The sequence below is a fragment of the Photobacterium indicum genome (assembly GCF_003026215.1).
Taxonomy (GTDB): domain Bacteria; phylum Pseudomonadota; class Gammaproteobacteria; order Enterobacterales; family Vibrionaceae; genus Photobacterium; species Photobacterium indicum.
This window is the reverse complement of record NZ_PYOC01000003.1, coordinates 115,343-230,685: the sequence shown is the minus strand read 5'-3', so window position 1 is coordinate 230,685 and position 115,343 is coordinate 115,343. Positions and strand designations below refer to the sequence as shown.

The following is a 115,343-nucleotide window of genomic DNA, read 5'->3' as shown; positions in this document are numbered from 1 at the left end:
AATGAAGCTGACGTTTGGAATACTGTACCGCTGAAACTTAAAAGGCTGAGTAAGCCGGAGAAGGTCGAAGATGTGATGACTAAAGCGCAAATTAAAAAGAATGACATCAACACTTTAGACGTCGTAAAAATACTGGAAAAATAGCGGATGCTTGCCAGCAGCATTAAACCCGCAGCAGTCCATTGTTCAAGTAAGATAAAGTGGGCACTAATTAATACACCTGAAAAACATAAACAACAGACAATTTTTTGCCTTTGTTTAAATTGAAATGATGCAAGATCGAACACGATAGCAATGGCAATTAAAAGTTGTGACCAAACAAATGTTGACATGAATGCTCTCACTCTAAGTTTTTGTTTAATAATGAAAATAGAGTGATTATTATGACGGTGAATACTGTGAGAGGAATTAACTTAAGTTAATTCAGTCCTTAATTCTTGTTTTTAACCGAGATAGACTAACAGGACTAATGCCTATATAGCTGGCTATTTGAATATTGTTAAGCTTCTTAACCCAGTGTGGCCAATATTGCACAAGATGCTGATAACGTTGTTCGGGGTTATTGAGTAAAAGTAAGGCCTCTTTTTGTTCTTTAAATATAAGCTGTTGTTGTAATAGAGAAACCTTTGCAGGTAAATATTCTGGTAAAGATAAAATATGTAAGGGTACTCTTATTACTTTAGCCTCATCTATAGCTTCAATTTGGTATTGAGCCGATATTCCCTGTAACCAGCTTGAATATAAAAAACAGAGTTCACCCGAAAAATAAAACTCTTTGCAGCGTTCGCTACCTCTTTCATTAAAGTGGCAGGCTCTTAAAATGCCTGACGTAATAAAATACCCATAACGTTGCTCTGAACCTTGTGCGAGTAATGCCTCGCCAGCATTTAGGGTTATCGTTTTAAATTGGGATATGTGTGATTCAATGACTTGATTTGAAACACCTAAATCAGAGAAAAAATTAATAACCTTAGTAAACGTATCCACTTTCAAATAAGCCTTCATCTAAAAATTATCCGTGCCAAGACTAGCATAATCACCTTAAGTGTCGTCACGATAAATATCGTTATCGCAGATATAGCCAGCTTAAGCTGAGAGCTCTCATTATTTATTACTATCAGCTATCAAATTGATAGGAGGGACTTATTATTTTGATAGATAGTCATGTGTGAGTGAGAAACGCTCTTATTTAGCGTTATCTTAAGCGTTAAATTCCTTTCCTAAATCAAAGTCTTTCTATTGATGTAGTTCTCATTTTTACCCCAAATTCTGACGGTGCTCACGAATCTAATCGCTTATCTAACACTTTAATAAGATTGGCTTAATAGTTGCCTTTTTGAATCCATAGAGATTAACAATCACTCATTCTCTCGTCTTAGAGACATGCCTGATGACTATCAAATAGAAGTAGAATTCAAAAAAGGTAAGAACAATGATTGAACATTATTTACAGCCAGAGTCGACCATTCAAGCTCTTGAACTCATGAAGCAACATACAGGTGTTGCAACATGGTTTGCTGGTGGTACAAAACTCAATGCTACGCCAACTAAAACCGACAAAACAGTGGCTATTTCTCTTGATAAGCTAGCGCTGGATAAAATCGAACTACAGGGTGAAGCCCTTCATATCGGCGCGATGTGTCATATTCAAAGTTTGATTGATAACGAGCTAACGCCTGTGGCATTAAAACAAGCGGCGGCATTCATCTATTCTCGTCATGTCCGTAACCAAGCCACTATAGGTGGTGAAATTGCAGCATTCCAATCAGAAGCGTTGTTAGTGCCAAGTTTAATGGCATTAAAGGCAACGGTTATTCTCGCTAACGCCAGTCAGATGGATATTGAAGATTATATCAATAGTGAGCAACGTGAACTAATCATAGAAGTCATTATTCCAAACGTAAATTTGATGTGTATCGGTTACAACATTACGCGTTCGGCTGCAGGGCTTGCGGTTGTGACTGCCGCTGTTTCTGTTGATCAGCAAGGAAATAAAATTATTGCTTTAGACGGTGTGTCACCATTTCATCATGGTTATGCCGTTCCTGTTCGATTACGCGATGTTGAAGCACAAGACTTAAAAGGTGAGTTACTAGAGCAAGCCGTGGCAGATGCCGTTCATCCGGTCGCGAACCTTTGCGGCGGCGTGGAATACAAACGTTATATCGCTGGCGTTGTGGTTACCGATTTACTTGCTGAATGTCAGCATCTTGCTCAGGAGGCTTAATCATGACGATTACATTTACCTTAAATGGTCGACCGCAAACGCTAGAATGTAAATTGGGTGAAAACGTACAAACGCTATTACACGGCATGGGCTATCACTCTGTGCGTAATAGTGATGATGGTTTTGGTTTTGCTGGCTCAGACGTTATTTTGCTCGATGGGGTGTTAAAGAATGCTTCGCTATTAGTAGCAGCACAGCTTGAAGGCAAAGAAGTACAAACAGCAGAATCGCTAGGACAGTGGAACCAATTAAGCCTAGTGCAACAAGCCATGATTGATGTAGGCGTAGTGCAATCGGGGTATAACGATCCTGCGTTGGCATTGATCCTTACGCAATTGCTTGAAACGAATACCCAACCAAACCGTGCAGAAATTGACGATGCATTGTCAGGTTTATTCAGCCGAGATGCAGGTTATCAGCAGTTTTACGAAGTGGTTGAATTAGCGGTGAAACGCTTGAAAGATCCTGAGCATAATCAGAGTTTTGCACCAGAATTTCGTGATGATCTAACCATTGTTGGTAAAAATTGCCCTAAGATTGATTCGGCTAAAATGGTGCAAGCTAAACCCTGCTATGTAGAAGATCGTATTCCGGCTAATGCATGTGTTGTTAAAGTATTACGTAGCCCGCATCCGCACGCGTGGATCACTCATTTAGATGTCAGTAAAGCCGAAGCATTACCGGGTGTGGTATCGGTTATTACTCATTTAAATTGTCCAGATATTCCTTATACTCCGGGTGGACAAAGTGCACCTGAGCCGTCACCACTTGATCGTCGTATGTTTGGTCAGAAAATGCGTCATGTCGGTGATAGGGTTGCCGCTGTTGTGGCTGAAAGCCCTGCAATTGCCGAGCATGCATTAACACTGATTGATGTTGAGTTTGATGTTCTAAAACCAGTTATGAGCATTGATGAAGCAAGGGCAGCAGAAGCGCCGATTATTCACAATGAACCGATTGAATATGGCGTCGGTGCCCCTGATGATTTAGAGGCTCAAAATGCCAACGCAGATCCTCGTGAAGGTAAGCTGATTGTTAACTTCCCGATAGGCTGTTTCCCGCGTAAAAATATTGCAGCCAGCGTACGTGGGCATATTGGTGATTTGAACAAAGGCTTTGAAGAAGCTGATGTGATCATCGAGCGTACTTATGAATCAAAACAGGTTCAGCAGTTACCTGTAGAAACCCATATTTGTTATAGCTACATGGATGGCGAGCGCCTCGTTATGCATGATTCCACGCAAGTGCCATGGCATGTGCGTCGTCAGGTCGCAAAAATCTTGGGCATTAAGCAAAATAAAGTACACATCGTTAAAGAACGTGTGGGTGGTGGCTATGGCTCTAAGCAAGATATCTTGTTAGAAGATGTGTGTGCATGGGCAACTTGGACAACCGGTCGTCCAGTGTATTTCCATCATACTCGTGAAGAAGAGTTTATTTGTAACTCTACCCGCCACGTAGCCAAAGTAACCGTTAAATTAGGCGCAACGAAAGACGGTAAATTGACCGCAATTGATATGGAATTCCGTGCAAATACGGGGCCTTATGGTAACCACGCTTTAACCGTGCCGAGCAATGGTCCGGCGTTATCTTTGCCTCTGTATCCTTGTGATAATGTCGATTTCCGTGTGACAACGTACTATTCCAATATTTGTCCAACGGGTGCTTATCAAGGTTATGGCGCACCAAAAGGTAACTTTGCATTAACGATGGCTATGGCAGAATTAGCCGAAGAACTGGGTATCGATCATTTAGACATGATTGAGAAAAACCGTGTAGTCGAAGGGCAAGAGCTAAAAATATTGGCGGCGATTGGCGAAGGTAAAATGCCAACGAGTGCCCCGAAAGTACATAGCTGTGCCTTGAAAGAAATCTTACGTGAAGGTCGAAAGTTGATCGAGTGGGATTCAGCCAAACCAGCGAAAGGTGATTGGAAAGTCGGCCGTGGGGCTGCGATTATCCAGCAAAAATCCGGTATTCCCGATATCGACCAAGCAAACTGCAGCATTAAGATGGCATCTGATGGCACCTTTATTGTTCACTCTGGTGGCGCCGATATTGGCACTGGTCTCGATACTGTTGTCAGTAAGCTGACTGCTGAAGTGTTACGTTGCCCTATGGATGACATCACGATTCATTCTGGCGATACTGATCATGCCCCATTTGATAAAGGTGCGTATGCATCATCGGGAACCTGTTTCTCCGGTAACGCGGCAAAACGTGCAGCAGAAGCGATGAGAGAGAAAATCTTAAAATGTGGTGCTGAAATGCTGGCAGAGCCAGTGGAAGATGTAGATGTTGTAGCTCCGGGCTTAGTGAAAGGTAAAACCGGTGAAGTCAGCTTCTTCGACATTGCCCATAAAGCAGAAAGTGGCACAGGATGGGGACAGCTATTAGCAACGGGTTGTTTTACAACGTCTGAATTTGCTTTCCCGTACGGTGCAAACTTTGCGGAAGTCTCGGTTAATACCCGAACTGGTGAAATTAAGCTCGATAAATTCCATGCTTTATTAGATTGCGGTACGCCCGTAAATCCTGATTTAGCATTGGGACAAATTTACGGCGCCAGCATGCGCGCTATCGGGCACAGTATGACGGAAGAACTTGTCTATGATGATAACGGCATTCCGCTAACCCGTGACTTAAAAAGCTATGGCGCACCAATGATTGGTGATATTCCAACAGAATTCAAAGCGGTACTTGTACCAAGTGATGATCCTGTTGGGCCTTATGGTGCGAAATCAATCTCGGAGATTGGGGTAAATGGTGCAGCACCAGCCATTGCATCGGCAATACATGATGCTTGTGGTGTGTGGTTAAGAGACTGGCACTTCACGCCAGAGAAAGTGCTAAAAGGTTTGAATAAGCTCTAAGTAATATTGAAGTGGTCATTTTTCTGGGGATGGGGAAATGACCACTTTTTTAGTTTACGAGTGAGCTGTCATAGCTTGGCCAATAGATTAAGTGATTACGAAATTATTTGATCGCAATTATTGGGGTAAGGCAACACTTGTGATTAGCGGTTAGTAACAGCAATCGTGATAGTCACGCTAAGTGTAAGGCCCTTGGTGTCATTCTGGTTAGGTTATCGATTCCATACTCGTTCAGGGAAGTCATTAACGGATGGTATTGAGATGAAACTGTTTTATAACGTAGAAGACAAACCACCAGTCGGAGCGTCAATTTTATTGGCGTTACAACATATGCTTGCGGCGATGGGAGCAATTATTGCAGTACCACTTGTCGTTGGAAGTGCCATAGGTTTACCGACAGATCAAATGGTCACTTTGGTTAATGCTGCATTGATGGTATCGGGTGTCGTTACCATTATTCAGTGCAAAGGTATTGGTCCTGTTGGTATTCGTTTACCTGTCGTCATGGGCACAAGTTTTACTTTTGTGGCTATTTCGATTTCTGTCGGATTAGATGCAGGTATCGCCGGTATTTTTGGTGCATCCCTTGTTGGCTCGGTCGTCATGATTGTAGGCAGCCGATTTATGCCACAAATTCGAAAGCTATTTCCACCCGTTGTATCTGGTACGGTAGTGGTCTTAATTGGTTTAACCATATTACCCGTTTCAGTCGATTGGTTTGCTGGCGGTTTTGTGGGGCAAGAAGAATATGGTCAGATAAACAATTTATTGCTGGGTTTATTAGTCTTAGTGGTGGTGATTGTTTTATCCCAATTAGGTAAAGGTATTATCTCTGCGGCAGCAATTGTAATAGGTATGGCTGTCGGCTACATCACTGCTATTTTCATGGGAATCGTTGATTTTTCACCGGTGAAGAATGCAGAGTTCTTTGCATTACCGAAGTTATTACCATTTGGCTTAACGTTTACGGTTAGCGGCATTATCGGTATGTCGATAGCGTATTTAGTCACTATTATGGAATCAACAGGCGACTTCCTTGCCTTAAGTGACGCTACCCATACAAAATTAACCGGTAAAAAGCTTTCTAGAGGAATTTTATGTGACGGTTTGGGCAGTGCATTAGCCTCTTTGTTTGGTGCAACGCCATTCTCATCATTCAGCCAGAACGTTGGTATTGTTTCTATCACTGGGGTCGCGAGTCGTCATGTTGTGGCGGTAACGGGCGTCATTATGTTGATAGCGGGCTTATTTCCAAAGTTAGGCGGTATTGTTGTCACTATTCCTTCTCCAGTATTAGGTGGCGCAGGCTTAGTCATGTTCGCGATGATCATTTCATCGGGTATTGGCATTCTTTCTCGTATCAGTTTTACCAAGCGAAACATGCTGATTATTGCTGTGGGTGTTGCATCGGGAATGGCGGTAACTGTTCGTCCTGAAGTGCTTACTTATTTACCTGATTCATTCCGCGTAATTTTAGGCTCTGGTATTACCACAGGTTCGTTAGTTGCGTTAGGTATGAATGCGTTCTTAGGTATAAACCGTGAAGATGAAGCAGAAAGTGCACAAGAAAAACGTGAAGCATTAAAAGAACAAATTAAAGAATGTGAAGCTTGCGACAAAGCACTGAAAGAAGAGGAAGCGCTTGAACAAAAAGAACAGTTAGAAAGTGCGAAATAGTCATTGTTTATAAAAACTGTTGTTTATAAAAGCCATTCTTTATAAGAGCAACTGTTTATAAAAGCATTGCTATAAAAGTATTGTTATAAAAACAGCCGTTTATAAAAATAGAAGATTTGAAAATAAAGCGTTACGTCGCGTTGCTGGTTAACCCTACACGTTTTTTATCAGCAGCTGAAAGACGACGAAAGCGCAAAGACAACTATTAGAGGTTTATATGGAATATAGCCAATCAATTAAAGCGATTCGTGCATCTATTTTAGATATAGCGTGTGTCGTAGATAAACCGGAAGATATCGAACAACACCTGCGTTTTATCGAAGACGGATTAATGCTGGTTGATAATGGTCGAATTGAATGGGTGGGAACCTGGGAAGAGGGTAAAGACAAAATACCTGATTCAGTGCGTATTCGTAGTTACCCTGGCAAGATTGTTATGCCAGGATTTGTCGATACACATATTCACTACCCACAAGCAGAAATGGTGGGGGCTTACGGTGAACAGCTTTTAGAGTGGTTAAATAATTACACCTTCCCGACAGAAGCCCGTTATAAAGATAAAGACTATTCACGTGAAATGTCGGCGTTCTTCCTCAAGCAGTTATTACGCAATGGTACAACGACCGCATTGGTATTTGGTACGGTACACCCTGAATCTGTTGATGCATTATTTGAAGCGGCTGAAGGCATCAATATGCGGATCATTGCTGGTAAAGTAATGATGGATCGTAACGCCCCTGATTATCTATTAGACACACCCGAAACGAGTTATAACCAAACCAAAGAATTAATTGAAAAGTGGCATAAACGCGGTCGTTCGTTATACGCCATTACGCCTCGTTTCGCGCCAACTTCGTCGCCAGAACAACTTGCGATGGCGGGTAAATTGAAACAAGAATATCCCGATACTTATGTGCACACACATTTGTGTGAAAACAAAAATGAAATTGAATGGGTAAAAGAATTATACCCAGAGCAAGACGGTTACCTCGATGTGTATCATCATCATGGTTTAACGGGTTCAAAAAGTGTTTTCGCTCACTGTATTCATCTTGAAGATAAAGAGTGGGATTGCTTGCAAGAGACTGATTCTGCTATTGCTTTTTGCCCTACATCAAATCTGTATTTGGGCAGTGGCTTATTCAAATTACAAGAAGCATGGCAGCGTAAAATCAAAGTGGGAATGGGGACGGATATTGGTGCCGGAACCACGTTTAATATGATGCAAACATTGAATGAAGCCTACAAGGTGATGCAGCTGCAACAACACCGTTTATCGGCATTTGAAGCGTTCTACCTTGCGACATTAGGCGGGGCAAAGTCGTTATCACTCGATCACCTAATTGGTAACTTTGAAGTAGGAAAAGAAGCTGACTTTGTTGTGATCGATCCTTGTGCCACACCATTACAACAGCTACGTTACGACAGCTCAAAAAGCCTTGCTGATGAATTATTTGTCTTAATGACATTAGGCGATGATCGCAGTATTTATCGTACCTATGTTGATGGGCGCTTAGTGTATGAACGCGGCTAGTTAAGTTTGATACCGAATTAAAATTGAACATTGTTGAGAGGAAGCTCAACGAACCTATAGGCTGCAAAGGTAACAACAAAGATCGACCTTTGATACTCCAACTGATTTTATAGAACTGGGTGTCTAAATTTGAGTTTCTAGAATTGATCATTGAAATATCAATGGTGAGTTTCTAGAATCTCGGTTCGATTTTTATCGCTTTTGCTCCTGACGACAAATCAAAGGAACTAACATCATGTCTGATCACAGTGCAATACATACAGGACAATCAACAAAAGACACTGATCTTAACAAAACGGAAAACCCAGAAGCAAAACCTGAAATAAAAGGAGGGCTTGATGGCTACTTTTATATTACAGAGCGTGGTAGTACCGTAAAAACAGAAATGGTCGCTGGGTTAACGACGTTTTTAGCGATGGTTTACTCCGTTATTGTAGTGCCGAGCATGCTTGGGGCTGCAGGGTTTAACCAAGGTGCAGTATTTATTGCGACCTGTTTGGTTGCCGCATTTGGCTCATTATTAATGGGCTTATGGGCAAAGCTACCAATGGCAATCGGCTGTGCTATCTCGTTAACTGCTTTTACAGCATTTAGCTTGGTATTAGGGCAGGGCATCAGTATTCCTGTTGCGTTGGGTGCAGTATTCCTTATGGGTGTGGTGTTTACCGCTATTACTGTAACGGGGGTAAGACAGTGGATTTTAACGAACTTACCACATGGTATCGCACACGGTACGGGTATTGGTATAGGTCTGTTTTTACTGCTAATTGCCGCAAATGGTGTGGGTTTAGTGGTTAAAAATCCGTATGAAGGTTTACCGGTAATGCTAGGTGAATTTACCTCGTTACCTGTGCTTATGTCCGTGTTTGGTCTTGCGGCTATATTTGGCCTAGAAAAACGCCGTGTACCGGGTGGTATTCTTTTAGTGATCGTAGCGATTTCAGTATTCGGTATTATTTTTGATCCGAATGTTGTGTATCAAGGGCTTTTTGCTATGCCATCGTTTGGCGCTGAAGGTGAATCACTACTGGGCACCATGGATATAATGGGTGCATTAAACCCTATCGTTATTCCAAGTGTTCTAGCCTTGGTGATGACCGCAATTTTTGATGCAACAGGGACTATTCGAGCTGTTGCGGGTCAAGCAAACTTACTTGATAAAGACGGTCAGATTATCAATGGCGGTAAAGCATTAACGGCAGATTCAGTCAGTAGTATTGTTGCTGGTTGTGTGGGTGGTGCACCTGCTGCTGTATACATTGAATCTGCTGCTGGTACGGCTGCTGGTGGTAAAACAGGATTAACGGCTACAGTAGTTGGCTTGTTGTTTGTACTGATGTTGTTCTTGTCACCTGTTAGTTATCTTGTTCCTGCATACGCAACAGCCCCTGCATTGATGTATGTGGGTTTATTAATGCTGAGTAATGTAAGCAAGTTAGATATGAGTGATTCTGTTGATGCCTTATCTGGCTTAATGTGCGCAGTATTTATCGTATTAACAGGTAATATCGTTACAGGTATTATGCTTGGCTTTAGCTCGCTGGTTATTGGTCGTGTTGTCTCTGGTGAATGGAAAAAGCTAAATGTCGGTACGGTACTTATCGCAATCGTATTAGTTGTTTTCTACGCTGGAGGTTGGGCTATTTAACATAGCTTTATACCGACAGTATTATTAACAATCAAAGCCGTTGCATATTATGCCGCGGCTTTTTTTGTTTTCTATGTTCAATTCAAATGGTTTAAGTGACTGACCGCATCTTTAAATTGCTCATTGAGTTCCTCGTGCCTTAATACTTGCTTTTCAGTATCAAAATGATCATAAAAACTAGGTATAGATAAACTAGCTTTAACTATTCCATCAAAATATGGTGCTGATTGTACCGCAGAGGCAAGTACACTAGCCCCCCCCAAAGAACCTGGTGAAGTGGAAAACAGAACCATTGGCTTGTTTTGAAAAACCTTAGGCTCAATACGAGAGCACCAATCAAATATGTTTTTGTATGCGACTGAATACGAACCATTATGCTCTGCAAATGAAATGATAATTCCGTCACATCCCTCTATTTTTGCTAAAAAATCTTTGGCTAATTTTGGATGCCCCAATTCTTCTTCTTTATCTTGACTATATAAAGGCAATTCATAATTATTTAAATCTAAAATTTCAACATCAACTTTATTTAATAACTGACTAGCATACCCAATCAATTGTTTATTGATTGACTTCTTGTGATTGCTAGCAGCAAAGGCAATAATTTTCATGATTATTTTCCTAATAGTTATTACTTAGTCGCAAAATAGGAGTCGTGGGAGTATGTTATTTATCAAGACACTAGTTTTAACATTATGACTAGCAACTCTTCTAACCGTCAACTCTGAGGAACACCACCTGTAATCACATTAGCACAGGTATTACAAATCAGCCTTAACAGTCAGTGAATGAGTTCTAGCTCTAAATGAGAATGGGATCGACCTGAGTTAGACAAAAGATCGCAGAAGTGACCTCTTTTATTTTTTCGGTGAGACACATTACAGCCCCTAAAGAAGGGGCTGTTTGATTTATGGTTACGAAGTAGTGAATGTAGCTGCCTTTTTTCTGCAACGCTAATTCAATATAAATATGACAGCCAATAAAATACTTGCGATCATAGCGGCAAGATATTGTTCATAGATTACAGAATACTATGCAAAACCTATTACCCATTGATTCGCTAAAGCTCGATTTTCTGAAAGCTTTACAAACATCTCATCTCGTTATTGAAGCTGAAACTGGTTCTGGTAAATCCACCAGATTACCTTTATGGGCAGCAGAATCTGGACGTGTTTTAGTGGTTGAACCTCGTCGAGTAGCGTGTACCGCGTTGGCTGAATATGTTGCTTCTAGTAATGGTGAAACGTTAGGTAAGCGAATTGGTTATGCCATCCGTTTTGATAATCGCTTTAATGACAATACTCAAGTTATTTTCGTTACTCCCGGTGTTGCTTTACGCTGGATGATAGAAGACAAATTGCAGTCTTTTACTACCATAATGATTGATGAATTTCATGAGCGCAGGTGGGATACAGATTTATTGTTGGCGTTACTGAAAAAAGAAAATGCGCACCAATTGATTGCAACATCAGCGACGATGGATAGCCAACGTTTGGCTGACTATCTTGGTGCGCAGCATCTTAAAGCAACAGGCAGAACCTATAACGTAGAGGTTGTTTACAAAGCAAATGATAGCCGCGATATGCCTGATGTCCGTGGTATTGAACGAAAGGTAAAAGAGGTGGTTGAACAATATTATCGTGAACAAGATGATATTTTAATTTTCCTACCTGGTCGTAAAGAAATTAGCCAATGTGTATCGACATTAACACAACATTTTAAAGAGCAAATCAACTTAGGTTTAATCGATGTAATCCCATTACATGCCTCAGTATCTGATGATGAACGCTATCGCGCATTAACTAAAAGTGACAAACAGCGGGTAATTGTTGCAACCAATGTGGCTGAAACCTCGTTAACGATTCCCGGTGTTACTTTAATTATTGATAGTGGACTAGAGCGAAGAACACATCAGCGAAATGGCCGTACTGTATTAGGTTTACATGCTATTTCGAACGCCAGCTCTGAACAGAGAAAAGGTAGAGCTGGTCGAGTGAGTGAAGGAATATGCGTTCGGTTATACGGAAAAGCTGCGCCATTAGAATATTTAACACCACCCGAATTACATCGAGAAGAGCTGGTCGAACCGATGCTGGCCGCTGCGTGTTGTGGCTATCAATTTAATGAGTTGGCATTTGTTGATAGTCTTCCAGAGAAAACGACTCAGCAAGCGATTGTTCGATTACACAATATGAGAGCGATTGATCAAAATGGGCGAGTCACCGCACATGGACGGCTGTTATTTCCGCTACCGATTGACACGCTTTTTGCGCACTTAATCACTGTTATGCCCAATAAAGCCAGCCAAGAAGCGATGGTCGATTTGTCTGCTGCGTTGTCTGTACCTCAGCGTTTATGGCAGTTTCCTAAAAGCGAAGAGGGCAGAGAAGAGTTAGTGCAATGGCAACCTCAGCACTGTGACGCGACAACACTGATTAAAATATTACGTGAAGATGCACCTGAATCCCTTAATATTGATAAGCAAGTGCTTCAAGATGCGCGTCAGTTATCGAGCCAAATTCGTGAAGCATTGGAATTACCGATGCTGGAAGTTGCGACATCAATTAAACGTGAACAATGGTTAAATGCAGTTATTGAAGCAGCACCTGAATTAGTGTTTGTGCGCCGAGAAAAACGTAAGCAGGCGTTAGGTAATGGCTATAGTGAGGTGAGTATTGGCCGTGAAAGTCGCTTTTCAGACGATGATGAAGCCGCTATCGTTTTTGATCAATATGCAATGCCTGGTCGTGGCAGTAAACAAACATTAGCGTTGGCAACCTGTATGACGCCAATAAGCCTGGAACAGCTGATTGCGTTAGATTTGGGTGAGCAGGTAGCAGGAAAAAGCGAAATTGTAGAGGGTGAATGTCGAGTTGAAATTGAACGTCGTTATGCTGGGCGGGTTATTCAACGACAATGGCAAAAACCTAAAGGAAGTGTGGCTAAAGAGACATTAGTCGATTTGATTCTCCAAGGATATATGCTTTCAGGCCTAGCAGAAAAGATCAGTGCTGATATCCAGCAATGGAATTTATATTTAGCTTTGGGACGATATGATGCCTCGCTCTACAGCACCAACATAAAGCCCGAATCTATCGATGTTGTTAAGTGGCTATCTATTCAAATTGAAGACCTTGGGATTGAGTCGTCAGATGATCTGGAATTATTCTCTATGGACGACTTTCATTTTGAGGGCATCCCAGAATGGGAAAGGGAAGATTTTGATACCGAGTATCCACATCGAGTGCAATTAAATGATTTAGTGATGAATATTGAATACGGTATTCATCGAAAAGCGGTCGTTGCTACTTATATTAAAGGTAACCGAAAAACAGATCCTAAACGGTGGGAGTTGCCTCGTTGGCAAGGGTGGAAGATACAATACCGAAAAGCAAGCAGAACGGTAGATATTAAATAATCACGATTGTAATGATTGGAGACTGTAAACAATAGTATTAAGCCTTGAAATGAAAGCAGCCAGTTTCTGGCTGCTTGATCGTATTGAGGATGTTTGTATTATAATTTCAATTCGTAATATTTACCTGTTCCGCGGGTAGGCTAACGGTTTCTCTAAAAGGTTCTTGTGTGCTGTCTACATACCACGCTTCAATTAATAAACTTTTTAATTGGGATGTGGCAGTTATTGTACCTTTGAAATTACCATTTTTAATTTCACCAGCAATAATTCGGCTGTTTGCATCAGGTACTGGCGTGCCTGTCGCATCGATCGAATATCTCCCATAGATACTCAAAAACATGGTTTCTGTTTCATTAAGGTCAATAATAATGCTTACAGGATAAGAGCTTTTAAAATTGAAGCCGTCTGGTACGACTAATGATTCAAATTTTGCTGAAGACTCATCGTTTACCGCTGCACTATCGGCAGGAGAATCAGGATTACTGGTCGATGCATCATCTCCGCCACCGCCACCGCAGCCTATTAATAAAAAGACGACAGGTATGATTAAGAATAAATTTTTCATATTGGAATCCTTTGTCGTGTTTTATTCAAATAATTGATTAATAACAGCATTACTACGTAGGTACCAATCAGTATTCGTTGCACCGCCAGAGGTCGCGTACCCTTCTAAATCTGGATATGCAGCTAAAATATCGGTTCTTTCACTTGGGTGGTTCCACTCGCCATCAATAAGTAAACCAAATGAAATTCCGTTATCGGTGTGGTAAGTATCGCAATCTTCGCCCGGGCAATTTGTATATGTAGACGTATCATCATTGGTAGAGAAAAAGCTTGAAGATGCAACCGATGTAATGTCATCACCTTTTAAATGTATCTCGAGAGATCGACCAGGGTTACCGCCAAATGAATCACCATGATAGCGACCTTCTAACCCACATATGAATGGGTTAAGTGGCATACTGGGTCCTGTACCTGCAGCAAGTGGTGTACTGAATGGAATACTTGCTTCGAAGACAAATTGGTTAGCGCTATCGCTTGAACACCCTTGCCAGACTCGGTAATAGTTTCCTTCACTACCTGAACAAACAGGATCTGTAATTTCAGCTTTTAAATTGGTAGAAATAACCGCGACGGCATTCGTAGTACCAGCCTCTAGTACTGTTGCTTCGTGTTTAGTTTGATTATTCACTACGAGCTTTGTTAAATCTTCGTCGATAGATGATCTTGCTATACCATCGAGTTGTACGGCAAAGCCGTTGATGAAATCAGCGCCGTATGCTTGTAAGCTGCCAGAGATATCATAGCGAACAATATTCCCTGTATTTGTATCTGTGACAGTATCAACACGGTAAAACATTACAACATCGTTAAAATCGAAGTCATCTTTTTCTGGCCAATTATCTTCGTAGGCTAAGGTTACCCATGTACCTTCCCCTGGATAGTAATTATGGGTAAGGTTTTGTTCGTTAATCGTAACGCTGTAATCTTCGACTTCCCCGTCTGTTACACCCCCAAAATATGTGATACCTGTATTTCTTGCCCCTCTAAATCGTGCCCAAGTTGTTGCGGGAGTTGCGGTTTCTGGTACACGCAATTTAAGAATATTCACCCCTGGTGGTAATAATTGGTCAGTAATAGCTTGTTCACCTTCATCGGCAAAATCACCATCATCATTCCAATCAAACCAAGCGCTTACATAAGTATTTGCACCTCCGCCAATAGTGACTTGAATGCGGGTGTCTGAGCCTTGTTTTAAATCGTTAATAAATACAATGCCGTCTTCATCGTCAGAGCTTGTAGCATCGTCAGAAGAGCCTGATAAAACAGCTGAGTCGCCTTCATCATCAATGAGTGAGCCAAAGAAAAAGTTAGGCCCTATAAAGTGGCGAGGTCCGTTGGTTAGTATGCTGGTTTTATAACTTTCGGGTGCATCGCCAAAATCAGTATTTGTTGCGATAACAGGGGCGCTTGCACATCGAGCACCATCATTTTGTCCAGAAAGTGGTCCACTCGCAAAAAATTCGGCTGTAGCATCAATCGTTCCTGTAATATCACGCAAATCTATCCGGTAAATATTCCCATCTACATTATTGCTGATGTACATGAAGCCATTCACGTCAAAATATTGTGCACCAAACGTCGTAGACCCTGTTAACCCTGTCGAACCAACAACCGCAAAACTGGCGTTGCCTGACCCATCGAAACTGAATTTATATAGGTCGTTAGCACTGTTTTCCACCGCAAATAGTTCGCCAGTTTCAGGGTAGAATGCAAAGTCAGTTAAATTTAATGTCGCTTCAGCAGCCGTCATTATTTCTACAGCAATAAAATTGTCATCACCTGTACTGAGATCGATTTTATACATACCAGTACCTCTAAGATAGAAGTACAAAGCATCATCAAATACATCACCGACAAAGAAATTAGTATCAGCAGGTAAACCTGTAACGGATACATTTTCAATAAGGTAAAGCTGATTGATACGCGTAACCGTTGAATCACCTTTGTTCCAGCCATAAATATAGCGATCTGTTTCATTGAAACCTACCGCATTGATAACGCCTGTAGCGCCGGTATTTTGATCATTTGCAACTCGATATGCCCCTGAGGAAAGGTCAACTTCATAAACAGTTGATGGGCTTCCTTGAAACAACATTGCCTCTGTCGGGCAATCATCAAATGGATGAGCACCATAAACATCAATAGAAGCAGAGCATAATGCAATAAGTAAAGTTGTTCGCTTCAGACATTTCATATTTATGCCTTCTAAATTATTTAAAGTCGAGTTCATACGAGAAGCATCAATATGTATACCAGTTTTTGAACTGATATTTTTATTTGAATTTATCGGGAAAACAGGTGGTTGTGTAAGAGTCTCATCATATTAATAATAAGATTGCCAATATGGAGCCTTTATTCGCAAAATGATAATGATTAAAAAAATATAATTTAGACAAGGGAGGGGTGTTTTTAGACAACGAGTAGAACTTCTATGTTTATTCTTATAGCTATATATATGGCAATGTAATTTACGCTCTAGTTATTAATCTAGAGCGTAAATAATTTCACTATTCTTAGTGGAATCTTAATTCGTTGGGTATTCACTCCAAGTGTTACCATCTAGTGAAATATAACGTTTATTGTTTATATCCATAACTGTTGTTCCTGAGTTCTCTGCTACAACAGATGTTTCGGGTAAATTGATAACAAGTTTTTCTGGATCAAAGGTGGCTAATTCATAAATATTTTGGTCTAAGATATTTGATATTAAAGAAGAAACAGCTAAGTAACTTGATGGTGCTGTAATATGTACAGTTTTTCCTGTTCGCTCAATATTCTTGCCAAACACTTTTAAACCGACTGGTACATGGGTTATTGATGGTGCTGGGATTTCACGCATTCCAGAAATTTGCATTTTATCACCGCGCATTCCAGCACCATGTTCAGGCACCAGCACAACCACAATATTACGTTCAGATACTTTTAGTTCATTAAAGAAGGAATACAAATCGTCGAGTAAATTGTTTAATCGACGTTTATAGCTGATTAGACTCGTTGATGCATTATTGTTAATAATACGGTTGCCATCATGAAGTGAAATCGTATTGTATAGAGCCACGACTTTACCATTGCCATTTTTTATACGTTCTTGCCACCAACGGTCTAAAATATCTTTATCTCTAAAGATAGATGCGCCATCAAAACCTTTTTGATAAGGGGTTAACCCTTCTTGCGGCATTAAGTTTGTTTCAATCTTTCCATCTTTTTTAATAAGGCTTAAGAAGCTATCGAAAACACCATCATGGTTCATTAATAAGTTTTCTTGGAATCCAAGATCTGCTAAATTTTCAAATAAATAGCATTGATTAGATGCTGCATCGTCAAATAACTGGCTATGTTCTTCTTGCCCACAGTTTGCCCGTAAAAGGCGGATTACCGCTGGTCCACTATAAGATGTAGCAGAGTTGAAATTATCAAACATGATGTCAAAATCATCAAAAAGCGGGTGATTCTGCAAGCCTACAAGTTTAATATCATCCCAGGCAACAGAGCAGATACTTAAGAAAAGAAGGTCGAATGGGGCATCTGATTTAGTGTTGTTGTCGAAGTTCGTGACGCGTTTTGCTTCTTCAGAGAAGAAGTTTTTTTTAAAATTATTGAGTACATCATCGTTAATTTCTGAAATCTGTAACGGTTGTTTTTCTTTTACGTTTTGGTCTGTTGTTTGCTGTTGTGCTAATAATGATGGGGTATTTTCAATGTTTGGCGTTGTGATAATTGATTGGGGAATACTGATGTAAATGAGAGCGATTAAAACCAGTACTGTTACTCGAAGATATTTATTCAGTAAATAGTAAGCAGCAGACAACGTGAAAATAGTTAATAACGTTGTTAGTGAGATAAATCGCCCCGCGAGTTCTATTAGATAGCTCAGCTCAAATTGCATAAGCTGTCCTATTTGAGACCACAGCCTGTCAAGTGGTGGTAAATAGGAGTCAAAATGCAATAACCATAAACCAATTGGAATAGAGATAAAAGCTCGAGTAATTTTTAGCCATTTAAACGATATGGGTAATAATAAAAAGCTGATAAAGGCGAAATTTTCAATCGTATGAAAGCTGATATCACCTTTTAAGAATAAGGCTATTTTTATAATAAAGTAAACATTCCACCAGCCTAAACCGTTAAGAATGTTTTTGGGTTCCGATGTTTGGCTATTCATTATTTATATTCATTCTTTTTGTTTGACGGTTGAGCCTTTTTCATGCGCTCTTCAAAGTATGTTGGTTTTTGAATACGATGACGGTAGAACTTCTTTAAACCTGAAAAGATATCTCGCAGTAGGTAACCAATGATAATACCAATAGAGAGACTAGCAACGACTGTTAATATGAAATTGCTAACATTCATTATTTGCACCTTACTTTCAGCGGTTTGTTTATCGCAAATTGTGTAATGGCTGATTCAGGTCTTATATGTTCTTTGTTTATAGATGAAATATGTTGTTCCGTTGAAATCGTTATAGCATCAGAAGGTATATCGACGGCATGCTTAATAATATTCTTTAATTCCAACTCAAAATCATAATTATCTTCAATGATAATATGGGAGTGAAAGAGATCGCTGACTGGGATGTCAAAAATGTTATTGAGGGCGATCTGAGCGTCATTCATACGTACTGCGCTGAATAATATATATATCGCATGATTACACGCAGTTGCAATATCGCCATCGCGACGAATATGGCATAAACGTAAACATTCTTCTGCGCTCATTCCGGGTAAAAGGTTCAATTTTATCAAAGAGAAATGTAGCTGTGTTTGCTCTGATACTTCAATCAGTTTAGAGCAGTAAGAAACGAAGTTTTTATTAGAAAGGTAGCCCTTGTAGCCATATTCTCTATCAAATTTTAGTAAGGATTCAATTGAATCTGGTATCTGACGAGTAAAAATTTGCCCTTGAATAGCTTCAATTAAACTAAGAAATTTGGCGTAAGACATATTATAAGGAGTAATAAGGTTTATCCCAGCCTTCATCAGAAATTTCTCGTCAGAATACCGTAGACATTGAGCCATTTCTCTTACAATGATTTTAACAGCGCTGCCTGCTTTGCGTCTTAGATGAAAGCTATCGAGTGCAAGTTGTTTGACTTCATGCGTATCATAACAACTTAGAATTACGGTGGAAGCTTGTATATGTATAGTCTCTAGTATGTTGAAAAGTTCAGTATTAGTATTGCTAATAATGACTTTACCAGGTACTTGTATGCCATCACCGATGGCAGTCATTGGCGCATATACCCGCTCATCGTCTGTGAATTTTAGCCTCGAATGGTAATTACTGTCGTTTTCGCGAGAGCTAACATAATATTGATTTCGGTCATTTGTATTGAGATTGAATTCAACATTACTTATTACGCCATGATGACTACCCCAAAAAATCACATGGTAATTAGAGTGAGTTCCATCAACGTGTTGCAATGTAGCTAGTCCAGATATATAGCGATTAAGTAAAGCAAGTTGAGGCTTGATGACAGATGTTACGGTAGCGCCAATTATTATAAAATTAATGGCTATTTTTTGATCTATAGCCCATATTTTTGTTTTTCTGAAGAAATACGTTACATCGTTATTATTACATTGATCAAAGATTTTATCAGGTATTGAAATTATTAAGATAGAATCGGTACGGAACTGCATTTTAATGAGATCATTGACGACATTTTTTAAATTGATAGTTTTATTTGTAAACTTGGAACCAAGGAAAAACTTTTTTTGGCAGTTTACATTCATATTATCGTAGCTTTCTTGCCTTTCATTAGCATCAAAACCAGAAAAATAATCATCTATATTTGATAAGGAAATAAGAGATACCAACTTTACATCTACTATGAGTCGATTAATGTACTTAAAACTCGATTTTTTTGTATTAAACAGGTTTATATACTGACAGGTACAATCAAATGAAGCTGCATCTAAATCTAGATTTAGTATTCCTGACATAATATGACCTTAAATGAGTTTACAGAATGCGATGTCATTAAGAAGGGTTATTAGTTATATATCGAACTTGTAATAATACTAACGTGTTGGTTTTTAAAAATCCAATATTATTGCTAACAAATTGAATGTAATAGTAAAAGCATTTGATTCATGATAATAATAAATCTATTATCATTAGTAATGCTAGCAGGGGTTTGTATTATGACGAAAAAGCCGGCTAAAGATATTGATGCTATTTATGCATCGTTTGAACTTGATGAATGTAATTATGCTGAATTAAGTGAAGATGAACGCTATCACTCAATCAAAAAAAAGTGGGTAATGCTTAGTGTCATGTCAAACGAGATAACAAGCATGAAGCTGAGAGTGACTCCTTCAACGACAATACATCATGAATAGGTGGGGCTTATATGAATCGTATCGTTATTGTTGGTCTGAAGGGAGGTGTTGGCGGTACAACGGTCACGGCAAATCTTTCTCACGCTTTACATTTATTGAGTAAAGAAACAATAACAGTGGATTTAGCTGAGTTAAACCTTTTGCGTTTGCATTTCACCATGGATATTAATAATGATGATGGTTGGGCTAAGTATTTTTCAAATAATGAATGTTGGTCTAATGCTAGTTATGAAAGCCCTCAAAGAATGCGCTTTGTTCCATTTGGTACGTTAAACTCATCTGAGTTAGAAAAATATTGTGCACATAAAGAGGAATGGGTAGCGAAACTATCTGGTGAGCTGTCAATTGTTGATATGGATGCTGAGCATTGGCAAATTATTCACTTACCAAATTTAGAGCATAATCAAAGAGTAAATAGAAAAATATTAAATAGTGCTGATCTTGTTATTGTTGTTATTAACCCTGAACCTATAAGCTATTATCTGATACGTAATGACTCTATTAATTATCTCGAGTTAAAGAAATTGGTTGGCGATGAAAATAAAATTAAATTTCTTATTAATAATTTTCAGCCAGAAAGTGAAGTGAGTCAAGATTTTAGACTTGTTTTACAAAAAGAACTCACCAGTATGCTACTTCCAGTATCATTGCACCGTGATACAACTGTTATTGATAGTATTGCCAACTTAACGAATGTTCATACTACCTCACCACATAGCCAAGCTGCTCGTGATTATCAATCATTAGCTTTTTGGTGTGTTACTCATCTTTACTCAAGGGGTAATGATAAGAGAGGTGAGTATGTATAGTGGTTTAAACGTGATATTTAAAAGCTGGATTGTTAATACATTTTTTCAGCAATTGAAAGTTTATGAGCGTGATGGGGGAGGAGCTTCTAATCGTATAGGTCGTTTTATTCTTTTTATCTGGTTTACATTCTGCTTTATCTTTTTGAAAGAGAAAATCAATGAAACACCGAGTTGGAAATTACTCTTACTGTATTACCCGCAAATAAATTTCGCCAGGCCAAAAATATTGGATTTACTGCGTTTTATAATACAGTCATTTTGGCTGTTAATTGTTAGGCAAGACCTCTCTAATACAAATAATGTTGCAGTGAAAAACTATTCATTAAGACTGAAGAACAATGTTGTGAGTGTTTTTCATATGCCTTTTGAGTATCTTTCATTACTGGTTATTTGGCTTGAAAAAAAAGCAAGCTCGTCTGAGAGTGTGCCTTTTATAAAGAAAAATAAAAATGATGAATTATTTAATGCCGTTAATTATGTGCTGTTGTTCATTGTTTTATTATTGATTTTTTTGTGTTTTACCGTACCTTTTAACTTACAAGCTCAGACTGTTTTTATAATTATTTTGTGGTCATTAGCCATGATGTTCAGGCGAATGCCTGGGCGTTTTCCAACAATGCTATTGATTGTGTTGTCACTTACTGCCTCTTGCCGCTATATATGGTGGCGTTATACATCGACACTAAATTGGGATGAACCTCTCGCGCTTGTTTTAGGGCTTATATTGTTACTAGCAGAAACATTCGCATGGGTTGTCTTGATACTCGGCTATTTTCAAAATATTTGGCCACTTAATCGTAAACCTGCTCTCTTACCTGTTGATACGACGCTTTGGCCAAGTATTGATTTGATGATACCGACTTATAATGAAGATCTTGATGTTGTGAAAGCAACGGTTTATGCATCACTTGGTGTTGATTGGCCAAAAGATAAATTGAATATCTATATTCTAGATGATGGAAAAAGAGATAGTTTTAAAAAATTCGCCAAAGAAGCAGGTGTTCATTATATTCGACGACCTTTAAACAATTATGCTAAAGCGGGTAACATTAACTACGCGCTTGAACGGTCGGGTGGTGAATATGTGGCTATTTTTGACTGTGATCATATTCCAACACGTGCTTTTTTCCAATTAACTATGGGGCTATTTCTGAACGATCCTAAGCTTGCCCTTGTACAAACACCTCATCATTTTTTCTCGCCGGATCCTTTTGAAAGAAATTTATCGAATTTTCGTGATGTCCCAAATGAGGGAAGCCTTTTTTATGGCTTGATTCAAGATGGAAATGATTTATGGGACGGTACATTTTTCTGCGGTTCGTGTGCGGTTTTACGCCGTAAGCCGTTGGAGGAGGTGGGGGGCATAGCTGTCGAGACCGTTACAGAAGATGCACATACATCATTACGCATGCATCGCCTTGGCTACAGTTCTGCTTATTTAAAGCAACCTTTATCGGCAGGTTTGGCGACAGAAACGCTCTCTGCCCATGTAGGGCAGCGTATTCGGTGGGCAAGGGGAATGGCACAAATATTTAGAGTCGATAACCCTTTAACTGGTAAAGGGTTAAAATGGCAACAACGCCTTTGCTATGCCAACGCGATGCTGCATTTTCTTTCTGGTATTCCGCGAATTATTTTCTTGATTGCCCCTCTAGCTTTTTTATTACTACACTCTTACGTCATTTATGCGCCTGCGTTAGCCATCGTTCTTTATGTATTACCTCATATGGTTCATGCCAGTATTACAAACTCAAGAATACAGGGGGATTATCGTTTCTCATTTTGGGGGGAGGTTTATGAAACAGTATTGGCATGGTATATCGCACGCCCCACGACGATTGCGTTATTTGCTCCTCATAAAGGCACCTTTAATGTAACTGCGAAAGGTGGGTTAATTCACAAAACACATTACGACTGGGTAATATCGAAACCCTATTTGGCGTTAGTCTTTCTTAATATTATTGGTGCTGGTTTTGGTATTTATCGACTGGGGGGGGGGCCAACAGATGAGATTGCGACTGTGATAGTCAACATTTTATGGACAGTATATAACCTCTTGATCCTTGGCGGTGCAGTTGCGGTTGCTGCTGAAACAAAGCAAATTCGAAAGGATCATCGAGTGCCCGTTAAAATTCCGATGACGATACGTCTGTACTCTGGTCATTTACTGCAAGCTGAAATGAATGACTTTTCTTTAGGTGGAATACGGGTTGTCATAGGTCAGTCGTTAGAATTACAGCAAGGTCAGAAGCTAGACATAATATTAAGCCGTGCAGATCAAGAGTTTACGTTTCCTGCAAAGATAACCTATTCGAATGGCAGTTCTATGGGATTGCAATTAGAACCATTAACGACTCAGCAAGAAGTTGATTATGTGCAATGTACTTTTGCGCGTGCAGATACTTGGACTAAATGGCAGCAAGGCTATCAAACTGATAAACCGTTGATGAGTATGAAAAGCGTACTCAAAGTTGGTTTTAATGGTTACCACAGTTTATTGCAACACAGCCCCAAACCGGTTGTATTAATTGTTCAGAGTTTTCTAAAAGTGGGTAATTTTGTTGGGTCATTTAGACCAAGGAATACATTAACAAGAGCAAACGATAATGCGAATTAAGAGAATAATACAAATAGTCGCAACCGCATTAGGGCTTGCATTATCAAGCATTACAGGTGCTGCGACATCCGATCCAGAGCACTTGATTAAAAGTGAAGTTGGTGACTTTCCTATTGTGACAGAGCGGATAATTCAATTTTCACAATTAGGCTATAACGGTTCTATTAGTATGCTTGGCAGTGAAAGTAATGCTTATATTGGTTTTGGCTCTCGGTTGGATGAAGTGATTTCAAAAGGCATGCTCTCATTTGATTTTACACCTTCACCAGCATTGCGCTCAGTCGTATCACATCTAAAGGTTTATTTAAATAATGAGTTGATGGGTGTTATTTCTATTAATGATGGTGATCAGGGTAAAAAAATAAATGCAGATATCCCGCTAGATCCTCGTTTTTTTAGTAATTTTAATCAACTGCATATTGAATTTATAGGTGATACCGAAGGTCTTTGTGCTAACCCTAATCATCCCAGTATCTGGACTGAAATAAGCCAAAGCAGCCATATAGCATTACAGGTCCAAAAAACGGTTCTTAAGAGTGATTTAAATTTATTACCAGCGCCTTTTTTTGATGAGCGAGACTTTAGCCAGGTTAATATCCCGTTCGTCATGGGTAAAAATTATGATTTAAGTGAAGTAAAGGCAGCAGGGGTATTAGCGTCGTATTTTGGTGTTCTATCAGACTGGCGCGGTGCGCGTTTCCCTATGTCTGTGGATGAGTTACCTCAAGAGAATGCCATTGTTTTTGTTACTAACACCAATAAACCAGCATTTTTACAAGACTTTCCTGATGCCGATAAGCCTACATTACAAATGATTAGTCACCCAGAAAATCCATACATTAAATTATTATTGATTATAGGGCGCGATAGCAAAGATCTGAACGACGCGGTTATGGGGCTGACTTTAGGTAATAAAATATTAACTGGGCCCATTGCAACAATTAATGACGTAAAGCAGATTTCACCTCGCCGACCTTATGATGCACCCAATTGGGTAAGTACATTACGGCCTATTGCATTGTCTGAATTAATCAAAAATGTACAAGATTTACAAGTAGAGGGCAGAACACCACCACCAATTAGTGTGAACTTTCGACTGGCTCCTGATTTATTTACTTGGCAAAGTAGAGGTATACCATTAGATCTTAGGTATCGCTATTCGCCACCGAGTGAAGAAAACTCTGGCTCTCGAATGAGTTTGAGTATTAACAGCCAATTTATTGAAGCCTTTAATTTGAAAATGGAAGGTGAAGGCGGTAAATCTAAGCGTATACGGGTACCTTTATTGGATGATGGTTTACTTGGTTTAGGCGATCAGGTAAGAATTCCTGCATTTAAAGTGGGAAGTAATAATGAGATTGAGTTTGAATTTGGCTTTGCTTCAATGACTGAAGGCATGTGTCAAAGTTCACAGCCGAGTAAGCAATATGCGGTTATTCAGGCTGATTCGACGATCGATTTTTCAGGCTTTCCACATTATATCGAAATGCCAAATTTACGGGCGTTTGCTAATTCAGGTTTTCCTTTTACCCGTATGGCTGACTTATCTGAGACCGTTGCAATAGTACCTAAAAACGCCCCCATTGAAGCGTTACAAACGTTTATTAATATGATGGGCGTAATTGGTTCCGAATCAGGCTACCCAGCCATCCGAGTTGAATTAATTGATACTTGGGCAGAAGAACAGCTGAAAGATAAAGATATTCTCAGCATTGGCGTTGTTCCTGAATTACAAGAAGCTGCGTCTGATAAAAATGAAGTAAATCTAGTATTACAAGCGGGTGAACGACTGATTCGGTTACCCGTTAAAAATGAACAAGAAGCTAATCTGAATTGGATACTTGATGTCGAAGATGTGCAGGTGGTTTCAGATGTTATTTCAGTTCGTTCGGAAGGTGCCTTTGCTGCAATAACGGGTGCTGAATCACCGTTCACGCAAAATCGCAGCCTTGTATCATTGCTGGCAGCAAATTCAGCCGATTTCAGTTTGATTGATGAGGCGTTATTAGACAGCGGTAAAATAGCACATATGTTTGGCTCTGTTGTTACGCTTCGAAATAATGAGGTTGCTAGCTTCAACGTCGGTGATCATTACTTCGTTGGTGAGTTGCCAATTTGGCAATTAATTTGGTATCACTTTTCTAATCGTCCTGTGTTATTAGCTTTTATTTCGGCATTTCTTGTTGTCATTATTACGATTGTATTGTGGCGATTGCTTCGTACAGTAGCGCGTAAGCGATTAGAAACGGATGAGGACGACGTATGAAAAAGTTAGTATTAATTATAGGCTTTATTTTTTCTTATCAAGTGAATGCAAGTACTTGTAGTTGGCCAGAATGGGAACAATTTAAATCGACATATATCCAAAATGGCAGAGTGATTGACGGTAGCGATACACGACAAATCACCACCTCAGAAGGGCAATCTTACGGCTTGTTTTTTGCGTTAGTCGCGAATGATCCGACTACATTCAAGGCAATGCTAAATTGGACTGAAACCCACCTAGCTGGGGGCGATTTAACGGCACGCTTACCTGCTTGGTTGTGGGGGGAAAACGATTTAAATACATTTGGTGTGCTTGATAACAACCCTGCATCTGATTCAGATTTATGGATAGCATACAGCTTAATTGAAGCGGGTCGTTTATGGGGAGAGTATTACTATGAATCGCTAGGCTATTTGTTAGCAAGCCGCATCTTACGTGAAGAAACACGTGAAGTTGAAGGCATAGGGACAGTTTTACTACCTGGGAGAAAGGGTTTTGATAATGGCAAAGGGCAGCTACGTCTTAATCCAAGTTATATGCCACTATTTCTTATTAAAAACATGGCATCCCATTACCCGAATGATCAATGGCAATCTTTATATAACTCAAGCTACACCATGTTAGAAAAGACGATGCCAAAAGGTTTTAGCCCTGATTGGGTAACTTTGTCTAATACAATGTTTTACGCTGATGCAGAAACGGGGCCTATTGGTAGCTACAATGCAATAAGAACTTACCTATGGGCAGGCATGTTAAATGATAAAACGGAAGAAAAACTAACCTTATTATCAATGATGTCGCCAATGGTGAATGCTATAAAGCAACTACAGGCGCCACCTCGAAGTGTGAATACTGAAACTGGCACATTTAAGGAAGGCGGTAGTGCTGGCTTTTCTGCCGCTTTGTTACCGTTATTACAATCGCTAGGTGAAAAAGAATTGGCGATAGAACAAGCCAAGCTCGTATCTATTTCACTTCATTCTAATAGTAATAACTATTACTATGACAACGTGTTAGCTCTATTTGGCATGGGGTGGTATCAAGGTAAATATCAGTTTGGAGTCAATGGCGAGCTACAACCGTTTTGGGTTGAGCAATGTCAGTGAAAACAAAGGTCTATCGTAGACTATTTATCGGTTTAACGCTAGCCTTGGGCACAAGCCCAACATTGGCTGCTGGATATAATTCCGGAAATGGAATGACTGGCTCTCAATCAACGAAAAAAGATACCTCTCAAGTTTATCAACTCAATAGTGCAAATGTTATTTTCTTTTCGAATTTACAGAAGGTCGACTCGGTAGAGTGGCTCTCTAGCCAGCTTAAATTTGCCCAAGCAATGAGTCGGAATGATATTGTATTAAGTACGTTAGAGCGTTTGTTCGCGATTGAACCAAACAATCTTGATGGGCTTTATTATCAAACCAATATGTACTTAAAGCTTAATCAAATTGATGACGCGAAAGCGACTTTTGAGCAGCTTAAGTCATTGGCACCCAATGCTAAGCAAACTGAAAAATTAACAGTAATTTTTGCTATAAAATATGAAAAGAAAGCAGAGTTTCAACATGCCCGCTTACTTGCGCGATCAGGGCGTAATGAAGAAGCATTAAAAGCCTATCAAAAGTTATTCCCTAACGGAATGCCAACAGAGGTACTTCAACTCGAATACCTACAAGTTGAAGGTAATATTGATAGCCATTGGTCTCATGTTAAATCGGAATTGGAGCTACTGAACTTAAATTATCCAGGGGTTCCTATTTTTCAATTAGCATTGGCAAATCATATACGTAAACAGAGCCCAGCAGACCCTTGGATTTTAGCAACTTATCAGCGGTTAGCGCTTAAGCCTAATATTGGTAAACAGGCGGCAACTGCATGGCTAAGAGCGTTAAATCAATTACCAATAACTGATGATGTTGGAAAGCAGTATGCGATCTTGGCAAGCTATTACCCGACAGATTTAGAGATAAAACGTGCAAATCAAAGTGCGCAACGTCGCCTTGCTACTGAAAAAGAGTTGCGTAAAGATCCAACTTACTTAGCGAAGCTAAAAGGGTTAGCGTTACTAGAAAAGAACCAAACGAATGCAGCAGCTCGACAACTTCAATATGCAATGACAACTCGACCTAATGATCCTGAAATTCTTGGTGGCATGGGTAAGGTGTACTTACGTTGGGGGAATCAAACCAAGGCATTAGTTTTTTTTAAAAAAGCACTGGAAAATGACAATGACCCTGACAACCAATCGAAATGGAAAAGTTTAATAGACACTTCTTCTTATTGGGCTTTTGTGGATCAAGGTGATAAATATACAGAGAAAAAACAATATAGTCGTGCAGAGCGGCAGTATAAGAAAGCCAAAGCACTTCAGCCCAATAACCCTTATACGTTAAATCGCTTAGCAGAACTATATGGAATAAAAGGGAACTATAAAGAGGCGGATAGATATTATATCCAAGCGTTAAAACGAGATAGTTTAAATAGCACGGCTTTAAGAGGAAGAATTGATCTATTACTGAGTCAAAATAAATCAGATCAAGCCATAAGGTTAGCTGATACTTACTCAAGTAAGCAGAAGCGTATTGTCAAAGTGAAAGTGAACGAACTGAAAATAGACCAGCTAAATAAAGAGGTACAAGCTGCATTATTGGCAGGAGACAATCCTCTCGCAAGTCAAAAAGTGGAAGCATTGCTTTTGTTAAAACCAACATCAGCTTGGCAGCGTGCTGATATCGCAGATGCACTGCGAATGACAGGACAAAGTGAACGAGCCGACCGTTTAATGGTGATTTGGACGAATAATGTTCCTGAACCAGAAATGCGTTTTGCTTACGCTTTGTATTTATCGCGTAACGGACAACTTAACGCGGCAGTAGCTGAATTAGAAAAAATAGATATTGCCCAACGCTCGCCTGCAATAGAGCGGAATTTAGCTCGTTTAAAGCTTGATCTTGAACTTGGTGATATCCAATCCTTATTTTTAGTACAACCTTTTGAAGCCGAACAGCAGCTAAAGTTATTGTCGATAAATTATAAATCTAACCCAGAAGCCATGATGCGAATTGCATCAACATGGGTTGAGTTATTGCAGCCAACAAAAGCGATTACGATTTTTGATGAGTTGATCTTTGATAAACAATGGCCATTTTCGACTCAATTGAGTTATGGCGAATTAATCGTAAAACTTCAAAAATACCACGTATTTGAACAATGGATAAAGCAGTTTAATGGTGATGGATTATCTTCATCTGAGTACAGCGCATTGCGGCAATTAAATACTCGACGTTATCTATCTGAAGCAGACAGTAAAATGCTAACGGGCAATTATGCTGAAGCAAATAACCTATACACAGTAGTATCAATGCAAGCAGGCCCCTTACGTACAGATGGTCAAATAGGTGTACTACAATCGAGTGTCCTATTACAAACCTCGTCGCAATATAGCAAACTAGCAGAAGACCTTTACGCTAAACGAACGCAATTAACAGCGAAACAACTGGTTGATGTGGCTGTCGTTTTCAATCAAATTGACCGAAAAAATCAAGCAAATACATTAAATTCAATCTTGTTAACTAAACATGATGCCGAGGCGATGGATTATCGTGATGCAATGTCCGTTGCTATGGTTAACCATGAATGGGGTATGGCGGATACTTTGGCTTATCAAGCGTTGAATTCAGATCGTATAGAAAAGAGCAAAACGCCCCTACAAGTAAACGAAGAGAAACCTGAACTGCGCGAGTTGTACGATAATGCTGACGATTATTGGTTAACACGTAATGTAAAAAGAGATATTGATAAACTTCGTGACCGCAATGATGGGCATGTTGTTTTTGGTTTTGATTACAGTGGTAGAGATGGTGAAAATACTGCATTTCAAATACCTATCGAAGCCCGTATTCCGATTGCAGAATATAATGGTCATCTACTTATTCGTATTGATTCTGTGAGTATCCGCTCGGGGGAATTAGAGTATTTCAACAAGACGTCAGCTGAAAATGTCACTGAAGCTATTGATCAAAGCGCATTTGGTACTGCTTTAGGGGTCGGTTGGGAAGCCGAAACATGGTCGGCAGATATTGGTACAACACCAATAGGTTTTGATCATGCCACTTGGGTTGGTGGTGTTAATTTGAATGGTGACATACGAGATTTTGGGTGGAATGCAACACTTTCACGTAGGCCTGAAACGAGTAGTATGTTGTCTTATGCTGGGTTATCTGTCCCCTCGGGATCACCACCTGCAGGAAGTATTGACCAAGAAGGTACAGAGTGGGGTGGAGTAGTACGAACTGGTGTTAAACTTGGTGGTAGCTACGACATTGGTGGTCCCACTGGTTTTTGGAGTAGTCTACAGTATCATCAAATTACGGGTGAAAAAGTTGAAGATAATACTCGGATAGGGTTGTTAGGCGGGGGCTATTATAAATTGATTGCTGAGGATGATGAGCGCTTAAGCCTTGGTATGAATTTAATGTATTTAACCTATGACAAAAATCTAAGTGAATATACATTAGGTCATGGTGGTTATTACAGCCCTCAAAGTTACTTTTCGATATCTTTGCCTGTTAACTATTATGGTCGTTTCGATAATACATGGGCTTATTTATTCAATGGCTCAATTTCAAATTCTTGGACAAAAGAAGATGCACCTTATTTATTCACCAGCGATTCAAGTACAGGTGGTTCCAGTACAGGTGGCGGATTTGGTTATTCTTTTCTTGCAGCCCTTGAAAAACGTGTTAGTAAAAGGTGGTACATAGGGGCGTCATTAGATTTACAGCGTTCAGATTTTTATGAACCTAATCATTTTATTCTTTATGCACGTTATACATTTAATGACCGTTGGCAATTGATTCCAACACCAGCCAATACACCATTGCTTTACAGTGATTTTGATTAAAATAAGCATATAAAAATGCCGCCTATAAAAATTAAAGGCGGCATAATAATTAGATGGTTTTTATCTAGCTTCCTTATTACAAGGCGCTTATTTTAATGCTGGATACGTTTTGTATTTAACGCCCATCATTTGTTCCATACAGTGTACAACCTGACAGCTGTAACCAAATTCATTGTCATACCAGATATATAATACGCAACGGTTATCTTGTGCAATTGTTGCGACACCATCGACTACACCTGCATGTCGTGAACCCACGATATCGCTTGATACAACTTCTGTTGAATTAGTGAAATCAATCTGACCAGAAAGCGGAGAAACTAATGCCATTTCTTGTAAATAAGCATTCAAATCTTCAGCGGTGGCATTCGACTCTAGATTCAAGTTAGCAACAGCCATCGAAACATTTGGCGTTGGTACTCGAATAGAGTTACCTGATAATTTACCTGCCAATTCTGGTAATGCTTTTGCTACCGCTTTAGCTGCACCAGTTGACGTCAGTACCATGTTTAATGATGCTGAACGACCACGACGATCGCCTGAATGGAAATTATCAATCAGATTTTGATCATTGGTAAATGAGTGAACGGTTTCAATGTGACCCGAAATAATACCGTACTTATCATTAACTGCTTTTAGCACTGGGGTAATTGCATTTGTTGTACAGCTTGCGGCTGAAATGATTGTGTCACTATCTTGTATTACAGATTCGTTAACACCAAATACAACATTTTTGATATCACCTTTACCAGGGGCGGTTAGCAATACTTTTTCAGCGCCTTGGCAACCAAGATGCTGACTTAGACCTTCACTATCTCGCCAAATACCAGTGTTATCAACGATTAGCGCATTGTTAATGCCGTAATCGTTATAATCAATATCTTCAGGCTTATTGGCATAGATCACTTGAATGTAATTGCCGTTAGCGATAATGGCTTTTCGACTGTCATCAACAGTAATGCTGCCATTAAAAGGACCATGCACTGAGTCGCGGCGTAATAAGCTAGCGCGTTTTTCAAGGTCACCTTCTTTTCCGCCACGTACAACAATTGCACGTAAACGTAATGGGTAGCCTTGACCGCTTTTTTCAATTAATAAGCGAGCAAGTAAACGCCCAATACGGCCGAAACCATATAAAACGACATCGCGCGGCACAACAGATTCTGAGCTATTTAAAGAGTCAACTAAAGCCGTTTGCAAATAATCATTTAAGCCTTGTTCATCTTCTTGGTTTTTCCAATAAGAATGAGCAAGTTGACCTACATCTATACGGCAAGGCGAGAGTTCTAGCTCAGCAAGTTGCTTGATTAAAGGAAGTGTTTGAGCGGGGGATAGCTCATCACCAGTATAACGACGTGCCACACGGTGAGCTTTGATAATGTCTATGGTTGATGCGTTAACTAACTGGCGACCAAACAAAATGACTTCAACGCCTTTCTGTCGGTATAACTGGCCAAGAAGTGGTGAGATGGATTCTGCATTCGTCTGGCTTGCTTGCCAGTCTAGAAGGTATTTTTCCGGACTCATCTTTACTAGGAACCTTTCACGTTAGGGAATAAAACAGGCTTAAAGACCTGAAGGTTTTTATTGTTTTTATGTGACGGGATTGTAATAGATGTTGAGTTATTGTCCTAGTAAAATTAAGGCCTTTAAACTGTGAACTGGATTGTGTTTAAAGGGTGGAACTCTACCAGTATACAGTGTTGTTATCTGGTTTTTGACCGGAAAGTAGCAGGCTTAATTTCTGATGGAATGTAAGCAATATGTTTCGTCACTAATTTTTCGCTTGTTTTATATAGCGCCAGCTAGTGTTTTATTTTACATGTTAAAAAGCATTGCAAAATGCACTTAATTGCTGATTTTTCGGCTCGAAATGAGGTTGTGAGCGACTTATCAACTGGATACAACTTGAATAATTTTGGTAAGAAAATTGCTTCTATTATAGGCATGTCACACGTTGATGGGCTTAGAGTAACTGGCTTCAGCCATCTTGCGTATTGTTGTTGGCTGGGGATCATAATGAAAAGAATGAAGTCTATACCTCGTTTTTTATGGTTAATTCTTTTAGGGGTTGGTGTATTCATTCACTCTTCAGGGGTTAATATCTCAAGTGCTACTGCTTCTAAGTATGCGGTGGATAGTGCATGGCTGAATAAGAATTTAAACAGTGATGAAGTCGTTATCTATGATACTCGTGATCAGAGTGCATATGAGAATGGGCATATACCGGGTGCAATAAGTTTCCCGACAGAGATGTCATATAAAACCGAAAAGAATTCTTTCTATGTTAAAGGGAAGAATGAAATAGCACCATTGCTGCGTGAAAAAGGTATTGATAAAAGTAAGCTCATAGTACTTTACGATAGTGGCGATGTTAAGCATGCAGCACGAATATTTTGGGTGCTAGAGCTCTATGGCATTAGTGATGTTGTGATCTTAGAAGAGGGCTATACATATTGGGATACACAAGGATACCCTAGTAACCGACAGGTAGTTATTCCACAAAAAACGAGTTACATTCCATCGTTAAACGCTGACGTATATGCCAATACGACGTTAGCTAAAGTTGCAACATTCAGCCCTGATTATCAACTCTATGATTCACGTACACAAGAAGAGTATATTGGTGAAAAATCGAAGACAGAAAAATATGGTCACATCCCGACGGCAAAGAATCTTTTAATCTCTTCTTTTTTTTTAAAGAATGAAAAAGGTGACAGTGTATTAAAAAGCCAAGAGGAAATGGATCTTATTTTTTCTTCATTAGATAAAACAAAAAAAAGCGTTACATATTGTAATAAAGGTTTAGCGTCAACATTATCATATTATCATATTATCATATTATCTTATGAAGCGCTCTGGTTTTGATGTGGCGCATTACGATGGCTCGTGGTTGGACTGGTCTGCGAATGAATTACCTGTAGAAAAATAATGTTTATATTAAATAATGCATATTGGGGTATGACGAAGAGGGTTAGACCAATCATGGAATTGGAAAGGTTTACTAACAGTGTTATTTTCAAAAAAATCGCCGTAATTATGGGCGTCGTAATGTTGATGTCATTTATGGCAACGCTGTATATTACTTATACCTCGAATACTCAGCGAATATCAAAAGATATACAAACTGTGATGAACTCATCAAGTCAACTTATTATCGACGCGACGATTTTTGATAATACAGAAAAAAGTATCGAGTTAAACCGTCTATTTAGTAATTACAATGAAATAGGTTCTGTTGCTATATATGATCTAGATGATAATTTGGTGCATTTTTACACCAATAATAGTATGTCTGATATAACTGATTATCATCTTGATTATCAAGAAGGCATATCAATTTATAAAGGGAATTATAAACTAAGCTATTCGTTAGATTTTAATAATTTACCAATACTTAAGTATGTTGTTTTTTACTTCTCATCTGATGTTATACAAGCAATACTCACCCAGTTGGTACTTTTTATTTTTCCATTCGTAGTGCTATTAGTATATACACTATATTACATGTATCGAGAGGTAACGCGGCCATTAAATCATTTAATTGGCGAGTTACCCAAAGTGGGTACTGGTCAGGTTTCGATTAACCCTGTTAAACAATCAGAAGGGGAGGTGACTGTATTGGCAAAAGAAATAGACCATGCAGATAAATGCATTCATTTACATGGCCTAAAAATGGAAGCCCTCAATAAGAAACTTGAAGCTCGTACATTAGCATTGAATAAAGCGCTTACCATTAAAGGGGATTTTATGGCTAACATGAGCCATGAAATACGCACACCTATGAATGGGGTTTTGGGTTTTATCCAGTGTTTAGAGTCTCAACCGCTAGATGAAGAAGCAAAGCGCCAAGTTAGTTATATTAAAGAATCTGCACAATCCTTATTAAGCATAATAAATGAGATTTTGGATTACTCAAAGCTTGAAAGCGGTAATGTGACGTTGAACTATACCCCCATAGCAATAACAGAATTAATAAAGTCTAGCTTGATGTCCATTATATATGAGGCTGAGAGGAAAAGTATTATCCTTGAAAAGGATATCGATCCGAAGTTAGCTTCTCATTACCTTGGTGATGAATGTCGTATTAAGCAAATATTGACTAACTTGCTGGGTAATTCCGTTAAATTTACAGAGCATGGTAAGGTAACCCTCTCTGTTACGTTAATTAATAAAACAAAAAATGGCACATGTATACGCTTTAAAGTAAAAGATACAGGAATTGGGATTGATTTAGATAAACAAATAATTATTTTTGATTCTTACACCCAAGCCGATGGTTCGATATCGCGTAAATATGGTGGTACGGGTTTAGGGCTATCTATATCGAATAGTCTATGTAAATTAATGGGCTCGAAGCTTGAGGTAAAGAGCCAGCCATCAGTTGAAACTGAGTTTTACTTTGACGTTCAGTTGGATGAAGTTGCCGCACCGGTAGTTGAAAAAAAATGCTCTCCAAATTTCAATTTATCAAATTATGCCGACAAGCATATTTTGGTTGCTGAAGACAGTATGGTGAACCAACAATTAGTTAAAGCACTATTGAAAACATTAGGGCTAACCACTATTTCAATGGTAAGTGATGGTATTCAAGCTATCGATTTTATTAAACAACAAAAAGTTGATTTGGTATTAATGGATTGCCAAATGCCTAATATGGGAGGGCTTGAGGCTACCAAAGCAATTAGAGTACTTAATTTAAGTCATCAACCGAGGATAATTGCTTTAACTGCAAATGTGCTTGATGATGAAAAAACGCGCTGTTTAACCGCGGGGATGAATGATTACATTCCTAAGCCGATAGAAAGGGCTAAGTTATTTTCAAGTTTAAAGAATGCGTTTGAAAATGGGTATAAACAATAAAGAAGCTCAAGTGGTTAGTGTATTACTTGAGCTTTTCATTTTGCATCTTACGATGCAGGGTAAATTGCTCCTAGGCTTGTTAAGCCAGAAGCACCTGTTACTTCTGGTAAATTCCCCGGCATATTATTATGCGTTCGGTAAGCTAACCACGCGAAAGCCATGGCTTCCATATTATCGCTATCTACTCCTCGTTCTGTTGTCGTCATTACCTGCCATTCGGGTAATCGTGCAGCTAAACGCGCCATTAATAATGGATTATGCGCACCACCGCCACAGACTAGCAATTCTTGTTTAGTTGATAATTCAGACTTTTCATTGTGTTGATATGTGATGATATCATTGGTAATGGTGACAGCCGTAAATTCAGCTAGGGTTGCTTGTACATCTTCTGCGGGTATATCTAAACCTGATAATTTTTGTTTTAACCACGGTAAATTAAACAATTCCCGACCTGTACTTTTAGGGGCTGGTTGCTTGAAGTAAGGTTCGTCGAGCAGTCTTTCTAACAGTATTTTGTTTACAGTGCCTGTTTTAGCCCATTTGGCATTAGCATCATATTGACTGCCATTATGCTGGTGGATCCATGCATCCATTAACATATTGCCAGGGCCAGTATCATAGCCCGTAACAGGTTGATTGGGGGTAAGCACTGTGATGTTAGCAATGCCGCCAATATTGAGGATTACACGCGTTGTATCAAGAGAACTAAAAAGCTGTTGATGAAAAGCTGGAACGAGTGGGGCACCTTGCCCGCCAAAAGCCATGTCTTTGCGACGAAAATCAGCGATGGTTGTGATGTGTGTTTTCGCTGCAATAATATTTGCATCACCGAGTTGCATGGTGAAAGCATATTGCGTTTCTGGTGAGTGGAATACGGTTTGCCCGTGGCTTCCAATCGCAGTAACAGAGTCTGGAGGTATACTCGTTTTCTCTAACAAAGCGAGCACAGCATCAGCGAATAAATGTCCTAGCCGATGATCGAGCTCTCCAACCGCTTGTAAATTGGTGGATTGACCTAGGCAAATATCAAGCAATGCCTGTTTAAGGTCTTCACCCATAGGAAAAGAATTTTCTCCCATCAATCGGATACTGTTTTCTTCAATTTCAACCAAAACGGTATCAACACCATCCATACTTGTACCAGACATAATGCCGATATAACGCTCAATTGCCATAAGAACCTCTAGTGTGTGCTGAATCAGCAATGTCTTGAGACTATGAGTGTGCAGTCCTCATAACCTTGTGATAGATAAATGGTATTACAGTCATAATGTAAACGGAAAAAGTAATCGAGGGAATGATTGTTAGCGTAAATTATTGATGCAAATTGCTAGCACAAAGAAGAGAGGGCAGTTTTACTTGACTATTACACTATAAAAAGAGGTTAAGTGGATAGAAAAACACATTTAACCTCTGTACCCAAGTTACCTCAAGATGCAGGATTCTCGCTGAAACGAGCATCTTGAGGTCGCTAGGCTATATTTATTCTTTACTTGCAGGCTGTCAGTAATATCCCTTCTTTGCCTGCTAGTGTGATTGATACAACTCCGTCATTAATGTGCCATTCATCATCAGTTAACAGGTCGTGTAAAGAACCTGACTCGATGCCTAATTGCCAAACCGGTAAATGCAGTGTTTTAGCTGATTCACTGTTATTAATAAGGCAAATAACATGCTCTGTTTCTGTCGTTCTAGCAAAAGCAAAATATTGGTTCTCAGCCAATAACCACTGAACACTGCCGGATTGAAGGGCGGTTGATGATTTTCTGATAGCAATAAGTTGCTGCAAATAACTGAATGTTTGTGGCTTTTGTTCTTGCTCTGTTCTTTCCCATGGGAAACAGCGACGGTTATCTGGATCTTGGCCGCCTTGTAATTCAACTTCTGTACCGTAGTAAACACACGGCGTGCCGACATAAGCAAAAAGCATCATTAATGCTAGGTGCATCGTTTCTGTGTTGTTATCCACCATGGTTAAAAAGCGCATTGTATCGTGGCTATCTAGCTGGTTAAGCTGAGAAAGCTGATTCAACCACGGTAATTTTGTACGTGCTTCGTTTAACCATTCTACTAATTCTTCAGCATCGATTTGACATGCGTGATAGGCAATGTCTTTTTGAGCAAAAAAAGCACGAAGAGGGTGGGCAAAACCGTAATAGTTCATGGCACCGTCTTCTTGATCGCCTTGAAGCCAGTTAGACGCTTCAAAGAAATGTTCGCCTAACACATAACAATCAGGGTTGACCGACTTGGCAGCATTGCGGAAGGATTTAACAAAATGAGCATTATTACGTGCGCCTTTGCCTTCACCTAGCATATGGATAACATCAAAACGCCATGCATCTATATTATAGGGGGGTTTTAGCCAGTGTTTGATTACCGCGTCGTCACCTGTGTAGATATAATCCTGTACTTCAGGATTAGAAAAATTCAGTTTAGGTAGCGTTGATATACCATTCCAGCCAACGTATTCGTTGCTGTTATCGGTAAATTGATAATACTGACGGTAAGTAGAGTTAGGGTGATCGTATGCGCCCACAGCTTGGTCTGCGGTATTACGTTGATACATATCGAACCAAGGGTGATCGACTGAGGTATGGTTATATACGGCATCTAGCATGATCTTCATATTACGTTGATGCAGATCTGCCACCATGTTAGCAAATTGCTCGTTCGTGCCTAAATGAGGATCGATATTGAGGTAATCCGTTGTATCGTATTTATGATTACTGGGCGCGGTAAATATCGGATTTAAATAGAGTGCGGTTACACCTAATTCTTGTAAGTAATCAATCTTATTGTGGATACCTTGTAAGTCACCCCCGAAGAATTCGCTTGGTCCACTCGAATCATGACTTGATGCAGATTCACCCCATGCTTTCGCTATTGTCGGTTTTTCTGTGCCACGTAAACAGTATTCATTAGATTGAACACTGATTGATGGGTTTGCATTTGAAAAACGGTCGGGGAAAACTTGATAGAAAATCTGTTCTTTAACCCAAGCTGGCGGTTGATGCTGGTTATTGAATTTGAAGTGCTTTTCTTTACCCGGTACTCGTGGTGACACGCCACAACCGTGTAGCCACCATTGACGACTGTTTTGCATCACTTTAAAGGTATAGAAAGTGGTGTCTTTATCTGAATTGATCGGTAACTTCCCATGCCAGTATTGCAGGCGACCCTGGGTTCTACCGCGTTCCATATCAATTAATAGTTCTTCATTATCGGGTTCACATCGAATGAAGATGGCTGATATCAGTGTATCAACGTCACTGACTATTGTGACGTTAAGCATGTTGTCTGTAGAGGTAAGCCAGGCGCTATCCTGTCCATGGTAAAGAAATGGCGTTTTCATTGTAATTATCTCTGCCTGAAACTGAATTGGAAATGTCTGTGCGTGCTATATCCCTAACTTAACGTGTTTTGATGAGAAATAAATCCACCTTGGTTCAAAAATGGAAGGAGTAGACGTTAGGCGTAGAAAACACGTGTAACAATTCATTTGGATCAGCGGAATCTGACGATTAGATTTGGCAGCGGCTTGCTTGATGGCGCATCTCTTCTTTTCTTAACGGCATACGGTCAACAATTTCGGTGAGTTGTAACCAATTTGTTTTTTCATTCCAGCGGTGTTTTTCTAAGCCATCCTTACCGACAAGAATGCCAGTATGATGTTCTTTAGGGATATTATATTTTTGCTGAAGATGGTTAATTTCTTCGGGGCTAAATAAATCATAAGGTTGGTTAAAACCGTCGTTGGTAATAATCACGGTTTTTATATCTCGTTCTTGTAGTGCACACTCATTCATTAGTACTTGTTTCATGAATTCTTGTACATGCTGATCTTTCTCTGGTGCAAAGTACAAGATGCTTCGATGATTCCAATGCATAGAATCCATCGGGTAGGCGGCGCAATTATTTATTCCCACAAACAGAGCGAGAGATAACAGAGATATGAATAGTTTCATCAGCGTGCACCTAAGTTTTATAACCTAGTACGAACTAGCAACGTAATAGAGTGTAATTCCCCTCTGATTATAGGAGAAATCGCTTAATAAGGGGATTAGCCTATGTAACCTTTAACTATTCGTACCAGATAAGATTATGGTGCAAGGTGTTCAGTAACGTAGTCGATAAATGCCCGTAATCTTGCTGGCATGAATTTGGTCTGAGCAAACTGTAAAGCAATATCTCCCTGATAATTTCCTTTCATTGTCCAGTCTTTTAATACCTCTTTCACTGAACCATTTTCTAACGCTTGCTTAATCACAAAATCTGGAAAGATGCCTATACCTAATCCATCTATCACACCTTTTAAGCGCATTTGAGAATGATTAACGGCGTAACGACCTGTCACGCTCACGCTTTGAAATTCATCATCTTTAATGAAGTCCCAAATGTGATCTGTAGTGGTCTCACCAAGATAAATACAATCGTGCTGACGTAAGTCTGTGGGTATCTGGGGTTCTCCGCGTAGCGCCAAGTATTCAGGGCTTGCGCACAATGTTAGGTTTACTTTACCAATTTTCTTATTCACTAAAGCTTCTGATGGGTGCTCTGTTAAGCGAAAAACGATATCAATGCCTTCAGATAAAATGTCGATCTCACCGTCTGAGGCTTTAAGTTTTAGTTGAATGTCAGGGTACTGAGTAAGAAAGGGAGTAACTAAAGGCTGTAATACTATACTTAGGAAAGCTTTTGGCGCTGCAACGGTTAATGTACCTGATGGGATTGTATGTTCTGAACTTGCAATTTCAACGGCCTGTTTTGCGGCATTCGTCATAACTTTGCATTGTTCATAAATTTTAGTACCAGACTCACTGATCATTAACTTACGTGTTGTGCGCTCTAAAAGTTTCACTGAAAGGGCCTTTTCAAGGCGAGAAATTTGCTTACTGAGAGCCGATGGGGTAACACCTAACTTCTTTGCTGCCGCGGTATAACTGCCTTCATCAACAACAATAATAAAGACGGCAAGGTCGGGCATTACAGCAATCAATTTGTTCGTATCCACAGATTTGTGCCTCAGGTTCAATAATCATTTTCCATATAAGGGGATAATAGTTGTAATGCACTTGAATTAGAATGATTAAAGTTAATCGAAGAGTTAATTGCACGATTTTTAGCTAATCATCATTGTGATGAGTGTTAAGTACTCTTAGCGGATTTGTAAGGTATTCGTTGGGTAAGTATTTCACTGGATAGCCATTTCCCCCAAATCTAATAAAATGTGAGGAACACTATGTCTGCTGCATTCTACGAACAAATTAACCAGCAAATTGAAGATGTTAAAGCTGGTGGCTTGTACAAGTCTGAACGTATAATTACGTCAGCTCAAAAAGCGGCTGTTTCTATTCTTAACAAAGAAGGTGTTGATACAGGCGAAGAAGTGCTGAACTTCTGTGCTAACAACTACCTTGGCTTAGCTAACCACCCAGAATTAATTGAAGCTGCGAAAGCAGGTATGGATGCACATGGTTTTGGCATGGCATCGGTACGTTTCATTTGTGGTACACAAGATTCTCACAAAGAACTAGAACAAAAACTATCTACGTTCCTAGGTACTGAAGATACAATTCTTTATACCTCTTGCTTTGATGCGAACGCGGGTTTGTTTGAAACATTATTAGGCCCAGAAGATGCGATCATTTCTGATGCGTTAAACCACGCATCTATCATTGATGGCGTACGTTTATGTAAAGCTAAGCGCTTCCGTTATGCAAATAACAACATGGAAGAGCTTGAGCAGCAATTGATTGCAGCAAAAGAAGCGGGTATTCGTCACACATTAATCGTTACTGATGGTGTGTTCTCTATGGATGGTGTAGTCGCTAACCTTCCTGCTATTTGTGACCTTGCTGATAAGTACGGCGCGCTTGTGATGATTGATGATTCACACGCAGTTGGCTTCATGGGTGACAATGGTCGTGGTACACATGAGCATCACAATGTAATTGATCGTGTTGATATCATCACGGGTACATTGGGTAAAGCTATGGGTGGCGCTTCAGGCGGTTACACCGCTGGTAAGAAAGAAGTGATTGACTGGTTACGTCAACGTTCGCGTCCGTACCTGTTTTCTAACTCAGTTGCTCCTGCAATTGTTTCTGCTTCTATCCGTGTTCTTGATTTATTGGCTGAAAGTGGCGATTTACGCACGCGCCTATGGGAAAACTCTGCACATTTCCGTACGCGTATGACAGAAGCTGGTTTCACAATGTCTGGTGCTGATCACGCAATTATTCCAATCATGTTGGGTGATGCGAAAGTGGCTGCGGAATTTGCAGAACGCGCACTAGAAAAAGGTATCTACGTTGTAGGTTTCTCTTTCCCGGTGGTACCACAAGGCCAAGCGCGTATTCGTACGCAAATGTCTGCGGCGCATTCGCCAGAGCAACTTGACCGTGCTATCGATGTGTTTATCGAAGTTGGTAAAGATATGGGCATTATTTAATAGCCTAATTATGAATAAGTGTCACGAGGTTCTCGGATCTCGTGAACATATTCGTTGATAATTCAGTTTTCCAAAAACGTACTTCTGGTTTGCTCAGAGGTAACAGTATCCTCGTATAATGCTGAGTAGGGTATTAAGGCTAAGCGTCTTCCCTTTAAACAGCATTCAGATGTAAGCGAATAAAAAATGAAAATTAAAGCGCTGTCAAAACTAAAGCCTGAAGAAGGCATCTGGATGAATGAAGTAGACAAGCCTGAAATGGGCCATAACGATCTACTTATTCGTATTAAGAAAACCGCTATTTGTGGTACAGATGTACATATCTACAACTGGGATGAATGGTCACAAAAGACGATTCCAGTTCCAATGGTTATAGGTCATGAATATGTTGGTGAAGTTGTTGGTATCGGCCAAGAAGTTCGCGGTTTTACAATCGGTGATCGTGTATCTGGCGAAGGTCATATTACATGTGGTCATTGCCGTAATTGTCGCGGCGGCCGTACGCACCTTTGTCGTAATACGACAGGCGTTGGTGTTAACCGTGATGGTGCATTTGCAGAGTTTTTGGTTATTCCTGCATTCAATGCGTTCAAGATCCCTGCAGGTATTTCTGACGATCTAGCATCGATCTTCGACCCGTTTGGTAATGCTGTTCATACTGCACTTTCATTCGATCTTGTTGGTGAAGATGTACTTATTACTGGCGCTGGTCCAATCGGAATTATGGCTGCTGCAGTCGCTAAACATGTTGGTGCACGCCATGTTGTGATTACTGATGTGAATGAATACCGTTTAGACCTTGCTCGTGAAATGGGCGTGACTCGCGCTGTTAACGTAGCAAACGAAAAGCTTGAAGATGTGATGTCTGAACTTGGCATGACAGAAGGTTTTGATGTTGGTCTAGAAATGTCTGGCGTACCGTCTGCATTCAACGGCATGCTAGCTAACATGAACCACGGTGGTAAAGTGGCGTTGTTGGGTATCCCACCATCAGATATGGCAGTAGATTGGACTCAAGTTATCTTTAAAGGTTTAGTTATTAAAGGTATCTACGGTCGTGAAATGTTTGAAACGTGGTACAAGATGGCAAGCTTGATTCAATCAGGCTTAGATCTAACACCAATTATCACGCATCATTACAAAATTGATGATTTCCAAAAAGGCTTCGACATGATGCGTTCAGGCATGTCAGGTAAAGTTATTCTCGATTGGGAATAATCAGCAGTCATACCTAAATCAGAAGCGAGCTTAGTGCTCGCTTTTACTGTTTTACGGTATGCGTTTCTATCCAATTTGATAGTACCTTTGCCTGTTTTAATGCATCAAAATTTAGTTCTACATTTTTACGCGCTGAAATCCCCATTTCTTTTCTTCGCTCTAGTGGTAATGTCACAAATGTCTTAATCGCATCAGTTAACTCGAGTGCGTTTTTTTGCTCAACCAAATAGCCTGTATCAGGGGCGACAATTTCTTTACAGCCCATAATGTTTGATGTGATAACGGGTATACCGACAGCCATGGCTTCTTTTAAAACGACAGGGCCGGTATCTACACATCCTGAACGCGCAAAACAAAACGGTGCTACCAAGCAATCATAGAAAGGTAAGTTTTCTTGGATCCAGTTTGGTTGTTTTGAGCCTAAAAATCGCACATAAGGGGCTAAACCAAGTTGAGTAACTTGTTCTTTTAATTGTTTTAATAACTCACCAGTACCAATAATATCTAAAGTCATAGGATAGTGCCCACATAAGGGTTTCAACGCATCAAGTAAATACTTAACACCTTTTTGTTCAACTAACCGCCCAATAAAAATGAGCTTGATTGTCTCTTGCTCTTGTTTTGTATGGGGCTTAAATAGTTGGGTTTTTACACCACAGTGAAGTAATTTAATATTGCCGTCAGCGGTCTTGTTAAAATCATTGCGCATATCATTACAAACAGCGACGACGAAATCGCTGTGTTTAATTTTTAAATCAAGATCAAAAGGGAACTCATAAACATCATGACCATGAGCAACAAAAGAGCATGAAATACCCATTAATTTGGCTGAAGCAATACCGTGAGAGCAGGTATGTTGAGCAAAATGTGCGTGAATATGCTGAACATTGTGCTTTGCCATTTGTGATGCCATTTTAAAACTATGCCAAAATAAAGATAATTTAGGCATAGATTGTTGTGAGTAGATAAATTTCAAGCAATCAATGACTCTACAAGGTTTTAATTTTTTTAAAAGATTGAAATTAAAAAAATCGCCGATTTTATAAATGGCATAGTTAAAAGCATCATCAGTTTTATTTTTTTTAAATGTCATCACACACACGTCATGCCCACATGCGTTTATTGCATCCACTTCAGTACGAATAAATGTTTCACTCAATACCGGAAAGGTTGGAGTGATAAAAGCTACTTTTTTCATATAGGTCTTCTTTAATAACATTCAGTATAAAAACTTGAATGCAATTCTTGTTCCTATAAGTAAACTGCAAAACGTAAGTGGAATTATTGCATTATGCAAAAAAGATAAGAAAGATGTACTTCTTTGTGCATGTTTCATTGGAAATTATAACGGCATGAATCCTGCTTTATTAGAAACATAATAAAGAGGAGTCAGTAATGTGCCGAATTACTGTTGTTATACCAACTTATAATTGTTTGAACTATTTACCAAAAGCTATTGAAAGTGTTTTAAAACAAGACCATGAAAATATAGAGTTAATAGTCGTAAACGATAATAGTGATGATGGTACAGCTGAGTATCTTGAACGACTAGTTAGTCGTGATACCAGAATAATAGTGATAACAACGAAAGGCGTTGGCGTATCTAGCGCTAGAAATTTAGGTATTAAAAAAGCCAGTGGAGAATACATTGCTTTTCTTGATTCAGATGACAGTTGGCATGATGGAAAGCTGCAAGCTCAGCTTTCCATGCATCAGTTAAATCCTGAATTGGGTATGAGCTTCACGAATTATGATCACTTGACCGAGAGTAATCAGAAGTTAGTCGATTGTTTTAGCTATTGGAATCAATTTCAAGATTGTGATGAGCAAGCAAAGATTTTGGATGATCCTTTAAATATCATTTTTTCAAATAATCTTATTGGTACATCGACAGTTATGATAAAAAATTCAGTCTTTAAAAAAACCGGGCTGTTTGATACAGAATTAAAATATGCAGAAGATTGGCAACTTTGGTTGAAAGTGTGTGAGTGTTTTGATGTGGCAGTAATACCTGAAGTATATGTGAGTTACTTAATAAGGGGGGGGTCAATAACACAAGCTGATGAGAACAAGTTAAACAATCTTGAATCAATTGAAAATATTATTTCACGTTGTAAAGAACAGAACTCGTTAATAACATCAAAATCAATTTCGAAAGCTGAAGCTCGATTAAGTGAAGAATATGCAGATTATTACAGGGCTAAAGGCAACAAAGTTAAAACGCTAATCTTTGGTTTTCGCTCGCTTTTCTTAGAACCCCAACATCGTAGAGTAATCAGTTTTTTAGGGAAAGTAAAAAAAAAATGGAAACCAAGGAAACGAAAATCGCCTACAAATCAAGATGTTTGAATTATGAGTATAAAATACATCATTAATGAAAATATAAAATTATTTATATTTCTAATTAAGTAATAAGGTGCTTCATGAGCGTAGTCAAACAGTCTTTGTATTACGGAGTCGGTATTGTGATGATGAAAGGGGTGTCATTATTTATGATGCCTTATGTCACAGGACACTTACCTACGAAAGAGTATGGTTCACTTGAAGCGTTAATATTACTGGCTGATATTGGTACCATTCTGGTTGGTTTCGGTTTGATTGATGCAATGTATCGCTTTGTTGGTTCTAGTGAAGGAGAAAAACGGCAATTGCTAATTGCTAATTGCTTCTCGCTTAGCCTCATTGCAGCAGTAATGGGGGGAGGGATTGTTTGGTTAATCATGCCATGGTTACTTTTGTATATACCTGCAAAAGTTGAAGTATACCAAGTGGTATTAATAGCGATACCAACATTATTAGATGGGTTAATTGCTATTCCACTTACTTTAATGCGCATGCAGTCATTGGCTAAGTGGTTTTGTATTTTTAATGTTGTTAAAGCTATCGTTCAGGCTTTACTTATCGTCATTTTGTTAGAGTACGGATTTGGAATCGATGGGGTGTTAATTGCAGGTACGGTATCTAGTATATTAATGCTTGTTTTTTTACTAAAATTCCAATGGCAGCAAATGGGACGATTAGGTTATTTAGGCTATTCATTGCCATTGCTTAAGTTTGGAGGTCCCATTGTTATTAGTGGTATCGGTATGTTTGCCGTTACAGGGCTTGATAAATGGATTCTTGCCGATAAAGTAAACGTTGAAGCATTAGCTGTATACGCAGTTAGCGTTAAGTTTGCACTAATATTAAGTTTGTTAATGCAACCATTTTGTTTGTGGTGGTTTCCCAATAGGATTCAAATATTACAACAAGAAAACGGTTCACAGCAGTGTGCAGAAAAGGCTGTTATTGGTTGTAACTTAATTATTATTATTGCATTTTCAATGCTTTTGACTGTGCCAAGTTTTATTTACCTGTTTTTCCCTAGTGATTATTATTTAGTTGCTAAAGTGGTAGTTGGTCTTATTTTAGTTAGCGCAATAAAAAATATAAGTGAATTAATGAACTTAGGGTGTTTCAGCGGTGAATCAAGCCAGAAGCAAATGTGGATACAATGTTTGTGTGCAGTAATAGCAGTAATGGGTTATTACTTTCTAATTCCACTTTATGGGGTATGGGCTGCGGTTGCAGTGCTAGGCAGTGTTTATAGCATGCGTTTAGCGTTACTTTACTGTGTTAGTCAGTCATTAGAACCATTACCTTATAAACATACTTGTTGGGTAAAAACCTTATCTCTTTGCAGCGTGGCGTATCTGTTTCATAGTGTTATCTCAGCGACGTTCTCGCCTTGGATGGTGTTTATCTCTGGTGGTATAATTAGTGTCTTTACCTTCATACTTTTAATGTATTTAAATACCTTCCCTAATTTATACTCACAGTTAAAGGGTAAACTTACCTCTTTGATTTTTCGACATATTACTGACTTTCGCAAAGTGTAAATATACATTATAAAGATATAACTCATTCTTTACGCACACCTTTTAATCTCTAAATAGATCTTGTCATTACATTCGTTTTTTAACTCTAGTCGTCAATTCTACGTCTCATAAATGAGAATTCGGCCGTAATAATTTAAAAATATAGTGATGATTTATTAAAAATAGGACTCTTATCAGATATGTAAGACAGATATAGACAAGCCTTGCATAACTAACCGATAGCACCAACATACCCTACAATAATTAGACAATACATTGCAGAGCTGACATTTGTTAAGCAATTATGCTTAATTTTTTGTTTTTTAGGTATGTTACGATATTTAATATTGCCTTATGACTCTGTGATCAACTGTGCTTTGTTGACAATGAGTAACGAATTGACTCATTGATCTATACAAAAGGTTTGTGGAGTAAAAGGCAATGAATATCAATAAGTTAATGTCTATTGTTATCGCAATCTGCCTCGGTGTCTCATTCAATGTTTTTGCAAAAAACTATGAAAGTTATGAAAGCAATGAACGATATAGTGAGAATGATTATTACAGCGATGATTATCATCATAGTGAACAAAATGATGACGACGATAGTTATTATGAGGATAAATATAACTACAGTTCTGATAATTATTATAGCTATGAATATAGTGATGATGAAGATAGCTATAACGAAGATGACTACAGCCAACATGACTATTACGGTCATGGGTATTACGATAACGGTAAGTACAGAAAGAACAAAAAAACAGATAGACACCTTGTTTATAATCTAATAGGCACAGGTGAAATGTTCAGTAGAAAAGTACCTGATATTGATGGGGATGGTAATAAAGACGATGCAATTTGTTTTAAAGTTCAATTGGTTAACTTGAAGAATCAAAAAGAAATAGGTACAGCGATAGATTGCTTATCTAACATTGAGGCTAAAAGTGATGATGAGGGCGGTGGAATTAGGTTAGTTGGTACCACTTTTTTTAAGACACCACATGGTAAGTTAGTTACCCGCGGTAAAACAACAGTTCAACCAGTGCTACGTAAAACCGTTACCCCGAACGGCGTTAAGATTACGCATATTACAGGTGCGTCAAGTAAAAAGAATTCAGTTCTTTACGGTACTGGACGTTTTAAAAATAGTAAAGGTACTGTGCGGTTATCAGGCATGGTAGATATGAGCAAATTTAATGATGAAGATGGTAACCTCATTACTTTTGATTGCCTGTTTGTGATTGACCTTAAATCATCTAATTACTATACCAACGATGACTATGTAGAAGATGACTATAGCGACGATGGTTACAGCGATGAAGATGACACTGACTATTCAGATAGTGACTATTCAGATGACTATTCGTCTACCTATTAAGCGGTTTATCGGTGTTAAGTTTAGGCTGCATGCCTATACCGGTAACTTGTTCATATTATGAATGTTATTAATGGTGATGTGGCTCACGAAACCTGATATACTATGCCGCAATTAAAATTGAAAAGGCTGACAGACGATGTCAGCTTTTTTAATGCTTGATACATAAACTATTTATGGAACAGTACTTTGATTTCTACAGCTAACATTACAATGCAATTTGGCGATAAGCCATTGTTTGAAAACATTTCAGTTAAATTCGGCGGTGGTAACCGTTACGGTCTTATCGGCGCGAATGGCTGTGGTAAGTCAACCTTCATGAAAATCCTTGGCGGCGAATTAGAGCAGTCAGGTGGTACTGTTTCATTAGATCCAAACGAGCGTATGGCTAAGTTGGGTCAGGATCAGTTTGCTTTTGAAGAATTCTCTGTTGTAGATACCGTTATTATGGGTCACAAAGAGCTTTGGAAAGTAAAAGAAGAGCGCGATTACATTTACTCTTTACCTGAAATGTCAGATGAAGATGGTATGCGTGTTGGCGATCTAGAAACAGAATTCGCTGAAATGGACGGTTACTCTGCTGAAGCGCGTGCTGGTGAATTACTGTTAGGCCTTGGTATTCCTGAATCGCAACACTTTGGCTTAATGAGTGAAGTTGCTCCGGGTCTTAAAGTACGTGTACTTCTTGCTCAGGTTCTTTTCGCTGATCCAGAAATTATGCTTCTTGACGAACCAACGAACAACTTGGACATTCATACAATTAGCTGGTTGGAAGAGATTTTGTTGGCGCGTAACTGCACAATGATCATTATCTCGCACGACCGTCACTTCTTGAACAGTATTTGTACCCACATGGCTGACTTGGATTATGGTGAACTTCGCCTATTCCCTGGTAACTATGATGAGTACATGTCGGCGGCAGAGCAGTCACGTGAACAGCTACATGCTGATAACGCGAAGAAGAAAGCACAGATGGCTGAACTACAAACGTTCGTAAGCCGTTTCTCTGCTAACGCATCTAAAGCGAAGCAAGCAACGTCACGTCAAAAGCAACTTGATAAGATTCAATTGAGTGAAGTGAAGGCATCTAGCCGTCAATCGCCATTTATTCGTTTTGATCAAGAAAAGCCTCTTTTCCGTAACGCCTTAGAAGTTGAAGGTCTAAAGCAAGGTTACGGCGAGAACATTCTAATCAATGGCGTTAAGCTAATGGTAGAAGTTGGCGAGCGTATCGCGATTATCGGTCAGAATGGTGTTGGTAAATCGACATTACTGAACACACTTGCTGGTGCAATGGAACCAATGGAAGGTATGGTTAAGTGGTCTGAAAATCACAATATCGGCTTCTATGCTCAGGATCATAGTTCAGATTTTGCTGAAGATTTGAACCTTATTGATTGGATGGGTCAGTGGAAAAAAGAAGGTGACGACGAACAAGTTGTTCGTGGCATTCTTGGTCGTATGCTTTTCTCTCAAAATGACATCAAGAAATCTGTAAAAGTAATTTCTGGTGGTGAGCAAGGTCGCATGCTGTTTGGTAAGCTAATTATGCAAAAGCCAAACATTCTTCTAATGGATGAACCAACCAACCACATGGATATGGAATCTATTGAAGCATTGAACCTTGCACTTGAAAACTTCAAAGGTACATTAATGTTTGTATCTCACGACCGTCAGTTTGTATCTTCAGTTGCAACACGCATCATTGAGATTACAGAAAACGGTATTGAAGATTTCCACGGTACTTACGAAGAGTACTTAACTAAGCAAGGTCTTACAGGTTAATTTAACCGCTTGCTTGAGTTACAAATAAAGTAAACAATTATAAAGCCGCCATTTTTTAATGGTGGCTTTTCTGTATTCAGCGTTATCATACTCAGTATTGAGTTAGTTAAAATATAGGAATAATATGCAGATCTGGGTTGATGCAGATGCGTGTCCGAACGTTATTAAAGAAATTTTATTTCGTGTTGCCAATAGGGTAGGCATAATGGTGACACTAGTTGCCAATCACCATATACGAGTACCACCGTCACCACATATTCGTTCAACACAAGTGTTAGCGGGCTTTGATGTTGCCGATGATCATATTGTTCAACAGGCTGAAGCTGGTGACTTGGTGATTACTGCCGATATCCCACTAGCTGATGAATTGATCACCAATGGGGTACATGCCCTGAATCCGCGTGGCGAATTATATACCAAAGACACGATTAAGCAGCGCTTGCAGATGCGAGACTTCATGGAAACAATGCGTAGCTCTGGTGTTCAAACCGGTGGGCCACCGCCATTAAGTCAGGCAGATCGACAAAATTTTGCCAATAAGCTTGATACCTTTTTGGTTAAGAACTTTAAAAAATAACGTTTTATCTGCGCTTTATTATTCATACACTGATAAACAGTGTATGAATCTGCAATATATATTCCCAATGTCTTGTGTCGCCACTGTCATTCTCACATCATGGCTGTTAACGCTTCGATCTAATTGTAAATCTTATGTTGCGTTAATGGGCGGTGTAATCTGCTACGTTTGAATTACTCTTATGGTAGCGAACGTAACGGTTTTGATTATGACACAAGATTTCAGCGAGGATATAATGGTTAATGTAATGGCACTCGATCAGAAAGGCACCGACGGTTTATCTGATATTTTCGATATTGATAACCTTCCAGAGCACCTTGAAGTGGTTTACTTACATAATGCTCAATTACGCGAATCATTTTTTTATTCGACAATTAAAGGGCACTCTTTGCAACAAGCTTTAGAACAAGCGATTATTCACTTAGCTACTTTAAGTGATAAAAAAGAGCCTTGTTCTTAAGGTAAGGCTCAGTTCTAAAGTATTTAATTTTATAGTGGCAGCAGTGCCTATTCTTCCATTCTGTGCTTTATTCAACTTTTACTTTATCTGTTTCATTGATTGAATTGGGCTTGTCTTTTTTCTTTGATTCTTTTTCTTTTGACACTTTTTTGTTGCTGGCATCATCTTCTTTATTATTATTTTCATCTTCAATATTTTTTGGTGTCGCCTTCTCTTTCTTGGCAAGGCGATAAGCCATCGCATAATGCCAAGTTGATTTCTCATTTGTCAGTAAATTTTCTAACGCTTTAGTATCAATACTACTTTTCTGACCCATTTCTTTAGCTATTTTTTCTGATTTCCCTATTACAGTGTCACTTTCTAGATCTGTGATAATTGTTGCAGCTTCCGTTAGTGCTGTAGCGTATTCATCAAGATTGTTAAGATTGTAATCACCGATGTCCATTTTTTCTCGTAATACGCGAGACCAATTCAATTTCACGTAAGGCATTTTGTTCTCATCGGGCATGTCATAGGCGATGCCATTTAGGAAATAGGCGAGAGAAAAGTATTTATCATGCTTTAATTGTTTAGAACCTATATATTGAGGTAAGGCACTTGGTTTGATCTTTTTCCCCTTATTGTTGTATAACCAAACTTCGTGATCATTCAGTAACTCCGGCCAAAAATCATCACCAGAACCCAGTAGATTGTATTCAACTTTTAATGTTATTGGCACACTGGTACCGCCATTAGGCATATCCCAGAAGGTAGATAGAATATTATGGTGATCGATAAGAAATAGCTCACCATCTTCGGGGCCGATTATTACTGCGGGGAGGGCATCAATATTTTCTCCTTGCTTTGCCTTACAGCTGTACGTACTTATATCGGTAGGGTTCGAATCTTTATCCCATTTTTTGATACCCTTAGCACCGTTAACACGACAAAGGTCATTGTACATTGTCTTTAAGTCTTCAGCATAGCGACCAAGATTATAATACTCCTCATCCAAGCTTATAACTGCTTGGGTTGGTAGCAATTGGTCTAAATTGACGTTAATGACGTCACCACGTTTAAGCTCAGCATAGTTAGTTTTTTCGGCTAGGGCTGGTAAAGCGACGAAAGTGGATAATAAAATAATGAAGGGGACGTATTGTTTGTACAATGCGTAAGCTTTAGTCTGAATAGCCATGGCGCCGACCTATAACATGTAACTGAAGATGCTTTTTAGTCTAGCAAAGAGAAAAATATTAGCAGTTACAATTCATAGGATTAATGAGAAAAGAAAGGCACCATGGTTTTCTATTTATGACTAGATAGAAAACGTAGCTTATAGTGCCTTTTGTAATTTATGCGTGACTAGTCGTGAATGTTAAATACCAAGTTCATCGAGTAAATCTTGTTCATCTGCTTGATTTACAAGCGTTAAATTACTTTCCTTTTGCTTTTTTTCGTTTTCGATAATCACGTCAGGATCGATATCTTGATGTTGCTCAAACTCTTCAAGTTGAATAAATTCAGTCTTATCCATTGCGAGTTCTAAATAAAAGATGTTATTTTTTTCTGTTGTAAAGCTAACACGACGCGCTTGTGGGCGATCAAGGTTAGTATCGACAGAAAGAATAATTTGTTTATTTAACGCTAACATTTTAGGTTGATTCTGCGTAATTGATATTTGCAATTCACGACGAATCTTACTGGTAAAGTCACCAACGGTTTGATTCATCAGTTCGCCCAGTACATCTGCTACTTCGTCAGAAGTATGGTGAATCGCAAGATCTTCTTGAGGAATCCCCATTTTCAACATATATGCTTGATAAATTTCAAGTGCAGCTTGTTGAGTAAAGTTACTTACAACTAGACCAGTGAAACCACCATCAAATAGAACAAAACACCCGATATCAGGCTTTAAGCTTGTTTTATTAATCTTTTGTACCATAGCAGAGTAGTTGATTTGGCTATCTGTTGCGGTAGATAAAACACTTGAAATAGACTGGCAAAGCTTAAGTAGAATATCGTCAGTTGTTATAATTTTATTTTTTTTCATTCTTTGTCCTGTATTGGCAAAAAGCCAGTGTTGATACCGCGTTTAGTGCAAGTAATTATACCCAAATTACCTCAAGCTGCTCGCTGAGATCACTCTGAATCCTGCATCTTGAGGTGACTTGGGTATAAACAGTGTCTCACTATTATTTCAAGAGTGCACAAAGATTAAGTGAACGAATTGATTTAGTTCACTTAATCTCATTAGATGTTATTAATAATGCTCAAAATTAACACTAAGCAAAGCGTTGCTCTAAATAGCCAATGATATCATTTGATTCATATAGCCATTCAATGCTGCCATTTTCTTTTTCAATGCGTAAGCAAGGTACTTTTCGTGCACCTCCATCACTGATTAGCTCTTGCTCCCAAGGTGCAACTTTTGCGTTTCGTGTCTCTAGCGGTAAATTTAAACGTTTAGCAGAGCGGCGCACCTTCACACAAAATGGGCATGCATCAAATTGATAGAGCTTTAATTTTGCAACATCTTGATTAACAAGGTTTTGTTCTAAGTCGTCACGTTTTTGTGCGCGTGGAGAAAATATAAAATTCAGTAAAAGTATGATACGTCCTAAGATCCAACGGACTATTTTCATTACAGCTGTTCCTATTTAATAATGATGAGCAGTGTCAATATTACAACGTTTTAACATGATTTAAAATGCAGAAAAAAAAGCCTTTTTAGACATAACTTTTCACTTGAATTAAACTATTCATTAAGATTATTCCCTGTGTGAAGATGTGAGAATCTTCATGATTAGTACGTTTTCATTGAAAAATGATAAATGCATCTCAGATGCATTTCTGTACAATAAATGAACGGAAAAGGGTGAAAAACGTGACATTCACTCATGATAATAATATCAATAATCACTTCTGAAGGTTCAAAAGAGGATCCGTATCACTTATTCAATAATTTTCATACAGTGACATTATGAATGCTCAGTCAAATGATTATTATATATGTATTGTGAAAAAGTAATTTGGGACACATTATATTAGTGGCTAAGTCTAAGCGTATTTTAATTTGTGATGATTCACCGATTGTACATAAAGCACTCACTCGCTTGCTACCTGATAGTGATTTTTTGACGCTTCATTTTGCAGAAAATGGTAGAGCGGGTTTAGAGTGCTTGAGCGAGTACGATATTGATGTTTTATTCTTAGACTTAACGATGCCTGTGATGGACGGTTTTGGTGTATTAAAATCATTACCAGTGCGTGACTTTGACACAAAAGTAGTGGTTGTATCGGCAGATGTTCAACAACAAGCAATTGAGCGTTGCTTCTCTTTAGGGGCGCATCATTTTTTAAGTAAACCCTTTGACTCTAAAAATTTTAAAACATTGTTAACCAGTTTAGACCTTTGTGTAGAAAGTCACTCGCCTCTGCAAAATGAAACATTAGTGAATAGTGAATCTGATTATGTAAACACGTTCAAAGAAGTTGCGAATATTGCTCTTGGGCGTGGGGCTGCCATTATTTCAGATCACTTTGGTGAATTCATCAAAATGCCTTTGCCCAACGTTGCTCATATGGATGCTGGTGAGTTGGCTATGGCTATTACCGATATTAAAAATACAGACGATACCATTGCTATTGCGCAACGATTCGTTGGTGGTGGCATTAACGGTGAAGCGTTAGTGTGTTTACGCGGCGATGATATTGGTGTTTTTGGTGAAAAGCTGGGGTTTAGCCAAATGGATGAAAACAAAAATGAAATCGTGATTGATACGGCGAATCTGATGGTGTCATCTTTCCTTGTCGCATTGTCTGAGCAAATGAATATACCATTCTCTGTTCGTCAGCCTATTGTATTAGAAGAATATATGGGCTGGGGGGATAGCGAAAATAGTACATTAGAATTATTTACCATCGAATATACTTATCAAGCTGAATCGCTAGATTTAGAGTGTGATGTACTGTTTTTGATGGATAGTGGATCAACTCAGGTCATCAAAAAAATAATGGGCACTTTACATTGAATGAAATCACGTTAGCAGACTTCCACCTGACTATGCAGGTGATGGATAATATCGATGTGGGCGTCGTTATTATTGATAAGCACTACAACGTAATGGCATGGAATACGTTCATGCAGGCTTATAGTGGTATAAGTTCTGATGATATTATGGGGCGAAATCTTTTTGATGCGTTAGATGATTTACCTGAAGAGTGGCTGAAAAATAAGATTGAATCGACATTTAAGTTAGGTATGCGTTCGTTCACGTCATGGGAAGATCGGCCTTCGGTCTTTAATTTTTCAAACTTTAGCCCGATTTCTGGTGGATCGGAGCTTATGTATCAAAACCTCATACTTACGCCATTGAAGTCACTTCATGGTGATTTTTCGCATGTTTGTTTGTCTGTGACTGATGTATCTGATATTGCGAAAAACAAAACACATTTACGAGAATCAAATAAGCAACTTACTCACTTAAGTATGACGGATAGGCTAACACAACTGTATAACCGTGGTCATTGGGAGACTTGCCTCGCCGAAGAGTTTGAGCGTTGCCGACAAACACAGACGCCATCGACTTTAGTCATGTTTGATATTGACCACTTTAAGAAAGTAAATGATACCTTTGGGCATGTTGCTGGTGATGGCGTTATCCGTATTGTCTCTAACGTATTACGCCGTACTAAGCGCCAGAGTGATATTGCTGGTCGCTATGGTGGTGAGGAGTTTGGTGTCATTCTGCCGTATACTTCATCTGATATGGGGCAGTATTTTACAGAGCGTCTACGTCAGCGAATAGAGCTGGCTAGGGTGAATGTTGATGTACGTTCAATCAATGTGACAATCAGTTTAGGTGTGTGTGAGTGGTACCCAGAGCTGCGTAATTATGAACAATGGTTAGAGCATGCAGATAAGGCATTGTATATCTCTAAGCAATCTGGGCGTAATCAAAGTACAGTATTTGAAGCCTTAGTTGAGCAAGAAAAAGATACCGCTTAGCAGAGTCTTGAGGTAGAGCATTGTTTTTTTACTGATTATCCTTACAATTAAGCGCATTATAAATAGTATAAAAGTAATGATATGGTTGTTGAATCTGAAGGTTATCACGCACTGATTGAATATTTTACTGAGCATCTTGCATTGTTTGAAAAGGCAAGTGAAGATGTATGTAAAGAAACTGTTGAAGATGTTGTAACAGACATGATTGCGACAAATCTAATGGCTGTTTTTTCACAAAATCCTGATTTAGATGCAGATTTTCGCTTTAAATTAATGCAAGAGGCTGATGCCGTCGTTGCTGATCTAAGTGAGGTACTTGCGGGAGCTTGGCTTAGATCCCCTACAGTTGAGCAGATCTCGTTTCTTGAAGACTATATTGGTTTAGTTAAAAACTTATTTGATAGTGCAATCAGTCAGAAAAAGTAGTTTTCCTACGCCTACAGTTAACTGAGTATCTAGGCTGAATTTTAAGCGACTATTGTCGCTTTTTTTATAAGTGAATTTTTGACCACCTTCCCCCCCTGATTGATATTAATGACCTTGATATTGTTGAGCTTAATAAAATTATAATATGAAATATTTTCGTCATATTTTTTGTGTAAATTGATGGTTTAACAGCATTGTGCTCGAGATCACATTTTTTCGTTTCTATAAATAGTGGCTCTTCTAATGCTGGCGATTAATTTATCAAGGAAGTAAAGATGATACGGGTTCGACAACAAAAAGAACGTTTCTCAGTAGTAAAAAGTATTCAGATTGTTTTATTGTTATTAGTGGGAATTGGTTGTCTATTAACCTTTTATGGAAATCGAGGCTTAAATAATATTTCTCATGAATTTTATGTGCTTAGCCAACAAGCGTTGCCCGTATCTATTAATAATTCAGCAATTGTTCAACACTCTTTAGAAGCATCAAAAAGTATCTCTGATATTATTAATAGTCAAACTATTGAAGCGTTAGATACTGCTTACCTTTCATTTCAAACCCAGCAAGAAAACATTCATCAATCTATTAATACCTTAGAGTATATAGCAAAAACATCTCAAATTTCTTGGCTACAAAATGACATTCAACAACTTAAAACTGAAGTTGATGCTATCGAAGTCTTAGCTGATGAAACCTACCTTGCTCAACAGCTGATTATGACTACAACAGCGCAGGTCGAAGCTGATAAAGCAATGATGAACTATGCAGTCTCCTCTGTACGTTCAGAGATGAGTCGACTGAGTATTGGTCTATATGGTAATAACGCTGATGCGATGAACAATGCGACTAACTTTATTAATCATTCTTTGGAAATGGCGAGTAACCTCATTGCTTTGTTGTTGGAATCTAATGTTGATAAAGCAAAAAAAATGGCTAGAAGCTTAAAAAGCTCGAATATGTCAGGCATGGAATACGCATGGAATGAGCTGAAATCAGTAGACAAAAGCATTGGTGATTTTTCTAGCTTAACGGTTCCATTCCAGATGGTGAAAGAATTATATAACCAAGATGGAATCGTACAAAAACATCTCAATGTCCTTCAATTAATGCAAGAGCAAGCGGTTAAAACAAGCAACATTCAGCAGCAGATTGATTCGACAATGGCGTTACTTGAAAATGTAACGAAAGGAGCTGATGCTCTTGTTGAAGAAGGGCAAAAAGGTGTGTTGATGGCGAGTGATAACGCGCGAATGTTCTTTGTTACATTAAGTGGCATAGGATTGTTAGTGGCACTTATTTCTGGTGTTTGGATTAGCCGTATTGTTCGTGGCTCAATTCAGCAAATTGATCGCACTGTTAAAGCGATGAGCGAAGGAAATTTAACAGTAGATGCCAATACTGGTGCCCCTCAAGAATTTTCGCAGTTGGCGAGAATGCTGAATGAATCGAACAGCAATAACTGTAATGCGTTAATCAAGTTGACTGAAAACAGCCAAAGTTTAAATCGAGCTGCTGATCGGAGCCAATCGGCGTCATCACAATCAAGAGAAGCCCTGCACGAACAAAGTGCTGACTTGGCTACCGTCGCTTCAGCTATTACAGAGTTAGAAGTGTCAATTAAAGACATTGCCCAAAGTACCGTAGAGTCTGAATCGGAAGCAGAGCAAGCTTATCAGTTGGCTTTGAATGGTGTAAAAGTGATAGACCGAAGCACTAAAGGATTAATGGCACTAGAAGGGCAGTTTGTTATTAATGAGCAACGTATGGTCGAGCTAGATAATTATGTTAATAAGATTACCGAAGTGGTCGAGCTTATTAGTTCAATTGCAAATAATACGAATTTATTAGCTTTGAATGCAGCCATTGAAGCAGCACGTGCTGGTGAGCAGGGTCGTGGGTTTGCCGTTGTTGCTGATGAAGTACGAAAACTTGCCAGTGAAACGAATTTACAAACTGAATCTATTCGACAAACGATCACTGATTTACATAAAGCGGCTAAAGATGCAAATGATGCAATGGTGGTTAGTCGACAAGAGATGACATCCTCAATCGAACTCAGCGGCGATGTACAAACATCTATTCATCAAATCCAAGAAATGATTGGGTCGATTAACGATAAGGTCATCAGAATCTCAGCGGCAACTCAGCAACAAGAAGGTGCGTCGTTCGAAGTCGGTCGTAGTATTGAACAGGTTGCTAGCCGTGCTCAAATAAATAATCAGCAGTTAGATACACTAGTTGATGAAGCGGGTAGGGTTGCTAATATTGCACACCAACAACAAGCTCTACTTATGCGTTATCAATTAGTAAAAGCATAATAATAGCGAATATTCATGTGTAACGGCTCATAATAGGCAGCTTGAGTAGTAAAATGGCGTATTGAGCGGGTTTTATTAACACCGGCGGTTCAAATTCTGTAGAATGCACGCGTTTTCTCGAATCAGGTAAAAGCCGCCATGCGCATTCATGCTGTACATACGCTATATGAAGAACGACTTGCTCGTTCCACCCGTCCTTTTAAAGCGCGAGGTTCTAAAGTCGAACGTTGCCGCCAGTGTATGCTGCGTAAGCACCTGTGTATTTGTAGTCTTAAGCCTATAATTCAATCAAACGCTGCATTTTTATTGGTTATGTTTGATGATGAAATATTAAAGCCAAGTAATACTGGGCGTTTAATCGCTGATTTATTTGAAGATACATTTGCATACATTTGGTCTCGTACAGAGCCTAATCAAGACATGCTCACCTTGTTAGATGATCCGCAATGGCAGCCTTATGTCATTTTTCCTGCTGAATATGCAGAGCCTGAGCGGGTTGCAGAACAGATTGAGCTTGAAGATGGTAAACGTCCGCTGTTTATCATGCTCGATGGTAGTTGGTCTGAAGCGAAAAAAATGTTCCGTCGTAGTCCCTATCTGGATCGTTTTCCCATTTTATCAATTAACCCAGATAAACCGTCACGTTATAGAATGCGTGAAGCATCAAAAGAAAATCAATTGGGTACGGCAGAGGTAGCAGCTCGTATTGTTGATTTATTTGGTGAAGCTAATAACGCGGATATGCTTGATTTGTGGTTTGACGTTTTTCGTGAAAGTTACATGACAGGTAAAATGAACCGTTTGTTACCTGATGAGTCTGCAATTAAGCGATTAGAAAGTCATATAGCGGCAATTTAAATATTTAGTAGCGATGAAGAAAGGGTATTCTTCATCGTATTTTTATACCATTAACATTCCATGTCAATATATCTAAGTGCTTTTAAATTTCAGGACCTAAAGTGAGCTTTACGTGTTTACCTCAAGGTAAGGTGGGTATAAATATGCATTTTTCTGCTGTTTCTTTCAGCAATCGCGATCATCACCATAAAAGTGGCATACTAAATCAGTGCTCCGTCACAGTCTGTAGGCGTAGAAGTATGGATAATTTTATTTGCAACGCTTTTGGTAACAGCGTTATAAATCTTTAACTATTTCGTTCAATAATATGAGGGTGTTATTGAACGAAATAGTTGCACATTTAGTAGCACTAAATAATTTGATAATCACTTTTGGTTTATTTTAGGGAGAACAGGATGTACTACGGCTTTGATGTAGGCGGTACTAAAATTGAATTTGGTGCGTTTAATGAAAAACTTGAGCGAGTAGCCACAGAGCGTGTAGCAACACCTGGGGATGATTACGATAAGCTGGTTGATACAATCGTTGGCATTATTCAAAAAGCAGATAATGATTTAGGTTGTGAAGGCTTAGTTGGTATTGGCTTGCCGGGTATGGAAGATGCTCGCGATGGTTCTGTATTAACGTCGAATATTCCTGCGGCAAAAGGACGTTTCTTACGTAAAGATCTAGAAGCTAAATTAGGTCGTACCGTTACTATTGATAACGATGCAAACTGTTTCGCCTTATCTGAAGCATGGGATGAGTCACTGCAAGGTGAAAAATCAGTACTAGGTTTAATCTTAGGAACGGGTTTTGGTGGCGGATTAGTGTTTGATGGGCACGTATTCTCTGGCATGAATCACGTAGCAGGGGAACTTGGTCATACTCGTATGCCTATTGACGCTTGGTTTAGTCTTGGCGAAAAAGCACCGTTATTTACATGTGGTTGTGATAATAAAGGGTGTATCGACAACTACCTATCAGGTCGTGGTTTTGAGCAATTATATGCGCATTATTATGGTGAAAATCTGAAGGCAATCGAGATCATTAAATTGCATGCTACTGGCGAAGCAAAAGCAGTAGAGCATGTTGATCGCTTCATGGAAATGTTGGCGATCTGTTTAGCAAATATCTTCACAGGTTTAGACCCACATGTTGTTGTACTTGGCGGTGGCTTATCTAACTTTGAATTACTGTATCAAGAACTGCCAAAGAGAGTCGCTAAACATTTATTATCAGTGTCACAAGTGCCTAAAATTGTGAAAGCAAAACACGGTGATGCTGGTGGCGTACGTGGTGCTGCATTTTTGAATATCAAAAAATAGATACCCATTAACATAATCACGTAGCAATATTATTAAGCACCGCATGTCGGTGCTTTATTGTATTTGAAGCGTATGTGTATATACCCAATCTACCTCAAGTATAAACTCATCTGTTTTATAAAGTGATTTCCTATATCTGGGGTTTGTATAACAGAGTAGGTCTGTTAGAATCCGCGCTCTTTACCGTTTGTTTGTAGGAAAACACCATGTCATTTCAAGCTTTAGGCCTGAATACTCAGCTAGTTGATACTGTTACAGAGCTGGGTTTTAAAACACCAACACCCATTCAAGAACAAGCCATTCCCCAAGTATTGGCTGGTGATGATATTATGGCTGGTGCACAAACAGGAACCGGTAAAACAGCAGCATTCGGCCTACCGATGATCCAACGTTTACTGGCGAGTCAGCAGTCAGAACATGGCGAAGGTTATATAAAAAAGCCTGAGGCAATTCGTGCTTTAGTTTTAACACCAACCCGCGAACTTGCCCAACAAGTGCACGATAGTATTTTGGCATACAGTAAAAATACATCGATTAAGGTGGCCGTTGCCTATGGCGGCACCAGTATGGGGGTTCAGGTAAAAGCATTGAAGTCGGGTGTTGATATTTTAATTGCCACGCCAGGACGATTATTGGATCACGCTTTTACAGGTACTGTCGATTTATCTAAGATTGAATGCTTAGTATTAGATGAAGCTGATCGTATGCTAGATATGGGTTTTGTCGTTGATATTAAACGCATCATGCAGCGCATGCCGAGAAAGCGCCAAACGTTACTTTTTTCTGCAACATTTTCTAATCAAGTCAAAAAATTAGCTTACGATATTTTAGCTGATCCCAAGCTAATTGAAGTTACACCAGAAAATATTGCTGCCGAAAGTGTTACGCAAATGGTATATCCAGTTGATAAACACCGTAAGCGTGAATTACTGTCTTACCTTATTGGTTCTCGAAATTGGAATCAGGTTTTAATCTTTACTAAAACAAAGCAAGGTTCAGATGAATTAGCAAAAGAGCTGATTCTTGATGGTATTAAAGCGGTTTCAATTAATGGTGATAAAAGCCAAGGTGCACGTCAACGTGCATTAAGTGATTTTAAAGAAGGTAAAGTACGCGCGATGGTTGCGACTGACGTTGCAGCACGAGGTTTAGATATTGAACAACTAGGCTATGTTGTTAACTTCGATTTACCATTTCAAGCTGAAGATTATGTTCACCGTATTGGTCGTACTGGTCGTGCTGGTTTAACGGGCAGTGCTATTTCATTAATGAGTATTGATGAAGAATGGGCTCTGCGTGCAATTGAAGAATTGTTAGATACACGCTTACCTCAAGAGTGGCTGGAAGGGTACGAACCAGATCCAACCATCAAAGCGCAAGATAACCGTCGTTCTAGCTCGACGTCTGAAAAACGCCGTATAAAAGCAAAATCTAAAATACATAAAAATCGCGGGCGTCATCAAGCTAAGCGTTAATCAATAAATACTAACTCTTTACTTATGGGTAAAGAAAGCCCCAGCATATTCAAAGAATAATACTGGGGCGATACTACCACCGCTGCCTACTTTATTTGTCGTAATAGATTAATATTATTACTGTTGTTTATATTATTAGACCAGTAATTATTGATTTTCTACTCCCCAAAATGTGTGCAATAACATTGCAAAGCACATATAGAAAACCCATTAATTCTTTACGTATGTAGTTGTAGGCTATCCCTGCGTTATAAAGTGTTGCTAACATAGCGCTTTTTTATTTTACCCTAAGTTATTGTTTTACTTTTTATTGTTTTTCTTCTGCTGTCAGTAGCAGGTTGCTCCCATCAGTTATCAGTAAATAAGACTTACTGATATCTAAATTGCATAAATCTACAGATTGAGCATTAAAACTTAAATCATCTTTACAAGATTGAATTGTGAGGTATTTTGTGACGATACCTTTAGTTGCACTAATAATTTGAATATCATTAGGATTAACATTAACTACTTGAGTATTATCTGATTGGCTAAAAACACGTACTCTATACACAGAATTCACAGCTGATGGTTGTCGTTTCAAAGCTGTTAGCATCAAATCATCTTGGAGTTCACCACCATTTCGCCATGCAATTGCCCACCATTTATCGGTGTCTTCTATGGTAATCGACTTTAATTCAGCTTGTTGTGTTTGACTGTTAGTATCTTGTATACCGAGGCTAGCTCTTATTGAATCGGTTTTTGTCCATTCGAAGGTTTTACTGATAATTTCATTATTGTTGTTAGTAATAGCTCTATTATTTGGGTCAAAAAGTAGCGATGTACTGGTACTACTATTTATAAAATAATCCATTGAGTCTAATGACGTATTTACAAATTGCACGTTAGCACTACGCGTACGATTAAGGTCTGCAATGTTCGGATCTATCTCTGCTACTGCTTGCACTTCTTCAATAACAGCCTCTATTGCATCGTCACCGCTTGAGCCTCCGCAACCAATAAGAGAAAAAGAAAGACAAATACTGAGTACATATCTAAACATGTTAGCAACCTCTTTTATTATTATTCCTGACCACGAAATAAGCATATTTCAATTCTTAGTGTTTTTTTGATGAATATATGCAGTAAAGGTGAACTAATGTTAAGTTTTTAATAAATAAAAGAATTTATCCTCTTAAATATGAGAATTTTATTATCAAAGCTAAAAAATAGGACTAATTAGTGTCAATTAATCGTTTTTAAATCATATTTTCGACAATGAAGCAGTCGCATAAGACTGTAGATGTCTCATGAATGATTACTCTGAATTCTTCATCTTGAGGTCTTTGAGTATATGCCCATGTTACCTTAAGGTGCTGACTTTGCATTTTGAAGAATCATGAGTATAGAACCTTTACCCTTGATGATTTTAAACCACAAAAGATAAAGGTTATTTTTTAAAGATAAATATCTTTTATTAGCACATTTTTCGTTTTAAACCACTAATGTCGAGTAGTCGGGTGGCGATTTCTTCTACTGAAAGAGATGATGTATTTAAGTAGGGTATCGCTTCCCGTCTGAACATTCCTTCAACTTTATGCAGTTCTTTTTCACACTGCTCTAAGCTAGCATAATCGCTGTTGGCGTAGCGTTCATTTCGTATCGCGACTAGGCGTTCGATGTCAATGGTTAACCCATAGGTTTTAAAGCGATAAGGCTCTATGGCAGCAGGCAGTTTAAGGCTTGTCATATCTTCGGCGATGAAGGGGTAGTTAACTGCTCTTATGCCAAATTGCATCGCAAGATATAGGCTTGTTGGGGTCTTTCCGCAGCGAGATACACCCAATAAAATCACATCTGCTTGGTCAAGATTATTCAGTGAAATCCCATCATCATGCGCGAGGGTATATTCAATGGCGGCGATACGATCTTGATAGCTAGCGGCATCCTTGTTAATACTATGTGAACGTTGTAACTGAGGCTCTGGTTCAAGCTGCAAATCGTGCTTTAAAGGCTCAACTAGCACATTCAAGACGTCGTAGAAATGCGCGTTACTTTGTTCAATGATGACCTTTACATCAGGTATAACGATTGAATAGAAGACTAAAGGCTTAATGCCCGTCTTATTATAAGATTGATTTACAAGGAATTTAACCTGTTCTGCACGTTCATTTGTTTCAATGAAAGGGTGCGTTGTTTGGCGTGTTTCGATTGGAAATTGCCCTAAAACGGCATGTCCAAGTGTCTCAGAAGTGATCGCTGTACCGTCAGAAACGTAAAACACATCACGAAAATTGGATTTGCGCTGCATAAAAAGTTGAATCCTTAAAATAATTCTGTAACGTTCACCGTATAAATACTTATAACAATAACTTTACAGGGTATAGACATCAGCCCGACCATTGTGACGCAGTATTTTTTTAACTGCCAATGCAATCGTTTCCGTTGAGATCTTGCCCACATTTAAGCTAAATCCAAAAGCAAGGAGATTCGTCGTGCAACAGAATGTAGTTTGGTACGATGCTTTATCAATGAATGACGTTGATAAAGTGGGTGGAAAAAATGCTTCGCTGGGTGAGATGGTAGCCAATCTTGCAAATGCAGGTGTGAAAGTTCCAAATGGATATGCGACAACCTCGCATGCTTTTAATCAATTTCTGGAAGCTGGCGGATTAAACAAGCGTATTTATCAACTATTAGAAGAACTTGATGTTGATGATGTAAATGCGTTAAAAGTTGCTGGCGAAACCATTCGCAACTGGGTATTGGAAGCTGAATTACCCGCTGACTTAGAGCAGGATATTCGAGTATGTTATGCAGAACTCGGTAACGGTGACGACATGTTGTCTGTTGCTGTTCGTTCATCTGCAACCGCTGAAGATTTACCTGATGCTTCGTTTGCTGGCCAGCAAGAAACATTTCTAAATGTGCGCGGAATCGATGCCGTTATTGAAGCAACAAAGCATGTATTCGCTTCGTTGTTTAATGACCGTGCTATTTCATACCGTGTTCACCAAGGGTTTGATCATGAAGGTGTTGCATTGTCTGCTGGTATTCAGCGTATGGTGCGTTCAGACAAAGCTTCTTCGGGGGTAATGTTTACCCTTGATACCGAGTCTGGCTTTGATCAGGTGGTGTTTATTACATCATCATGGGGCTTAGGTGAAATGGTTGTGCAGGGGGCTGTTAACCCAGATGAATTCTACGTTCATAAGCCAACACTTGAGGCAGGTAATCATGCCGTTGTGCGTCGTACCATTGGTTCAAAACAAATCAAAATGGTTTACGCCGAGGGCAAAGAGCTAGGTACACAAGTTGATGTGATTGATACCACCGAAGAAGAACGTCAGCAATTTTCGTTAACCGATGATGAAATTGCGTCGTTAGCAAAACAAGCATTGATTATCGAAAAGCATTACGGTCGCCCGATGGATATCGAATGGGCCAAAGATGGTATTACTGGTGAATTACTGATTGTTCAGGCACGCCCTGAAACAGTACGTTCTCGCGATGACCAACAAGTGATGGAACGCTTCCATCTTAATGCTCAAGCATCGGCAATCATTGAAGGCCGTGCTATCGGCCAACGTATTGGTGCTGGTGCTGTTCGTGTTGTTGCTGATTTAAGTGAAATGGATCAGGTTCAACTGGGTGATGTATTAGTTGCAGACATGACAGACCCAGATTGGGAGCCTGTGATGAAAAAAGCATCTGCTATTGTCACTAATCGAGGTGGACGTACATGTCACGCGGCAATCATTGCACGTGAACTTGGGATACCTGCGGTTGTGGGCTGTGGTAATGCAACCTCAATTTTAAGCACCGGTCAGCATGTTACTGTATCTTGTGCGCAAGGTGAGACGGGCTTTGTGTATGAAGGCGAACTTGATTTTGAAATTCGTCGTTCATCAGTGACTGATCTCCCAGATCTTCCTCTTAAAGTCATGATGAATGTGGGCAACCCAGATCGTGCATTCGATTTTGCTTGTATTCCTAATGAAGGGGTAGGGTTAGCTCGACTAGAGTTCATTATTAACAAGATGATTGGCATTCACCCGAAAGCCTTACTTAACTACGATGAACAATCTGACGAGCTTAAAGCTGAAATAGATAAGCGTATTGTGGGTTATGAAAACCCTGTTGAGTTCTACATCGAGAAATTAACAGAAGGGATTTCAACGCTTGCTGCTGCATTTTGGCCAAAGCGCGTTATTGTGCGTATGTCCGATTTTAAGTCGAATGAATACCGCAATTTAGTGGGTGGTATTAACTATGAGCCGACAGAAGAAAACCCAATGTTAGGGTTCCGTGGTGCTTCTCGTTATATTTCACCACAGTTCCAAGATTGTTTTGCACTTGAATGTGAAGCAATGAAGCGCGTTCGTGAAAAGATGGGCTTAAAAAATGTTGAAATCATGATCCCATTTGTACGTACGGTAAGTGAAGCGGCATCGGTTATCGATTTGCTGGCTAAATTTGACCTGCGTCGTGGCGAAAACGGTCTGAAAGTCATTATGATGTGTGAATTGCCGTCAAATGCAATTCTAGCGGATGATTTCTTGAAGTATTTTGATGGCTTCTCGATTGGCTCAAACGATATGACTCAGTTAACGCTTGGTCTTGACCGAGATTCTGGTGAAATTGCGCATATGTTTGATGAGCGTAATCCTGCAGTAAAAGCAATGTTATCTATGGCAATTAAAGCCGCCAATAAAGCGGGTAAATATGTTGGAATTTGTGGTCAAGGACCATCAGATCACGATGATCTCGCAGATTGGTTGATGGAGCAGGGCATTGACTCAGTTTCATTAAACCCAGATACGGTACTTGAAACATGGGTACATTTGGGTAAAAAGTAAGTTGAATAAGAACGCCTATTTAAAGCCTGCATTTGCAGGCTTTTTTTATGCCAGTTTGGGATGATGTCAATCTAGAATAGTATTATTACCCATTCTTCGCTGATAATTTTGCGCGGATAAACTCTGAATGGTCGAGGTAAATTAACTCAGCAACTTGACGGATCACGGCTTCTTCCATGGGTTCGATAATGCCATCGGCATAGGCAACTTGCCACATTGCTTCAATAAGCTGAAAGCGCTCTTCTGGCATAAGCTCACGCAGTTTTGTTGTAAATTCATACAAAGAGACTGATTTTTCACTTTTTACCATTGCTTCAGCGAGTAAATCTATAGCTATTGCTTCATCTATATCAAGTAGCTTTATGAGTAACTGTACTTTAGCTGCCTCTTCTCTAGGATCAATTTGGTGATCAGCATTTGCAACTTCACACAATAAAGAGGCCATCGCTAAATTCATTGTCGGGGTATCAATAGCACCGCCATCGCTGCCTTCATGCATGACTTGGCGAAATAAAGTGCGTAATTGTTTGAACATAATGTGCCTCTTACTCTACGTATTGATTTGACGCTTTATTATTAATTATGGTTTGTTTAGCAATAAATCAAGGTTTCAATAGAAATGAATCCACTTGAACTCCCTTCCCCATAAAGGTTATGACAACACTCATCGCACACTGTTCCATTAAAATACAGTTCTATTAATAATGTTTATACTCAATTCACCTTAGCGTACTCGTTTCAACGAGAATTTATTGGGTTCTAGGCAAGGCGCTTATTTTATTAATACCGAAAGCGTTGTCTAAACTCTCTGGGGGTAAGAGAGCTCCATTTTTTAAAACGAGTACTGAAATTGGCAGGGTTTGGATACCCGCTTGATTCGCAAATATGTTGTATTGGCCATTCGGTAGCACTTAATAGACGAGCAGCATATTCCATCCGTAATCGTGTTAAATGCGCAATAGGACTATGGCAATAATATTGCTGGCACAAGCGGTGAAAGTGAGGCTCAGAACAAGGGTGCAATGCCGCTAGTTCAGCTACGCTCCATTGGCGATGAAGTTGTTCTTTAGCGCGATCAAACACTTTTTCTAATCGTTGTAACGAGATAGGCATAGATGTCGGTAAACGATTCGTGACTAATAAGCGTATTTGTTCAACTAGATTATCTCCTAGCTGGTTACCAACAGGGTAGGGTAACGACATAGATTGATGTAAGCAGTCAATAGTTTTACGTAACATATCTGCACATTGCGTTTTACTGTATGTAACTTCGTTGGGCATTGTTTTTGCCCACTCGCCATTATCACTTAACATTACCCACGCTATATCCCATGTATTTTCAGTGTCTAATGTTTCGTTATCAGCATCATGTTCTTTTTGGGTTATCCCAAATCCATTCGCAGAACCAGGCGGAACATGAATAACGCTACCGCTTTCCAGTGTCCATTTTCGCACGGGTGTTTCTAGCCAACCTTCACCGCAACAAGTAAATAGCAACATATGCATATTGGGGTTACGACGGTATACCGTAAAACTCTGGCGTGCGTAGTTTACGCCGCATTGTACTATTTGGTGTTTCTCTAAAGCCATAAGCTGACCTTGGTCGATCGTTGTCGTTCGGCATTGATCCGATATTTCATAGTATTCAGGCCAACTCATGTTTTCTCCTTTTCTGTTTCTATTTTGTTTTGATATTCATTAATAATCGTATAAAAATATCTTTTGATAGTTTGGCAAAGGTTGTTGAGAAGATAGCATAAGTCGTTATTTGCCTTTAGGCGTATGATCCACCTCACATAAGCAAACATTACAAGGGGGCAAAAATGCAAAATTGGAAAGCGGCAGCAGATAAAGAATTTTGGCAAAAAACATGGCGATTGGCGATACCGGTTTCGATGCAGTCGATGCTTTTTGCCATCTTGGGTTTGGTCGATGTAATGATGGTTTCAACATTGGGGGAATCACAGGTTGCAGCCGTTGGTGTCGGTAATCGAATATTCTTCTTTAATTTACTGATAATTGTAGGTGTGAGCGGCGCTGTCGGCGTATTAGCTGCGCAATACTTTGGTGCAGGTAGAATGGACGGTGTTCGTCGTACACTATTGCAATCTTGGGCTTGTGCTATTGTTTTAACAATACCTTTTGCAATTTTGTTTCGTTTGGCACCTGAAAGTATCGTGAGTGTTATTACGAATGATCCAACGTTTGTTGAGCATGCCACAATGTATTTGTTTGTGTGTGGTTGGAGCATCATCTTTACCGCCATTGTTGTGCCTTTAGAATCTGCATTACGTTCGGTAGGTGTCGCTAAAATGCCTACTGTCGTTGGGCTGATTGCGGTACTCATTAATGCCGCGCTAAACGCACTATTGATATTCGGTTTATACGGGTTTCCTGAGATGGGTGTTGCAGGTGCTGCGTTAGGTACAACAATATCGCGCGGTATCCAAACGATTATTTTATTGGCTGTCACATATTGGAAATATAATGAGATTTTGCCAAAAGTATCAGATGCTGAAGCTGCAGTAACGGTAAAGGCGCGCAGAAAGTATCTTTCTGTTGCACTGCCGATGGTGATCCATGATGGTGGTTGGGCAATGGGATTACTGGTTTATAACTACATTATCGGGCAGCTTGGCGTGACTGAACTAGCAATCATCAGTTTATTATCACCGATAGAAGGGGTGCTAATATCAGGGTTTATTGGTTTTGCTGTAGCGGCATCAACCATACTTGGCCATGAGCTAGGGGCTGAAAATTACCAACGCGCGTGGCATCAATCATGGTGGTTCATTGGTTTAAGCGCGACGTTAGCGATGATTGTTGGCGCGACAGTATTAATATTTCATAACAGCATTGGTGATTTATTCGCAAAAGCGGGTACGGCTAATTTGGATATGGCCGTGAATGTCACGTTAGTGTTAGCGCTTGGCTTATGCCTAAAAGTGTACAACATGGTTGGCATTGGTGGCGTATTACGCAGTGGCGGCGATATTCGTTACAGTATTTTCATTGATCTGTTCGCACAATGGGCAATTGGTATTCCTCTTGCGATAATCACGGGTATTGTACTGGGATGGCCGTTGCACTGGGTGATGCTGGCTATTTTGACGGAAGAGGTGGTTAAAGTGTTCTTGACCACGCACCGCATTAAAGGACGCCAGTGGTTAACGAATTTGATTAATGACAATGACGACGTACCGATTGATGAAAAAGAGTGTCTTACGGCCTAGTTAACTTTGTCGTAAAGAAATCAATGTGAACCATTAAAAGCAGAATTTAGTTCCACAGTGTACATATGGTGCACTGTGGCATTGAATTCTGCTTTTTTCTGTTTGTATTTTGATGTTAATCACAGTTCAGAATCAGTTCGAAATATGTGGTAGAATCACGCCCGTTTTTATAAATATACCCAAGCTACCTCAAGATGCAGGATTCAGAGTGATCTCAGCGTATTTAATTCAAGGAAAATGTGTGTAGGAATGGCATTCCCTTTCAAGCACATTTGACACAGAAGTAGATGCGCTGAATCACTCCCGAAGGGCGAGTTTTGTTGGGCTCTATACGGTGTTACTTATTTTCAACGTAGAATGACTAGGTCTATAAATAAGTGCCTTGCCTAGAGTCCAACAAATTCTCGCTGAAACGAGCATCATGAGGTAACTTGGGTATATACCCAAACGCCTTCAACGCTAGCGTAAATCAGCGGTTTGAGGTGGTTTGGATATACTTTATTATTTTAAATAGAAAGTTAGGAATTCCTTTGAGTCTGTCTAATACTCCTCAATCAGACGTTTTGAATAATGAAAAAACGCTGAAAGCCGCCATTAAAGATTGCATGATTCGCGATCGTTTTCGTTTGCACAAACGTGTGCAAGGTGCGGCAAGAATTAAGAATGAAAAAGCAAAACACGTTGTATTTGATGAAATTGCGCTAGATATTGCGAAATCAATGCAAACGGTTGAGCTGCGTAGAACGAATCGTCCTACGATCAAATACCCAGAATTACTGCCTGTTAGCCAAAGAAAAGATGACATTGCAGAAGCAATAAAACACAACCAAGTCGTGATTGTTGCGGGTGAAACAGGATCGGGTAAAACCACGCAGTTACCAAAAATCTGTATGGAATTAGGCCGTGGTACCCACGGTATGATTGGTCATACTCAGCCTCGTCGTCTTGCTGCGCGTACTGTTGCAACGCGTATTGCTGAAGAGATGGAGTGCGAATTAGGTTCGTACGTTGGTTATAAAGTTCGATTTAATGACCAAGTCTCTGATCGCAGCCAAGTCAAATTGATGACAGACGGTATTTTACTGGCTGAAATTCAAAACGATCGTTTTTTAAGCCAATACGACACCATAATTATCGATGAAGCGCACGAGCGTAGTCTTAACATTGATTTCATTATGGGTTATTTGCGCGAGCTATTGCCCAAGCGCCCTGATCTGAAAGTTGTGATTACATCGGCAACGATCGATCCTGAACGCTTCTCTAAGCACTTCAATAATGCGCCAATCATTGAAGTGTCTGGCCGTACTTATCCAGTCGAAACCCGTTACCGCCCAGTGTCTGAAGACGGTGATGATAGCGATCGTGATCAGCTACAAGCTATTTTCGATGCTGTCGATGAGCTATGCGATGAAGGCCCAGGTGATATCCTGATCTTCATGAACGGTGAACGTGAAATTCGTGATACGGCAGATGCCCTAGAAAAGCGTAATTTGCGTAATACCGAAGTATTGCCTTTGTACGCGCGTTTATCTGCTAATGAACAGAATCGTGTATTCCAATCACACGGTGGTCGCCGCGTTGTTTTGTCTACTAACGTGGCGGAAACATCGTTAACGGTACCTGGCATTAAATATGTTATCGACCCTGGTACTGCACGTATTAGCCGATACAGCTACCGCACTAAAGTACAACGTCTACCGATTGAAGCGATTTCACAAGCAAGTGCTAATCAGCGTAAAGGCCGATGTGGTCGTGTTCAAGAAGGTATCTGTGTTCGTTTGTATTCAGAAGACGATTTCTTATCTCGTCCTGAATTTACCGATCCTGAAATTCTACGTACCAACTTAGCGTCAGTTATCTTGCAAATGACGGCAATTGGCTTGGGTGATATTCACGCCTTTCCGTTTGTAGAAGCGCCAGATAATCGCAACATTCAAGATGGTTTACGCCTACTTGAAGAGTTAGGTGCTATTAATCTTAAAGCGACAGATCCTCGTAAGCGTCTATCGCCAATGGGGCGTCAGTTAGCAAGGTTACCGCTTGATCCTCGCCTTGCGCGTATGGTGTTAGAAGCCCCTAAACTGGGTTCATTGCGCGAAGTGATGGTTATTGCATGTGCATTGTCGATTCAAGATCCACGTGAAAGGCCGTCAGAGAAAAAACAAGCTTCTGACGAAAAGCATAATCGTTTTGCGGATAAAGATTCTGATTTCATCGCATTTGTTAATTTATGGAATTATGTTCAAGAGCAGCAAAAAGAGCTGTCTGGTAATCAATTCCGAAAACAATGTAAGAAAGACTATCTGAACTATTTGCGCATTCGTGAATGGCAAGATATTTACTACCAAGTGAGTCAGGTAGTAAAAGAGCTCGATTTGAAAATCAATAGCCAAGAAGCAAGTTACGACAGCATTCACCAGTCATTATTGGCCGGTATGCTTTCTCATATTGGTATTAAAGATCAGGAAAAGAACGAATATCAAGGTGCACGTAATGCGCGCTTTAATATCTTCCCTGGGTCTGGCATTTTCAAGAAACAGCCTAAGTGGGTGATGGTTGCCGAACTGGTTGAAACATCCAAGCTGTGGGGGCGTATTGCCGCTAAAATTCAGCCTGAGTGGGTTGAACCCTTAGCACAGCATTTGCTGAAACGTAGCTATAGCGAACCGCATTGGGAAAAGAAACAAGCCGCTGTTTTTGCCTTTGAAAAAATCATGATGTACGGCATTCCTATTGTTGCTAAGCGTAAAGTGAATTACGGCAATATTGATGCGCAAGTATCGCGTGAAATTTTCATTCGCTCGGCGTTAGTTGAAGGTGATTGGGAAACAAAGCATAAGTTTTATCACCAAAACCGTCGACTATTACGCGAAGTGGAAGAGCTAGAACATAAGTCTCGTCGTCGTGATATTTTGATCGATGATGACGAATTATTTGAATTCTACGATCAACGTGTTGAGCACACTGTGGTATCGGGGCGCTTCTTCGATAGCTGGTGGAAGAAAGCATCAAAAGAAGACAGTAACCTGCTTAACTTTGAACGTGAAATGTTGTTCAGAGGCGATGCGAGCCATATTACTGATTTGGATTACCCGAACTTTTGGCATCAAGATAACCTAAAGCTGAAATTAAGCTACCAGTTTGAACCGGGTGAAGATAGTGACGGTGTAACGGTACATGTGCCGCTACCAATATTGAACCAAGTAGAACCCGATAACTTTGATTGGCAGATACCGGGTCTTCGTCATGAATTGGTTGTGTCTTTGATTAAATCACTGCCAAAGCCGATTCGTCGTAACTTTGTGCCTGCGCCGAATTATGCAGATGCTTTTCTTTCACGTGCAGAAGCGATGTCAATGCCATTGTTGGATGCGTTAGAGAAAGAATTAAAGCGTATAACTGGCGTAACAATCTTGCGTGAAGACTGGAAAGCCGAGCAAGTTCCAGATCATTTGAAGATTACGTACCGTGTGGTTGACCACAAGAACCGCAAGCAGAAAGAAAGCAAAGATCTGTACAGTTTAAAAGATGGCCTGAAAGAGCAAGTTCAAGAAACATTGTCGCAAGTGGCTGATGATGATATTGAACAAGAAGGCTTGAAAACATGGAGCTTTGGCGCATTACCTGAATGCTACCAGCAAAAACGGGGTGGCTTTGAAGTTAAAGCGTTCCCGGCACTGGTGGATAACAAAGATTCTGTGGGTATTAAGTTATTTGAAACGGAAGAAGAGCAACGAATGGCAATGACTCAAGGTCAGCGTCGTTTGGTTCTGTTGAATGTACCTTCGCCAATTAAGTACCTGCACTCGAACTTGCCAAACAAATCGAAGCTGGGTTTATATTTCAATCCATACGGCCGTGTGATGGATCTTATCGATGATTGTATCGCCTGTGGTGTTGATAAGCTTATTCAGCAGAAGGGTGGCTTGATTTGGGAACCAGAGCAGTTTGCACAAACCAAAGAATACGTTCGTGCAGAACTGGGTGACACGGTTGTCGATGTTGCTCAGCAAGTTGAAGCTATTTTGACAACAGCGTTTAGCATTAACAAGCGCTTAAAGGGTCGTGTTGATTTATCAATGGCATTTGCACTGTCTGATATTAAGGCACAGATTGAAGGGTTGATCTTTAAAGGCTTTGCAACAGAATGTGGATGGCAGAGATTGCCAGATATTCTGCGATACATGAAAGCGATTGAGCGTCGAATGGAAAAACTACCTATAGACCCGAATAAAGATCGTGTTCAAATCTTGAAGATTGATTCAGTAATGAGCGATTACAAAGAGTTACTGAATAAAATTCCGAAAGGGCAAGCCGTACCAGAAAAAGTGAAAGAGATCCGTTGGATGGTCGAAGAACTTCGCGTGAGTTTCTTTGCTCAACAACTGGGTACGCCTTACCCTGTTTCAGATAAGCGTGTACGCAATGCGATTAACGACTGTTAATCAATAATGATACTTATTCAGGAGCCCTATATTCCTGAATAAGTATATAAAGAAATGAAAACCTGCTGTCTGTGTTTTCTGTAAAATTGGCCGAGTTAACCGTTGTTCAATGCCATCATAATAATGATCTGGGTCAACAAAAGCCGATTTTGTAGCTATGAAAACGGGATGCAGGTAGAATTGCCCTGAAAAATTATAATCTAACAATTTAAGTGAGCTTTGTCGTAATGAGTAGAAAAATTGAATTATTGGCACCGGGTGGTGATGTAGAAGCAATTAAAGCCGCGATTGTTGCTGGTGCTAATGCCGTCTACTGTGGCTTAGATATGTTTAATGCCCGTAACCGAGCGTCCAATCTTTCATTTGATGAATTAAGTGGCGTTTTACGACTTGCTCATCAATACGGTTGCGAGGTTTTTCTAACTCTTAACGTTGTTATCTTAGAGCACGAAATTCCAAGTTTAGTAAAGCTGCTGAATAAGCTGGTTAATAGCGGTATTGATGGCATCATTGTTCAAGACCTAGGTATTTTTAACCTAGTGAAGAAACACTTTCCTAGTCTTGATGTTCACGCTTCAACGCAGTTAACTACTCATAACGAAGGTCAAATTTTATTCTTAAGTAAAGTTGGTGCAACACGCGCTAACTTATCGCGCGAATTGAACCTTGGCGAAGTAAAATCGTTAACCGCACTAGCGCATGAATACGATATATTAACTGAAGTTTTCGTACACGGCTCACTGTGTATTGCCTTCTCTGGTCAATGTTACTCAAGCTCTGTAAGTGTGGGTAATTCGGGTAACCGTGGTCGTTGTAGCCAAGCATGCCGTGATGAATACGAAATTACAGCTGCTGGTAACAAATTCCCTCTTAACCTAAAAGATAACTCAGCGTATTTTGATTTACCTGAATTGGTTGATGCTGGTGTCGATTCGTTAAAGGTTGAAGGCCGTATTAAGGGTGCACATTACGTGTACACCGTTGTTGATACGTGGCGCAAGCATATCAATAATTTTATAGAAACAGGTTTAATACTAGAAGATGACTCAAATCTTCATAAGGTCTTTAACCGTGATTTCACCAACTCATTCTTAAAAGGTAATCTGACAAAAGACATGTTTATCGATAATCCACGTGATAACAGCGTGAATTATGCTATCGATAAAAACAACGCTATTTCTGTTGTTCAGATTGAAGATGTTAAGAAAGATTTGTACGAATCTAAAAATGCCATTGGTGCAACGTTAGAAGATAAGATCAAGTTCCTTGATATTTCAAAACCAACATTAACAATCGATTTTACTGCCAAGCTAAACGAACCGTTAACAATTAGCGTTACAACGGGCAATAAGACGTTTGTGGTTAAATCTGATTCATCATTGCGCGTAGCAGATCAGATTTCAATGTCTTCAGAAACTATCGAAAAGCGTTTTAGAAGCTTTAATAATGCCGATTTCAACCTAGAACGTTTAGGCTTTGAAAATTTTGATGAAAACTTAACGATTCCATTTAAAGAGCTTACTGCACTAAAAAATGAAGTCGCGTTTTTATTGAATGATTCTGTCGAAGTGATTAAGCATGTAGAGGTTGCTGCTTTACCACAACATCCAAAAGTAGAAGAAAAACCAACATTGTCGATTCTGATCGCTAATGAGAAAGATCTTCACCTTTGTGATGAAACCGATGCTGATATTTACTTCAAACTACCAGAAAGCTTTAAAAAGAACTGTAAGAAATACATCAATATCTTCTTAAATAATCCACGTTTGATTCCTTGGTTCCCTGCGGTATTAATTGGTAAAGATTACTTAGAAGCGGTGAAGGTACTAGAAGAAGTGAAGCCAAAGCGTATTGTGAGTAACAATACCGGTATCGCTTATAAAGCGTTTGAACTGAATATTGATTGGGTCGCGGGTCCATTCTTAAATACCACCAACTCTCATGCTCTCGTTACCATGAAAGAGGAACTTAACTGTTCTGGTGCATTCATTTCGAATGAAATTAACCGTGGTCAGATCCGACACATTAAGCGCCCTGAAAACTTTAAGTTATTCTACAGTATCTATCATCCGATTTTGATGATGACGAGCCGTCAGTGTTTCTTCCAACAAACGGTAGGTTGTAACAAACCAGCAATTGAAGATGGCTGTATGCTTCGATGTGAAAAAGCGACCACGATTACGAATGTTAAGGGGATCTCTTTTGCGGTTGATAAGCAAAAAGGTGGCTACCCAAGCATTTATAACGACGAGCAATTCTTAAATATCGATGTAGTAAATGATCTTTCAGGCTTATTCGACGAATTCTTTATTGATTTAACAAACATTGGTTCAGGCTCTAAAGAAGAATTGGATAAATCACAGCTAGTTAAGCATTTTGAAAATATTCTGAACGGTGTTGAAGGATCAAAAGTTGAACTAGCCAACATGGTAACAGTATCGACTAATGCTCAGTATGCACAGGGTTTATAATCTAGCGTGACCTGACTGTGAAGTAACGATACAGGCATGTTCAATACAGTAATAGGGTGGTTGAGTGAATTCTCAGCCACCCTTTTTTATACGCGCCATACCTTCCTTCATCAGCAATTATTAAACCGATTTTGCAATCAGCACCTAAAATAAGGAATAGGTTTTCAATAACCATGTTACTACCAAGTGTAATGCATGTATTTACCTACTTACTGAGGAGAAGGCTCATGCAATATCGATTGTTAGGTGTAATTTCAGCTGTATTGATTAGTTTAGTGTGTACGGGAAGTGTACTAGCCGCAGGTGACATGACAAAGCAAGAGCCTATTGAAATGAAAGTTTTATTAGGTAATGACAAGAATGCCATGCGTTTTTTCCCTGATAAACTTGAATTTGAAACCGGTAAACTCTACAAGCTCATTTTGCATAATGAAGGGAAAGAGAAGCACTATTTTAGTTCCGAAGGCTTGGCTCAGGCTGTATTTACACGTAAAACGCAAGTGGTGAGTGCTGACGGTAAAGTAATTGCAGAAATAAAAGGAACCGTGCGAGAGATTGAAGTTTATCCTGGTGGTACTGCTGAATGGTGGTTTGTACCTGTAAAAGCGACAGAAATCAAAGGCCTTAAATGTACTATCAAAGGGCATGCCGAGGCGGGAATGACTGGATCAATCTCGATCAAATAGACAATCAGTATTGATGATAGAAAGGTAAAATTATGATTAAGGTCTTTATTAAACATAAGGTAGAGAATGCATCGATATGGAGAGCGGCCTTTGATGATTTTTTAATACAAAGACAATCTGCAGGCGAATTATCATATAGTGTTGGACATGCCCCAAACGAGCTGAACACTATATGTTTAATATTTGAATGGGATACTGTTGATAATGCCAGTACGTTTTTAAAATCTCAGGAATTAAAAGAGGCAATGCAGGCAGCAACGGTAATAGAAGAACCGAAAATATTTATTTTTGAGGTAGATGCAGAAGGGGAAACGAATAGTTAATATATTTTAAAGTATGAAAAATAGTATTTAAGGAAATATTTGGCGTGTTATTGATTATTAATGGTAGATTTTAACAAGGAAAAACCCGAACCGAAGTCCGGGCCAAAGTCCACTCAGACTTTTATTATGCTAGCACTTCTATTTGACCTTTAATGATCTCAGAGTGTGTGCCAAATACTGCTTGATAGTTATCACCTTTTTCGAATACGCCAGCCGCACCGAGTGCTTTTAAGCGTGGAATATCAACTTTTGAACTATCGAATACCGTTACACGTAAGCGTGTAATACAAGCTTCTAAATCTTTGATGTTCTCTTTACCGCCGAATGCTGCTGCGATGTCTTGTGCTAAGCCATCTTTAGATGTATTAACTGCAACGCTTGCTTCTTCTTTATCTTCACGTCCTGGTGTTTTTAAATCTAAAGCTTTAATCAAAGTGACGAAAACTAAGAAGTAAATAATAGCGTAAACAACACCGATAACAGGTAGTAACCAGCCGTTTGTTGATTGACCGAACAGCAGTGTGAAGTCGAATAAACCATGGCTGAATGTTGTACCGTGCTTAATGCCAAGTAGAATCATTACAACAAATGCAGAACCAGCTAACAGTGCATGTGCAACATAAAGAACAGGTGCAACAAACAAGAAGGCAAATTCAATTGGTTCAGTAATACCCGTTAAGAATGATGTTAGTGCAGCAGAACCAAGGATTGACGCTACCATTACCTTATTTTCTTTTTTAGCCGTTACATACATCGCAAGACAAGCAGCTGGTAAGCCAAACATTTTAAACATGTAACCACCCGCTAGATTACCAGCAGTAGGGTCACCCGCAAGGTAACGAGGGATTTCACCTTTAACCACTTCACCAGCAGCTGTAGTAAATTCGCCAACTTCGTAGAAGAAAGGAGCGTTCCAAATATGGTGTAAACCGAAAGGAATTAAAGAACGTTCAACGATACCGTAGATACCAAATGCGACTTCTGGTGATTGGTAAGCAGCCCATTCAGAAAACGCTGCGATACCTGCGCCAATTGGTTGCCATATTAATGCTAAAGCACCAGCAACAACACATGCCGCTAAAGATGTCACAATGGGAACAAAGCGTTTACCACCAAAGAAACCAAGATAGGTAGGCAGTTTAATATCGTGGTATTTATTAAAGAGTTGAGCTGCAACTAAACCCATAATAACGCCGCCAAATACGCCTGTATCAGTACCTTCAGCGACAACACCCAATACACGTGTCATGGTTAAATAACCTAATGCTGCTGCAAGTGCTGCAACACCATCATTTTTAGTAAATCCAAGTGCAACACCAATGGCAAATAGTAATGCCATATTCGCGAATACACCTAGACCTGCTTCTGTCATTATTTGTGCGACAATATCAGGTAAGAATTTTGCGACTTCCGAGTTACCGCCAATTCCAAGTAAGATACCAGCTGCTGGCATACAGGCTACTGGCAGCATGAGGCTGCGCCCCATTTTTTGCATTGTACTGAATATGTTCATTTGAACTCCATCCATTATGAACGTAGAAAGTATATCTAGAAAACTAGATGATTAATTGTTTGTTTATTAAAAGGTAAAGTTATTTATTGCTCACTAAGGTGTGAGAAATAATAAATATAAATTAGACTGTTTCTTATATTAATAAATTCTATTCATTAATATTCCGTTTTTGTAGTTTGTGTTAATTGTCTTGTGCTAATTGCTTTTATTGTTATTTGGTTTTATTTTTCGTTTTCGATGGAATCTATATTACGGGGGTTTTATTTTTATTTACGAGTTGAACGTCACATTGGACGTAAAGAAGCGTAACGAAAAGTAACATCTAATGGCGGCAGTGTAACCATTGCGTAACGTGCATACCGTTTATTACTTGCAGCGTTAGATTTTGATAAGTTTATTATGAGTAATCGCTGCTTAGCCTTACATTCTGTTTTGAACATCATATGGCTTAAGTTATGTCAAAAAGGTATTGGGCACCCCTCATCTTTGCTTAAAAGACAAAAGCCATTTGTTCATAAGTATATAGGCAGCGTTAATGGCAATAATTATTATGTCGTCTAGCAAATAATAACAATGAAAGAGAGAAGAGAGATGACTATGTATTCAAACCAAATTGAAACCGCAACTGTGGCGGCATGCTTTTCTGTAACGGCACAAGAGATCATTGCGCAATTGATTGAGTCTGGTACTCAGGTGGTAGGTTATGGGCGAGTAGGGGATGAGCAGCGTGCGAAGGATTTAGAAAATAAATATAACGGTAAGCTCACTGTACTTCTTGGTGATTTAACTGACGAGGAAACGTGTCGTGCATTCGTGGCTAAGTCACTTGATATTTTGGGAGGCTCTATTGATGCACATTATCATTGCGCGGGTATTTTTTTATGGAGCACATGGGAAGATGCAGAACCAAAAGATATTGAACAATTGTTCAGTGTAAACTTCACAACTGCTTGGATGTTAGGTCGTGAAATTTTTTCTGCTATGAAGCCAAAAGAAGCGGGATCTATTATGTATGTTTCTGCCAGAGATACTATTCGTAACGTACCTTATGGTTTTGGTCCTTATATGGCATCTAAACGTGCTCTTAATGGATTAGTAGAAAGTCAGGCGGCTGAAGGTGTTCAATATGGCATAAAGGTAAATGCTGTACTGCCTACGATCATTGATACAGAAGTAAACCGAAAAGGAATGCCTGATATCGACCATAATGAGTGGGTAAACCCATCTCAGTTTGCCAGCTTAATGATTGAATTGACTCAGCCAGCAAAAACAAATCTGACAGGGGCATTAATTCCGGTGCAAGGAAAAATGCTTTAGATATAGTCTTCGCTTTCGTCGCTTACCTGTACAGGAATGGCACTTCGCGCCAAAAAGGTCAAAGACAGTTTTTAAACAGTGAAAAACGAAAGTTTTTTCATTATATCCATATCTATGTTGCGACTTAACGCTATTGGATAAGTATAGTACTGTTAAAACAAAGATTAAGGTTGATGATTAAATGAAACAATCAATTATTCATATTGCGTTAGTAGTTAAAGATTACGATGAAGCGATTGATTTTTATGTCAATAAATTACAGTTTGATCTGATTGAGGATACCTACCAGCCAGAACAGGATAAACGTTGGGTTGTTGTCTCACCTCCTGGCTCTAACGGGGTGGCGTTACTGTTAGCACGTGCATCAAAACCAGAGCAGCATGACTTCATTGGCAATCAAGCGGGGGGGCGTGTTTTTCTATTCTTAAATACTGACGATTTTTGGCGAGACTATAACCGAATGGTATCTGAAGGTATTACATTTGTGAGACCTCCTCAAGAGCAAGATTATGGAACCGTTGCCGTATTTGAAGATCTATATGGTAATCGCTGGGATCTGCTTCAAATGAATGATGACCACACTATGTCTAGCAGAATGTAATACTCTATATAGCACATAATACTTGTATATCTAATGCATGAATCTGAAGCCAAGGATGGTGTCTTAATGAAAGAAATTACACAAATTCTCGATTTTATCGTCGAGATCGAAAAGTTAAAATCGGTTATTCGCAATACTCGCCCAGTAGGTCTAGAACGCTATGAAAATTCTGCCGAGCACAGTTGGCATGTGTGCCTTTCTGCTTTAATGCTCAAAGATTATGCTAATGACCCCGTTGATATTAACCGCGTGATCAAGATGCTGCTTATCCATGATTTAGGCGAGATTGATGCGGGCGATACGATAATATACGCCAGTGAAACAGCTGAAAATAAGCGAAATGAAGAAGCTGGATTAAAGCGTATTGTTGACTTGTTACCTGGTGGGCAGGGTGAAGCATATCTGTCATTATGGCATGAGTTTGAAGCCGGTGAAACGGCGGAATCGAAATACGCTAAGGCCATTGATCGTGTTCCACCTCTACTACATAACCTTCATGGTAATGGGCATAGTTGGGAAAAGCACAATATTCCCAAAGAGAAAGTCTTTGCCTTAAATGGACGTAGAATTTCAGGCGGAAGCCAACAACTTTGGGAAACCCTTGAAGTAAAACTACAGCAAGCTGTTATTGATGGTTTGTTAAAGTAAAGTCTATCGCTGGGTTGTTCATTTCTGATGCTTTTTTGATTAAGCGATAGATGATTAGGATGAAAACTTTTAATCCTAATCAGTGATAAAATTGTTAGGAAAAGGGACGTTCTAAGTGCGCGAACGTTCTGTCGCCATGTTTCTAATTGTTATGCGTGAATATGGTGAATTAATCAGCGCTTATTACTTTCAGTACTTGCCTAAAATCCAGTTCATGCTATTTTCCACAATACGATTTATTTTTTGGAATATTGATCATGCCAAAGGCTAGTGAAATAAAGAAGTTTGCAGCTGTCGAACATAACGGAAAAGTGTTTTTAGTTAAAGATATTAAGAAGCTAACACCGAGTGGTCGTGCTGGTGCAAGTCTTTATCGTATGCGTTTATACGATGTGGCAACTGGTTCGAAAACAGATGAAAGCTTCAAAGCTGATGAAATGATTACTCTGGCTGATTTCCGCCGTCACTCTGTTATGTTTTCATACATCGATGGTGATGAGTATGTCTTCATGGATAGCGAAGATTACACGCCATATAACTTCAATAAAGAAAGTATTGCAGAAGAGCTGCTTTTCATTACCGAAGATACACAAGGTCTGCAAGTTCTGACTGTTGATGATTTGCCAGTAGCCATCGAGCTACCAGCAACTGTTGATATGGTTATTAGTGAGACAGATCCTTCAATTAAAGGCGCATCGGCGAGTGCTCGTACTAAGCCTGCAATTATGTCTACAGGTTTGTCTGTACAAGTGCCTGAATACATCGCATCTGGCGAAAAGATTAAGATCAACACCGCAGAACAGAAGTTCATGAGCCGTGCTGATTCAAAGTAATCGAATCTAAATGAATTTGAAAGTAGAGTGGCTATTCAGCACTTTACTTATTGATTAAAAGCACCGTATTGACGGTGCTTTTTTTATACCCAAGTTACCTATAGCAATTGTGTTCCGTCTGAGTTGTTTTTTCTAAACACCGATTTCGTTTTGTAACTGAACAAGAAAACCCTTCATATATTCTGTTCTTATCTGCGCTTCTTTTTCGGCCGCTTTCGTATTCATGGTGTCCTTGAGCTGAAAAAGCTTGTTATAGAAATGGTCGACAGAGAAGTGTTTATCATCATACTGACGGTGCTCACAGAATGGGTCATCATTCGAATATAAGTTTGCGCCAAATGTAGTACTTACCTGTATGCATCGCGCAATACCAATAGCCCCTAAAGCATCAATTCTGTCAGCATCTTGTACGACTGCTGCCTCAATAGTTTTGATATCGATGTTGGCACTATAACTATGCGCCTCTATAGCATGCTCGATGTCAGCGTAAAAACGCTCAGGGTAGTTGATCGACTTTAAGTAAGTAATGGCTTGCTTTGCTGCAAATTGAGAGCCTAAATGTCTATCAGGGTGGTTCTTTGGTAAGGAGACACAATCGTGTAACCAAGCGGCAGGAATCACGATGTCTAACGATGCCCCTTCTTGAATGGCAAACGCTTTTGCTGAGGCAACAACCCGTTCTATGTGATTGATGTCATGCGCAGGATCAGCAGCCAGTATACTTACTACGATGTCTTTTAATTGTCGTTCTACTTGCAGCATAAATCAGTATACCTTTCTTATTATTTCGTTAGAAATTTACCATTATTGTGATGAAGAATTTAAACAAGTCATTGAGTCTTGTCTAGACTAACATTAAGTGACAAGGAAAAGTTATGAAGTTGTGGTTAAACAAATAGATAGAAAGCGACTCAAGGAATAAAAACTATGATGAAAGCAAGGCTCATTTTTATCGCTGTATTGTCATTATCAGCTATCGGGTGCACAAGTGCTGATTATGATAATTATAAATTCTTTCCTGAGGAATATGTTACTAACGTTAAATATGACAGTATTTATCATTATGGCTATAACCAAGGCTGTGAGAGTGCGTTGAAAGAAAAGAATGTAGAAGATGCTGAGTATCAAAAGGATGCAACATTTGATGGCGGGGTAACTCGATTTAATGATGGTTGGGATGCAGGTAATGCGGCATGTAAAAATGGGTTGAGGAATGTAATGTATACATTAAAAACCCCAAACACGGAAAGTTAATAAACTGACTAATAATAGTTTGTTATTATAACTTACTCACAACAGCTTAATATTTTAACGTCATCGAAAGATGGCGTTTTGTGTTGATTTCAACATTTACAAGACTTATTTGAAAGAATTTATGAATTTTATTTTTAATACGATGTAACAGTAACTATTGATGACTAAGTGAAATAAAGTTTATTATCATGAAAACTTATAAGTTTTTTGAGAAAAAATATATTTTGATAACCAATTTTATTTGCAAGTTCATGAAAAAATAGGCTCTAAAAAGAGCCTATTAAACGAGTTTATCAATACAGTTAATGTCGAAATTACCTAGCCAGATTATTTCTTGATCGTTTTCTTCTGATATCAAAACATCGTATTGCTAGCATATTACGCTGCTTTTGACTCCGTCAGAGCAGTGATTTGATAGTCTTGAAAGTTGATAGGTACAGCCATATGTACTTCAGATAGAAGCAAATAAGCACTTTCGTGCATTTCTACAACAACTTGTAGGTAATGTTCAATAGCGTTTTGTAATATCTGTGTAGCTTTATTATTCCCTTGACTTTCCAAAGGGGAATAGCTGTTATTACCAGCGTAAATCCACATATTGAAAGGAACTTTACTCCTTTCAAGTTGCTCGACAAAGTTAGCGATGTTTTTCATAAAAATCCTTTTTATAAACCAATATAATAATATTGACAGCTCTTATTATGGGAATATTAATTAAATTTTCAATTAGAATTGTTCTACTTTGTGCGTTAATTGAGAGGTCGGAAGGTTTTTCAACTAATTTTTGCAGTACGAAATACGAAATCGGGGTGAGGTTGTAAGAAATGGTATATTTGCCACTGATTTAATGTGAGCTTGGTTATTATTTTTCAGAATAGATAAAGCCTTGCTATCAAACAAGTTTTATATGGTTGAGTGTTGATGTAAGTGCGTGATTTTTTACCAGTTTATCTAATAATATTAAAGTGTCTTTTATAATTTACCGGCATATGCAACAGCCGCCTTACTGTGGCTGGCTGTAATATTTAATCGTTATTATTAAATAATTAAATTTGTAAGAAAGAATGAAACCATTTATTACTGAATAGCTGTCCAATCTATATACCCAAGCCAGATCAAGATGCAGGATTCAGAGTAATCTCAGCGTATTTAATTCAAGGAAAATATGTGTAGGAGTGGCATTCCCTTTCAAGCACATTTGACACAGAAGTAGACATGCTGAGTCATTTTCGCTGAAACGAGCAGCCTGAGCTGACTTGGGTCTAACATCGAAATATGAAAAGCTAACATTTGTCAGCTTTTCGTTTTGTTGTCCATAATACTTACATAAATGTTTATAAAGATACGTTGAATGTTCTGTACGATTTTATGGATAACCGTCTTCCTTTTTGTTTGAGTCTTGTTGCATTGTCCAATGTTCATTGGAATCGTAGTTCTTGTCACAGATATCGATAGAAAAGCCCATATCGGCGATTTCTTTCAATGTTAAGTTATCGGCTAATTTGGCGATTTCTCCATTTTTATTACGTAGTTCCATATCGATCCATCCTCATTTAACAAGCTATAGCACCATCTTAACTATAGTGTGAGTTTGTATAATTTTCAGCCTGATGGTGGAACTGTAGCGATACATTAGAAAGTTATGGTGTCTACCCAGATAGTGACTTAGTACGGTTTGTTATTTTGATAATTGATGCATAAGTTATCAAAATTGACTTAATATCTATAAAATCAATAACCTTAATTCCTATAAGTCCTTTAAACGGTTAAAATAGCTTTCTATGTTATCGGCTATGTAATTACGGGATCGACTTATGATTAAAAGCGCAACCAACCAGTCTCAAGGGATGTTGCTTTTTCAACTGACACTTAACCAATCTTTTGCGATTGGAACGTTGAAAGTGAAAGAAATTGTTCCTTACACTCCGCTAACTGTTATTCCGCATTCTCACTCTACCGTTTTGGGTGCTGCTACTTTGCGTGGTCAAACATTCCCTGTAATCGATATGGCTAAAGCTGTGGGCTATCGAGCGTTAGTTAAGGAGGAAGTAAAAGACTGTTATATTATCATTACCGATTGCCAACGAAAGCTAGTCGGTTTTATGGTGCGTGGCATAAATAAAATTACAGAATGTAATTGGCATGAAATTGATGCTCCACCTGTATCGTTAGGCAATAATGTGTTTGTTACTGGTGTAACAACAGTTGAAGATAATCTTGTTCAACTTCTAGATGTTGAATTGTTGATGTCAAAGATTTTCCCTGAAGACCCAAATAGCCTTAATCCTGTACTAACAGATATCGAACGTGAAATTTTACGCCCACTTAAGATTCTATTAGTCGATGATTCGTCTGTTGCTCGACGTCAGTTGTCACAAGCATTAGACAGTATTAGTGTTCCTTACTTTATATCGACGAATGGTCAAGATGCGTTAAATATGATGAAAAATGCAGCGGATAATCATGACCCGTTTCAGATTTTAGTCAGTGATATTGAGATGCCAGGTCTTGATGGTTATGAACTTGCTTTTGATGTAAAGAATACTGAAAAACTGAAAAGTGTTTATATTATTTTGCATACTTCTCTATCTAGTGAGATCAGCGTCTCCCAAGCTCATCAAGTTGGTGCTGATGAGGCACTCACTAAATTTGAAGCTAACGAACTTATCCATGCAATGTTGCGTGGTGCTGAACGTCATACTGTCGTCGCTTAGTATACTAATTAGCGGTAAGAGAATAAGGGGCAGGTCACTTTTGTTATTATTAAACTTTTACATTTTAAGTTAAGTGTTTGATAATTTAAAAGTTACTTGTGTTTCTCCTCTGTTTCATCGCATATAATTACGGCTAGAAATGTATTTGTACAAAAAATAAGCTGTACAAAAAGTGAACGGATGGTATTATCTCGCTCAGTTCTTCAGAGAGTTATTACATGCAGCATCAAGTACAAGTTAAACCTACAGCTACAAAAACGTTATCGTTATGTACCTATATGTTTCCTTTTATTTAGCGTAACAGTGTATAATTCAATAGATTATCACGTCGCATATGCGACATTTAAATATTAAATAAGGGACACACATGTCTAACACAACTGGTATCGTCAAGTGGTTTAACGAAGAGAAAGGTTTCGGTTTCATCACTCAAGACAACGGCGGCGCTGACGTATTCGTACATTTCCGTGCAATCGCTTCAGAAGGCTTTAAAACGCTTGCTGAAGGTCAAAAAGTTTCTTTTGAAGTAGAGCAAGGCCAAAAAGGTCTTCAAGCTGCGAACGTTGTAGCTTTATAATTCTTTAATAAAAAGAAATTGATAAAAGGTCGCCTAGGCGGCCTTTTTTGTGCCTGTAATAAATGTAGGCATTTAAAAGGAGCTTATTAGCTCCTTTTAAATGGGGTTTTCTTAGGTAGAAACTATAATTGGGCGAATTATCGTTCCCAATATGCTTCTTCAAGACAATCTTCACGCTCAGGCAATCCACGCGAGAGGCGAGGGGCGTGCTGAGTTAGTACTTCATAACTTACGCGGTTAGAGTACTGACAAATCTGTGAAAAAGAAGAGTATGCTAAGAATTGAGCTGTGTGCTTACTTGAATTTGGCACATTAGCTTTGTGATAACAATTTGCAGACATATCGTGCAGTAGTGCAGATAGCGCGGCATCACCAGCACCATTCGTATTTTTAATTTCAACAGGCCCCCCAAGGTATGGGGCTATGTGTGAATAGACACGAATAGGATTTTCACAGCTGTCTTTGGTCATTGGTCGGCTAAATTCATACTTATTGAACTCAGCAATACGGCCAGGTAACAATGGAAGCGTTGACTCACGCTTTAATTCATCGTCACAGTAACCTGCCATGTATAAGCCAACTGGTCCCGCAGTACAAAGAACCATATCAACCCAATCGAGTGCTTTATCTGCAGCGATTAAAGGATCTTTTTCACCCGTTAATGCTTCAGCTTCTTCTTCATTCATCGCAACACAGGTGACGTGTTCTTTCAAGAACTCAATCCACCATTCTTCTTTGCCTTCAATAACGTATTTAGTGCCCAATGTAAGTACAACAGGTACATCATGCTTTTTTGCGTGCTCAATAGCTTTAAGTGCAGCGCTTTTCATTGGGTCGGTTGGCTTACCACGAACCAAGTATGAAGACAGCACAAGGGCTGATGCTTTTTCAAATGCGCATTCAGGTATGCTTTCTGGACGAAGCTGGTTCATTTGACCTTCGTTTATTGCGAAAGTACGTTCACCATCTTCACTTATCAGCGTATAACAACGACCAATAGGGCCATCGACAGGTTGTAAATAGTCTAAATCCATTCGGCTAGATGTATTACATAAGTAACGATATGCGTACGAACCAATCTTAAGATCTTGGCTCATTACACCTAAAAGAATTGATTTATCATCAGCTAGTACGGAATAGTTGTGCAGTGTGTTACCAATGGTATCACCTGGGTATTCGTGGCTGATCAATTTCCGTTCTTTTAGTTCAAGGTAAAGCAATTCAGCTTTATCTTCATCAAGAACTAAAGAGTGACCTTTACTCAAAGCATGTCTTGCTAAGAAGTCATCATCAACGCGTGCTTCAATATCAACAATGGTTTGACCAACACCAACAGGGTGTGTGCGCGCTAGTGGATTATCTTGTTGGATTTGAGCAACTAATGGATCACGGGCATTAACTGGGAAATAATGCTTGGATTTACGCTGACCAGGAAATTTCATGTGTAAAGGCTACGGGATTCATGGGATTTTGTTTAATGTTAACATAAAAACGAGACATCTCTCTCATTTCATTGCAAAGTGATGATAAATTATGGCTTTATGCTTCTTTTTTAAACGTTAACAACCTATTTTTGTTAATCGATATTAATGGATGAAATATTGACTGCTAAAAAACGGTTATTGCGAATAGTAAGTTTGGGCATACAGGGGGGAAGTAGCAAAAAGCCGTAACAAGTACGACTTCTTAAGGGCTGCGAAACCAATGAAAATGTATTGATATTCTATGATGAATTATTTGTCTAGCAGCTTATAATCTTGTTTAGTCGCTGAACCACCAACAGGACGATTGACTGAAATAGCGCGTCCTTTTTTCATTCCCTTTTCGTAATCGTCTGTAATTCCCTTCATTGCTTCTTGTAGCTGTTGTTTGAATGTTTCGCGATCTAGGTTTTCAAACTGCTTGTCGATGTAGTTTGACATACGTTGTTCATGATCATCGTCAGTATTTAAAACTGGTAACTTTTCAAGTGCACCTTCCAGCCACCCGGCTAAAAACGATGCCACACGTCGAGCAACTTCTGCAGTACTTGTTCCTGTGCCCGCAAAGCTATTTCGGAATTGGCCTGTTTGTTGATTCATTTCGCGGTAAACAATATCAAACGCAAAAGCTGCAAAAATAGCTCGTTCAGCAACACCAATAAATTCTGCCTTCTTCAAACCTTTATGGTTGGTAAGTACACATTCAACACCGAAACGACGATTAATACCTCGGATGATTTTAAGAATCTGAGTACTTACATCTGCAGGTAATAAGGTTTCAGATTTGGTTTTGCCCATTTTGATGAATTCGATATCATCTTGATCTAAGCCGTATTTCAGCATTAGACGGTGTGCCATTCGAATAGCTTGCGCTGCTTCGTTGATGTTCGCAGAGTTACCCAGCTCTAGGCATTTAGCTATTTTTTTCAGCGCCTTTCGCTTCTGTTCAGACATTCAATCACACTCTTATTCAAAACGGGCACATATTTTAACTTTTTCCGCGGTACATTTGCAAAAAATGAATGTCTTTTTTTTAAAAAGATACGAGATATCTGAATAAGATCGCTCGGTGTTGTATGGAAAACAAACAGTAAATCAGTGAGGTAAAACAAACTTGGTCATTCATGTTGATTTAATCGAGGGGGGATCAGCATAATAGGCTAACGTTACGCACTTACTATTTGAATCTAAGCTGTTCGTATTGATTCTTAAATGCAGGATAATAAGCCACTATGATCGATGACTATCAGTCTATTGATGTTCCTTTTGAATTCCGTCATACCTGCTGGTTTTGCGGCGAACCGTATTATAAATTACATGCATTTATGGCCTCGCCTAATTACGATAACCAAACATCACCCATCATGATTCCAGCTTGCCAAGAGTGTTTTACTTTTAGTAAATCTATAAAAGTGAGTAGCTTGGATTTATTGCGCGACAAAGTAAAAGATAAGCTTCATAAGCATTATGAAAAACACCTCCAAATTGGTGTTAATTGGACCAAGCAAGAGCTTGAAGATTCAGGGATGGAAGGTCGAGCTTTTGAAGGCTTCCGTGATAAAGCTTGGATAATGTTTGAAATTGCAAAAGAGCGAGTCAATTACTCTGGCTGGGATCTTAGCGTTGATGGTATTCCTGTCGTGGGCTTAACAACAGCGTTTCAGTTTGAGTTTAATGGAATATTATATACCAGCCTTGTTCAAGCCGTAGAGCAGTTATCTAAGGCTTATAATATCCCTCAACCATACCTTGAAGACGTTGTTGAGCTAGTGGGGCGTACTAAACTGGCTTATGCGATTCGTTTTTGTAAAACAACCTATGGTTATTCAGCCGCTGAACGTGAAACGAGTTTATTGAGTTTAAAAGCGCTACTTGCTGAACAACAAGTGCTTGATGAGCAAATGAACCTGCAACAAAAAACAGACAATGCATTACTAAATATTAAACGTTCATCGATTAAGGAATTGATGCTGTACCGCACCATGATTTCACCACATGCTATTCAGTGGGCTTTACAGCGTGGTATTACGACATTAGTGGGGCTTTCTCAGCAAGAAGATACCTTCTTTGAATTCTTTATGAAAGACTCTGAATTAACGGCGTTTACGTATTTTAATGGGCTGCAAATCTATTACGAAAAGCGTGAGACAGACCCTGAATGGGCAGAAAATGACGATCCGAATAGGCTGCTATTTGACCGTATTGAAAAGATGAATTGATAAAAAAGCCAGCTAGTTTTGATATGCTTTCTACTAGAAAAACATTTCTAACTGGCTTTTTCAAAGAACATATCTCAACCAAGTATCGTGACTAAGATAGCTCTACATGCATTAGGGCGTGTTATTGATTATGCGTAGACCAGACCATTGTTTTACCATTTTCGTCAAATGCTAAGACTTCATACGGGTCTTTTTGATCGTCATATTCCATGCCCGGTGAACCCATCGGCATTCCAGCGACGGCAAGCCCAATCATACGTGCTGGCTTCTTATCTAAGAATCGTTTAACTTCATCGGCTGGTACATGACCTTCGAAAGTGTAGCCTTCGATTTCTGCGGTATGGCATGATGCGTATTCAGGACGTAGACCCAGTTCAATTTTGATTGGTGTAAGATCTTCTTTGTATACAACATCAAGATCGAAGCCATTATCTTCCATATGTTTTACCCATTCTTTACAGCAGCCACAGTAGGGAGATTGATAATTTGTCCCTTTAATCGCTTGCGCAAAAGATGAAGTGCTAAGGGTAAGTAAAACAAGGGCTGTTAAATGCGAAAATTTCATGGTGAATCCTAATTTATCTAATTGATATCAAATTTTAATTTTGCTTGAACTTCTGATAGTAATTAAATAAATACAGGCGGACGTAAGATAGGTTCATTACGTGTGAAAAGCTGACCTTGCGGTTCAATGAAATGATCAGTATGTGTGCTTTCTGGGGTGAATGAAAATCCAGACAGTATTGCAATAGGGCTAACTTGAGAATGGCAATCTGCATCATTACAGCATTGTGTAATAGATGACGTGGATTTGACTGTGTCTACCATGCTGGAAGAATGTGAGTCACACATGTCTGTTAAGGACATATGCGATGAGCCTACTGATGAAGCGATTGTATGCATGTTCATTGTAGGGCAGCACAGCATTGATTCTATGCAATTTGACGGCTGAACAAGGCTTTTTGAGTATAGTAAACCTGCATTCGCTGTAGTTGAAAATACAGTGAACAGCATAGCAATTAACACAAATTTTGAGACAAGCTTTCTAAGCATACTCATTACTTTATTCGACCGTTATTACAAAGTACAAAGCGCTGAATCAAGATGGAGATTCATATTGATAGCATCATGATTATATCTTGCTTACATTTTCAAACAATCGCTTTGTTTCATTATTTTGAAAGTATTATATTTTTTTGCGTGGGGTGCTGTCACATTCTAAAGACTTTAAGCTAATGTCGATACTATCTATACCCAAGCTATCTCAATATGCAGGATTCAGAGTGATATTCGCGTATTTGATTCAAGGAAAATGTGTGTAGAAATGGCATTCTCTTTCAAATGCTTGATACTTCTCACTTTGTAATTATCCGTAGAAAAGAACTGTTACATATACACGATTCATGCTGGATAAGACTTACTTTTCCCTGACACTAATTGCTGATTTGTACGTTTAAATATCCGTATAAATAAGAAAAGTGCGCAAGGAATTTGAGCATGCAATACACCGAACAAGACCGTAATATCTTACATGACACATGGATGAGCTATAAAGCAAAAATGCGGATAACCCAGATTGAAATGGCAAAACGTTTAGGGGTAAGTCAACTTGTATTTTCTGATATTTTAAGAGGGAAATTACCTCTAGAGCATCAATTTGTGACTCAGTTTTGTGGCTTCATTGATGTGGACCCTGCGTTAACACTGCCGTCTTTACGTAATAAAGTTGGGGCATCGATGCCAAACTCTGTCACAGTAAAGAATACGTATATACTTGATGGTGATATAAAAAAGGTGTATTACACTGGTAATCAGCTTGTCGTTGAATACGAACATAATGTAAGCGAAACTGCAGCGTAAATTGAGCAACCACAACATTATGTCAGTGATACTTTTTGTTGAACAATTTTGATTTATTGATGAAAGAGCCCTTAAACAAACTTATTTGATTATACGAATAAGTTTGTTTAAGGGCTCTTTGATATTTGTTCTTTATCGTACCTGCTAGAATCTTATTTTGAGCTGGTACTTTCCCACTCTGGTACAAGGCAATATAAAAGCCCTGCGCAGATAATTGAGCTTAACAAATCTAAAGGCCAGTGCATGCCAATCCAAAGGCGGCTTGTTCCCACACCTGTTGCCCAGACTGCTATTAGCAACGCAGGAATAATTTGTTTTCTTCGAAAGAAAAAACCACCCCAAAATACAACACAAATTGCGGCAAAAATCGTATGTCCAGAAGGCATTGAATAGTTCGTTTCACCTTGCCAGTGACGAATGCGCCAGTCACTCACATTTTCTTTTGCCTGTTCAACAACCTGATCTTTTCCTGCAGCATCTAATTGATAAAATTGCTCTACAGAATCAACCAAGCCAAGTTGTTGAAGTTCATAAGTATAAGGGCGGGGTACTTCTGTTATATGCTTCAAGCCAGTTTTAGCCGCAAAGCTTAGCACGAGTAAAATACCAAATTGTATCCATAGTTGAAGCATCTGTTTTTTAGGAAGCTTCATGAAGATAGGAAGGGCACACAATAACGCAGTTGTTATTAAGAAATACGGGCTACCTGCTGAATCAGTCAGCACGGTATTAAGCAGTCCAATACCGTCGTTGACATCACCCGTAAGCGCAGGGTGTTGAAAAAGAACAATAACCGTGGTCATTAAGACAGCAAACACAAGTAGTGCACTTAGCCCCGGGATTTTTTTTGCGATAAAAGAAGATACTAGCATTTGATTATATTTTTCGTTAAACAGACGTGAATGGTATCAGAGGGTAGACTTCACAAAGTAAAAAAAGTGTCATATTTTGTGATTTAAAATTCATATGAAAAATTTCAGGTCTACAAATCATAATTTTACGCTTGTTTTTATAAGAAATGACGATTTGTGATAGTCTCATTTTGTTACCACGCCGTTGTGGTTCGCAATGAAAGAGATGAAGAATAATGAAAATAGCGGTTATAGGTTTAGGTGATATTGCGGTTAAAGCATATTTACCAGTACTAACGCAACGAGATGGCATTGAGTTAGTTTTTTGTACCCGTAATGAACAGCGATTAAAACAGTTGGCGAATACGCATCGAATCACTGAATACTGTACAGACTATAAAACATTGATTTCACACCAATCGACTGACGGCAGGCGTGGTATCGACGCAGTCATGATCCACAGTGCAACATCATCGCATTATGAAATTGCTCAGTTCTTTTTATCTCATGGTATTCCTGTCTTTGTCGACAAGCCTTTATCTGATTCTTATCAAGAATGTGAAGCGCTATATGAAATAGCAGAACAACAGAAGCAACCCTTATTCATGGGGTTCAATAGGCGTTACATACCGCTTTATAATACCTATCTCGATGGTGTACAACGACATGATTCGGCACAATCTTCTTCATCACCTAAGCCGTCATTAATGTCTTTGCGCTGGGAAAAGAATCGTCACAACTTACCTGGAGATGTCCGTACATTTGTTTTTGATGATTTTATTCACCCGTTAGACAGTATTAATGTGGCAAGCAATGTGACCGTAGACGACTTACATATACTGACTCAATTCGATACGAATCAGCTGGCACGTTTAGATGTTCAATGGCAAAAAGATAATGCCATTTTCCATGCTTCAATGAATCGTACCTTTGGTGTGACGAAAGAGAAGGTCAGTGCAAATTATCGCAATACGTCTTACGAATTCGATTCATTTGTTTCTGGTACAAAGTGGGAAGGCGGCAATGAGCAGCGGATTTATTTACCAGACTGGACACCAATGTTAACGTCGAAAGGCTTCACTAGCATGATAGAGCATTGGATCTCCGTCATTGAGCAAGGCAAACAAGATAGCTCTTTAGTTGAGAGAAACTTAAGTACCCATTATTTGTGCGGTCATATCTGCCAGAAGATTGAAATGATGAAGCAGTAATTGTTCGAAAGAATTATTAATGGTTTGGCGGTTGATTGTTATAAGCGTCATTTAGAGATAAATGGCGTTGTCTTATGCATGTTCGTAAGTATCCTCTTTAATTCTGAACATAAGCTTTCTATCAACCTTATTTTTATTTCTCATTTGGTGATGTTAATCGCATTTATGAGGTTAAATATTTTTGTTTATATTGCTAATGCACTAGAAGGAATGCTGAACATTTATAACTTTATCACTTACTTGGTTGATTATTAATCAACAAGGTCTTGGTAAGTATTATATTAACATCTTCACCTTTTCGTGATTTTCTTAAATTACAGCTAGTTATCATTTTTTCTTCTTAAATTTCAGACCTTGATTAGTAATTTTTAAATAAGTTCAATGATGTGTTTTCATTCTGTTTAGAGTTACTTGAGTTTTTGAACAGTGTTCTTTATCCTGCTGTAAACATTCACAGTTTATATGTTTATTTCAAAGAGTATTAAAAATTAAATATAAAACTTGGTTTATATAAGACAGGATTCTTTACATGCTTGATTCTTTTAAAAGACGTTCAGGGATTTTTTACCCTATTTTTACAACGTTCATTATTTGCCTTTTCATTCTAACATTTTCTCGGGTCGGATTAAGCCTGTGGCAGCATGATCGCGTTAGTGATGCTACTGGCTGGTCTACTATTCTGCTCAGTGGTTTACGAATTGATATTTCGAGCCTCTGCTATTTACTGATATTGCCTGCATTGTTGACATGTATAATATTAACAAAGGGAACTGTAGGACGGATATGGTTGATTATTTTACGGCTATGGATTGTGGCGAGTTTATGGTTTGTTGTATATATGGAGCTTGCGACGCCATCGTTTATCATGGAATATGATGTTCGTCCTAATCGTTTGTTTGTGGAATACCTTGTTTATCCCAAAGAAGTTTTTGGTATGCTTTGGAGTGGTTATAAACTAGAGTTATTTATTGGCTTTGTTGTATCACTTATTACTGTTGTCGGTGGTTGGAAACTGAGTAAGCATCTTGTATCCAATCTCAGCTACCCTCGTTGGTACTGGCGTCCTGTTCTCGCTGTTTTCATTGTTGCTATTGGTGTGATAGGTGCGCGTTCTACATTTGGTCATAGGCCTTTAAACCCTGCAATGGTTGCTTTCTCCAGTGATCCATTAATGAATGATCTTACACTTAACTCTTCGTACTCCTTGTTATTTGCGGTTAAACAAATGAGCTCAGAAGATGATGCGTTTAAGTATTATGGAAGTATGGACTCTAAGAAAATTATTGGGCTGGTCCGTCAATCGACAGGTATACCTAACGATAAGTTCTTATCTGATTCAATGCCGACATTAACAACTCGTGAAGCAACCTATAAAGATAAGCCTAAAAACTTAGTTATTTTGTTACAAGAAAGCTTAGGCGCACGTTATGTGGGTGGGTTAGGGGGATTACCTCTTACACCCAATATTGATGCATTAATGCAAGAAGGATGGAACTTTACGCGAATGTACGCAACGGGTACACGTTCTGTTAGAGGGATCGAAGCGGTAACAACGGGGTTTTCACCCACTCCTGCTCGTTCAGTTGTTAAACTAGGTAAAAGCCAGACTAATTTTTTCACTATTGCAGGTTTGCTGAAACAGAAAGGTTATCAGACCCAGTTTATCTATGGTGGTGAAAGTCACTTTGATAATATGAAGACTTTCTTTTTAGGTAATGGCTTTGTTGATATGCAAGATTTTCCGACATTTAATAACCCTAACTTTGTTGGTTCTTGGGGGGCATCAGATGAAGACTTATATACGAAAGCACATCAGCAATTCACTGAATTTAAAAAAAAGAAGAAACCATTTTTTAGTTTAGTATTTACATCATCAAATCATAGCCCTTTTGATTATCCCGATGGACGAATAACACCTTATAATTCCCCTAAACAAACCCGTGAGAATGCTGCGAAGTATTCGGATTATGCATTGGGTGAATTTATAAAGAATGCGAAAGCGTCAGATTACTGGAATGATACTATTTTTGTTGTTGTTGCCGATCATGATTCGCGGGCATATGGTAATCAACTTGTACCCATTGATCATTTCAGGATCCCTGCGGTCATTTTTGGTGGTGGTGTAGAACATAAGAAAGATAACCGTTTAACCAGTCAGATTGATTTACCGCCTACATTGTTGTCGATGATAGGTATAGACAATACAAGCCCGATGATTGGGCATGATATGACGAAGAATATTGACGAATCAAAACTTCGAGCAATGATGCAGTTTTATAAAAACTACGCTTGGATGGACAATAATAATAATGTTGTTATTTTTCAGCCAGAAAAAGAAGCTGCTGGCTTTCGTTATGATGAAAAAACAACGCAATTATTAAATAAAGAATTACCTGAGAATATGATTGAAATGGCAAGGGCGAATGCCTTGTGGGGAAGCTTGGCTTATAAAAATGATTACTATCAATCCCAAACAACGCAGTAATCATTTGAAATAATAAGTTATGTTGTTAAAAACGCGTTCATTTTTTTGAAGGCGTTTTTTTGTGCAATAGGCTACACAAAGCGTGATGTTTGCAGCATTGTTGCATAATAACTCGGTTCAAATCACGCTAAACACAAATAAATCAGTATTATAGAGCACTTCTTATTATTGATTTGTGGTAAAGCTCAAGGGTTAACGAAATGGATCATTGTCGATATAGTCTGTATTCGCATGATGGTGAGAGTATCTCGCTCATTGATAGCTATGATACTTGGGCCGATGTAGTATTAAATACCTCTGGGATTAATTTACACTTTGTAAAAGACCACACCTATATTGTTGATCATCATGCGCTTGAAGGCGATGATGATGTGTTTGTTGTTAAGCTTTCGCAAGGCATAAAAAGTACTGGGCATCGACGCCAATGCTATCTTGATGATTTATTTTTAACACCGATTAATTCGTTAGAAATTGGGGAATTAACTGAGCTATTGCCTATTCCAGAAGCGAAACTTATTTTAGTGCCCTTAGCTGACTCGAAGCCTGTTTTAGATGAGTTGTTGCATAAAGATGGGAATGAGCAGATAAATGCACAATTGAGCGATATGGTGGCTATTCGTTATTCACCAATAACTCGCTTTTTAGACCCCAATAATGATGTTTGCTTGCAATTGTATATAGGAAGTAGCGTTGTCGCTATCGCAAGCTTTAGCCGTTACGTTGAAGATCACCGTTTCCCTTTTTCAAAACATGAAATTAGCTATGAACTCGCCTTGCATACTGTATTTGTTAAACCAGAGTATCGAAATATTGGTTTAGCAACATCATTGAGTAAAGCAATTATTGCGATCGTAAAGCATGATATGAAAAGAACTCAAAAAGTGCTGAGTGTTGGTAACTTGAGGCTAAGCCCATGGTTTTCTGCCATTGCTTTAAGTGCTGGTGGAGAAGCGATTTGCGATCAAATAAGTGAAGCGTTTGTCGAGGCTAACGAAGATGTATTCGATGAGTTAGAGGAAAAAGGGCTCAAAGTGACTTATCAAGAGCCGATTATTTGTGTTGAAAGCCTCGTTTAGTTGTTATACCCAGTTCGCGCTTAAATAACGATATAGCCTGATTGATATCGTAAGCCATTCTCACGGTCATGAGCCAATAGAACGGGCCCATCTAAATCAACGATCTCAGCACGGGCTGCAATTGGCAATGCGGCTTCCATTGCAAGTGATGTTCCCAGCATACAGCCCATCATAACGGTGAACCCCATTTCAATAGCCTTAGATTCCAGCGCTAGGGCTTCAGTTAGTCCGCCTGTTTTATCTAGCTTGATATTGACCATTTCATAGCAACCTAACAACAGTGCTAAATCTTGGCTAGTATGGCAACTTTCATCAGCACACAGTGGTACAGGGTGAGGAATACCTAACAGTTTGTCATCTTCACCTTTAGCGACTGGCTGTTCGATCATAGTAATATTTAATTCGGCGAGTTGGCTGAATATGGCGCTAAGGTCTAATTCTCCCCATGCCTCATTCGCATCTAAAATAATTTTAGTATCAGGTGCTATGACTTGAATCGCTGTGCGTATCGCTTTAACACGCTCAATGACTTGTTCACTGTCTAGCTTCACTTTGAGTAATTTTGCGCCTAGCTCACAATACTCTCTAGCTTGTTCTGCCATGATCTCCGGCGTATCAATTGATACTGTCATTGCCGTGATAATATTTGATTGAATACCAAAGCTCTGTATCGGAAACTCGATGCCTTTTTGCTGTTGTTCTAAGCGCCATAGTGCACAATCAATAGCATTACGAGCAGCACCTGCTGGTAACAATTGTGGCAGAGACTGATGTAACTCGAGGTTATATAAATTAGAGCTAGATAAATCTGAGTCATGTAGGCTGGAATGATGCTCTGCATGATTGGCAACATGCTTTATTTGTTCGATAACGGATTCAACCGTTTCACCATACCGTGCGTAAGGCGTACATTCACCTTCTGCGATAATGCCGTTGTGTTCAATGGTGACTTTTACCACATCAACATGAGTACGTGACCCTCGGGAAATAGTAAATGAACGCGCGAGAGGGAATTGCTCGTGAATAGCTGTTATTTTCATTATATCCTGCTCGTTTTAATGTGCTATTTGTTTAAATTAAATGCAGTTTGTCGACAATGCTAGACACACCAAAGCGTACAGGGTCTGTTACTGGTAAGTTGTATTCAGATGACCATTGGTGGCATAGCTCAAGTGCATCTTGTTCAGAGATTGCGGATGTGTTTAAACAAATTCCAACCCATTGTGCATTCGGGTTTGTGAGTTTTGCAGCTTGAAGGTTAGCGTTTAAAACATCATGAATAGCTGGAATTGGCATATGAGGTAAATGGCGAATATGTTGACGGCCGATTTCATGACACAAAACTAACGCATCAGCCTGAGCACCATGTAATAACCCTAAGCTAACGCCTGCATATGAAGGATTAAATAATGATCCTTGTCCTTCTATCACATCCCAATCGTGGTCAAAGAAAGCAGGGCTAATTCGTTCTACAGAGCCTGAAATAAAATCAGCAACCACTGCATCAATTGAAATACCTGAGCCTGTAATTAAGATCCCTGTTTGGCCTGTCGCACAAAAGTTGGCTTTTATTCCTTGTTGATTCATTTCTTTTTCAAGGGCTAACGTGGTATACATTTTTCCTACAGAACAATCTGTCCCTACAGCCAGTAAGCGTTTTCCTTCTCGTGGCTTACCATTACCTACATCCAGGCTTTCATCATAATGGCGAACATCAAACAGTTGGCATTGATGCTTTTTAGCAAGTGAATTTAATGAAGGAAAATCCGTTAAACGTTGGTGCATGCCTGACGCAATATTAAAGCCTAGTTTAAGTGCTTCTTCTAGGGTATTTACCCAAGAGGCAGGAATGTATCCGCCTGCATTTGCAGTACCAATCATTAGGGTTTTAGCACCAAGTGCTTTGGCTTCTTGTAGTGACAGGTCATCTAAGCCAAGTGAGACAGTTTCATCCGTAAGGCGAATTTGTCCGACACAAACATCAGGGCGCCATTGATGGATACCTTGTGCTGTTTTAGCTGAAAGCGGATCGGTAACGTCGCCTAGAAATAATAGATATGGCTGAGGGATCTGCATTATACATCCTTGAATTAATAAGTTGGCTCAGTAGAACCAAAGTATCGCCTTAGGCGAGGGATGTAACGACAGTAATATGAACGATTTAAATTGCCGAATACTTATATAGTAGAAGGGTATAACATCGTGTTATAGGTGAAGAATTAGGTTAACCTGACAGGGCACAATTTTTTAGTGTTATACCGCGTTTATATTGGCTTGATGATGTTTGATCGTAACTGAGAAACAAACTGCTGAGCCGTTATATTCAATGGGCTGTGATCTGCAAATAAGATGGAAACAGAAAAAGAGATATCCGTTTCAAGTTTGAACTGTTTGAGTTTCCCTTCGTATAGTGTCGCAGTCCAAGGGTCGACAATGGCGATACCAGCCCCCTGCAATACGAGTTCTGCCGCCGCGCTATAAGTTCTAACAACAATTTGAGGCTGGTAACTGGGGTCAATTTGATGAATAGCCTGATTAAGGGCATAACCCAAAGGGTCTCGTGAATCTAGCCCGATAATTTTTGGTGACGGTGTCACGTTGTTAAGTAACAGCTTTGACAAGCAAACGGTGTTTGACTGTACGGATTTTAAGGTCGTTGCATCATTAAGATGACAAACCAAAATCATCTTATCTGATAAAAGGTGCTCGCAGGTAATCGCTGGTGGTGTGCTATTACCAAAGCAAATGGCTAAATCTAACTGGTTTTGAATTAAACTTTGGCATAGGCCATCACGGTTATCTGTGGCGAGCTCTATAGATAGGTTGGTATCTTGGCATACATCTGCAATCGTTGGTGTCAGTAATGAAGTGGCAAGAATCGGTGTTGCGCCAATGCGAAGGTGCTGACTGCCTTTTTTTATCTTATTAGTGAGCGAGTGTAAATTACCGAGTTGTTGATAGATTTTTTCAGTTTCGGGTTGTAACTGTCGAGCTTCTTCTGTTGCCACCAACCGCCCTTTAATACGTTGAAAAAGAGCAAAACCGAGCTGCTGTTCTGTGTGAGAAAGAATACGCGTAACGTTAGGCTGCGAAACATGAAGCATGCGTGCCGCACCAGATACAGATCCTGACTTCATAATGGCGTAGAAAACTTCAATTTGTCGTAAATTCAACACTGAGTCCTTTCTGTTATCACGTATCACAATACTAGCTGAATTAGATTATGACATATAAAGAAAAAGCCTGTAAAAACAGGCTTTAGTATTCTTTATTTGCTCAAATGTCGCAATGACAAAAGATTTTAAGCAGCAATATTTAAGAATCGATTTTTGCGCTCGTTAAAACGATTAACTAAATCATCAATATCATTCTGGCAATATGGCTTCAAGCCACTCATTACCATGCGTTTACGTCCTGTGCCAACCACTTCACCATTTTCTTTGAAGCAGAACAGTAGGGTAACGCTACCACGCTTACCTTCAACAGTAATTTCAGAACCCGTTAGTTCTACTGTTGGTGCCGAGAAATCAAGGCGCGTGAAATCAAGCTCCATACTTTCATAGATAACCAATGGGCGAGCAGGGTTAATCATGATTTGTTTTGATTCCATTAACGGAACCATGATGTGCGGAAAGTTCATGCCAGAAAATTGCACATAGTTTTTCGTTACCTGACCAATAAGCTCTTGATCGTTTGTTATTTCACCTTCACGGGTGATATGCAGGTATTCCTTACCTTTTTCATCAATTAATGACATGTCGGTATCAGACTTGGTATCAATACTTAATGCGATGCCATCATTAATCATGCCTGCAAATTCGAAACGCATTTTTTGGCTTAAACCTATTTTTGATAGTACAACAGAAAAAAGTAGATCGCCTGGTACACAAAAACGTTTGTTATCTTCATCGTGGATAGGGTTGAAATCACCTGCAATTTTTTTTGCGAAGTGGCTTGCTTGCTCACGAGTAAAAGAGAATTCACCGTTTTGTTCTGAATAATACGAGTCTAAAAACATGCTTAACTTTTTAATACCTAAGTGATTAACTGCATCCCATTCTACATGAGAAAACAGTTTAAATGGTCTAGCCAGATGTTCTGTTTAGAAAACAAACAGCCTGTTATACCTAAGAGTATGACAGAAAGTGAAGTATATTTACGCGTTGATAATCATTCTCTATTATATCTATCAATTAAACTGAAAGACGATTGAGTATTTCACGTGTAAATTAATGACTTACAAACACTTTAAAGCTTGTGCCCTAGATAGATATTTGAAAAATCTTTATGTTGAAAAATATCAACGAGGCTTGAAGGGAAAAATAGTAGGCTTGGAAGATCATCCAACTTTATCCATTCGTATCCAATTTGCGCGGGATCCATCTTATGGGGCTCGTAAGTAAAGATAGGGTTAATACCTTCTACGAATATTTCTACTTGGTGGAAATGATTGGGAAGGTAGCTTGTTGGTTGTCTATCTGATATTAAATCTCGTATACATAATACTTTCCCCATTTCAGCTTGTAAGCCGACTTCTTCTTTGATCTCTCGGTGAAAAGCATCTTCTAATGTTTCGCCATGCTCAACGCCACCACCTGGGGTTATATACCAAAAGCCGCGATCATCGTGATGTTTACACAGCAGTATTTTATCATCTTTATAAAACACAGCGCGTATTGAAAGTCGTGGTGACATCAGTTTTCTGTCTATTTTCGGGTTAATATCGACCCAAACTTGAAATTAATGAGAATATAACCTTGATTTATATAAGGATAAATGAGTTTTACAGTGCATCTACTAGCATAGTTATGTATTATTCGCGGCGCAAACATAATAAAAACAGGTCAATACCGAATTTTAGGCTAGGGTTGCTTTATCTGAGAACGATATAAAAATAGTGCAAATTATACTTCAAATGCATTTTTGTAGATTGAAGAGCAGCACACAACATCAACTTCTAACGTGTAGAAGACTCAGGAAAAATAAAGCAGCACGGAAGCTGCAAACAAAAAAAGCACCAGTATTCGAGGATACTTTCCTCGAATACTGAGTGCTAATAATGTACCAGTTAATACTGAGTATGCGTTTGCAGCTTTTTAAATTCGACTTTTCAGCGGAATCACACGTACTGTATCACCCACTTCAGCATTTGCCTGCTCGGGCAATACTTCCACTAAGCAATTTGCTTCACTCATCGAACGTAAAATACCAGAACCTTGCTGCCCGGTTGATTTAACCGTTAAGCGGCCATTAGCATCAAAGCTGAAAATACCTCGCGTATATTCAGTGCGGTCAGGACGAGAGCGGAAGCGTTCTGAAGCTATAGCATTCAATACTTCGGGCTGCCAGTTATTGATACCTTGAAGCTTGCGAATAGCGGGTTCAACGAACTGAAGGAAAACAACCATGACTGCAACAGGATTACCAGGCAGACCAAAGAAAGGGGTATCTGCTATTTGACCAAATGCAAGAGGGCGACCTGGACGCATATTGATCCGCCAGAAATTAATGAGTCCAAGCTTGTCTAATACGGTCTTAATGTAGTCAGCATCACCCACCGATACACCACCAGATGATAAAATCAGATCCGCTTGCTCGCTGGCTTTTACTAATGTTGCTTCTAGCGATGCTTCACTGTCTTCAATAATGCCTAGGTCAATAACTTCACAACCTGCTTGCGTTAGCATGGCATGCAATGTGTAGCGGTTGGAGTCGTAAATGCAGTTTGTTTTTTGCGCTTCACCTGGGTGTTGAACTTCATCACCTGTTGAGAAGATGGCAACACGAACAGGCGCGTTAATTTTTACACTATCAATGCCTAAAGAGGCGAGCATACCTAATTCTGGCGCTTCAATTTTTGTGCCTGCCGCGATAGCTGTTTGTCCTAGCGCAAGATCTTCACCGGCTTGACGTACATTTTGACCTGCATATATCGGTGACATATTCAGATTGAACGTGACGGCGTCACCTTCTTGTTCTGCTTGCTCACGCATCACGACAGTATCTGCATACTCGGGTACGGGTGCACCTGTCATGATGCGAACAGCTTGGCCTTTCTCTAATGGGGTATCATAGCTATGCCCAGCCATCACCTGCGCGACAACGTTATAGTTATCTCGCTCTAAATCATCGCCACGAATAGCGTAACCATCCATTGCAGAGTTAGTGTGTTGCGGCACATTGACAGGAGATAAAATGTCGCGTGAGACAATTTGACCCAATGCGGATTTTAGGTCGACTTTTTGTGTGTTCTGTAACGCCTCAATTTGGCTGAGAATACGATCTCGTCCTTCATCGACAGACAACATACCACTCGGTGTTAAATCGCCACACAATAAGCCTTGTTTGTTTTCTTGCGTGTTTGCTTTGAAATCTTTGTTATCTTTTGCAAAGGCAACGACAAAATCAGTGAGCTTTTCAAGGTTGTTTATATCAAGTTTAGGCAGCGTTGTATCGGCATCAACATTAGCAGCAACTGCAATAATATTGCTGTCATCTGGGTGCAACCAAGGTTTGCCTACTTCTTCACGATGTAATTCAATTTTAGGAAAACTGAGTTTTTTAAAGCCTTCAACTAAAATAAGATCCAGTTGAGTTTGGTCTAACTGTGCAATCAAGTAGGGAAGGGATGCTTCATCATCCGGTGTTTCAGTCACCAGAGCGCGACGATAGCGCGATGAAATTAGCATCTGACTTGCTCCTGCTTTGCGTAAGCGGTAGCTGTCTTTACCTTCTTGGTCGATATCAAAATTATGATGGGCATGCTTAATAACAGCAACACGAATACCGCGTTCAACCAATTTAGGCAGCATCGCTTCTAAAAGAGTTGTTTTGCCTGTTCCGCTATAAGCCGCGAAGCCTAACAATGGCAGAGAAGCGTTAAATTGACTCATAATGTCTGTCCAAATTGTTGTAGTTCTTCGGGTGTATTTAAATTTACAAAAGCGTTTGGCTGATCGCTAAAATCGACAGTGATCATGTTGCACTGGCGGTAAAGTAAGATGATCTTTCTATCGCCATTGGCTAGAAATGCTTCTAGCTTCGGTAAGATACGACGGTGAACTAGAGTAACTACGGGCTGAATGTGATCGCCATCATGCGCTACTGCAATGTCTGTGTTTTCTGAGCAAGCATTGGCCATGCGTTCGACTAAGTCGTGAGGTAGTTGGGGGCAATCGCAGGGTACAAAACCAATCCACTCATCATCTAAGTGGTGAATGGCAGCATGAATACCACCTAAAGGACCAGGGTAGTCTTGAATATTGTCCCCAAACACAGAACCGTACTGTGAATAACGTTCTTGATTACGGTTTGCGTTAATCGTTATCGATGAGGTTTGTGGAGAGAGAGTGCCGATAACGTGCTCGATCATTGCTTTGCCTGTTAATTCAACCAGACCTTTATCATTGCCGCCCATGCGGCTGGCTTGTCCACCCGCTAAAATTACCCAACTTGTTTGTTCAGCCGAAGGCATAATCGTCCTTATCTTTGTCTTTTGTGACGAGCTGTAAATCTGCTCGTTCTATTAATTTTGTATTGCTAATAGTCCATTGACGACGACAAAGTGCAGTAAGTGCATTCTGTTGGTGACTCGTAATAACCAATGTCGAACCGCGTTCTAGCAAATCTTTTGCCAGAATAACCTGCCGTTCGATCGATTCTTTATCAAGACTAGCACTGGATTCGTCCATCAAGAGTACACTGGGTTTTAATACCCATGCGCGTGCCATTGCGACGCGTTGTCTTTCACCGCCGGATAACACCGAAATGTGTTCATCAGCTAAGGTTTCTAACCCTACCATACGTAAGGCATTTATAGCTTCACTTCGTCGTGTTTGGCGGTCTTTAATGGCGAACTTTAAACCATAACAGACATTTTCAAATACAGAACCGTCAAACATATAAGGTGTTTGGTGCATATAAATAATGCCACCTTTGGTATTGCCTTTAAAAAGACGATGGAGCAATGATTGATTTTGAAGGTTCATTTTGCCCGTTGTGGGTTTTTGTAACCCAGACAAAATTTTCAATAGTGTGGTTTTTCCTACACCATTATCACCCGTTAGATAAATTGCGTCGCTAGGACCAAGCGTGAGATGAGGGACATGAAAAAGCAAACGATCTTTAAATCGCATTGAAAGATCATGTGCTTGAATTGAAACTTGAGACATCACCTGTTCCTCAACTTAATTGGTACGCAAGTGGGCTTTCCCACGAGCAACAGATAAAATGAAGTTTAGACCTAATGCGAGAATCAGTAATACCATGCCTAAGGCAACACCTTGGGCGAATGCACCTTTTGAGCTTTCAAGGGCAATCGCTGTGGGAATATTACGGGTCGAATTTAAAATGTTGCCACCGACCATCATTGAACAACCGACTTCGGTAATGATACGACTAAAGGCTGCGATAACTGCGGCAAGCAGTGGAAAGCGTGATTCCCACATCAAGCTCATTAATGCACGTGGCAGGCTAGCACCCAGCGTTAAAGCGGTTTCCCATGCTCGACGATCACTATTTTGAAATGCGGCATGCATCATAGATACAAGAATGGGAAAACAGATCATGATTTGACCTATGATCATTGCTTGCTGCGTAAACAGCATTTTCCAGTCACCCATAGGACCAGAACGCGATAGCATCATATACAGTAATAAACCAATTACCACTGTAGGAATGGATTGGAATGTATTAAATAGAGACAAGATAAGCCAACGCCCAGGGAACTTCCCATAGGCGAGGGCAAAACCAATCACTAAAGCGGGTATCAGCACAATGCTAATAGCCAGCAAAGAAACGGAAAATGAAACGCCAACAATGCCCCATAGTGCCATGTCGCCACTGAAGAGAAGTTGAACTGCTTGTTGGGTCGTTTGCCAAATATCCATTATATTTACGTTTTTTCCGTTTCAATGTGTTTAGTAAGAGATAACACTTTTATTGAACAACAGCATTAGCAACGAATAGCTGCTCACCGTGGCGCTGGTAGCTATTGATCATAGCTTGCGCTTTAGGGTTAACTAACCAGTCACTGAATGCTTTAGCACCTTGGTAGTTGATGTCTGGGTAACGGCTTGGGTTAACCAGAATAACTTGGTAAGGGTTAAAGAGACGTTTGTCACCTTGAACTAAGATTTTTAGATCCAGTTTGTTCTCGTAAGCTAACCAAGTACCACGGTCGGTTAATGTGTAAGCCTGCAGTTCAGATGCCATGTTCAATGTTGGCCCCATACCTTGTCCTACTGCTTTGTAACCACCGAAGTTAGGCTCAATTTTTGCTTGTTCCCACAAACCTAATTCTTTTTTGTTCGTGCCTGAATCATCACCGCGTGAAATAAAGGTAGCGTTGTAAGACGCGATGTCTGTAATTGCTTTGACAACGTCTTTATCAGTATCGATTTTGGCTGGATCCGCTTTTGGACCGACTAAAACAAAATCGTTATACATTAGTTTACGTGGAAGTACACCAAAACCATCATCCACAAATTTTGCTTCAGATTTAGGTGCGTGAGTCATTACTAAATCAACATCACCATTTTGTCCCATACGCAGTGATTTACCCGTACCTGCAGCTAAAACATCAACGGTATAGCCAGTGTCTTTTTTAAATTCAGGCAGTAGGTAATCTAACAAACCTGAGTGATAAGTACTGGTTGTTGTCGCAAGGCGGATTTTCATGTTTTCCTGTGAGTTGCCTTGCGAACTGTCTTGCGCATAAACGCTTGCCGTTGAAGCAAGGGCTAGAGTCACAATCGACGTTTGAATAAATGTCATCGGTTTTACAGTCATAAGTCTTCCTGACGAAATAAGTTACATTATTTATAATGTATGAAATTAATAATACGCATGCATTTAGGTGCTTAAAAAACAGCACTCATTACCAACTTATAAGCAAATCAGATGCCAAGTTGTAATTTCATGGAACAATAACGCTTTTTCAGTATTTAACTTAATGATTTAAAACAATAAATAATCCAATAGTCAGGCTGTATGTCATAAATGTATGAAACAGCTTTGACTTTGTTGACCTCGATGAGACAAAATGTCGCAACTATTAAATCATTGCTGTTGTTTATTTTATGTCTGAATTTTCTTCTTCTCTCTCTTGGGCTGCCGTATCTGTACTGGTTGTTGATGATGAACCGGGTATGCGTGCTATTTTAAAAAAAGCATTAAGTAAAAAATTTGCTCAAGTCGATACCGCTGGCAGTATTGAAGAAGCAGAAGAACTCCGTAAACGCTGTCATTTCGATTTACTAATTGTAGATATTAATTTACCCGGACGCTCAGGCATTGAGTGGCACGAGGCTTTGGACCCATCAACCCGCCGCAGTGATGTGATCTTCATGACGGGGTATGCCGATTTAGATACCGCGATTAAAGCGCTACGTGCCGGTGCCTCTGATTTTATTTTGAAGCCATTCAATTTAGAACAAATGATGCAATCCGTTAGCCGTTGTATTGAACGTCGCCTAGTAGAGCGACAAAATTTTGCTCTTCAGCGAGATGTTGAACGTACATTCCCCGTAGATATTATTGGTGACGCGGTAAAAACCCAACAGATGAAGAAATTGATCGCACAGGTTGCTCCCTCTATTGCAGCTGTTCTCGTCGAAGGTGAATCTGGTACGGGGAAGGAATTAGTGGCACGTGCATTACATCAATTAAGTAAACGAACGGGTCCTTTTCTACCGCTAAATTGTGGTGCGATAGCACCTGATTTATTAGAAAGTGAGTTGTTTGGCCATGTTTCAGGGGCTTTTACTGGTGCCAAAAAAGGGCGAGAAGGTTTATTCCGTGTGGCGAATGGGGGAACGCTTTTCCTTGATGAAATTGGTGAAATGCCCCTTTCAATGCAATCGTCTTTATTACGCGCCTTAGAGCAAAAAGCGATTCGACCTGTAGGTGCAGAGCGTGAGGTGCAAGTCGATGTAAGGATCATCGCGGCTACCAACCGAAATTTGAAAGAGGAAGTAGACGAAGGGCGCTTCCGTCGCGATTTATATTATCGATTAAACGTATTAACGGTCGATTTACCCGCCTTGCGGGATAGAGTGGAAGATATTCCTTCTCTGACCCATCATTTTACCCAGCAGCTAGCCAAAGATTTAGGCATGAAGACCATTAACTGGACGCATGAAGATATTAAAGCCATGCAAGCGTATGACTGGCCCGGAAATATTCGAGAGCTTCGTAATATGATGGAACGTTGTATTTTACTGGGTAAGCCGCCAGCAGAATACTGGCGAGATCTACAAGGTGATAGTAATCCTCTGCCAAGGGCTGCAAATACAACATCTGATGATATCAATGGTGAAGTCGTTAAAAATGTAAGCAGTGATTGCCGTTGCTCCTCAATTTATGACGTAGAAGGAGACCAATTCTGTTATCCAACCAATTGGACATTAAAAGAGGTTGAAAAAGCGCATATCATGCAGGTTGTTGATTCGCATGAAGGGAATAAATCAGCCGCTGCTCGTCAGCTTGGTGTTGCGCGTAAGACATTGGAACGTAAATATAAAGAATGGATTGACGAAGAAGTCTTATGAATTTAAAACACCTAGTGCTGAAGTGGGTACGCCGATTTAGAACGATGGTGCGTTATCGTTTATTGGTGCTTACATCTGTACCCATTATCATTACATTGCTTGCCTTGATTGCATTGACTATGTATTGGACTGTGACTTATACATGGCAAAGTGCATTGATGAATGTAAGAGCCGATCTCGCTGTCGCACACCATAGTATGGAGTTGCTGCAAAAAGAACAACGAATGCGCTTAATGTCGTTGTCATCGTCTTATGATTTTCAGACATTATTACGAACCGATGAAGCAAAGTTAAGTGATTGGGTAAGTACTCAAACGTCAAATTATGAGTTGGATTTTGTTGTACTGCATCCCGCTTCTGCATTAGGTGAATTTTCAAAAGTAAATCGTCGATTATTACTGAAGGGCAAAGAGCAAACGTTCTTTCAAGTATTGGATGGGCAAGCATTAGAAAACCTTAACCCTAATCTTCCTGCAAATGCAGAAATACCTTTAATAAATGAAAGTGAATTTGAGTCAAGAGGCTTAATTAGCCGTAGTCTCATTCCAATTTTTAATGAGAAAAATCAGCTTCAATGGATTGTTGATGGCGGTATACTTTTAAATAACAGTACCTTACTTGTTGATCGCATTCGTGATTTGGTTTACGCCGCAGATACATTGCCTGCAGGAAGTATTGGCACGGTTACGCTGTTTATGGATGATCTTCGTGTTAGTACGAATGTACCGCTTGATAGTGAAGCGCGTTATGGTCGTGCAATTGGTACGCGAGTTTCTGATGAAGTAAAACAGCAAGTACTGCTTGCGGGGGAGAACTGGGTAGGGCGGGCGTTTGTTTACGATGACTGGTACGTTTCTTCCTACGAGCCACTACATGATCATGATGGCAATGTGATAGGCATGCTGTATACGGGTTACCTTGAGTGGCCGTTATTAAAAACGTTTTTAACCAATATTATTGAGTTAGGTATTGGTATTGTAATTGTTCTATTACTTTCTGGTGTGGTTGTTTATCGTGGTGCGCGTGATTTATTCCGTCCAATTGAAAAAATTCATAACGTAGTCAAGGCGGTGCAAGTTGGACTTGATCGCCGTATTGGCTCCTTAGATCTGTTTAAAAACCACGAGTTACAGATTCTTGGCCTACAGTTTGATTCAATGCTTGATCAGCTTCATCAACGTAATGAAGACATTAAAAAAGCATCTCTTGAACTTGAAGATAAAGTGCAAATTCGAACCCGTAGCTTGCATGAAAAAACAGAAGAGCTAGAGCAACATATCAAATTGTTGAATCAGGCGAAAATCAAGCTGGTGGCAAGTGAAAAACTGGCAGCACTCGGTGAGTTAACGGCGGGAATAGCGCATGAAATTAATAACCCGACAGCTGTTATTTTAGGCAACGTTGAATTGTTACAACTGGAACTCGGTGATGATACTTTGCGCGTTAAAGAAGAGTTAGATGCGATTCATGAGCAAATAGACCGGATCCGAAATATTACTCGAAGCCTTTTGCAGTATAGCCGTCAAGGTGGCGTACAAGATGAAATTACGTGGCATCATGTCAATCTCATTGTTGAAGAAAGCTTAACTTTAGTACGTTCTGGTACCAAGTCTTATGATGTGAAGGTTGAAGCTCAGCTAGATGCTAAGTGTTGCATTGAAGCGAATCGACACCAACTCTTACAAGTATTAATTAATCTACAAATGAATGGCGTTCATGCAATGGACGACAAAGGCTTATTGAAAGTCAAAACAGAAGATTGGATTGATCAAAGTGGAAAAGTATTAGGGGCTGTGGTGCGTGTTACCGATCATGGCTGCGGTATCAGTAAGGAAAACCTTAAGAGAATCTTTAATCCATTTTTTACGACGCGTAGAAGTGGAACAGGATTAGGACTGTCTGTTAGCCAAGGTATTATTAGCGAAATCGGCGGTGAAATTGAAGTGCAATCTGAATTAGGTAAAGGTTCAACCTTCTCTATATATTTACGAGAGAAAGCGACATCGACTAATGATCTAATGTTAGATGTTGAAGCTAATTAATTAGAAGATTACGATGAGAATGTCATGCTACAACCTGATTAATGATTTAATTAAAGCAGAATTGTAAGCTGACACACTACATCGTTAGAATTTCATTTTTACAGTACTATTTTACAGTGTAAGAATTAAGAGTGATGCGCTGATTACTAGAATCCAGCTATCATGCTTAGCCCGATAACCATAAATACTGTTGCGACAAGTGAAATTCGAGAGATAAGACCTAGGTTAGTTGGAACAATCATTTCTTGATGCTGCATAGACACTCCTTAATGTGACAGTATTATGATGAAACGATTAAATTTCATCTTGAATTCATTATAGGGTAAAACACCATCATATTGTTGCTCACAAAGTAAGGTTCATAAAAAATTCTTATTTCCGCTCGTAAAGTGCGCAACATTTTTTCACAATACAATAATAATGCTATAACGTAGTGTGCTTCTGTTCATATTGTTTTGATTTACTTGTTGTATATCATTACGTTAGTTTTTATTTGTGGGTTTTTTATGGCTTTGGTGGTTTTTTTAGAGCAACCACTAGAATATGACTGTAATCGACGAGTGTACTCTAGGGCGTGTTGACGTTTTCAGACTTCACAGGCTAGAATTTGAAACGTCAACACACCCTAAATTGTTCTAGATCTACTTTTCTTCATTTAATACGACATGTCATTGTTTACCTCATACACTAATAGTAAGTATAGGTACTTGGAGGTAGCACGTATGGTTGATTTTACCGAACGAATGCGCTTGAAGGGTAAAGCAGAAGAAGATATATACTTTGCTGAGCTCAACAAAAAATTAATTGAAGCACTACATGAAAAACAAGCCAAAGACTTAGATTTAGACCATAAATATTTCAAGTCAGAAGATTCAGTAAGCAAGTAAAACTGAATAATGGCTTACGATCCTCTGAGTATGCTGTAATACAGCAATAAGCAGAGGATAGGGTTTTGCGTTTATAACAATCAACAGGTGCTATTTTTTCTTCACAATCACACTCAGCAAAAACAATGTGACAACGGGGAAAATAGAAGCAAGCAACATCCAGCTCCAGCCTTGAGTAAATAAAACTATACCGGCACCTAGAGAGCCTGTAGCTTGAAAGGCTGTTATTGAAAAGTCATTAATAGCTTGTACTTTAAATCGTTCATTAGCTTGATATGTTTTAGGCAATAATGTTGTGCCACTAATAAACAAGAAATTCCAGCCTATACCCAATAACACCAATGCCCACCAATAACTATGCACACTCTGACCTAGCAATCCTGCAACAATGCAGGTAATCATTGCGATACATCCAACATAGATCAGTCGGTAAATGCCAAGGTATTTAATCAATAGTGGGGTAATGAGTGACGGTAAATACATTGCCATAACATGACTCTGAATAACCCATTTAGCACTTTGAATATCATGACCATGGTGCTGCATTGCTAAGGGGGTTGCTGTCATCAAAAACGCCATCACAGCGTAAGCCGTTAAACCTGAACCAATAGCAAGCCACAGTAAAGGTTGCTTTAATATTTCAGAGAAAGGACGAGCTATTCCATCAGCATCGCTGCTTTCCTTTATAATAATGGGCTTCATTGCAATAAATAAAATCATCGCGCCAATGCATTCGATAATAGCCAATGCATTATAAGCGTTGGCATATTCGGAAATATGAAGTGGAATGAGTTGCCCTATGTTAAGTAACTCGGGCCCCACGATTGCAGCTGCTATACCCCCAACCAGAACAATACTAATGACAGTAGGGTGTTGACTCGCATTGTTGCAGCTTTCTATGGCGGCAAAACGGTATTGCCCCACATAAGACAATTGAGTGCCAAGAAGGAAAGTACATAAAGTAAATCCCCAAAAGGATTCATGCTCTATTGCAAACCCCGCAGCAAAAGCAACACAACTACTGATAACGGCAGCAGTAATAAACGCATTTTTTCGACCAAACGTATGTTGAATTTTAGCCGCTGGAAAAATATTTAAGGAAACACCAATGATGAGCGCAGTAACAGGAAGCGTGGAGAGTTCAGGGTTAGGATGTAATTTTGCCCCAACAAGGCCACCAAGAAACACATTGAGCGCCCCAACAGATAATACAAAGGGTTGAACCAAAGCAAGCAGCCATGCGTTCCAAGGTAAAGATTTCATGTAGAACCGACAAATAAAAAGCAAAGTGCTAAGTTACAGCTCATGTAACACTTATGCAACGTAGCTATTGGCTTTAGAGTAAACTATACCCCTAAGGCTGTTTTTCATAGCAAGTAAATTATTCTTT

General features: G+C 39.3%; 91 protein-coding genes (1 of these 91 cut by a window edge). 50 read left to right on the top strand and 41 right to left on the bottom strand.

Annotated elements, in window-relative coordinates; all coding sequences use genetic code 11:
* Together C9J47_RS11415 and C9J47_RS11410 are read right to left on the bottom strand one after the other, a co-directional pair.
* A protein-coding gene (locus tag C9J47_RS11415) for a YgjV family protein (RefSeq protein WP_107253650.1) crosses the window boundary here: on the bottom strand, positions 1–332 show its 5' portion. Its footprint begins 181 nt before the window's first position; the window shows 332 of its 513 coding nt (coding positions 1–332); it begins with the start codon at positions 330–332; its stop codon lies off the left edge, out of view.
* A gap of 91 nt (positions 333–423) precedes the next feature.
* The gene (locus C9J47_RS11410) at positions 424–987 is read right to left on the bottom strand and encodes a Crp/Fnr family transcriptional regulator (RefSeq protein WP_245903435.1); all 564 of its coding nucleotides are present in this window, start codon (positions 985–987) and stop codon (positions 424–426) included.
* Positions 988–1,432: 445 nt separating this feature from the next.
* On the opposite strand from C9J47_RS11410, the gene ygfM reads away from it, so the two are divergent.
* The 5 genes from ygfM (at position 1,433) to C9J47_RS11385 (ending at position 9,959) form a co-directional block, all read left to right on the top strand.
* On the top strand, positions 1,433–2,227 hold the full coding sequence (ygfM, locus tag C9J47_RS11405; RefSeq protein WP_107253648.1) for a molybdopterin-dependent oxidoreductase FAD-binding subunit: 795 nt from the start codon (positions 1,433–1,435) through the stop codon (positions 2,225–2,227).
* Positions 2,228–2,229: 2 nt separating this feature from the next.
* Positions 2,230–5,100 carry a molybdopterin-dependent oxidoreductase Mo/Fe-S-binding subunit gene (locus tag C9J47_RS11400; RefSeq protein ID WP_107253647.1) on the top strand — a complete coding sequence of 957 codons (2,871 nt, stop codon included), beginning with the start codon at positions 2,230–2,232 and terminating at the stop codon, positions 5,098–5,100.
* 261 nt (positions 5,101–5,361) lie between these two features.
* A complete protein-coding gene (locus C9J47_RS11395; protein ID WP_107253646.1) occupies positions 5,362–6,777 on the top strand; it encodes a solute carrier family 23 protein in 1,416 nt (471 codons plus the stop codon).
* Positions 6,778–6,994: 217 nt separating this feature from the next.
* Complete coding sequence (gene guaD / locus C9J47_RS11390) at positions 6,995–8,311, top strand: guanine deaminase (protein ID WP_006231721.1); 1,317 nt, start codon at positions 6,995–6,997, stop codon at positions 8,309–8,311.
* A gap of 235 nt (positions 8,312–8,546) precedes the next feature.
* Positions 8,547–9,959 carry an NCS2 family permease gene (locus C9J47_RS11385; protein WP_107253645.1) on the top strand — a complete coding sequence of 471 codons (1,413 nt, stop codon included), beginning with the start codon at positions 8,547–8,549 and terminating at the stop codon, positions 9,957–9,959.
* Positions 9,960–10,036: 77 nt separating this feature from the next.
* Here the strand turns inward: C9J47_RS11385 and C9J47_RS11380 are convergent, their stop codons facing one another.
* Positions 10,037–10,570 carry an NADPH-dependent FMN reductase gene (locus C9J47_RS11380; RefSeq protein WP_107253644.1) on the bottom strand — a complete coding sequence of 178 codons (534 nt, stop codon included), beginning with the start codon at positions 10,568–10,570 and terminating at the stop codon, positions 10,037–10,039.
* 422 nt (positions 10,571–10,992) lie between these two features.
* On the opposite strand from C9J47_RS11380, the gene C9J47_RS11375 reads away from it, so the two are divergent.
* A complete protein-coding gene (locus tag C9J47_RS11375) occupies positions 10,993–13,377 on the top strand; it encodes a helicase-related protein (RefSeq protein ID WP_107253643.1) in 2,385 nt (794 codons plus the stop codon).
* 106 nt (positions 13,378–13,483) lie between these two features.
* Here C9J47_RS11375 and C9J47_RS11370 read toward each other — a convergent pair whose 3' ends face one another.
* The 5 genes from C9J47_RS11370 to bcsE all read right to left on the bottom strand — a co-directional run bounded on the left by C9J47_RS11370 (position 13,484) and on the right by bcsE (position 19,883).
* The gene (locus C9J47_RS11370; protein ID WP_107253642.1) at positions 13,484–13,942 is read right to left on the bottom strand and encodes a hypothetical protein; all 459 of its coding nucleotides are present in this window, start codon (positions 13,940–13,942) and stop codon (positions 13,484–13,486) included.
* Between the two features lie 21 nt (positions 13,943–13,963).
* Positions 13,964–16,135: an LruC domain-containing protein gene (locus C9J47_RS11365; RefSeq protein WP_107253641.1), complete on the bottom strand. Its 2,172-nt coding sequence runs from the start codon at positions 16,133–16,135 to the stop codon at positions 13,964–13,966.
* A 330-nt stretch (positions 16,136–16,465) separates the two neighbouring features.
* On the bottom strand, positions 16,466–18,103 hold the full coding sequence (bcsG, locus tag C9J47_RS11360) for a cellulose biosynthesis protein BcsG (protein WP_107253640.1): 1,638 nt from the start codon (positions 18,101–18,103) through the stop codon (positions 16,466–16,468).
* Positions 18,103–18,291 (bottom strand): hypothetical protein, encoded by a 189-nt coding sequence (locus C9J47_RS11355; protein ID WP_107253639.1) that lies wholly within the window; start codon positions 18,289–18,291, stop codon positions 18,103–18,105. Before C9J47_RS11355 ends, bcsG begins: the two co-directional genes overlap by 1 nt.
* On the bottom strand, positions 18,291–19,883 hold the full coding sequence (gene bcsE, locus C9J47_RS11350) for a cellulose biosynthesis protein BcsE (protein ID WP_107253638.1): 1,593 nt from the start codon (positions 19,881–19,883) through the stop codon (positions 18,291–18,293). The genes C9J47_RS11355 and bcsE overlap by 1 nt, the downstream gene beginning before the upstream one ends.
* Before the next feature lie 201 nt (positions 19,884–20,084).
* Here bcsE and C9J47_RS11345 point away from each other — a divergent pair, with 201 nt between their 5' ends.
* From C9J47_RS11345 to C9J47_RS11320, 6 genes are read left to right on the top strand one after another with little or no spacing between them, the layout of a single operon-like run.
* Positions 20,085–20,282, top strand: coding sequence for a hypothetical protein (locus tag C9J47_RS11345; RefSeq protein WP_006231731.1), 198 nt, complete (start codon positions 20,085–20,087; stop codon positions 20,280–20,282).
* A gap of 11 nt (positions 20,283–20,293) precedes the next feature.
* Positions 20,294–21,091, top strand: coding sequence for a cellulose biosynthesis protein BcsQ (gene bcsQ, locus C9J47_RS11340; protein WP_107253637.1), 798 nt, complete (start codon positions 20,294–20,296; stop codon positions 21,089–21,091).
* A complete protein-coding gene (gene bcsA, locus C9J47_RS11335) occupies positions 21,084–23,708 on the top strand; it encodes a UDP-forming cellulose synthase catalytic subunit (protein ID WP_107253636.1) in 2,625 nt (874 codons plus the stop codon). Before bcsQ ends, bcsA begins: the two co-directional genes overlap by 8 nt.
* Positions 23,698–25,974: a cellulose biosynthesis cyclic di-GMP-binding regulatory protein BcsB gene (gene bcsB / locus C9J47_RS11330; RefSeq protein ID WP_107253635.1), complete on the top strand. Its 2,277-nt coding sequence runs from the start codon at positions 23,698–23,700 to the stop codon at positions 25,972–25,974. The genes bcsA and bcsB overlap by 11 nt, the downstream gene beginning before the upstream one ends.
* Positions 25,971–27,080 carry a cellulose synthase complex periplasmic endoglucanase BcsZ gene (bcsZ, locus tag C9J47_RS11325; protein WP_107253634.1) on the top strand — a complete coding sequence of 370 codons (1,110 nt, stop codon included), beginning with the start codon at positions 25,971–25,973 and terminating at the stop codon, positions 27,078–27,080. The genes bcsB and bcsZ overlap by 4 nt, the downstream gene beginning before the upstream one ends.
* Positions 27,071–30,877: a cellulose synthase subunit BcsC-related outer membrane protein gene (locus tag C9J47_RS11320; RefSeq protein ID WP_107253633.1), complete on the top strand. Its 3,807-nt coding sequence runs from the start codon at positions 27,071–27,073 to the stop codon at positions 30,875–30,877. Before bcsZ ends, C9J47_RS11320 begins: the two co-directional genes overlap by 10 nt.
* An 87-nt stretch (positions 30,878–30,964) precedes the next feature.
* On the opposite strand, the gene C9J47_RS11315 is transcribed toward C9J47_RS11320, so the two are convergent.
* Positions 30,965–32,404 (bottom strand): glyceraldehyde-3-phosphate dehydrogenase, encoded by a 1,440-nt coding sequence (locus C9J47_RS11315; protein WP_107253632.1) that lies wholly within the window; start codon positions 32,402–32,404, stop codon positions 30,965–30,967.
* Between the two features lie 315 nt (positions 32,405–32,719).
* On the opposite strand from C9J47_RS11315, the gene C9J47_RS11310 reads away from it, so the two are divergent.
* Together C9J47_RS11310 and C9J47_RS11305 are read left to right on the top strand one after the other, a co-directional pair.
* Positions 32,720–33,745: a sulfurtransferase gene (locus tag C9J47_RS11310; protein ID WP_245903433.1), complete on the top strand. Its 1,026-nt coding sequence runs from the start codon at positions 32,720–32,722 to the stop codon at positions 33,743–33,745.
* A 117-nt stretch (positions 33,746–33,862) separates the two neighbouring features.
* Positions 33,863–35,740, top strand: coding sequence for a response regulator (locus C9J47_RS11305; protein WP_107253631.1), 1,878 nt, complete (start codon positions 33,863–33,865; stop codon positions 35,738–35,740).
* A gap of 47 nt (positions 35,741–35,787) precedes the next feature.
* On the opposite strand, the gene C9J47_RS11300 is transcribed toward C9J47_RS11305, so the two are convergent.
* From C9J47_RS11300 to C9J47_RS11285, 4 genes are all read right to left on the bottom strand, one after another.
* A complete protein-coding gene (locus C9J47_RS11300; protein ID WP_107253630.1) occupies positions 35,788–36,915 on the bottom strand; it encodes an anhydro-N-acetylmuramic acid kinase in 1,128 nt (375 codons plus the stop codon).
* A gap of 314 nt (positions 36,916–37,229) precedes the next feature.
* Positions 37,230–39,095: a maltodextrin glucosidase gene (gene malZ / locus C9J47_RS11295; RefSeq protein ID WP_107253629.1), complete on the bottom strand. Its 1,866-nt coding sequence runs from the start codon at positions 39,093–39,095 to the stop codon at positions 37,230–37,232.
* Positions 39,096–39,264: 169 nt separating this feature from the next.
* Complete coding sequence (locus C9J47_RS11290) at positions 39,265–39,708, bottom strand: DUF4174 domain-containing protein (protein ID WP_107253628.1); 444 nt, start codon at positions 39,706–39,708, stop codon at positions 39,265–39,267.
* Positions 39,709–39,842: 134 nt separating this feature from the next.
* Positions 39,843–40,754: a LysR family transcriptional regulator gene (locus C9J47_RS11285; protein WP_107253627.1), complete on the bottom strand. Its 912-nt coding sequence runs from the start codon at positions 40,752–40,754 to the stop codon at positions 39,843–39,845.
* Between the two features lie 228 nt (positions 40,755–40,982).
* Here C9J47_RS11285 and C9J47_RS11280 point away from each other — a divergent pair, with 228 nt between their 5' ends.
* Together C9J47_RS11280 and tdh are read left to right on the top strand one after the other, a co-directional pair.
* Positions 40,983–42,194, top strand: a complete 1,212-nt coding sequence (locus C9J47_RS11280; RefSeq protein ID WP_107253626.1) for a glycine C-acetyltransferase — start codon at positions 40,983–40,985, stop codon at positions 42,192–42,194.
* A 186-nt stretch (positions 42,195–42,380) separates the two neighbouring features.
* On the top strand, positions 42,381–43,412 hold the full coding sequence (tdh, locus tag C9J47_RS11275) for an L-threonine 3-dehydrogenase (RefSeq protein WP_107253625.1): 1,032 nt from the start codon (positions 42,381–42,383) through the stop codon (positions 43,410–43,412).
* A gap of 43 nt (positions 43,413–43,455) precedes the next feature.
* On the opposite strand, the gene C9J47_RS11270 is transcribed toward tdh, so the two are convergent.
* Positions 43,456–44,610 carry a glycosyltransferase family 4 protein gene (locus C9J47_RS11270; protein ID WP_107253624.1) on the bottom strand — a complete coding sequence of 385 codons (1,155 nt, stop codon included), beginning with the start codon at positions 44,608–44,610 and terminating at the stop codon, positions 43,456–43,458.
* 197 nt (positions 44,611–44,807) lie between these two features.
* On the opposite strand from C9J47_RS11270, the gene C9J47_RS11265 reads away from it, so the two are divergent.
* The 6 genes from C9J47_RS11265 (at position 44,808) to C9J47_RS11240 (ending at position 51,468) form a co-directional block, all read left to right on the top strand.
* Entirely contained in the window at positions 44,808–45,761 is a 954-nt protein-coding gene (locus C9J47_RS11265; protein WP_107253623.1) for a glycosyltransferase family 2 protein, read from the top strand.
* Positions 45,762–45,835: 74 nt separating this feature from the next.
* Complete coding sequence (locus tag C9J47_RS11260; protein ID WP_107253622.1) at positions 45,836–47,290, top strand: lipopolysaccharide biosynthesis protein; 1,455 nt, start codon at positions 45,836–45,838, stop codon at positions 47,288–47,290.
* Positions 47,291–47,710: 420 nt separating this feature from the next.
* Positions 47,711–48,649, top strand: coding sequence for a hypothetical protein (locus C9J47_RS11255; protein WP_107253621.1), 939 nt, complete (start codon positions 47,711–47,713; stop codon positions 48,647–48,649).
* A gap of 186 nt (positions 48,650–48,835) precedes the next feature.
* The gene (locus C9J47_RS11250; protein ID WP_107253620.1) at positions 48,836–50,431 is read left to right on the top strand and encodes an ABC-F family ATPase; all 1,596 of its coding nucleotides are present in this window, start codon (positions 48,836–48,838) and stop codon (positions 50,429–50,431) included.
* A 124-nt stretch (positions 50,432–50,555) separates the two neighbouring features.
* Complete coding sequence (locus C9J47_RS11245) at positions 50,556–51,008, top strand: YaiI/YqxD family protein (RefSeq protein ID WP_006231751.1); 453 nt, start codon at positions 50,556–50,558, stop codon at positions 51,006–51,008.
* Positions 51,009–51,216: 208 nt separating this feature from the next.
* On the top strand, positions 51,217–51,468 hold the full coding sequence (locus tag C9J47_RS11240) for a hypothetical protein (RefSeq protein WP_107253885.1): 252 nt from the start codon (positions 51,217–51,219) through the stop codon (positions 51,466–51,468).
* A gap of 67 nt (positions 51,469–51,535) precedes the next feature.
* Here the strand turns inward: C9J47_RS11240 and C9J47_RS11235 are convergent, their stop codons facing one another.
* The 3 genes from C9J47_RS11235 to C9J47_RS11225 form a co-directional block, all read right to left on the bottom strand.
* Positions 51,536–52,642, bottom strand: coding sequence for a ParB/Srx family N-terminal domain-containing protein (locus tag C9J47_RS11235; RefSeq protein WP_107253619.1), 1,107 nt, complete (start codon positions 52,640–52,642; stop codon positions 51,536–51,538).
* A gap of 180 nt (positions 52,643–52,822) precedes the next feature.
* Complete coding sequence (locus C9J47_RS11230; protein ID WP_107253618.1) at positions 52,823–53,497, bottom strand: DUF3334 family protein; 675 nt, start codon at positions 53,495–53,497, stop codon at positions 52,823–52,825.
* 232 nt (positions 53,498–53,729) lie between these two features.
* Positions 53,730–54,089 (bottom strand): glutathione S-transferase N-terminal domain-containing protein, encoded by a 360-nt coding sequence (locus C9J47_RS11225; protein WP_107253617.1) that lies wholly within the window; start codon positions 54,087–54,089, stop codon positions 53,730–53,732.
* A gap of 405 nt (positions 54,090–54,494) precedes the next feature.
* Between C9J47_RS11225 and C9J47_RS11220 the strand changes: the two genes are divergently transcribed.
* The 7 genes from C9J47_RS11220 (at position 54,495) to C9J47_RS11190 (ending at position 62,839) form a co-directional block, all read left to right on the top strand.
* Positions 54,495–55,478, top strand: a complete 984-nt coding sequence (locus C9J47_RS11220) for a response regulator (protein ID WP_107253616.1) — start codon at positions 54,495–54,497, stop codon at positions 55,476–55,478.
* Entirely contained in the window at positions 55,475–56,455 is a 981-nt protein-coding gene (locus C9J47_RS11215; protein WP_107253615.1) for a sensor domain-containing diguanylate cyclase, read from the top strand. Before C9J47_RS11220 ends, C9J47_RS11215 begins: the two co-directional genes overlap by 4 nt.
* A gap of 81 nt (positions 56,456–56,536) precedes the next feature.
* A complete protein-coding gene (locus tag C9J47_RS11210; protein ID WP_107253614.1) occupies positions 56,537–56,881 on the top strand; it encodes a DUF3802 family protein in 345 nt (114 codons plus the stop codon).
* Between the two features lie 275 nt (positions 56,882–57,156).
* Positions 57,157–59,199 carry a methyl-accepting chemotaxis protein gene (locus C9J47_RS11205; protein WP_107253613.1) on the top strand — a complete coding sequence of 681 codons (2,043 nt, stop codon included), beginning with the start codon at positions 57,157–57,159 and terminating at the stop codon, positions 59,197–59,199.
* A 138-nt stretch (positions 59,200–59,337) separates the two neighbouring features.
* Complete coding sequence (locus tag C9J47_RS11200) at positions 59,338–60,057, top strand: tRNA-uridine aminocarboxypropyltransferase (RefSeq protein WP_107253612.1); 720 nt, start codon at positions 59,338–59,340, stop codon at positions 60,055–60,057.
* Positions 60,058–60,452: 395 nt separating this feature from the next.
* On the top strand, positions 60,453–61,364 hold the full coding sequence (nagK, locus tag C9J47_RS11195) for an N-acetylglucosamine kinase (protein WP_107253611.1): 912 nt from the start codon (positions 60,453–60,455) through the stop codon (positions 61,362–61,364).
* A gap of 206 nt (positions 61,365–61,570) precedes the next feature.
* Positions 61,571–62,839, top strand: a complete 1,269-nt coding sequence (locus C9J47_RS11190; RefSeq protein ID WP_107253610.1) for a DEAD/DEAH box helicase — start codon at positions 61,571–61,573, stop codon at positions 62,837–62,839.
* 307 nt (positions 62,840–63,146) lie between these two features.
* Here the strand turns inward: C9J47_RS11190 and C9J47_RS11185 are convergent, their stop codons facing one another.
* Together C9J47_RS11185 and ppsR are read right to left on the bottom strand one after the other, a co-directional pair.
* Complete coding sequence (locus C9J47_RS11185; RefSeq protein ID WP_107253609.1) at positions 63,147–63,926, bottom strand: hypothetical protein; 780 nt, start codon at positions 63,924–63,926, stop codon at positions 63,147–63,149.
* Positions 63,927–64,295: 369 nt separating this feature from the next.
* Positions 64,296–65,129: a posphoenolpyruvate synthetase regulatory kinase/phosphorylase PpsR gene (gene ppsR / locus C9J47_RS11180; protein WP_107253608.1), complete on the bottom strand. Its 834-nt coding sequence runs from the start codon at positions 65,127–65,129 to the stop codon at positions 64,296–64,298.
* Between the two features lie 184 nt (positions 65,130–65,313).
* Between ppsR and ppsA the strand changes: the two genes are divergently transcribed.
* The gene (gene ppsA / locus C9J47_RS11175) at positions 65,314–67,677 is read left to right on the top strand and encodes a phosphoenolpyruvate synthase (RefSeq protein WP_107253607.1); all 2,364 of its coding nucleotides are present in this window, start codon (positions 65,314–65,316) and stop codon (positions 67,675–67,677) included.
* An 85-nt stretch (positions 67,678–67,762) separates the two neighbouring features.
* On the opposite strand, the gene C9J47_RS11170 is transcribed toward ppsA, so the two are convergent.
* Both C9J47_RS11170 and C9J47_RS11165 read right to left on the bottom strand, forming a co-directional pair.
* On the bottom strand, positions 67,763–68,212 hold the full coding sequence (locus tag C9J47_RS11170; protein WP_107253606.1) for a tellurite resistance TerB family protein: 450 nt from the start codon (positions 68,210–68,212) through the stop codon (positions 67,763–67,765).
* Between the two features lie 245 nt (positions 68,213–68,457).
* Positions 68,458–69,336, bottom strand: a complete 879-nt coding sequence (locus C9J47_RS11165; protein WP_107253605.1) for an AraC family transcriptional regulator — start codon at positions 69,334–69,336, stop codon at positions 68,458–68,460.
* Between the two features lie 164 nt (positions 69,337–69,500).
* On the opposite strand from C9J47_RS11165, the gene C9J47_RS11160 reads away from it, so the two are divergent.
* The 5 genes from C9J47_RS11160 (at position 69,501) to C9J47_RS11140 (ending at position 78,835) form a co-directional block, all read left to right on the top strand.
* On the top strand, positions 69,501–70,910 hold the full coding sequence (locus tag C9J47_RS11160; protein ID WP_107253604.1) for an MATE family efflux transporter: 1,410 nt from the start codon (positions 69,501–69,503) through the stop codon (positions 70,908–70,910).
* 563 nt (positions 70,911–71,473) lie between these two features.
* Positions 71,474–75,355, top strand: coding sequence for an ATP-dependent RNA helicase HrpA (hrpA, locus tag C9J47_RS11155; RefSeq protein ID WP_281258950.1), 3,882 nt, complete (start codon positions 71,474–71,476; stop codon positions 75,353–75,355).
* Between the two features lie 227 nt (positions 75,356–75,582).
* On the top strand, positions 75,583–77,826 hold the full coding sequence (locus C9J47_RS11150) for a peptidase U32 family protein (RefSeq protein ID WP_107253602.1): 2,244 nt from the start codon (positions 75,583–75,585) through the stop codon (positions 77,824–77,826).
* A gap of 227 nt (positions 77,827–78,053) precedes the next feature.
* Positions 78,054–78,512 (top strand): cupredoxin domain-containing protein, encoded by a 459-nt coding sequence (locus C9J47_RS11145; protein WP_107253601.1) that lies wholly within the window; start codon positions 78,054–78,056, stop codon positions 78,510–78,512.
* A 32-nt stretch (positions 78,513–78,544) separates the two neighbouring features.
* The gene (locus tag C9J47_RS11140; protein ID WP_107253600.1) at positions 78,545–78,835 is read left to right on the top strand and encodes a hypothetical protein; all 291 of its coding nucleotides are present in this window, start codon (positions 78,545–78,547) and stop codon (positions 78,833–78,835) included.
* Between the two features lie 124 nt (positions 78,836–78,959).
* On the opposite strand, the gene ptsG is transcribed toward C9J47_RS11140, so the two are convergent.
* Entirely contained in the window at positions 78,960–80,348 is a 1,389-nt protein-coding gene (ptsG, locus tag C9J47_RS11135; protein WP_107253599.1) for a PTS glucose transporter subunit IIBC, read from the bottom strand.
* A gap of 591 nt (positions 80,349–80,939) precedes the next feature.
* Between ptsG and C9J47_RS11130 the strand changes: the two genes are divergently transcribed.
* The 4 genes from C9J47_RS11130 to efpL all read left to right on the top strand — a co-directional run bounded on the left by C9J47_RS11130 (position 80,940) and on the right by efpL (position 83,747).
* Positions 80,940–81,665: an SDR family NAD(P)-dependent oxidoreductase gene (locus C9J47_RS11130; protein ID WP_245903431.1), complete on the top strand. Its 726-nt coding sequence runs from the start codon at positions 80,940–80,942 to the stop codon at positions 81,663–81,665.
* 181 nt (positions 81,666–81,846) lie between these two features.
* Positions 81,847–82,266 (top strand): VOC family protein, encoded by a 420-nt coding sequence (locus C9J47_RS11125; protein WP_107253598.1) that lies wholly within the window; start codon positions 81,847–81,849, stop codon positions 82,264–82,266.
* Positions 82,267–82,332: 66 nt separating this feature from the next.
* Positions 82,333–82,914: an HD domain-containing protein gene (locus tag C9J47_RS11120; RefSeq protein WP_107253597.1), complete on the top strand. Its 582-nt coding sequence runs from the start codon at positions 82,333–82,335 to the stop codon at positions 82,912–82,914.
* Positions 82,915–83,171: 257 nt separating this feature from the next.
* A complete protein-coding gene (gene efpL, locus C9J47_RS11115; protein ID WP_107253596.1) occupies positions 83,172–83,747 on the top strand; it encodes an elongation factor P-like protein EfpL in 576 nt (191 codons plus the stop codon).
* Positions 83,748–83,879: 132 nt separating this feature from the next.
* Here the strand turns inward: efpL and C9J47_RS11110 are convergent, their stop codons facing one another.
* Positions 83,880–84,509: an HD domain-containing protein gene (locus tag C9J47_RS11110; protein WP_107253595.1), complete on the bottom strand. Its 630-nt coding sequence runs from the start codon at positions 84,507–84,509 to the stop codon at positions 83,880–83,882.
* Positions 84,510–84,674: 165 nt separating this feature from the next.
* On the opposite strand from C9J47_RS11110, the gene C9J47_RS11105 reads away from it, so the two are divergent.
* Positions 84,675–85,001: a hypothetical protein gene (locus C9J47_RS11105; RefSeq protein WP_107253594.1), complete on the top strand. Its 327-nt coding sequence runs from the start codon at positions 84,675–84,677 to the stop codon at positions 84,999–85,001.
* 378 nt (positions 85,002–85,379) lie between these two features.
* On the opposite strand, the gene C9J47_RS11100 is transcribed toward C9J47_RS11105, so the two are convergent.
* Together C9J47_RS11100 and C9J47_RS27095 are read right to left on the bottom strand one after the other, a co-directional pair.
* A complete protein-coding gene (locus C9J47_RS11100; RefSeq protein WP_107253593.1) occupies positions 85,380–85,655 on the bottom strand; it encodes a hypothetical protein in 276 nt (91 codons plus the stop codon).
* Positions 85,656–86,367: 712 nt separating this feature from the next.
* Positions 86,368–86,538, bottom strand: a complete 171-nt coding sequence (locus tag C9J47_RS27095) for a hypothetical protein (RefSeq protein WP_170107496.1) — start codon at positions 86,536–86,538, stop codon at positions 86,368–86,370.
* Positions 86,539–86,815: 277 nt separating this feature from the next.
* On the opposite strand from C9J47_RS27095, the gene C9J47_RS11095 reads away from it, so the two are divergent.
* Positions 86,816–87,715: a chemotaxis protein gene (locus C9J47_RS11095; protein ID WP_107253592.1), complete on the top strand. Its 900-nt coding sequence runs from the start codon at positions 86,816–86,818 to the stop codon at positions 87,713–87,715.
* A gap of 367 nt (positions 87,716–88,082) precedes the next feature.
* A complete protein-coding gene (gene cspE / locus C9J47_RS11090) occupies positions 88,083–88,292 on the top strand; it encodes a transcription antiterminator/RNA stability regulator CspE (RefSeq protein WP_006228553.1) in 210 nt (69 codons plus the stop codon).
* Between the two features lie 137 nt (positions 88,293–88,429).
* Here cspE and C9J47_RS11085 read toward each other — a convergent pair whose 3' ends face one another.
* Positions 88,430–89,734, bottom strand: a complete 1,305-nt coding sequence (locus C9J47_RS11085) for an inosine/guanosine kinase (protein WP_107253591.1) — start codon at positions 89,732–89,734, stop codon at positions 88,430–88,432.
* Between the two features lie 291 nt (positions 89,735–90,025).
* On the bottom strand, positions 90,026–90,727 hold the full coding sequence (locus C9J47_RS11080) for a DUF2786 domain-containing protein (protein WP_006231787.1): 702 nt from the start codon (positions 90,725–90,727) through the stop codon (positions 90,026–90,028).
* A 278-nt stretch (positions 90,728–91,005) separates the two neighbouring features.
* Here C9J47_RS11080 and C9J47_RS11075 point away from each other — a divergent pair, with 278 nt between their 5' ends.
* Entirely contained in the window at positions 91,006–91,992 is a 987-nt protein-coding gene (locus C9J47_RS11075) for a hypothetical protein (RefSeq protein WP_107253590.1), read from the top strand.
* A gap of 121 nt (positions 91,993–92,113) precedes the next feature.
* On the opposite strand, the gene C9J47_RS11070 is transcribed toward C9J47_RS11075, so the two are convergent.
* Both C9J47_RS11070 and C9J47_RS27335 read right to left on the bottom strand, forming a co-directional pair.
* Complete coding sequence (locus C9J47_RS11070) at positions 92,114–92,557, bottom strand: DUF411 domain-containing protein (protein WP_107253589.1); 444 nt, start codon at positions 92,555–92,557, stop codon at positions 92,114–92,116.
* A 62-nt stretch (positions 92,558–92,619) separates the two neighbouring features.
* Positions 92,620–92,859 (bottom strand): hypothetical protein, encoded by a 240-nt coding sequence (locus C9J47_RS27335; protein ID WP_245903429.1) that lies wholly within the window; start codon positions 92,857–92,859, stop codon positions 92,620–92,622.
* 630 nt (positions 92,860–93,489) lie between these two features.
* On the opposite strand from C9J47_RS27335, the gene C9J47_RS11060 reads away from it, so the two are divergent.
* The gene (locus C9J47_RS11060; protein ID WP_107253587.1) at positions 93,490–93,852 is read left to right on the top strand and encodes a helix-turn-helix domain-containing protein; all 363 of its coding nucleotides are present in this window, start codon (positions 93,490–93,492) and stop codon (positions 93,850–93,852) included.
* A 152-nt stretch (positions 93,853–94,004) separates the two neighbouring features.
* Here the strand turns inward: C9J47_RS11060 and C9J47_RS11055 are convergent, their stop codons facing one another.
* Positions 94,005–94,724, bottom strand: coding sequence for a phosphatase PAP2 family protein (locus C9J47_RS11055; protein WP_107253586.1), 720 nt, complete (start codon positions 94,722–94,724; stop codon positions 94,005–94,007).
* Between the two features lie 215 nt (positions 94,725–94,939).
* On the opposite strand from C9J47_RS11055, the gene C9J47_RS11050 reads away from it, so the two are divergent.
* The 3 genes from C9J47_RS11050 to C9J47_RS11035 all read left to right on the top strand — a co-directional run bounded on the left by C9J47_RS11050 (position 94,940) and on the right by C9J47_RS11035 (position 99,475).
* Positions 94,940–95,914 (top strand): Gfo/Idh/MocA family protein, encoded by a 975-nt coding sequence (locus C9J47_RS11050; RefSeq protein ID WP_107253585.1) that lies wholly within the window; start codon positions 94,940–94,942, stop codon positions 95,912–95,914.
* A gap of 529 nt (positions 95,915–96,443) precedes the next feature.
* Complete coding sequence (locus C9J47_RS11040) at positions 96,444–98,399, top strand: LTA synthase family protein (protein ID WP_107253583.1); 1,956 nt, start codon at positions 96,444–96,446, stop codon at positions 98,397–98,399.
* A 200-nt stretch (positions 98,400–98,599) separates the two neighbouring features.
* Positions 98,600–99,475, top strand: coding sequence for a GNAT family N-acetyltransferase (locus C9J47_RS11035; RefSeq protein ID WP_107253582.1), 876 nt, complete (start codon positions 98,600–98,602; stop codon positions 99,473–99,475).
* Between the two features lie 20 nt (positions 99,476–99,495).
* Here C9J47_RS11035 and dgcA read toward each other — a convergent pair whose 3' ends face one another.
* The 10 genes from dgcA to C9J47_RS10985 form a co-directional block, all read right to left on the bottom strand.
* Positions 99,496–100,515, bottom strand: a complete 1,020-nt coding sequence (gene dgcA, locus C9J47_RS11030) for an N-acetyl-D-Glu racemase DgcA (RefSeq protein ID WP_107253581.1) — start codon at positions 100,513–100,515, stop codon at positions 99,496–99,498.
* 31 nt (positions 100,516–100,546) lie between these two features.
* Complete coding sequence (gene dgcN, locus C9J47_RS11025) at positions 100,547–101,551, bottom strand: N-acetyltransferase DgcN (protein WP_107253580.1); 1,005 nt, start codon at positions 101,549–101,551, stop codon at positions 100,547–100,549.
* A 188-nt stretch (positions 101,552–101,739) separates the two neighbouring features.
* Positions 101,740–102,648 (bottom strand): LysR family transcriptional regulator, encoded by a 909-nt coding sequence (locus tag C9J47_RS11020; RefSeq protein ID WP_107253579.1) that lies wholly within the window; start codon positions 102,646–102,648, stop codon positions 101,740–101,742.
* Between the two features lie 128 nt (positions 102,649–102,776).
* Positions 102,777–103,493, bottom strand: a complete 717-nt coding sequence (locus tag C9J47_RS11015; protein ID WP_107253578.1) for a DUF3581 domain-containing protein — start codon at positions 103,491–103,493, stop codon at positions 102,777–102,779.
* A 230-nt stretch (positions 103,494–103,723) separates the two neighbouring features.
* A complete protein-coding gene (locus tag C9J47_RS11010) occupies positions 103,724–104,170 on the bottom strand; it encodes an NUDIX domain-containing protein (RefSeq protein WP_107253577.1) in 447 nt (148 codons plus the stop codon).
* Between the two features lie 401 nt (positions 104,171–104,571).
* A complete protein-coding gene (locus C9J47_RS11005) occupies positions 104,572–106,368 on the bottom strand; it encodes a bifunctional molybdopterin-guanine dinucleotide biosynthesis adaptor protein MobB/molybdopterin molybdotransferase MoeA (protein WP_107253576.1) in 1,797 nt (598 codons plus the stop codon).
* Positions 106,365–106,949 (bottom strand): molybdenum cofactor guanylyltransferase MobA, encoded by a 585-nt coding sequence (gene mobA / locus C9J47_RS11000; RefSeq protein ID WP_107253575.1) that lies wholly within the window; start codon positions 106,947–106,949, stop codon positions 106,365–106,367. The genes C9J47_RS11005 and mobA overlap by 4 nt, the downstream gene beginning before the upstream one ends.
* A complete protein-coding gene (locus C9J47_RS10995) occupies positions 106,936–107,646 on the bottom strand; it encodes an ATP-binding cassette domain-containing protein (RefSeq protein ID WP_107253574.1) in 711 nt (236 codons plus the stop codon). Before C9J47_RS10995 ends, mobA begins: the two co-directional genes overlap by 14 nt.
* Positions 107,647–107,661: 15 nt before the next feature.
* Positions 107,662–108,363 (bottom strand): ABC transporter permease, encoded by a 702-nt coding sequence (locus C9J47_RS10990; protein WP_107253573.1) that lies wholly within the window; start codon positions 108,361–108,363, stop codon positions 107,662–107,664.
* 49 nt (positions 108,364–108,412) lie between these two features.
* The gene (locus tag C9J47_RS10985; protein WP_107253572.1) at positions 108,413–109,264 is read right to left on the bottom strand and encodes an ABC transporter substrate-binding protein; all 852 of its coding nucleotides are present in this window, start codon (positions 109,262–109,264) and stop codon (positions 108,413–108,415) included.
* Positions 109,265–109,554: 290 nt separating this feature from the next.
* Here C9J47_RS10985 and C9J47_RS10980 point away from each other — a divergent pair, with 290 nt between their 5' ends.
* From C9J47_RS10980 to C9J47_RS27090, 3 genes are all read left to right on the top strand, one after another.
* Positions 109,555–111,024: a sigma-54-dependent transcriptional regulator gene (locus C9J47_RS10980; RefSeq protein WP_107253571.1), complete on the top strand. Its 1,470-nt coding sequence runs from the start codon at positions 109,555–109,557 to the stop codon at positions 111,022–111,024.
* Positions 111,021–113,066: a sensor histidine kinase gene (locus tag C9J47_RS10975; protein WP_107253570.1), complete on the top strand. Its 2,046-nt coding sequence runs from the start codon at positions 111,021–111,023 to the stop codon at positions 113,064–113,066. The genes C9J47_RS10980 and C9J47_RS10975 overlap by 4 nt, the downstream gene beginning before the upstream one ends.
* Positions 113,067–113,788: 722 nt before the next feature.
* The gene (locus C9J47_RS27090) at positions 113,789–113,953 is read left to right on the top strand and encodes a hypothetical protein (RefSeq protein ID WP_170107495.1); all 165 of its coding nucleotides are present in this window, start codon (positions 113,789–113,791) and stop codon (positions 113,951–113,953) included.
* A 90-nt stretch (positions 113,954–114,043) separates the two neighbouring features.
* On the opposite strand, the gene C9J47_RS10970 is transcribed toward C9J47_RS27090, so the two are convergent.
* The gene (locus C9J47_RS10970) at positions 114,044–115,216 is read right to left on the bottom strand and encodes an MFS transporter (RefSeq protein WP_107253569.1); all 1,173 of its coding nucleotides are present in this window, start codon (positions 115,214–115,216) and stop codon (positions 114,044–114,046) included.
* Between the last annotated feature and the right edge of the window lie 127 nt (positions 115,217–115,343).

Bases quoted from the DNA above. Each gene is read 5' to 3' on its own strand.
- ygfM (WP_107253648.1), top strand. From the start codon at position 1,433: ATGATTGAACATTATTTACAGCCAGAGTCGACCATTCAAGCTCTTGAA.
- C9J47_RS11400 (WP_107253647.1), top strand. From the start codon at position 2,230: ATGACGATTACATTTACCTTAAATGGTCGACCGCAAACGCTAGAATGT.
- C9J47_RS11395 (WP_107253646.1), top strand. From the start codon at position 5,362: ATGAAACTGTTTTATAACGTAGAAGACAAACCACCAGTCGGAGCGTCA.
- guaD (WP_006231721.1), top strand. From the start codon at position 6,995: ATGGAATATAGCCAATCAATTAAAGCGATTCGTGCATCTATTTTAGAT.
- C9J47_RS11385 (WP_107253645.1), top strand. From the start codon at position 8,547: ATGTCTGATCACAGTGCAATACATACAGGACAATCAACAAAAGACACT.
- C9J47_RS11380 (WP_107253644.1), bottom strand. From the start codon at position 10,570: ATGAAAATTATTGCCTTTGCTGCTAGCAATCACAAGAAGTCAATCAAT.
- C9J47_RS11375 (WP_107253643.1), top strand. From the start codon at position 10,993: ATGCAAAACCTATTACCCATTGATTCGCTAAAGCTCGATTTTCTGAAA.
- C9J47_RS11370 (WP_107253642.1), bottom strand. From the start codon at position 13,942: ATGAAAAATTTATTCTTAATCATACCTGTCGTCTTTTTATTAATAGGC.
- C9J47_RS11365 (WP_107253641.1), bottom strand. From the start codon at position 16,135: ATGAAATGTCTGAAGCGAACAACTTTACTTATTGCATTATGCTCTGCT.
- bcsG (WP_107253640.1), bottom strand. From the start codon at position 18,103: ATGAATAGCCAAACATCGGAACCCAAAAACATTCTTAACGGTTTAGGC.
- C9J47_RS11355 (WP_107253639.1), bottom strand. From the start codon at position 18,291: ATGAATGTTAGCAATTTCATATTAACAGTCGTTGCTAGTCTCTCTATT.
- bcsE (WP_107253638.1), bottom strand. From the start codon at position 19,883: ATGTCAGGAATACTAAATCTAGATTTAGATGCAGCTTCATTTGATTGT.
- C9J47_RS11345 (WP_006231731.1), top strand. From the start codon at position 20,085: ATGACGAAAAAGCCGGCTAAAGATATTGATGCTATTTATGCATCGTTT.
- bcsQ (WP_107253637.1), top strand. From the start codon at position 20,294: ATGAATCGTATCGTTATTGTTGGTCTGAAGGGAGGTGTTGGCGGTACA.
- bcsA (WP_107253636.1), top strand. From the start codon at position 21,084: ATGTATAGTGGTTTAAACGTGATATTTAAAAGCTGGATTGTTAATACA.
- bcsB (WP_107253635.1), top strand. From the start codon at position 23,698: ATGCGAATTAAGAGAATAATACAAATAGTCGCAACCGCATTAGGGCTT.
- bcsZ (WP_107253634.1), top strand. From the start codon at position 25,971: ATGAAAAAGTTAGTATTAATTATAGGCTTTATTTTTTCTTATCAAGTG.
- C9J47_RS11320 (WP_107253633.1), top strand. From the start codon at position 27,071: ATGTCAGTGAAAACAAAGGTCTATCGTAGACTATTTATCGGTTTAACG.
- C9J47_RS11315 (WP_107253632.1), bottom strand. From the start codon at position 32,404: ATGAGTCCGGAAAAATACCTTCTAGACTGGCAAGCAAGCCAGACGAAT.
- C9J47_RS11310 (WP_245903433.1), top strand. From the start codon at position 32,720: ATGCACTTAATTGCTGATTTTTCGGCTCGAAATGAGGTTGTGAGCGAC.
- C9J47_RS11305 (WP_107253631.1), top strand. From the start codon at position 33,863: ATGGAATTGGAAAGGTTTACTAACAGTGTTATTTTCAAAAAAATCGCC.
- C9J47_RS11300 (WP_107253630.1), bottom strand. From the start codon at position 36,915: ATGGCAATTGAGCGTTATATCGGCATTATGTCTGGTACAAGTATGGAT.
- malZ (WP_107253629.1), bottom strand. From the start codon at position 39,095: ATGAAAACGCCATTTCTTTACCATGGACAGGATAGCGCCTGGCTTACC.
- C9J47_RS11290 (WP_107253628.1), bottom strand. From the start codon at position 39,708: ATGAAACTATTCATATCTCTGTTATCTCTCGCTCTGTTTGTGGGAATA.
- C9J47_RS11280 (WP_107253626.1), top strand. From the start codon at position 40,983: ATGTCTGCTGCATTCTACGAACAAATTAACCAGCAAATTGAAGATGTT.
- tdh (WP_107253625.1), top strand. From the start codon at position 42,381: ATGAAAATTAAAGCGCTGTCAAAACTAAAGCCTGAAGAAGGCATCTGG.
- C9J47_RS11270 (WP_107253624.1), bottom strand. From the start codon at position 44,610: ATGAAAAAAGTAGCTTTTATCACTCCAACCTTTCCGGTATTGAGTGAA.
- C9J47_RS11265 (WP_107253623.1), top strand. From the start codon at position 44,808: ATGTGCCGAATTACTGTTGTTATACCAACTTATAATTGTTTGAACTAT.
- C9J47_RS11260 (WP_107253622.1), top strand. From the start codon at position 45,836: ATGAGCGTAGTCAAACAGTCTTTGTATTACGGAGTCGGTATTGTGATG.
- C9J47_RS11255 (WP_107253621.1), top strand. From the start codon at position 47,711: ATGAATATCAATAAGTTAATGTCTATTGTTATCGCAATCTGCCTCGGT.
- C9J47_RS11245 (WP_006231751.1), top strand. From the start codon at position 50,556: ATGCAGATCTGGGTTGATGCAGATGCGTGTCCGAACGTTATTAAAGAA.
- C9J47_RS11240 (WP_107253885.1), top strand. From the start codon at position 51,217: ATGACACAAGATTTCAGCGAGGATATAATGGTTAATGTAATGGCACTC.
- C9J47_RS11235 (WP_107253619.1), bottom strand. From the start codon at position 52,642: ATGGCTATTCAGACTAAAGCTTACGCATTGTACAAACAATACGTCCCC.
- C9J47_RS11230 (WP_107253618.1), bottom strand. From the start codon at position 53,497: ATGAAAAAAAATAAAATTATAACAACTGACGATATTCTACTTAAGCTT.
- C9J47_RS11225 (WP_107253617.1), bottom strand. From the start codon at position 54,089: ATGAAAATAGTCCGTTGGATCTTAGGACGTATCATACTTTTACTGAAT.
- C9J47_RS11210 (WP_107253614.1), top strand. From the start codon at position 56,537: ATGGTTGTTGAATCTGAAGGTTATCACGCACTGATTGAATATTTTACT.
- C9J47_RS11205 (WP_107253613.1), top strand. From the start codon at position 57,157: ATGATACGGGTTCGACAACAAAAAGAACGTTTCTCAGTAGTAAAAAGT.
- C9J47_RS11200 (WP_107253612.1), top strand. From the start codon at position 59,338: ATGCGCATTCATGCTGTACATACGCTATATGAAGAACGACTTGCTCGT.
- nagK (WP_107253611.1), top strand. From the start codon at position 60,453: ATGTACTACGGCTTTGATGTAGGCGGTACTAAAATTGAATTTGGTGCG.
- C9J47_RS11190 (WP_107253610.1), top strand. From the start codon at position 61,571: ATGTCATTTCAAGCTTTAGGCCTGAATACTCAGCTAGTTGATACTGTT.
- C9J47_RS11185 (WP_107253609.1), bottom strand. From the start codon at position 63,926: ATGCTTATTTCGTGGTCAGGAATAATAATAAAAGAGGTTGCTAACATG.
- ppsR (WP_107253608.1), bottom strand. From the start codon at position 65,129: ATGCAGCGCAAATCCAATTTTCGTGATGTGTTTTACGTTTCTGACGGT.
- C9J47_RS11170 (WP_107253606.1), bottom strand. From the start codon at position 68,212: ATGTTCAAACAATTACGCACTTTATTTCGCCAAGTCATGCATGAAGGC.
- C9J47_RS11165 (WP_107253605.1), bottom strand. From the start codon at position 69,336: ATGAGTTGGCCTGAATACTATGAAATATCGGATCAATGCCGAACGACA.
- C9J47_RS11160 (WP_107253604.1), top strand. From the start codon at position 69,501: ATGCAAAATTGGAAAGCGGCAGCAGATAAAGAATTTTGGCAAAAAACA.
- C9J47_RS11150 (WP_107253602.1), top strand. From the start codon at position 75,583: ATGAGTAGAAAAATTGAATTATTGGCACCGGGTGGTGATGTAGAAGCA.
- C9J47_RS11145 (WP_107253601.1), top strand. From the start codon at position 78,054: ATGCAATATCGATTGTTAGGTGTAATTTCAGCTGTATTGATTAGTTTA.
- C9J47_RS11140 (WP_107253600.1), top strand. From the start codon at position 78,545: ATGATTAAGGTCTTTATTAAACATAAGGTAGAGAATGCATCGATATGG.
- ptsG (WP_107253599.1), bottom strand. From the start codon at position 80,348: ATGAACATATTCAGTACAATGCAAAAAATGGGGCGCAGCCTCATGCTG.
- C9J47_RS11130 (WP_245903431.1), top strand. From the start codon at position 80,940: ATGACTATGTATTCAAACCAAATTGAAACCGCAACTGTGGCGGCATGC.
- C9J47_RS11125 (WP_107253598.1), top strand. From the start codon at position 81,847: ATGAAACAATCAATTATTCATATTGCGTTAGTAGTTAAAGATTACGAT.
- C9J47_RS11120 (WP_107253597.1), top strand. From the start codon at position 82,333: ATGAAAGAAATTACACAAATTCTCGATTTTATCGTCGAGATCGAAAAG.
- efpL (WP_107253596.1), top strand. From the start codon at position 83,172: ATGCCAAAGGCTAGTGAAATAAAGAAGTTTGCAGCTGTCGAACATAAC.
- C9J47_RS11110 (WP_107253595.1), bottom strand. From the start codon at position 84,509: ATGCTGCAAGTAGAACGACAATTAAAAGACATCGTAGTAAGTATACTG.
- C9J47_RS11105 (WP_107253594.1), top strand. From the start codon at position 84,675: ATGATGAAAGCAAGGCTCATTTTTATCGCTGTATTGTCATTATCAGCT.
- C9J47_RS11100 (WP_107253593.1), bottom strand. From the start codon at position 85,655: ATGAAAAACATCGCTAACTTTGTCGAGCAACTTGAAAGGAGTAAAGTT.
- C9J47_RS27095 (WP_170107496.1), bottom strand. From the start codon at position 86,538: ATGGAACTACGTAATAAAAATGGAGAAATCGCCAAATTAGCCGATAAC.
- C9J47_RS11095 (WP_107253592.1), top strand. From the start codon at position 86,816: ATGATTAAAAGCGCAACCAACCAGTCTCAAGGGATGTTGCTTTTTCAA.
- cspE (WP_006228553.1), top strand. From the start codon at position 88,083: ATGTCTAACACAACTGGTATCGTCAAGTGGTTTAACGAAGAGAAAGGT.
- C9J47_RS11085 (WP_107253591.1), bottom strand. From the start codon at position 89,734: ATGAAATTTCCTGGTCAGCGTAAATCCAAGCATTATTTCCCAGTTAAT.
- C9J47_RS11080 (WP_006231787.1), bottom strand. From the start codon at position 90,727: ATGTCTGAACAGAAGCGAAAGGCGCTGAAAAAAATAGCTAAATGCCTA.
- C9J47_RS11075 (WP_107253590.1), top strand. From the start codon at position 91,006: ATGATCGATGACTATCAGTCTATTGATGTTCCTTTTGAATTCCGTCAT.
- C9J47_RS11070 (WP_107253589.1), bottom strand. From the start codon at position 92,557: ATGAAATTTTCGCATTTAACAGCCCTTGTTTTACTTACCCTTAGCACT.
- C9J47_RS27335 (WP_245903429.1), bottom strand. From the start codon at position 92,859: ATGTCCTTAACAGACATGTGTGACTCACATTCTTCCAGCATGGTAGAC.
- C9J47_RS11060 (WP_107253587.1), top strand. From the start codon at position 93,490: ATGCAATACACCGAACAAGACCGTAATATCTTACATGACACATGGATG.
- C9J47_RS11055 (WP_107253586.1), bottom strand. From the start codon at position 94,724: ATGCTAGTATCTTCTTTTATCGCAAAAAAAATCCCGGGGCTAAGTGCA.
- C9J47_RS11050 (WP_107253585.1), top strand. From the start codon at position 94,940: ATGAAAATAGCGGTTATAGGTTTAGGTGATATTGCGGTTAAAGCATAT.
- C9J47_RS11040 (WP_107253583.1), top strand. From the start codon at position 96,444: ATGCTTGATTCTTTTAAAAGACGTTCAGGGATTTTTTACCCTATTTTT.
- C9J47_RS11035 (WP_107253582.1), top strand. From the start codon at position 98,600: ATGGATCATTGTCGATATAGTCTGTATTCGCATGATGGTGAGAGTATC.
- dgcA (WP_107253581.1), bottom strand. From the start codon at position 100,515: ATGAAAATAACAGCTATTCACGAGCAATTCCCTCTCGCGCGTTCATTT.
- dgcN (WP_107253580.1), bottom strand. From the start codon at position 101,551: ATGCAGATCCCTCAGCCATATCTATTATTTCTAGGCGACGTTACCGAT.
- C9J47_RS11015 (WP_107253578.1), bottom strand. From the start codon at position 103,493: ATGTTTTTAGACTCGTATTATTCAGAACAAAACGGTGAATTCTCTTTT.
- C9J47_RS11010 (WP_107253577.1), bottom strand. From the start codon at position 104,170: ATGTCACCACGACTTTCAATACGCGCTGTGTTTTATAAAGATGATAAA.
- C9J47_RS11005 (WP_107253576.1), bottom strand. From the start codon at position 106,368: ATGAGTCAATTTAACGCTTCTCTGCCATTGTTAGGCTTCGCGGCTTAT.
- mobA (WP_107253575.1), bottom strand. From the start codon at position 106,949: ATGCCTTCGGCTGAACAAACAAGTTGGGTAATTTTAGCGGGTGGACAA.
- C9J47_RS10995 (WP_107253574.1), bottom strand. From the start codon at position 107,646: ATGTCTCAAGTTTCAATTCAAGCACATGATCTTTCAATGCGATTTAAA.
- C9J47_RS10990 (WP_107253573.1), bottom strand. From the start codon at position 108,363: ATGGATATTTGGCAAACGACCCAACAAGCAGTTCAACTTCTCTTCAGT.
- C9J47_RS10985 (WP_107253572.1), bottom strand. From the start codon at position 109,264: ATGACTGTAAAACCGATGACATTTATTCAAACGTCGATTGTGACTCTA.
- C9J47_RS10980 (WP_107253571.1), top strand. From the start codon at position 109,555: ATGTCTGAATTTTCTTCTTCTCTCTCTTGGGCTGCCGTATCTGTACTG.
- C9J47_RS10975 (WP_107253570.1), top strand. From the start codon at position 111,021: ATGAATTTAAAACACCTAGTGCTGAAGTGGGTACGCCGATTTAGAACG.
- C9J47_RS27090 (WP_170107495.1), top strand. From the start codon at position 113,789: ATGGTTGATTTTACCGAACGAATGCGCTTGAAGGGTAAAGCAGAAGAA.
- C9J47_RS10970 (WP_107253569.1), bottom strand. From the start codon at position 115,216: ATGAAATCTTTACCTTGGAACGCATGGCTGCTTGCTTTGGTTCAACCC.